This is a genomic window from Companilactobacillus suantsaicola, from assembly GCF_004745525.1.
In the GTDB taxonomy this organism is placed as follows: Bacteria; Bacillota; Bacilli; order Lactobacillales; family Lactobacillaceae; genus Companilactobacillus; species Companilactobacillus suantsaicola.
This window is the reverse complement of sequence record NZ_RKLY01000002.1, coordinates 57,672-160,880: the sequence shown is the minus strand read 5'-3', so window position 1 is coordinate 160,880 and position 103,209 is coordinate 57,672. Positions and strand designations below refer to the sequence as shown.

91 protein-coding genes and 2 pseudogenes (1 of these 93 cut by a window edge) are annotated in these 103,209 nt (G+C 36.5%); 70 read left to right on the top strand and 23 right to left on the bottom strand.

From position 1 onward, the window contains the following. Nucleotides 1-301: transposase (locus tag EGT49_RS12765; protein WP_167849714.1), on the top strand; the 301-nt coding region annotated here is incomplete at its 5' end. Nucleotides 302-474: 173 nt separating this feature from the next. Here the strand turns inward: EGT49_RS12765 and rlmD are convergent. Then, nucleotides 475-1,854, bottom strand: coding sequence for a 23S rRNA (uracil(1939)-C(5))-methyltransferase RlmD (gene rlmD / locus EGT49_RS01495; protein ID WP_167849713.1), 1,380 nt, complete (start codon nt 1,852-1,854; stop codon nt 475-477). A 66-nt stretch (nt 1,855-1,920) separates the two neighbouring features. Between rlmD and recX the strand changes: the two genes are divergently transcribed. The 3 genes from recX to EGT49_RS01480 all read left to right on the top strand — a co-directional run bounded on the left by recX (nt 1,921) and on the right by EGT49_RS01480 (nt 4,127). Further along, entirely contained in the window at nt 1,921-2,691 is a 771-nt protein-coding gene (gene recX / locus EGT49_RS01490; RefSeq protein WP_135371190.1) for a recombination regulator RecX, read from the top strand. A 79-nt stretch (nt 2,692-2,770) separates the two neighbouring features. Then, on the top strand, nt 2,771-3,304 hold the full coding sequence (gene ntdP / locus EGT49_RS01485; RefSeq protein ID WP_135371189.1) for a nucleoside tri-diphosphate phosphatase: 534 nt from the start codon (nt 2,771-2,773) through the stop codon (nt 3,302-3,304). Between the two features lie 247 nt (nt 3,305-3,551). Further along, a complete protein-coding gene (locus EGT49_RS01480; RefSeq protein WP_135371188.1) occupies nt 3,552-4,127 on the top strand; it encodes a histidine phosphatase family protein in 576 nt (191 codons plus the stop codon). 734 nt (nt 4,128-4,861) lie between these two features. Here EGT49_RS01480 and EGT49_RS01475 read toward each other — a convergent pair. The 6 genes from EGT49_RS01475 to EGT49_RS01450 all read right to left on the bottom strand — a co-directional run bounded on the left by EGT49_RS01475 (nt 4,862) and on the right by EGT49_RS01450 (nt 9,643). Continuing rightward, complete coding sequence (locus EGT49_RS01475) at nt 4,862-5,611, bottom strand: amino acid ABC transporter ATP-binding protein (RefSeq protein WP_135371187.1); 750 nt, start codon at nt 5,609-5,611, stop codon at nt 4,862-4,864. Next, nucleotides 5,611-6,306 (bottom strand): amino acid ABC transporter permease, encoded by a 696-nt coding sequence (locus EGT49_RS01470; RefSeq protein WP_135371186.1) that lies wholly within the window; start codon nt 6,304-6,306, stop codon nt 5,611-5,613. The genes EGT49_RS01475 and EGT49_RS01470 overlap by 1 nt, the downstream gene beginning before the upstream one ends. A gap of 29 nt (nt 6,307-6,335) precedes the next feature. Then, nucleotides 6,336-7,118, bottom strand: a complete 783-nt coding sequence (locus tag EGT49_RS01465) for a transporter substrate-binding domain-containing protein (protein WP_135371185.1) — start codon at nt 7,116-7,118, stop codon at nt 6,336-6,338. A gap of 80 nt (nt 7,119-7,198) precedes the next feature. Beyond that, nucleotides 7,199-8,122: a cysteine synthase A gene (cysK, locus tag EGT49_RS01460; RefSeq protein ID WP_135371184.1), complete on the bottom strand. Its 924-nt coding sequence runs from the start codon at nt 8,120-8,122 to the stop codon at nt 7,199-7,201. 12 nt (nt 8,123-8,134) lie between these two features. Next, the gene (locus EGT49_RS01455; RefSeq protein ID WP_135371183.1) at nt 8,135-8,932 is read right to left on the bottom strand and encodes a homoserine O-acetyltransferase/O-succinyltransferase family protein; all 798 of its coding nucleotides are present in this window, start codon (nt 8,930-8,932) and stop codon (nt 8,135-8,137) included. 249 nt (nt 8,933-9,181) lie between these two features. Continuing rightward, nucleotides 9,182-9,643, bottom strand: a complete 462-nt coding sequence (locus tag EGT49_RS01450) for a hypothetical protein (RefSeq protein ID WP_135371182.1) — start codon at nt 9,641-9,643, stop codon at nt 9,182-9,184. A 133-nt stretch (nt 9,644-9,776) separates the two neighbouring features. On the opposite strand from EGT49_RS01450, the gene EGT49_RS01445 reads away from it, so the two are divergent. The 6 genes from EGT49_RS01445 to EGT49_RS01420 all read left to right on the top strand — a co-directional run bounded on the left by EGT49_RS01445 (nt 9,777) and on the right by EGT49_RS01420 (nt 16,563). After that, a complete protein-coding gene (locus EGT49_RS01445; protein WP_135371181.1) occupies nt 9,777-11,132 on the top strand; it encodes a hemolysin family protein in 1,356 nt (451 codons plus the stop codon). A 179-nt stretch (nt 11,133-11,311) separates the two neighbouring features. Continuing rightward, nucleotides 11,312-12,889 (top strand): peptide chain release factor 3, encoded by a 1,578-nt coding sequence (locus tag EGT49_RS01440; RefSeq protein ID WP_135371180.1) that lies wholly within the window; start codon nt 11,312-11,314, stop codon nt 12,887-12,889. A 395-nt stretch (nt 12,890-13,284) separates the two neighbouring features. Further along, on the top strand, nt 13,285-14,292 hold the full coding sequence (locus EGT49_RS01435) for a glycoside hydrolase family 73 protein (protein WP_135371179.1): 1,008 nt from the start codon (nt 13,285-13,287) through the stop codon (nt 14,290-14,292). Between the two features lie 181 nt (nt 14,293-14,473). After that, nucleotides 14,474-15,808 (top strand): branched-chain amino acid transport system II carrier protein, encoded by a 1,335-nt coding sequence (gene brnQ / locus EGT49_RS01430; RefSeq protein WP_135371178.1) that lies wholly within the window; start codon nt 14,474-14,476, stop codon nt 15,806-15,808. 81 nt (nt 15,809-15,889) lie between these two features. Beyond that, on the top strand, nt 15,890-16,363 hold the full coding sequence (locus EGT49_RS01425) for a DUF2975 domain-containing protein (protein WP_135371177.1): 474 nt from the start codon (nt 15,890-15,892) through the stop codon (nt 16,361-16,363). Next, a complete protein-coding gene (locus EGT49_RS01420) occupies nt 16,360-16,563 on the top strand; it encodes a helix-turn-helix domain-containing protein (RefSeq protein WP_135371176.1) in 204 nt (67 codons plus the stop codon). The genes EGT49_RS01425 and EGT49_RS01420 overlap by 4 nt, the downstream gene beginning before the upstream one ends. A 679-nt stretch (nt 16,564-17,242) precedes the next feature. On the opposite strand, the gene EGT49_RS01415 is transcribed toward EGT49_RS01420, so the two are convergent. The 3 genes from EGT49_RS01415 to EGT49_RS01405 all read right to left on the bottom strand — a co-directional run bounded on the left by EGT49_RS01415 (nt 17,243) and on the right by EGT49_RS01405 (nt 20,740). Further along, complete coding sequence (locus EGT49_RS01415; protein WP_135371175.1) at nt 17,243-17,560, bottom strand: SLAP domain-containing protein; 318 nt, start codon at nt 17,558-17,560, stop codon at nt 17,243-17,245. Between the two features lie 124 nt (nt 17,561-17,684). Then, nucleotides 17,685-18,422 carry an SLAP domain-containing protein gene (locus tag EGT49_RS01410; RefSeq protein ID WP_135371174.1) on the bottom strand — a complete coding sequence of 246 codons (738 nt, stop codon included), beginning with the start codon at nt 18,420-18,422 and terminating at the stop codon, nt 17,685-17,687. Nucleotides 18,423-18,565: 143 nt separating this feature from the next. Next, entirely contained in the window at nt 18,566-20,740 is a 2,175-nt protein-coding gene (locus tag EGT49_RS01405) for a SpaA isopeptide-forming pilin-related protein (protein WP_167849712.1), read from the bottom strand. A gap of 358 nt (nt 20,741-21,098) precedes the next feature. Between EGT49_RS01405 and EGT49_RS01400 the strand changes: the two genes are divergently transcribed. From EGT49_RS01400 to EGT49_RS01390, 3 genes are all read left to right on the top strand, one after another. Beyond that, entirely contained in the window at nt 21,099-21,689 is a 591-nt protein-coding gene (locus EGT49_RS01400) for a TetR/AcrR family transcriptional regulator (protein ID WP_135371172.1), read from the top strand. Nucleotides 21,690-21,796: 107 nt separating this feature from the next. Further along, complete coding sequence (gene rpoN / locus EGT49_RS01395; protein WP_135371171.1) at nt 21,797-23,080, top strand: RNA polymerase factor sigma-54; 1,284 nt, start codon at nt 21,797-21,799, stop codon at nt 23,078-23,080. Nucleotides 23,081-23,580: 500 nt separating this feature from the next. Next, nucleotides 23,581-24,495 carry an AEC family transporter gene (locus tag EGT49_RS01390; RefSeq protein WP_135371170.1) on the top strand — a complete coding sequence of 305 codons (915 nt, stop codon included), beginning with the start codon at nt 23,581-23,583 and terminating at the stop codon, nt 24,493-24,495. On the opposite strand, the pseudogene EGT49_RS01385 reads toward EGT49_RS01390, so the two are convergent. Continuing rightward, nucleotides 24,490-25,437, bottom strand: a pseudogene (locus tag EGT49_RS01385) (LysR family transcriptional regulator). The gene EGT49_RS01390 and the pseudogene EGT49_RS01385 overlap by 6 nt on opposite strands. A 211-nt stretch (nt 25,438-25,648) precedes the next feature. On the opposite strand from EGT49_RS01385, the gene EGT49_RS01380 reads away from it, so the two are divergent. Both EGT49_RS01380 and EGT49_RS01375 read left to right on the top strand, forming a co-directional pair. Then, entirely contained in the window at nt 25,649-26,269 is a 621-nt protein-coding gene (locus tag EGT49_RS01380; RefSeq protein WP_135371169.1) for an NADPH-dependent FMN reductase, read from the top strand. Next, nucleotides 26,269-28,689, top strand: coding sequence for a flavocytochrome c (locus EGT49_RS01375; protein WP_135371168.1), 2,421 nt, complete (start codon nt 26,269-26,271; stop codon nt 28,687-28,689). Before EGT49_RS01380 ends, EGT49_RS01375 begins: the two co-directional genes overlap by 1 nt. Nucleotides 28,690-28,811: 122 nt before the next feature. Here EGT49_RS01375 and EGT49_RS01370 read toward each other — a convergent pair whose 3' ends face one another. Together EGT49_RS01370 and EGT49_RS01365 are read right to left on the bottom strand one after the other, a co-directional pair. Continuing rightward, nucleotides 28,812-29,837: a MucBP domain-containing protein gene (locus EGT49_RS01370; RefSeq protein WP_135371167.1), complete on the bottom strand. Its 1,026-nt coding sequence runs from the start codon at nt 29,835-29,837 to the stop codon at nt 28,812-28,814. A 107-nt stretch (nt 29,838-29,944) separates the two neighbouring features. Beyond that, nucleotides 29,945-30,976: a GntR family transcriptional regulator gene (locus EGT49_RS01365; RefSeq protein ID WP_135371166.1), complete on the bottom strand. Its 1,032-nt coding sequence runs from the start codon at nt 30,974-30,976 to the stop codon at nt 29,945-29,947. A 121-nt stretch (nt 30,977-31,097) separates the two neighbouring features. Between EGT49_RS01365 and EGT49_RS01360 the strand changes: the two genes are divergently transcribed. The 6 genes from EGT49_RS01360 to EGT49_RS12375 all read left to right on the top strand — a co-directional run bounded on the left by EGT49_RS01360 (nt 31,098) and on the right by EGT49_RS12375 (nt 37,947). Continuing rightward, entirely contained in the window at nt 31,098-32,390 is a 1,293-nt protein-coding gene (locus EGT49_RS01360) for a glycoside hydrolase family 125 protein (RefSeq protein WP_425456241.1), read from the top strand. A 150-nt stretch (nt 32,391-32,540) separates the two neighbouring features. Next, nucleotides 32,541-33,650 carry an ABC transporter ATP-binding protein gene (locus EGT49_RS01355; protein ID WP_135371164.1) on the top strand — a complete coding sequence of 370 codons (1,110 nt, stop codon included), beginning with the start codon at nt 32,541-32,543 and terminating at the stop codon, nt 33,648-33,650. 15 nt (nt 33,651-33,665) lie between these two features. Then, nucleotides 33,666-34,523: a helix-turn-helix domain-containing protein gene (locus EGT49_RS01350; protein ID WP_135371163.1), complete on the top strand. Its 858-nt coding sequence runs from the start codon at nt 33,666-33,668 to the stop codon at nt 34,521-34,523. Nucleotides 34,524-35,654: 1,131 nt separating this feature from the next. Next, complete coding sequence (locus EGT49_RS01345; protein WP_135371162.1) at nt 35,655-37,028, top strand: glycoside hydrolase family 1 protein; 1,374 nt, start codon at nt 35,655-35,657, stop codon at nt 37,026-37,028. A 102-nt stretch (nt 37,029-37,130) separates the two neighbouring features. Next, entirely contained in the window at nt 37,131-37,700 is a 570-nt protein-coding gene (locus EGT49_RS01340; protein WP_135371161.1) for a PepSY domain-containing protein, read from the top strand. Between the two features lie 79 nt (nt 37,701-37,779). Further along, the gene (locus tag EGT49_RS12375) at nt 37,780-37,947 is read left to right on the top strand and encodes a hypothetical protein (protein WP_167849711.1); all 168 of its coding nucleotides are present in this window, start codon (nt 37,780-37,782) and stop codon (nt 37,945-37,947) included. Nucleotides 37,948-38,077: 130 nt separating this feature from the next. Here the strand turns inward: EGT49_RS12375 and EGT49_RS01335 are convergent, their stop codons facing one another. Then, a complete protein-coding gene (locus EGT49_RS01335; protein ID WP_135371160.1) occupies nt 38,078-40,279 on the bottom strand; it encodes an ATP-dependent Clp protease ATP-binding subunit in 2,202 nt (733 codons plus the stop codon). Between the two features lie 325 nt (nt 40,280-40,604). On the opposite strand from EGT49_RS01335, the gene EGT49_RS01330 reads away from it, so the two are divergent. From EGT49_RS01330 to EGT49_RS01285, 11 genes and pseudogenes are all read left to right on the top strand, one after another. Continuing rightward, nucleotides 40,605-40,871: a phosphocarrier protein HPr gene (locus tag EGT49_RS01330; protein WP_135371159.1), complete on the top strand. Its 267-nt coding sequence runs from the start codon at nt 40,605-40,607 to the stop codon at nt 40,869-40,871. Continuing rightward, nucleotides 40,871-42,595: a phosphoenolpyruvate--protein phosphotransferase gene (gene ptsP / locus EGT49_RS01325; RefSeq protein ID WP_135371158.1), complete on the top strand. Its 1,725-nt coding sequence runs from the start codon at nt 40,871-40,873 to the stop codon at nt 42,593-42,595. The genes EGT49_RS01330 and ptsP overlap by 1 nt, the downstream gene beginning before the upstream one ends. Nucleotides 42,596-42,689: 94 nt before the next feature. After that, the gene (locus tag EGT49_RS01320) at nt 42,690-43,430 is read left to right on the top strand and encodes a putative periplasmic lipoprotein (RefSeq protein WP_135371157.1); all 741 of its coding nucleotides are present in this window, start codon (nt 42,690-42,692) and stop codon (nt 43,428-43,430) included. A 35-nt stretch (nt 43,431-43,465) separates the two neighbouring features. Next, entirely contained in the window at nt 43,466-43,798 is a 333-nt protein-coding gene (locus EGT49_RS01315; RefSeq protein WP_135371156.1) for a hypothetical protein, read from the top strand. 155 nt (nt 43,799-43,953) lie between these two features. Then, nucleotides 43,954-44,079 carry a hypothetical protein gene (locus EGT49_RS12690; protein ID WP_281275437.1) on the top strand — a complete coding sequence of 42 codons (126 nt, stop codon included), beginning with the start codon at nt 43,954-43,956 and terminating at the stop codon, nt 44,077-44,079. A gap of 274 nt (nt 44,080-44,353) precedes the next feature. Next, nucleotides 44,354-45,706: a hypothetical protein gene (locus EGT49_RS01310; RefSeq protein ID WP_246013768.1), complete on the top strand. Its 1,353-nt coding sequence runs from the start codon at nt 44,354-44,356 to the stop codon at nt 45,704-45,706. Between the two features lie 465 nt (nt 45,707-46,171). After that, nucleotides 46,172-48,412 (top strand): ribonucleoside-triphosphate reductase, adenosylcobalamin-dependent, encoded by a 2,241-nt coding sequence (nrdJ, locus tag EGT49_RS01305; protein ID WP_135371154.1) that lies wholly within the window; start codon nt 46,172-46,174, stop codon nt 48,410-48,412. A gap of 592 nt (nt 48,413-49,004) precedes the next feature. After that, nucleotides 49,005-49,319: a hypothetical protein gene (locus tag EGT49_RS01300; protein WP_135371153.1), complete on the top strand. Its 315-nt coding sequence runs from the start codon at nt 49,005-49,007 to the stop codon at nt 49,317-49,319. 224 nt (nt 49,320-49,543) lie between these two features. After that, nucleotides 49,544-49,753, top strand: a pseudogene (locus EGT49_RS12575) (helix-turn-helix domain-containing protein); the annotation flags it as partial. Between the two features lie 493 nt (nt 49,754-50,246). Then, nucleotides 50,247-50,669 (top strand): CopY/TcrY family copper transport repressor, encoded by a 423-nt coding sequence (locus EGT49_RS01290; RefSeq protein ID WP_135371151.1) that lies wholly within the window; start codon nt 50,247-50,249, stop codon nt 50,667-50,669. Next, nucleotides 50,666-52,702, top strand: coding sequence for a heavy metal translocating P-type ATPase (locus EGT49_RS01285; RefSeq protein ID WP_135371150.1), 2,037 nt, complete (start codon nt 50,666-50,668; stop codon nt 52,700-52,702). The genes EGT49_RS01290 and EGT49_RS01285 overlap by 4 nt, the downstream gene beginning before the upstream one ends. Before the next feature lie 263 nt (nt 52,703-52,965). Here EGT49_RS01285 and relB read toward each other — a convergent pair whose 3' ends face one another. From relB to EGT49_RS01270, 3 genes are all read right to left on the bottom strand, one after another. Then, complete coding sequence (relB, locus tag EGT49_RS01280) at nt 52,966-53,196, bottom strand: type II toxin-antitoxin system RelB family antitoxin (RefSeq protein ID WP_135371149.1); 231 nt, start codon at nt 53,194-53,196, stop codon at nt 52,966-52,968. 390 nt (nt 53,197-53,586) lie between these two features. After that, complete coding sequence (locus EGT49_RS01275) at nt 53,587-54,579, bottom strand: sensor histidine kinase (protein ID WP_135371148.1); 993 nt, start codon at nt 54,577-54,579, stop codon at nt 53,587-53,589. 9 nt (nt 54,580-54,588) lie between these two features. Further along, nucleotides 54,589-55,263, bottom strand: a complete 675-nt coding sequence (locus tag EGT49_RS01270) for a response regulator transcription factor (RefSeq protein ID WP_135371147.1) — start codon at nt 55,261-55,263, stop codon at nt 54,589-54,591. A gap of 81 nt (nt 55,264-55,344) precedes the next feature. Here EGT49_RS01270 and EGT49_RS01265 point away from each other — a divergent pair, with 81 nt between their 5' ends. Next, the gene (locus EGT49_RS01265; protein ID WP_425456240.1) at nt 55,345-56,115 is read left to right on the top strand and encodes an ABC transporter ATP-binding protein; all 771 of its coding nucleotides are present in this window, start codon (nt 55,345-55,347) and stop codon (nt 56,113-56,115) included. Beyond that, entirely contained in the window at nt 56,096-58,090 is a 1,995-nt protein-coding gene (locus tag EGT49_RS01260) for a hypothetical protein (RefSeq protein ID WP_135371145.1), read from the top strand. Before EGT49_RS01265 ends, EGT49_RS01260 begins: the two co-directional genes overlap by 20 nt. Here the strand turns inward: EGT49_RS01260 and EGT49_RS01255 are convergent. Further along, nucleotides 58,080-58,535, bottom strand: coding sequence for a hypothetical protein (locus tag EGT49_RS01255; RefSeq protein WP_135371144.1), 456 nt, complete (start codon nt 58,533-58,535; stop codon nt 58,080-58,082). The genes EGT49_RS01260 and EGT49_RS01255 overlap by 11 nt on opposite strands. Nucleotides 58,536-58,578: 43 nt before the next feature. Between EGT49_RS01255 and EGT49_RS01250 the strand changes: the two genes are divergently transcribed. The 5 genes from EGT49_RS01250 to EGT49_RS01230 all read left to right on the top strand — a co-directional run bounded on the left by EGT49_RS01250 (nt 58,579) and on the right by EGT49_RS01230 (nt 64,777). Continuing rightward, nucleotides 58,579-59,304 (top strand): MBL fold metallo-hydrolase, encoded by a 726-nt coding sequence (locus EGT49_RS01250; protein ID WP_135371143.1) that lies wholly within the window; start codon nt 58,579-58,581, stop codon nt 59,302-59,304. Nucleotides 59,305-59,561: 257 nt separating this feature from the next. Continuing rightward, nucleotides 59,562-59,960: a transcriptional regulator SpxA gene (gene spxA / locus EGT49_RS01245; RefSeq protein ID WP_010020587.1), complete on the top strand. Its 399-nt coding sequence runs from the start codon at nt 59,562-59,564 to the stop codon at nt 59,958-59,960. Between the two features lie 715 nt (nt 59,961-60,675). After that, entirely contained in the window at nt 60,676-63,054 is a 2,379-nt protein-coding gene (locus EGT49_RS01240; RefSeq protein WP_135371142.1) for a BspA family leucine-rich repeat surface protein, read from the top strand. Between the two features lie 132 nt (nt 63,055-63,186). Then, a complete protein-coding gene (locus EGT49_RS01235; protein ID WP_135371196.1) occupies nt 63,187-63,852 on the top strand; it encodes an adaptor protein MecA in 666 nt (221 codons plus the stop codon). Between the two features lie 55 nt (nt 63,853-63,907). Then, nucleotides 63,908-64,777 carry a competence protein CoiA gene (locus tag EGT49_RS01230; protein ID WP_135371141.1) on the top strand — a complete coding sequence of 290 codons (870 nt, stop codon included), beginning with the start codon at nt 63,908-63,910 and terminating at the stop codon, nt 64,775-64,777. A 128-nt stretch (nt 64,778-64,905) separates the two neighbouring features. Here the strand turns inward: EGT49_RS01230 and EGT49_RS01225 are convergent, their stop codons facing one another. Beyond that, nucleotides 64,906-65,559, bottom strand: a complete 654-nt coding sequence (locus tag EGT49_RS01225; RefSeq protein WP_135371140.1) for a DsbA family protein — start codon at nt 65,557-65,559, stop codon at nt 64,906-64,908. A 143-nt stretch (nt 65,560-65,702) separates the two neighbouring features. Here EGT49_RS01225 and yjbM point away from each other — a divergent pair, with 143 nt between their 5' ends. Genes yjbM through mgtE form a run of 4 tightly spaced genes read left to right on the top strand, consistent with a single transcriptional unit; the run spans nt 65,703 to nt 69,441 of the window. Continuing rightward, nucleotides 65,703-66,359, top strand: coding sequence for a GTP diphosphokinase (gene yjbM, locus EGT49_RS01220; RefSeq protein ID WP_135371139.1), 657 nt, complete (start codon nt 65,703-65,705; stop codon nt 66,357-66,359). After that, entirely contained in the window at nt 66,356-67,168 is an 813-nt protein-coding gene (locus tag EGT49_RS01215; RefSeq protein WP_135371138.1) for an NAD kinase, read from the top strand. Before yjbM ends, EGT49_RS01215 begins: the two co-directional genes overlap by 4 nt. Beyond that, nucleotides 67,155-68,075, top strand: a complete 921-nt coding sequence (locus EGT49_RS01210) for an RluA family pseudouridine synthase (protein ID WP_135371137.1) — start codon at nt 67,155-67,157, stop codon at nt 68,073-68,075. The genes EGT49_RS01215 and EGT49_RS01210 overlap by 14 nt, the downstream gene beginning before the upstream one ends. Further along, on the top strand, nt 68,068-69,441 hold the full coding sequence (mgtE, locus tag EGT49_RS01205) for a magnesium transporter (RefSeq protein WP_135371136.1): 1,374 nt from the start codon (nt 68,068-68,070) through the stop codon (nt 69,439-69,441). Before EGT49_RS01210 ends, mgtE begins: the two co-directional genes overlap by 8 nt. 125 nt (nt 69,442-69,566) lie before the next feature. On the opposite strand, the gene EGT49_RS01200 is transcribed toward mgtE, so the two are convergent. The 3 genes from EGT49_RS01200 to EGT49_RS01190 form a co-directional block, all read right to left on the bottom strand. Further along, nucleotides 69,567-70,211, bottom strand: coding sequence for a copper homeostasis protein CutC (locus EGT49_RS01200; RefSeq protein WP_135371195.1), 645 nt, complete (start codon nt 70,209-70,211; stop codon nt 69,567-69,569). A 307-nt stretch (nt 70,212-70,518) separates the two neighbouring features. Next, nucleotides 70,519-71,358, bottom strand: coding sequence for an undecaprenyl-diphosphate phosphatase (locus tag EGT49_RS01195; RefSeq protein WP_135371135.1), 840 nt, complete (start codon nt 71,356-71,358; stop codon nt 70,519-70,521). Between the two features lie 33 nt (nt 71,359-71,391). Further along, complete coding sequence (locus EGT49_RS01190) at nt 71,392-72,411, bottom strand: lactonase family protein (protein WP_135371134.1); 1,020 nt, start codon at nt 72,409-72,411, stop codon at nt 71,392-71,394. Between the two features lie 69 nt (nt 72,412-72,480). On the opposite strand from EGT49_RS01190, the gene EGT49_RS01185 reads away from it, so the two are divergent. The 14 genes from EGT49_RS01185 to EGT49_RS01120 all read left to right on the top strand — a co-directional run bounded on the left by EGT49_RS01185 (nt 72,481) and on the right by EGT49_RS01120 (nt 87,741). Beyond that, on the top strand, nt 72,481-73,680 hold the full coding sequence (locus tag EGT49_RS01185; RefSeq protein WP_135371133.1) for an AI-2E family transporter: 1,200 nt from the start codon (nt 72,481-72,483) through the stop codon (nt 73,678-73,680). A 181-nt stretch (nt 73,681-73,861) separates the two neighbouring features. Continuing rightward, complete coding sequence (gene trmL / locus EGT49_RS01180) at nt 73,862-74,371, top strand: tRNA (uridine(34)/cytosine(34)/5-carboxymethylaminomethyluridine(34)-2'-O)-methyltransferase TrmL (RefSeq protein WP_135371132.1); 510 nt, start codon at nt 73,862-73,864, stop codon at nt 74,369-74,371. Between the two features lie 10 nt (nt 74,372-74,381). Further along, nucleotides 74,382-74,834, top strand: coding sequence for a DUF1149 family protein (locus EGT49_RS01175; protein ID WP_135371131.1), 453 nt, complete (start codon nt 74,382-74,384; stop codon nt 74,832-74,834). A 150-nt stretch (nt 74,835-74,984) separates the two neighbouring features. Continuing rightward, the gene (locus EGT49_RS01170; protein ID WP_135371130.1) at nt 74,985-77,342 is read left to right on the top strand and encodes a DNA translocase FtsK; all 2,358 of its coding nucleotides are present in this window, start codon (nt 74,985-74,987) and stop codon (nt 77,340-77,342) included. Nucleotides 77,343-77,350: 8 nt separating this feature from the next. Continuing rightward, nucleotides 77,351-78,622, top strand: coding sequence for an EF-P 5-aminopentanol modification-associated protein YfmF (yfmF, locus tag EGT49_RS01165; protein ID WP_135371129.1), 1,272 nt, complete (start codon nt 77,351-77,353; stop codon nt 78,620-78,622). A gap of 1 nt (nt 78,623) precedes the next feature. Continuing rightward, a complete protein-coding gene (gene yfmH / locus EGT49_RS01160; RefSeq protein ID WP_135371128.1) occupies nt 78,624-79,862 on the top strand; it encodes an EF-P 5-aminopentanol modification-associated protein YfmH in 1,239 nt (412 codons plus the stop codon). 3 nt (nt 79,863-79,865) lie between these two features. Next, the gene (ymfI, locus tag EGT49_RS01155; RefSeq protein ID WP_135371127.1) at nt 79,866-80,588 is read left to right on the top strand and encodes an elongation factor P 5-aminopentanone reductase; all 723 of its coding nucleotides are present in this window, start codon (nt 79,866-79,868) and stop codon (nt 80,586-80,588) included. Between the two features lie 63 nt (nt 80,589-80,651). After that, on the top strand, nt 80,652-81,491 hold the full coding sequence (locus tag EGT49_RS01150; protein ID WP_135371126.1) for a helix-turn-helix domain-containing protein: 840 nt from the start codon (nt 80,652-80,654) through the stop codon (nt 81,489-81,491). 73 nt (nt 81,492-81,564) lie between these two features. Next, a complete protein-coding gene (gene pgsA, locus EGT49_RS01145) occupies nt 81,565-82,149 on the top strand; it encodes a CDP-diacylglycerol--glycerol-3-phosphate 3-phosphatidyltransferase (protein ID WP_135371125.1) in 585 nt (194 codons plus the stop codon). 23 nt (nt 82,150-82,172) lie between these two features. Further along, nucleotides 82,173-82,712 carry a CinA family protein gene (locus EGT49_RS01140; protein ID WP_135371124.1) on the top strand — a complete coding sequence of 180 codons (540 nt, stop codon included), beginning with the start codon at nt 82,173-82,175 and terminating at the stop codon, nt 82,710-82,712. 87 nt (nt 82,713-82,799) lie between these two features. After that, nucleotides 82,800-83,945 (top strand): recombinase RecA, encoded by a 1,146-nt coding sequence (gene recA, locus EGT49_RS01135; RefSeq protein WP_425456239.1) that lies wholly within the window; start codon nt 82,800-82,802, stop codon nt 83,943-83,945. 129 nt (nt 83,946-84,074) lie between these two features. Next, nucleotides 84,075-85,640 carry a ribonuclease Y gene (gene rny, locus EGT49_RS01130; protein WP_135371122.1) on the top strand — a complete coding sequence of 522 codons (1,566 nt, stop codon included), beginning with the start codon at nt 84,075-84,077 and terminating at the stop codon, nt 85,638-85,640. Between the two features lie 109 nt (nt 85,641-85,749). Beyond that, nucleotides 85,750-86,835, top strand: coding sequence for a glycosyltransferase family 4 protein (locus EGT49_RS01125; RefSeq protein ID WP_135371194.1), 1,086 nt, complete (start codon nt 85,750-85,752; stop codon nt 86,833-86,835). 141 nt (nt 86,836-86,976) lie between these two features. Then, complete coding sequence (locus tag EGT49_RS01120) at nt 86,977-87,741, top strand: helix-turn-helix transcriptional regulator (RefSeq protein WP_135371121.1); 765 nt, start codon at nt 86,977-86,979, stop codon at nt 87,739-87,741. 111 nt (nt 87,742-87,852) lie between these two features. Here EGT49_RS01120 and EGT49_RS01115 read toward each other — a convergent pair whose 3' ends face one another. After that, complete coding sequence (locus EGT49_RS01115) at nt 87,853-88,491, bottom strand: YigZ family protein (RefSeq protein ID WP_135371120.1); 639 nt, start codon at nt 88,489-88,491, stop codon at nt 87,853-87,855. A 32-nt stretch (nt 88,492-88,523) separates the two neighbouring features. Between EGT49_RS01115 and EGT49_RS01110 the strand changes: the two genes are divergently transcribed. From EGT49_RS01110 to phoU, 13 genes are all read left to right on the top strand, one after another. Next, nucleotides 88,524-89,819 carry a DEAD/DEAH box helicase family protein gene (locus tag EGT49_RS01110; RefSeq protein WP_135371119.1) on the top strand — a complete coding sequence of 432 codons (1,296 nt, stop codon included), beginning with the start codon at nt 88,524-88,526 and terminating at the stop codon, nt 89,817-89,819. Between the two features lie 332 nt (nt 89,820-90,151). Beyond that, the gene (locus EGT49_RS12570) at nt 90,152-90,496 is read left to right on the top strand and encodes a ComF family protein (protein ID WP_246013767.1); all 345 of its coding nucleotides are present in this window, start codon (nt 90,152-90,154) and stop codon (nt 90,494-90,496) included. A 98-nt stretch (nt 90,497-90,594) separates the two neighbouring features. Next, nucleotides 90,595-91,143, top strand: a complete 549-nt coding sequence (gene hpf, locus EGT49_RS01100) for a ribosome hibernation-promoting factor, HPF/YfiA family (protein ID WP_135371117.1) — start codon at nt 90,595-90,597, stop codon at nt 91,141-91,143. A gap of 1,254 nt (nt 91,144-92,397) precedes the next feature. Next, nucleotides 92,398-94,758, top strand: a complete 2,361-nt coding sequence (gene secA / locus EGT49_RS01095) for a preprotein translocase subunit SecA (RefSeq protein WP_135371116.1) — start codon at nt 92,398-92,400, stop codon at nt 94,756-94,758. A gap of 41 nt (nt 94,759-94,799) precedes the next feature. Then, nucleotides 94,800-95,910, top strand: a protein-coding gene (gene prfB, locus EGT49_RS01090) for a peptide chain release factor 2 (protein WP_135371115.1) whose coding sequence is annotated in 2 segments (ribosomal slippage) — nt 94,800-94,871 and nt 94,873-95,910 — 1,110 coding nt in all. Because the reading frame shifts where the segments join, the coding sequence is not laid out codon by codon here. 5 nt (nt 95,911-95,915) lie between these two features. Further along, nucleotides 95,916-96,581: a response regulator transcription factor gene (locus tag EGT49_RS01085; protein ID WP_135371114.1), complete on the top strand. Its 666-nt coding sequence runs from the start codon at nt 95,916-95,918 to the stop codon at nt 96,579-96,581. A gap of 2 nt (nt 96,582-96,583) precedes the next feature. Then, complete coding sequence (locus EGT49_RS01080) at nt 96,584-98,230, top strand: sensor histidine kinase (protein ID WP_135371113.1); 1,647 nt, start codon at nt 96,584-96,586, stop codon at nt 98,228-98,230. A 132-nt stretch (nt 98,231-98,362) separates the two neighbouring features. Next, nucleotides 98,363-99,205: a phosphate ABC transporter substrate-binding protein gene (locus tag EGT49_RS01075; protein WP_167849715.1), complete on the top strand. Its 843-nt coding sequence runs from the start codon at nt 98,363-98,365 to the stop codon at nt 99,203-99,205. Nucleotide 99,206: 1 nt separating this feature from the next. Beyond that, complete coding sequence (gene pstC, locus EGT49_RS01070) at nt 99,207-100,127, top strand: phosphate ABC transporter permease subunit PstC (RefSeq protein WP_135371111.1); 921 nt, start codon at nt 99,207-99,209, stop codon at nt 100,125-100,127. After that, nucleotides 100,127-101,014, top strand: coding sequence for a phosphate ABC transporter permease PstA (pstA, locus tag EGT49_RS01065; RefSeq protein ID WP_135371110.1), 888 nt, complete (start codon nt 100,127-100,129; stop codon nt 101,012-101,014). Before pstC ends, pstA begins: the two co-directional genes overlap by 1 nt. Before the next feature lie 3 nt (nt 101,015-101,017). After that, nucleotides 101,018-101,818, top strand: coding sequence for a phosphate ABC transporter ATP-binding protein PstB (gene pstB, locus EGT49_RS01060; RefSeq protein WP_135371109.1), 801 nt, complete (start codon nt 101,018-101,020; stop codon nt 101,816-101,818). 15 nt (nt 101,819-101,833) lie between these two features. Then, entirely contained in the window at nt 101,834-102,592 is a 759-nt protein-coding gene (pstB, locus tag EGT49_RS01055; RefSeq protein ID WP_135371108.1) for a phosphate ABC transporter ATP-binding protein PstB, read from the top strand. 10 nt (nt 102,593-102,602) lie between these two features. Then, a protein-coding gene (phoU, locus tag EGT49_RS01050) for a phosphate signaling complex protein PhoU (RefSeq protein ID WP_135371107.1) crosses the window boundary here: on the top strand, nt 102,603-103,209 show its 5' portion. Its footprint extends 74 nt past the window's final position; only the first 607 of its 681 coding nucleotides appear in the window; the start codon lies at nt 102,603-102,605; the stop codon falls past the right edge of the window.

Sequence of the window (103,209 nt, the reverse complement as noted above, 5' to 3'; positions counted from 1 at the left end):
AAATGCCAATTGGGAATATTTCAAGAATAAGGCAAAAGAACAGCTTTCAAGTGAAGTTGGTCAATCAATCTACGCGCAGCGTAAGATTGACGTTGAACCAATTTTTGCAGACTTGAAGGTTCATTTGTCGTTCAATCGTCTGTCCGTTCGAGGGCTCGAGAACGCAAAAATAGAAATTGGATTAGCTCTTATGAGTAATAATCTAGCAGAGTTGGCAAGATTATTATCATATCCAGCTGAATACCAAAAAAACACGATAGGAATTCCATATTTTATGGAAATTTCTATCGTGTTTTTTTAGAATCGGGAGTTATGTCCCGAACTCTTTTGCTAAACAGTATTCTAAATTAACGTCCCGTTATTCTCGGAGACTAGAAACAATTTCTAATTAGACTATAAATTATTTCTAGTTTTTATTCAATCAAACTAACTTATTTAACGTAATTTAGTTTGTAGTGATTTAGATAACTACTTTTATCTTTTAACTAACTTAACGATTGTTTCAACATGTGGTGTTTGTGGGAACATGTCGACTGGTTGTAAATAGATCACACGATATCTATCAGTCAATCTAACTAGATCTTTAGCTAGTGTTGAGGGATTACATGAAACGTAAACTAGCTTTTCCACTGGGTTACGCACCAAAGTTGTGATCAAACTATTTTCCAAACCAGTTCTTGGTGGGTCAACGACGATTGAGTTGACGTTGATGCCATCTTTTAGTAATTGTGGATAAATTTTGTCAACTGAACCGACGTAATAATCGGCGTTGTCAATTTCGTTTAATTTAGCATTTTGCTTGGCGTCTTCGATTGCTTCAGGGATGATTTCAATTCCGTAGACGTGTTTGACGGTGTTAGCCATTGTGATACCGATTGTCCCAACACCGCAGTAAGCATCTAGTAAAATATCTCGTTGATTAGGCTCTAAAGCTTGGTTTACTAGGTCATACAGTTTATCTGTCTGGAGTGAATTCAATTGGAGAAAGGCCCGTGGAGACAAGTTGAACAAGTAGCCGTTGATGTCTTCTTGTAGATATTTGTCACCCCAGAGCAATTTTGTTTCATCGCCCCAAACAGCACCTTGGTCTGCTTTATTGATGTTTTGGGAAATTGAGCTGACTTCGGGAATTTCTTTTTGAATTCGTTCGATCAATTGATGTTCTTTGATGAATTTTGGTGAACGGGTGATGAAAGTTACTTGTAGTTGATTGAATTCGACTGATTCACGAATAACGATCATGCTGAGAATTCCGGATTTTTCCTTTGGATTGAAGACAGGAATTTCTAAGTCTTTGACCATTTGAACGATTTTTCGGATGGCTGACATAGTTAGATCCATTTGGGTGGGCATTTCAGGTAAGTCGACTAGTTCTTGAGTGCCAGTTTTATACAAACCGCAACGAATTTCACCGTCGATTTCTTGAATTGGAAATTGAGCTTTGTTGCGATATTTTTCTTGTTGAACTGAAGCAACAGTCGATCTGATCATGTATTTGTCATAAGCAAATGGCTTATATTTTTCAAGGGATTCGCGCAGAATGTCTGCCTTGAATTTTAACTGATCTTCATAGTTAATGTGAGCAAAATCTAAACCGCCAACTTCGTTTGCCAAAGCAGGTACGTCAGGATTTCTGAAGCGACTAGCTTGTCTGATTTTGTGAATGCGACCATTCAAAAAGCGAGGATGAACGTCGGTAACTTCACAGACGATGACATCTTCAGGAACGGCTTTAGGAACGAAAACGATGACGTGTTTGAAGAAACCAATACCTTCACCGCTGATTCCAATACGTTTGATAGTCAGCGGAAATTTGTCGCCGACTTTTAATTCTTGAGTTATATTTGTATCCATAATTTTTCCTTTGATTGTTTTTGCGATAAACTTACACTTGAGTATAACATGTGAGGTAATAATATTTTGTCAAAAATTACGAAAATCCAAGCCCAAAAACGTAAGGGACGTTACAATGTTTATCTTGACGGTAAATATGCTTTCCCGGTAGCTGAGACGACTTTGATCGAATTTCGTTTGATGAAAGATGTTGAATTGACCGACAAACAAGTCAAAGAGATTCAAGATCGAGAAAACGTCAATAAAGCTTATGGCGATGCGGTTAATTTTTTGAGTTATCAATTGCGGACTGAAAAAGAAATTAAAGAGTATTTATATAAGAAGGAATACCACAAAGATGCGGTTGAAACGACTCTAGAACGTTTGCGTGAGTTGCATTATTTAGACGACAACAACTACGCCAAGAGTTTTATCAACACCCAGCTGCGAACTACCGCTAATGGTCCTAAAATTATTCGGCAAAAGTTAGTTAAAAAAGGCGTCCCCAATAATATCATTCAAGATAAAATTAGTGAGATCGACCAAGACATATTGTTAGAAAATGCCGTTGAATTTGCCAAGAAACAAGTTCGCAAGCAAAAACGGGCTTCGTTTCAACAAATGTTGACCAAAGTTAAGCAAAGTCTTTATCAGAAAGGATTTGATGGAGAAATCACCAACCAAGCAATCAAAGACTTGCACTTAGAAGTTGATGAAGATGAGGAATTGATCAAATTACAAAAAATGATTGTTAAGGTTAAACACCGTTATGATACCCCAGCCAAATTAATAAATTATTTAATGACCAAAGGCTATCATTACGACGAGATCAAGCGGGTTCTCGATGCTAATCTGTAATTGTTTATCTTTTAATCGTTTCACAGCTCTGTTATACTTTTTTTGGATGAATTTTTAAGTTCAGAAAGCTGGGTAAGTTATGCAGATTCCTAGAGAAGGGGATTACGTAGCAATCCAGAGTTATAAGCATGATGGTCACCTACATCGTACTTGGCGTGAAACAATGGTGTTAAAGACGAGTGAAAATGAGATTATCGGTTGTAATGAGAATACTCTTGTCACAGAAGCAGATGGACGTCGCTGGGTAACTAGAGAACCCGCCTTAGTCTATTTTCATAAAAAGTATTGGTTCAATATCGTTACTATGATTAGAAATAGTGGAGTGTCTTATTACTGCAATTTGGCCACACCGTTTGCTTTAGATAAAGAAGCCATCAAATATATTGATTATGATTTAGATGTTAAAGTTTTTCCAGATGGTGAAAAGCGCTTGCTCGATGTTGATGAATATGCGGCACATAGCAAGATGTGGAATTATCCACCTGAAATAGATACGATTTTACATGATAATGTCGACGTTTTAATTGATTGGATCGATAAAGGAAAAGGTCCGTTTTCACAGGCCTACGTTGATCTTTGGATGCAAAGATATGAGGAACTGTCACACCATTAGGGTTGCTATATCCTAATTAGACTGCCAAATGGTGGTCTTTTTTTGTATGCAGGATAATTATCAGCATAGGCACAGATGATTTTAAAATAGGAATATTCAAATTTAATTTCATTAATGGTAAAAAATTTAAATGTTTATTAACGATTATTGTTATTGAATAAATGACAAAAAACGTTCTCTATTTGTGGTTTTCAAAATTAATTTCGCGTATGCTACAAAGTGTAAATTGTTGAGGGAGAAATTTTTTATGAAAACTTTATACTTGATGCGCCACGGACAAACTTTGTTTAACAAACTAGGAAAGGTCCAGGGAGCATGTGATTCACCGTTAACAGCCAAAGGGATTGCTGACGCCAAAGCAGCCGGTGAATTCTTACGCGAACACGACTACCACTTCGATCAATGTTTTTCATCGACCCAAGAACGTGCCAGCGACACCTTAGAATTGGTAACAGATCAACCATATCAACGTTTAAAAGGAATCAAGGAATGGGATTTTGGACTATTTGAAGGTGAAAATGAAACATTATTACCAAAAACTTATTACACTGAAAAATCTTACGACGACTTCTTCGTCCAATTCGGTGGTGAATCAGCCACTGATTTTCAAGACCGAGTTGTTAAAGCTTTTACTGAAGTGATGACAGAAATTCCTGATGGACAAAAAGTCTTGATGGTCAGTCACGGGGCAGTAATGTTCCGTTTCTTAAAAGCTTTAATTCCAATGGCAGAAATTATCGAAAATGTCAGCTTCCATAATTGTGCAATATTGAAGTTAACATTTGATGGCAAGAAGTTTACATTTATTGAGCAAGTTAGATAGAGAGTTTACTTGAATAGTGTCGCTCTTTAGTTTGGATGGTGGTTGATGCCGTCTTCCGCAACCGCTCTGGGAAATGCTGGAACGCTCTGGGCGCAACTTGGAGCCAATTCCAAAAGCGGGAATTGTCTTCAAGATTAGCCTTTTTGTAAATGCTAAAGCATTAACAAAAATTTCAGGGCTGAGCATTTCCCAGAGCTGTTACTCCAGACTAGAGGTCAACTCTATGCAATATTTTAGTGAATTCTGGATAGGATACTATATCTATTGGTGGTAAGTGTTGGACTGATTTATTGTCTGAATAGCGTACGATTCTTTGGTTAGTAAAATTGATAAAAATAATAGAAGACATCACTAGAAATGCGGTATCGCAATGAACTAGGATGTCTTTTTTTGTACTGTTTATATTTCTATTCTGAATAGGAAAGAAAATAAACTGTAAAAATATTAAGCACTATATCGAATAAAATTAGTATTCCTAAAAGAATGGAAAGTAAATAATCAATAGATCCGTTATTTAGCCTGGAATAAAAAACTCAATTGGGCTCAGATGTGAAATTATTCTTAGCAATTTATTGCTTAGAATAAGGCCGAGCTTGGAAATGCCGCGAATTGTGCGGTAGTTTCAAGTCGTGCCCACATCGTTCCAGTCCCAATTGAGTTTTTTATGGAAGGCGGCATACTTCACCCAACAAAAAAAACACCAACCTCAATTTAAAAGGTTGGTGTTTTTAGTTTTACTTTGCATCATCATTAAATGTAATTCCGGATAGGAAATCTTTTATTCTTGTTGTTGAATGGTTAAAGAATTGATCGGGGGTACCGTCAAATAGAATGTCGCCATCTTCAACAAAAACAATCTTATCAGCAACTGAACGAGCAAACTCCATGTTGTGGGTCACAATTATCATTGCTTGTCCCATCTTGCTCAAGTCTTCCAAAATCAATAACACTTGGTTTTCTAGCTCAGGATCAAGCGCACTAGTTGGTTCATCCAACAAAATGTATTCAGGATCCATAGCTAGCGCACGACAGATAGAAATTCGCTGTTGTTGGCCACCGGATAATTGACTAGGATAACGATCAGCGTATTCAGCCAATCCGACTTGTGACAAGAGCTTTTTGGCCTTGGCCTCAGTTTCTTCCTTGGACTTGCCTAAAACCGTCTCTGGAGCAGTTGTGATGTTTTGTAAGACGGTTAGGTTAGGGAAGAGATTCCAGTTTTGGAAAACCATACTGGTTTTTTTACGAACGTCAAAACTCAATTTCTTGGAAACAGGTTGGGCATAGTCGAGTTTCAAATCGCCGAAGCTTAAAGTTCCGCTTTCAGGACGAACTAGTAAATCAAGTGAACGTAACAGCGTTGACTTACCAGAACCAGAAGGTCCTAAAATTACTGTTGTCTTACCATCTGGAAAATCGACACTGAGGTTTTTTAAAACTTCTTTGCTGCCATATTTTTTTATGATGTTTTTAACTGAGATCATTAAGCTTCACTTCCTTTAACGTATTTTGAAGTTCTACGTTCGAGATAATGTTGCAAGAGCGTAAGTAATGAACAAATTACGGCGTACAAGAAAGCGGCTAATGAATACATCAAAAGTGGTTCGAAGTTTTTAGCAGTGATTTGTTGACTGACTTGAAACATTTCCAAAATAGTAATTGAACTGGCTAAAGATGTATCTTTAACTAGACCAATAAATGAGTTAGATAGTGGTGGTAAAGCAATTCTAACTGCTTGAGGCAAGACGATTTTAGTTAAAGTTTGTCTGGTTGTGAAGTTCAAGGTAAAAGCTGCATCCCATTGATCTTGAGGAACGGATAAAAGCGCCGAACGGATGGTTTCTGAAGCATATGCTCCAGTATTAAGTGAGAAACCAATTACCGCTGCAATAAATGGTGACAATTGGATTCCGGCACTAGGTAGACCAAAGAAGATGATGAACAATTGAACTAGTAGTGGTGTGGAACGGAATAGCCAAACATAGAAGTTGGCAATAGCGCGTAACACTAACCAAGGATACTTGATCAATTTGTTTTCACTAGGTTCGATGAACTTAATCAAAGCTGTTAAAACGGCTAGAATCAAACCGAAGATAAATGAGACGACTGCTAATGGAATGGTGTATTGGATCATTGCCGTTAGCATTGCCGGTAAAGACGTTATGATGATGTGCCACATGAAGTAAAAACCCCCTCAAAGTTTCTTAATTATTTTTTAGTAATATCTTCACCGAAGTACTTAACTGAAAGTTTCTTCATAGTGCCGTCTTTGTAAAGTTCTTTGATAGCTTTATTGACACGACCTTGTAGGTGAGTAGATTTCTTGTTGAAAATTGGAGCAATTTTTGATGGTTCGAGTTTGTCATTTGGAATTTCGATATATTTCAAATCGGTATTCTTATGACTTTGTTTCCAATATAGGAAGGCTTCCTTAGAATTGATTGCACCGGCAACTCTTCCTTGATCAATCATTGACATATCTGTTTGGAAATCAGGAGCAGGGACTACTTTGGCACCGAACTTTTCAGCGTGATTGTAGTTATCTGTACCAGTTCCGGCAGCGATTTTCTTACCTTTAATATCGTCAACGGAATTGATTCCTGTACCATCTTTAGTGATAATAACTGATTTTGAGTAAATGTAAGGTGTGGCAAAGATGTAATGCTTTTTACGTGATGGATTTTCTGCTACGTTGTTGAAGACAACATCGAAGGTGTTTGAGTTCAAACCTGCAATTAGTGAATCCCATTTTGTAGGAACAAATTTAGCTTTCAAATCAAGCTTTTTAGCAACTTGTTTAGCTAAATCAACTTCAAATCCTTTTAATTTGCCATCGTCACGATATGAGTAAGGTGCATAAGTACCTTCCAGACCGATTGTTAGTGTGCCGTCAGTTTTTGTATCACTGTTAGCAGACTTGTTTGAGCAGCCGGTTAGTACCAAGACTAAGGCTACAATTGTAGTTAAAATTAAAGCAATTCGCTTTTTCATTTTGAAATAGATCCCCCTATATAAAATTGACCATTTTCTATTCTCTCATAAAATAAACATTCTTAGAAAAGATATGACTTCTAAAACTTAAATAAATCAGTTGAAAGGTATCTTTCACCATTATCAGGTGCAACGGTAACGACTGTTTTACCTTTACCGAGTTTCTTGGCAATTTCGATGGCACCGAAGATGTTAGCACCAGCTGAGATACCAGGTAAAAATCCTTCTTTGTGACTAACAACTTGTGCCATCTTGATAGCTTGGTCGCTAGTTACTTCAATAATATCTGAATATGAGTTTTTATCCAAAGTGTCAGGAATGAATCCAGCACTGATACCTTGAATCTTGTGAGCACCAGTTTTGCCTTCCTTTAATAGAGGAGATTCAGCTGCTTCAAGGGCCCAGACTTTGACGTTTGGATAAGCTTTAGTTAAAGCATGGCTAACACCTGAGAGGGTACCACCAGTACCAACTCCAGCAACGAAGCCATCGACTGGGGTGTCACCGAAAGCATCAACGATTTCTTTACCAGTTGTCTTTTCGTGGATTAAAGGATTAGCTGGATTTTGGAATTGCATAGGCATGAAGTAACCATTTTCGTTGGCCAAATCAGTAGCTTTCTTGATAGCACCACCCATACCTTCTGAACCAGGTGTCAAAATTAATTCTGTACCATAACCTTGCATCAACTTACGACGTTCGATACTCATTGTTTCAGGCATAGTGATGATCAAATGATAACCTTTGGCAGCTGCGACTAATGAAAGTCCGATACCAGTATTTCCTGAAGTAGGTTCAACTAAAGTATCGCCGGGTTTGATCTTGCCATCTTTTTCGGCGGCTTCGATCATAGCTAGAGCAATTCTATCTTTGATGGAACTACCGGGATTGAAAAATTCCAACTTGACGTATACGTCGGCAGCGTCTTCGGGAACGACCTTATCTAGTTTTACAATGGGTGTATTACCAATTAATTCTGTAATATTTTGGGCAATTTTTGTCATAATAATTTCTCCTTAGCAAGTTGTTAATTTGTGTTCTGTAACGGTTTGTAACCAGTTTTGATAAAAAATTTGTTGCGTCTGCTTCCATGAGAAAGTTGGTTTCCTATCTAATGGTGAATAATAATTGGCAGCTGGGAACGGATGCTTAACTTTAATACTGGCTAATTCACGTCGATATTCTTTGTCCAAACCATCTTTTTGGTATTCAAGATGTGAAAAGATAAAAGTTTGATGCTTGTCTTTAGCACTGACTAAAGTTAAGAGTCCGTTTTCGCTAGTTGCCTCAACCATTAAATTAGGATTGGCTTGAATCTGTTCGTGATCCATTTCCGCGTATCGAGCATGAGGAGCAGGGAAGTTATCGCTAATATTATTTAAAAGCGGGGTTGGTTTTAAGATTTGATTTTGGAAAATACCAAATACTTTGTGTGGTAATAATTTTTTTTGAATGTTATAAATTCGATTCAGGGCAGCCATGGCGCCCCAACAGACATAAAGCTGCGGGATGTTAGAAGTATTTAGTTGATCAATTAGATCATTAACTTCTTCGAAGTAAGAAACTTGAGGAAAATCTAATTTTTCAACGGGACTGCCAGTAATAATGAAACCGTCTAAATCATTAACTTCTTGTAAGTCTAGTGGTTTCATATTATCTGTAATCGCTGAGTCAAGTACACGATTTACGTAACGAGTAGCTGAATAGTAGAAGGTTAGTTGCACATTTTCATTTTTCAATGCGTGTTGAAAATTATGCATTGTTTCTACTTTGTTTTGCATTAAATTTAAAATACCAATTCTAATAGGTTCCACAAGTAACTCCTTTCTAAGTTTTACAAGTACAAAAAAGAGGAGCTGACTAATGTCAACTCCTCTTGATTTTATAGTTTGCACTACTTGATTATCAATTGAGTGGTATTAGACATGTTGAAGAAGTATAGTAATTTTCAATTACTACACAACAACATGATTTGGCTTCAAAGTTTGTATTATTCAACATGTCAATTCCTCCTTCAATTAAGATGACTCAAACTTACAATTAATCTTTGGATAAGTCAAGAATTATTTCTTTTTCTCCGTGTAAATGGAAAGCGATTCAAACTCCAAATATGAGGCCAAAGTCAAAGAAATCATTAGTAGGAAAACTAACCAACCAAGAGTTCGACCAAGAATTAAATTGAGTGGTAAAAATTTAGCAACTAAATAAATGCTGGCCATTGATAACCAAAAGTCGACGAATAAATTGGCTCCAATAACAATTTTACTACGTTCTAAAACAAAGAAATGTAACAATTCTTTGAGGACTTTTCGAGTGGAACTACGATACATGATCAAAACTGGTCGCTGGGCGATAACTTTGACCGCAAACATACCAAAAGCTCCAACGATTCCACCAACAACAATTCTCCAAGTCAAAGCGTGTAAAACTAATGAGTTATAGGAAACACCAATGATCGACAAACAGAGAATGTAAGGGATGATGAAGAAAAAGACATAGATGATGGAAATTTTTTTATTAGACATTTTTGTTAACTCCCTATATACTAGTATTCTTATTTTAACATGAAAAAGGTTTATTGTTGAATGCAATGACACCTGTTATAATTGTTTTGTTTATGTTATTTACATATGAAATATGAAAGTGAGTGCAAGTTAAATGAGTGGTGACTCTTCTGGAGCGTCGCTTTCCGGGCAGCTGATTTTAATAATTGTATTAACGTTATTAAATGCTTTTTTTGCAGCAGGCGAAATGGCGATTGTTTCTGTTAATAAAGTGTCCGTTGAGGAAAAAGCAAAGAGCGGTAATAAACGAGCTCAAAGAATTTTGAATGCAATCAACGATCCTAATAAGTTTTTATCAACGATTCAAGTAGCAATCACATTGGCCGGGTTCTTATCATCTGCTAGTGCGGCAACGACTTTGAGTTCTCGACTAGAAAAGTTGATTGGAAGTTTCCCTGGTAGTCATGAAACTTCAATTGTAATCATTACGATCATTTTGTCGTTTATTACATTAGTTTTTGGAGAATTATATCCAAAAAGGATTGCACTGCAACAGCCTTATCAAGTAGCTAGTTTTACTGAACCGTTTGTTAGATTAGTCGGTAAAGTCTTGCGTCCGTTTGTTTGGTTATTGGATAAGACGATTACCTTATTAACTAAGATAACTCCAATTGATTTTAGTCAAAAAGATGATTCAATTACCAGAACAGAAATGATTGCAACATTACGAAAATCACGTAACAGTGGCACAATTAATTCTGATGAATATCAAATGCTTCAAGGGATTATCCGTTTTGGAGATAAGACGGCGCGTGAGATCATGACGCCAAGAATGGATACCTTTATGATTGATATTAATGATCCAGTTGATGAGAACATCGATAAAATTTTGAATCAACCTTATTCGAGAATTCCAATGTACGGTGGAGACAAGGATAATGTGATCGGTATTGTCCATATTAAAGACTTATTGAAAAAGTCTCGTGAAGTTGGTTTTGAGAAAATCAATTTGAAATCAATCATGAAAGAACCACTGTTTGTTCCTGAGGCTACTAACATTGATGCTTTACTACTGCAAATGCGTAGTACGCAAACTCAAATTGCCATGGTAGTTGATGAATATGGTGGTATTGTTGGATTAGCAACGATTGAAGATATTTTGGAAGAGATTGTTGGGGAAATTGATGACGAATATGATCCTGTCACTAAGAATTTCCAACGTCTTGGTGCAAATAAATTCTCGGTAGTTGGTTTAATGACAATTGAAGATTTTGATGAATTGTTTGAAGAAGAAATCAAGGTTGAAGATGTCGATACGATTGCTGGGTATTTGATTATGAACATTGGGGAGATTCCTGATGCTAAACATCCTAAATCATTTGAGTTAAAAGATGGAATCGTGATCACATCTGGTGAATTGAATGGTTCTAGAATTGAAAATGTTATCGTAACGGTTCCTGATGAAAAACTGAAGGTTGTTACTGAAAACATGTATAAGAAGAAATACTGACGTATTTCTTTTTTTTCGAGAAAAATGATTTTTAAATTTTTTTATGGAGGACGAAAACGCGCAAAGCAAAGCAACTCATTCCGGTTAAGTCAACTTCGATCGTCGTCTGCTAAAGCAGCCAACGATCAAAGTGGTCTTAATCCTCGTGAGTTAACCGCTTTGCTTTGCGCTCTAATATTATGGACCAAAAACAATTAGAACAAGAAGTTAATAAACGTAGAACTTTTGCTATCATCTCTCACCCGGATGCTGGTAAAACTACTATTACTGAACAAATGCTTTACTTTGGTGGAGTTATTCGTTCGGCAGGTACTGTTAAAGCTAAAAAATCTGGTCAATTTGCTACTTCTGACTGGATGGAAATTGAAAAGAAGCGTGGAATCTCTGTTACTAGTTCGGTAATGCAATTCCACTATCATGACAAGGATATCAATATTTTGGATACCCCAGGACATGAGGATTTCTCTGAAGATACTTATCGTACTTTGATGGCGGTTGATGCTGCGGTCATGGTTATTGATTCTGCTAAAGGTATCGAACCACAGACTAAGAAATTATTTAAAGTTGTTAAAAAACGTGGTATTCCTATTTTCACATTCATGAATAAGTTGGATCGTGATGGTCGTGATCCACTTGACTTGATTGCTGAACTAGAAGAGTTGTTGAATATCGAAGGTTGTGCAATGAATTGGCCAATCGGTATGGGTAAGGAATTAAAAGGTCTTTATGATATTCGCAATAATCGTTTAGAGCTTTATCGAAAAGATGGCGATGACAGATTCTTGCCATTAAATGATGAAGGAAAATTAGCTGAACACAATCCAATCGAAGAAGATGGTGTTTATGATCAAGCCTTGGGTGAAGTTGATTTAATCAAGGAAGCCGGAAATGAATTTGATTTGAAGAAGGTTCAAGAGGGTAACCAAACACCAGTCTTCTTTGGTTCAGCTTTGACTAATTTTGGTGTTGAGACATTTTTGAATACTTTTTTGGATATGGCTCCAGCTCCTACAGTTCACAAGCAAAAAGATAGCGACGAACTTGTAAAACCAGATGATCCAGAGTTTTCTGGCTTTGTTTTCAAGATCCAAGCTAATATGAATCCTAATCACCGTGACCGAATCGCCTTTGTCAGAATTTGTTCAGGTGAATTCGTTCGTGGTATGGATGTTACTTTGAACCGAACTGGAAAAGTTATGCGTCTGAATAATGCAACAGAGTTCATGTCTGATCAAAGAGAAACAGTTAAGACAGCTGTTGCTGGGGATATTGTTGGTTTGTACGATACTGGTAATTTCCAAATTGGTGACACTATTTATTCAGGTAAGAAGTCAGTTCAATTTGAAGACTTGCCACAATTTACACCAGAAATGTTTATGGAGGTTCAAGCTAAGAACGTCATGAAGCAAAAATCATTCCACAAAGGGATGCAACAGTTGGTTCAAGAGGGTGCCGTTCAACTTTATAAGAAATATACAACTAATGACTATATTTTAGGTGCCGTTGGTCAACTTCAATTCGAAGTTTTCCAATTTAGAATGAAGAACGAATATAATTGTGATGTTGTAATGAAACCAATTGGTTCAAGAATTGCTCGTTGGGTCGATCCTGAACAATTAGATGAATCGATGTCATCAACTAGAAATATGTTAGTTAAAGATTTGGACGACAAACCATTGTTCTTATTTGAGAATAAATTTGCTGAGAACTGGTTTGCTAACAAATATCCAAATGTTAAGTTAACTTCAAAATTATAGGAAATCGCTGAATGGCGGTTTTTTTTATTGTAAAATTTTGTTGGTAGTGTAAAAAAAACAAAAAAAGGAGGTGGACTCAATAAACTCGGATAGCGTGATATTAGGGGGATTTGCTCTTCTTATTTTTGAAAGAATAATTTGGCTACCAATTGGTTTATTTGTTTAAACGATTCATTTTTATGAAATTTGTTATCCAATTTTTTTGAAAAAATGTTTTTGAATGTTTTTGATGTAAAAGAATCTTAATGTTCTTAAGAAATTCTTAAAGTCAAGTAACAAAAAATTACAATTTATTTTCGAATGTTTAATTCTTGTTACAAAATCCGAGTTTTATTGAAACTAATTTTTGTAAATAGTAGTCTATAACTAGATTATTTATTAAGGGGAAACATTCTATGTCTAAAAAAAATCTAATTACAAGTGCTTTAGTACTTGGTACATTGGCTGCAACCGCTACACCCTCAGTAGTTTCAGCTGCTACAACAGGTGCCGACAGTGCATCTGACACAAATACAGAACAAGTAAATAATAAATCAGAAAATAACGATACAAACGTCATTGCCGGTTCAGACAATACTAAAGCCGATACAACAGTTGCTAATTCATCAATTGTTCAAGCTGCTAGTGAATCTACATACGCAGCTGCAAATGTAACAGCTATTGTACAAGCTGCTTCAGGTGTTTCATATTCACAACAACAAGCATTCTTACAAGAAGCTGTTCCAATGGCTCAAAAGGCTGCCGCAAAGTATAATCTTTATACATCAGTCATGTTAGCTCAAGCTATTCTTGAAAGTGGTTGGGGTGCTTCAACTTTAGCTACACAAGGTCATAACTTATTTGGTATTAAGGGTGACTACAATGGAGCTTACGTATCAATGCCAACATCTGAATGGAGCTCAACACAAGGTTGGTATACGATCTATGCTAACTTTAGAAAATATCCTAGTTACTATGAATCATTCTTAGACAATGGTGACAAGTTACGTAACGGTGTTTCTTGGAATTCAAGTTATTACAAGGGGACTTGGAAAGAAAACACTAGTTCATACAAGGATGCTACAGCATGGCTACAAGGTAGATATGCAACTGCACCTAACTATGCTTCATCATTGAATAACATCATTGCTAGCTACAATTTGACACAATATGATGGAACACCAGAAACAAATGGTGGTTCTCAATCAACTACTGGTGTTGTTACGGTTAACAATCGTGGTGGTTCATATGTTAGATTATTAGCTTTACAAGCAGATGGAACATATCAATTGATCACAAACCGTGGATTAGCTAACAACACTGACTGGAAGACTGACCAAAAGAAAGTTGTTAATGGTCATACTTACTACCGTGTTGCTACTAACGAATGGGTACAAGACAGTTATGTAACTAGTGCTAGATAAATACTAGTTACAAATAGAAATTCGAGAAAATTTAATTTTTCTGGAACTATTTGAGAAACAGCTAAAGAGGCTGTACTAATGACAATACATTAGTGCAGTCTTTTCTTTTTGATGAAAAAATTGTCATGTTAATCTTAATTGTTTATGATAGTGGAATGAAGATTTTGAAAGAGTGAAGTAAATGGAAACAAAATTAACCTGGAAAAATTTATTTTTTATCGGTTCGATGTTATTTGGATTATTTTTTGGAGCTGGAAATCTAATTTTTCCGGTCTATTTAGGTCAGCAAGCTGGTAGCAATGTTTGGCTAGCGATTATAGGACTCTTGATAACTGGGGTTGGTTTGCCACTTTTGGGTGTTGCCAGTATGGGAATCACGGCCAGTAACAGTGTCTTTGATTTGGCGGGAAAAGTTAATCGTCCTTACGCATACATGTTTACGATCTTATTGTATGTCACTATGGGACCGTTATTTGCGATTCCTAGGTTAGCTACGATTTCATTTCAATTAGGAATCGCACCATTTGTTAATTACGGTTTGCAAGGTTTTGGATTATTGATTTTTTCAGCCTTGTTTTTTATTGCAACCTGGTTTTTGTCTCGGAAACCGAGTAAATTGATGACGTATGTTGGCAAGTGGTTGACACCGATTTTCTTAATTTTATTAGGAATTTTAGTCGTAGTAGCTTTTGTCAAACCAATGGGTAGTTTACAAGCTTTACCACAGCACCAATATGCCAAATCGCCCGTTTTGACAGGATTCACTGAAGGATACAATACGATGGATGCCTTAGCTTCATTAGCTTTTGGAGTAGTTGTCATTGAGACGATTAAATCATTGGGCATCACTAAGCCAGCACAAATTGCTAAAGATACCGTTAAGTCGGGAATTATCAGTGTGGTTATCATGGGTGTGATCTATGCCTTCTTGGCATTGATTGGAACGATGAGTGTAGCTCAATTTCCACTTGCCTCTAATGGTGGCGTGACACTAGCTCAAGTATTCAACTATTATTTTGGCCCCTTTGGCAGTTTGTTGTTGGCATTAATTGCTATAATTGCTTGTTTAAAAACTTCAATTGGTTTAGTGTCGGCTTTTGGTGAAACGGCTGAAGAAATGTTTCCAAAATTTAATTATCAGGTGACTCTAGTGGTGGTTTCAGTCGTCTCGTTTTTGATTGCTAATATTGGTTTAACGAGATTGATCAACTATTCAACACCAATTTTGATGTTTCTTTATCCATTAGCAATGGTTTTGATCATCGTCGCTGTGCTAAGTCCTTTGTTGGGAAATTCAAAGTGGATCTATCGGGTAACGACTATTTTTACAATTATTCCCGCATTTTTTGCTGGATTAGAATCTCTGCCAAAAAATTTGCAAAGTGAAGCAATGATTTCACAAATACTAAGTTGGAATAAGTATTTGCCATTGTCAGAACTAGGTTTAGGATGGGTCATGCCAGCGATAGTTGGTTTAGCAGCAGGTTGGTTGATCAGTAAGTTAGTTAAGAATTAATACATTGATAATCGATAAAAGCATATTGATAAACAATATATCGAGTGCTATGATAGCTGTAATAATTTAGAGGAGTTTAAGATGAAAATTAAAACTACTTTTTTAAAAATTGTGACAGCTATTCTTGATATATTCTTATTATTTTTTGTTTACGCCTTGGCGTGGGGAACTTATTCTTCAATCGTGGATCATTCGGTGGTTCATTTACAATTATTGTCGGTTGGTTTCTTGTTCGCTGCAGCGTTAGTTGCATTTGGCATTAGTTATTATCTATTTAGGATTTTCTTTTTGATGGATAAACAACAGTTCTTTACTAAATCGTCGCTGCATTCAGTAAAAATGATTCGAAATTTATTCGTGATTCTGTTTTTTGCCTTGTCAGGAATAATGCCATATATTTATTATTCTGCCGATCGCGGCGATGCTCCGGGAATGATAATTATTGTTGGAGCAGTCGTCTTCGTACCTTTAGCAATCGCTGCCTTTGTTTCGGCGATGGAACAAATTTTGATTAAAGCAATTAATATGAAAGATGAAAATGATTTAACAATATGATAAAAATTAATCTTGATTTTATGCTCCTAAAACGAAAAATGACTGTGACTGAATTGGCAGAAAAGGTCGGTATTACACAAGCGAATATTTCGATTTTAAAAAATAATAAGGCAAAAGCGATTCGTTTCTCAACTTTAGAAAAGATTTGTCAGGTCTTAGAATGTCAACCTGGCGATATTTTAGAGTATGTGGATGAGTAGTTTAAAAAATGGTTCTTTCTTAAGTTTGGTTAGTATAAGATGCCGTCTTCCGCACAAGCCCTGTGATGAGCTGGAACGCTGCCGACGCTATTTTGAGCTTTTGCACAGTTCGCAAAATCTCAAAACTAGGTCTTCTTGTAAGTGCTAAAGCACTAACAAGAATTTGGCGGCTGAGTCATCACAGGGCTTGTGCTCCAGACTAAACAGAAGGTTTTATTATTTATTCTATTTAATTCTAAAACCAATAAAGAAGCTGAATCGGTGCTACATTCATTGATTCAGCTTCCTTTTATTTTAACGATGATTGTTGTTTACTCTGATTAATTCTAAAGTTGAACAAAAGGGGGATACAAAGAAAAAATTATTAGTATAATTGTTTGATTTTACAACCAAACTTGATAAAGAACCAAAAATAGAGAAGCCGTACTAATGCTATTTTCATTAGTACAGCTTCTCTATTTTTTTAGTCAAATGTAATAAATGATAAATGCGCTTATTTAGTCTGGAGCGACAAACTCGATTTGGCTCAAATGTGAAATTTTGGTTAGTGCTTTAGCACTTACCAAAAGGCCGAGCTTGGAAATGCCGCGTACTTTGCGGTAGTTTCAAGTCGTGCCCACATTGTTCCAGCCAAAATCGAGTTTGTTGTGGAAGACGGCAATTAACCACTTGCTATAATTTAGATCGAACGTACACTTGATGCTCTGACAAACTCGTCTTTACCGACTTTATAATAAGTGCAGCCCTTGACGGTATTCTTTTCAGATGTCTTACATGTTGTACCTTTAGTTAAACAACGTGAAATTTTTTTGCCTTTTTGATTGTACAATTGTGCTTTGGAGACCTTAACTCTGATCTTCTTAGTAGTAATTTTCTTCAATCCCTTAGTTGTTGCTGCTTGAACGATGTTAGGATTGCTAATAATTGTTGGAACACTGACGCCAGCGCCGATTGTAAAGATAGATGCGAAGAGAAGACCCTTTTGGATTAATTTCATGATAATATCTCCAATACACTAAAAATTTGATAACATCTCAATAACTTATATCCTGTTATCAAAATCATAATACCGCGCTAGCTTTTAAAATAGTTGTTCGACGTGTAGCCAATCAGTATAGCAATTACTGAACGTCGGCGACACTAACGAATTCGTCATTTCCAACATGATAATATCCGACTTTACCAATGATGTAATAGCCGTTACTTTGCCATTTAGTTCCATTCATTAAAGTGCGTCCGGCAATTATTTGACCATTGTGGTTGTAAATTAATGCAGGGCGTTTACTGATTACGGTAATGATATCTTTACTTGGAAAAACTTTAGTATTTTGATAACCGCGAACGTCACTTGCTTTGACATATTCATTGGTTGCGACACTGTAATAAGTTCCACTAGGTAAATTGTTTTGATGTTCAACTTTCCAAGCAGTTCCTTGAAGTAGTGATTTGGAGAGGCGTTTACCGTTAATATCGTAAAGTGGTGCTTGCGTGGAAGTAACGACGACACCATCTAGAACGCCATTTAGTGGAACTCGACCTTTGAGATAATTTTGAAGAATTAAATTAACATCAGAGGCTTTGATAAATTCATTTGTCGCTACTCGATAGTAAGAGCCACTGTTGAGTGTATTTTGAAGATCAACTTTCCATTTACTACCTTGAGTTAAGGCTTTAGTGGTAGGATTGCCATTTTGGTCGTAGACAATAGCTTTAGGGACGTTAATAGTTATAACGCCAGAGCCAATATTTGTTAGCCCGTAATTAATGTTACTGGCATTAACGTTTGTAATTGGACTCACCAATCCGGCACCGATTGTTAGAAGTGAAGCGGCCAATAGACTCTTTTGAATTAATTTCATAATAAATTCCTCCTTGGATAATTTTAATCATACGCTTTTTAATAGTTTTGATTGTTTAGTATATGTAAAAATACTGTAAAGCTTGTTATTAAATTTTTTTAAAAAAGAAAAATCCCCTTGTTTTGCAAGGAGATTTCACTTAATTAATTTGTTCTTTTAATGATTCTCTTGATAATTAAGAACATGAAAATCAACAATCCCATAAGAATCAACATCAAACCACTAGCATTACCAGTTTGAGGGAAGGTCTTCTTCGAACTAGTATTTTGGCTAGTTGCTGAACTTGTGTTAGTTCCAACGTTACTGCTTGATGTAGTAGTCGAAGGAGTTGTACTTGAAGTTGATGTTGAAGGTACTGTCACACCAGGAAATTCTGGAATAACTGGTTTTGTACCAGGAATTTCAGGTTTAACAGGTGCAACTGGATTTGTCACACTAGGAACTTCTGGTTCAGATGGTATTACAGGATTAGTAGTACCAGGTTTCTCAGGTTCGGAAGGTGTAACAGGATTTGTTGTACCTGGAATTTCAGGTTCTGGTTCTTGAGGAGCCTCTTGATTGCCAGGATTTTCTGGATTAGTTACAGGAGGCTCGATAGTACCGGGTTCTTCAGGACTAGTACCAGGATTTTCTGGGTTAGTTACAGGAGGTTCGGTAGTACCGGGTTCTTCAGGACTAGTACCAGGATTTTCTGGATTAGTTACAGGAGGTTCGGTAGTACCAGGTTCTTCAGGATTAGTACCAGGATTTTCAGGTTCACTAGGTACAATATCTGGTGGTGTTACTGTACCGGGTTCTTCAGAAATAGGAGTATCTTCTGCAGAAACATCGGTAGTGTTGTTCAAAGTGATTTCAAATTTAATAGGTTCACTATTAAGTTCGTAGCCTTCAGGGGCTTTAGTTTCAACAAATGAATATGATCCAACAGGTAAATCAGTTAGAGCAATTTGACCATTTTCATCGGTTGTTAGGTCGCTTTGAACGATATTGCCTTCACCATCTAATAGATTAAAGACGGCTCCAGGTAAAAGTTTATTAACGGTGCTGTCACTCTTAGTTAAAACCACATTACCTTTGCCGATTGGTTCGTCGGTTTGGCTTAAACTCAAGTTCAAATTACCGTTATCTGGGACTGTGAAGGTAATTGGATCTGGATTTAGCATATAGCCTTCAGGAGCTTTGACTTCGGTTAATGTGTAAGTGCCAAGTGGTAGATTCTTGATGTTGATAGTACCAGTAGAGTCAGTTGTAACGTTAGTCATCAAAACATTGCCAGTACTGTCGACTAATTTATATTCGGCACCAGGTAAAGCAGCTCCGGTTACAGAATCAGTCTTCTTAAAGACGATACTGCCGACTTCACTACCATCACCGGTACCACTACCACCCCAAGAAGTTTGTGCTCCGACATTGTAACTTCCTTCACTTGAGGCCATTGTAGCGTTGTTGCTCCAAGTGGTTGTACCGTCGGCGTTAGGTGATACTTTGACTCTGTAATAAATATCTACAGCGGTAGAAACTGTTCCTGGGAAAGTGATGATTACTTGATTTCCAGAAGTAGTGACTGTGGGATGTAGTTGTGTGCCGTTACTTACGAAACCACCACTTTGATATGAACCACCAATAGCATTTAAACTATCAGGGACATAAGTCTGATTAGGACCGAGAGTATCGGTAATAACTACGCCAGTTAAGTCGTGTTCGTTAGGGTTAAAAGCAATATTCCAAGTTAATTCATTTGGGATACCGTTTTGATCGTAACCTGCGACCCAACCGACTTTGTTGAACATCCAATTTTGTCCTTCATTAGCAGTATTGGATTCGGTACCTTTAGCAATTAAATGCAATGTACCTTTACGATTGTAAGTCGTATTGGACAAGGCACTATTGAAAGTAATCGTACCAGTGGATGAACCATTCTTGATCGTACCAGTACCAATTACTGTGCCGGAAGAATTGTAAATTGGAAATGATAGATCACCATTTGCGACTAAACCGTTTGGTAATTCAAAGTCGTTGGTGTCACCATCATTGATTTGGATATTGTCTGGAATGCTCCAATTGTAATTGACATTGAAGTTTAACCATGAGTATAAATTATCAGTTGGACTAATGGGGTTGCCATTCATATCAGTTACGGTAGCGTCCTCACTACTCAAACCAGTAATTCCATCAATTGCTCTTGGAGTTGTTGTTGTGGTAATTATTGAGGTTGAACCAGTAGTTGATGCAGCCTGAATTGAACCAGACGGCATGAAGAACAAGAACAATGCTAAAACTAATCCAACCAGAGACAGGTAAAGACAGGATTTCTTCATTTTTAGCATCTCCAATTTTTAAACAATATACATTATGAAACGATTGTAAAAAATACAATGGGTTCTGCCTTTCAGTTTTTTAACTCATTGTTTGAATAACTGAACACATTCTTTTTTACACCTAGAGTATAAAATGGAATACATCCAGAGTAAATATTTTAGACCATTTATTATTAAATATTGATGTAACAATATTTTTAATATAGACCATTTGCTAAAATGCAAGGATTTGCTGCTAAGACAGCTAGACGGTTCGGCAAGCAGAAATTATCAGAATAGTGTGATTTTTAATTAAATAAAATATGTTATAGTTGATGTGATTTAATATAATTCACAGTCAGATTAATGAGGGGATAATATGGAGAAGATAGATCGGCGGGTCCAAAGGACTAATCAGGCGTTACAAAATGCCTTTCGAACTTTAATGCAGGAGACTTCTTACCGCAATATTACTGTCAAGAAATTAACCGAAACTGCGAAAGTGAATCGCAAAACTTTTTATCTGCATTATGATTCAATCGATGATTTTTCTAACACAATAGTTGATAAAGCATCGGAAAAGTTTTTGAGTGTGATCGTTGATCAGTCACTGCGTAAGAATTTGATTAAACCAGGTTATATATTTGATCAAGTTTTTGATTTGTTCCGAGAATCAGGAGATTTTTATAAAATTATGACAACGTCTAGCGATTACGAATTCCTATCACGCAAAATTGAATTGAAGGTAGCGATTGGATTTGCGGATGCGATAGAAAAGGAATTCGGTGTTGATCACATTGACGCTTATATTTGTGCTAATTTTTTAATTCGCAATACGATGTTGATGTTTCGCTTATATGATAAAAATAAATTTGATTTCGATTTATGTGACTTTCGAGAACGCCTGATTCGATTGAATGAGAGCGGTTTAGCCACATTTTTGGATTTGGGACCGCGAACAGAAAAATAAATTTGTGAGAATAAATACAAATCTTCAAAAAAGCGCTATCATTATATTAGTAATTAAGATAGAAGGAACTTTTTAAAAGAAAATTGTATAGAGAGGGAGTGAGTCTGATGGAATTGAAACAGAGTCAGAGTCAGAAACAAACTCAAGGTTTAACTTTAACTCAAGGGATGCGCCAATCGATTTTAGTCTTGCAGTCGGATGCAATCGATCTAGCAGATTATTTGAATGAACAGAGTTTAGAGAATCCTTTATTCGATGTTCATGTCGATTTAGATATGCCATTCATTGAGAATAGTAACCACGATTCTTATCAAATTAGAGAGGGACAACAGTCGTTATTTGAGTATTTGCTCGACCAAGTTCAGTTGACGATGCGTAAAACGCCTCTGCGTGATTTAGTAGTCTACTTAATTGAACAATTGGACCCCAATGGTTATTTGACTTTATCGGATAAAGAAATTTTACGTGAACTAAAAGACGTGACACCAATTATGTTGCTAGATGCTAAAACACTTTTGCATCAGCTGGATCCTCCTGGGATTGGAGCACGCGATTTGCAAGAATGTCTCTATTTGCAGGCAGAGTCAGATAATGCTAATGAAAGTATCATGTCGATGTTGGGCGACAATTTTGAGTTTTTTGTCAAACATGAGTGGAAGCAATTACGTCGTAAATTGAAGTTATCAAATGAAGAATTACAAAAAGATGTGGATTACATTCAATCACTTACGGCTAATCCAGGTCAGAGATATACTTCTAAAAATGAACAATATGTTGTTCCTGAATTGCGGGTCAAAAAAAATAAGGACAGGTTAACTTTATCAGTTACGAAATATGGACAGCCTCAGGTTGTCTTTGCAGAAGAAACGTATGACCGTCTTTCTAAGTCAACTGATACTGATGTTCAACGGTATATTCATGAAAAGTATAATCAATACAAATCTCTAGAATATAATTTGGAACGACGAATTGAAACAATTTCGATTATTGGTAAATGCATCGTTAAAGCTCAGTATCAATTCTTTATGCAAAATACTAATGCTTTAGCTCCGTTACTGATTCGGGATGTTGCTCAAAAATTACAATTGAGTGAGTCAACGGTCAGTCGGACTATCAATGGAAAATATATCCAAACTGATTTTGGAATCTTTGAATTGAAGCAGTTCTTCTCTCGTCGTAGTAAAGTCACGGTGGGAAATGAAGAGAAATCGGTTGATCAAGTTAAAGAAAAAATCAGACATATTTTGGAAAATGAAGATCGAAAGAAACCACTTAGTGATCAGAAGATTTCTGATATGTTGGTTGATGATGGCTTGAAGATTGCTAGAAGAACAGTGGCTAAATATCGTGAAGAATTAGGCTTTCCAGCAACTAGTCGTCGAAGAATATAAGAGAGTGGAACAAGAGCGCTCAGCTCCTGGAGGATAGCGGAACTTCACAAATTGCTCGCAAACTTTGCGGGCGGTTTGGGAAGTTTTGCTATCTCGTAGGGAGTTGCTCTTGTGCAACTCGTTTCAGTTAGAAAGCAATAATCATCGTTAAACTAAAAAGAAGCTGAATTAATGCATGTAGCATTAATTCAGCTTCTTTATTTGGTTTTAGAATTAAATAGAATAAATAATAAAACCTTCTATTTAGTCTGGAGTACAATCCTTGTGATGGCTCAGCCGCTAAATTTTCCTTATCGCTTTAGCGATTAGGAAAAGGCCTATGAGATTTTGCGAACTGTGCAAAAGTTCAAAATAGTGCCGGCAGCGTTCTAGTCCATCACAGGGATTGTGCGGAAGACGAGAGTTTACACTAACCAAACTTAAGAAAGAATCAAAAAATTACCTTGGTCTATTTGTTTTGGCATAAAACTTTTATTAAACTGTTAGTTAGAGGAAAAATTATGAATGTCGGACAATTGATCAATCAAATTATTTTAATGTTTGGTTTGATGCTGATTGGAGTTTTAATCAATAAGTTAAAATTCATGCATGCACAAACTTCAAACGATTTAACGAATGTATTATTGTACATTGTTTCACCATGCCTAATTATCAACGCCTTTGAGCAGCCTTATTCAAATGACCGGATCAAGCAATTTCTACTAGCCATAGTGGGTGTTTTCTTACTTTATATTATTGAGATAATAGTTGCTAAATTAGTTTTTGGACACTTAAAAGATGAAAATTTAAGACGAATCGCACAATATGGCAGTATTTATTCGAACGCTGGATTCATGGGAATTCCTTTGATCAGTTCACTTTTTGGTGCCAAGGGCGTCTTCTTTGCGGTTGTTTCGTTAGCGGCTTTCAACGTTTTTAGTTGGACCCAAGGTGTCTCGCTGTTTAAAGGCGAAAAGACGGATTGGAAATCAATTTTGCTCAATCCTAATATTATCGCGATCGTACTGGGAGCCTTGTTGTTTATCTTTTCAATCCAAATTCCTAATATCCCTAACCAAATTATCAAATATGTCGGTTCAGTCAACACGCCGCTGTCGATGATCGTGATTGGTAACAGTTTGGCTAATATCAAGTTCACCAAGGATATGTTGAATAAAGAAATTGGTTTGACGATTCTGTTGCGGAATTTAATTTTTCCAATTATTGGAATCTTTTTGTTGAAGCTGATTGGTGTGACCGGAATTGCTTTTTATACCACAATTATTATGGCTGCCTGTCCGGTGGCTGGATTGGTAGTTTTGTTTACATTACAAGCACACGGGGATGCTGCTCCAGCAATCTCAGCCATGAGTTTGTCGACAATTCTCTGTTTAGTGACGATACCGTTAGTTTTTGCTTTGGGTAGTGTTTTATAACAAGGTAGGATTGGAATCGATACTGCTCTGCAAATTATTTAAAAATGAATCGACTAAATCAGACTCCGCTTGATTCAAGGTCCGATCAGCTTGATAAGCAATGAAATAATCAAGCGAGATAACACTCTGTGGTAGCGGATAAATGTTGAACTCATCAGCGTTAGGGTAGACGTAAATGCTTTCCGGTAGCAAAGTGACGCCTAAGCCACTTGTAGCCAGTTTAGCTGTTGTGAAAATATTATTGCTCTCCAGGATTACATTTGGTGTCACGCGATATTTTTGCAGCAAGTAGTCGACTTGGCGTCTGATGGCGGAACCGTGAGTTCTTAAGACTAATTGTTCTGCTAACAATTTTTTTAAAGAAATTGAATTAGGTTCCAGAGACTTCTGACCTTTTTGAAAATAGGTAGAAGTTTTAGGAATAATTGCAAAATAACCATGAGTACCACGATCTTTGACCGTCAACTTAGGAGAAATAGTTTCGGGATTTTGTCCGAGGAGAAAATCTATTTCACCGTTGAGGGTCTTTTTTTCGTTGGTTTCGGGAATATCCTCATGTAATTCGATTTTAACCTTGGGATGTTCACTCAAATAAGAATTGATAAATAGTGGCAAAAGATAAGTTCCTAAACTAGATAAAACACCTAAACGAATGACGGTATTGTTTGGTGAAGAATATCGCAAAATTTGTTTTTCAAAATTATTTTTTTCAGTCTAAAGTGAATTGAGATATTGATAATAAATTCTACCGGCATCTGTCAATTGTAAAGGTGAGACTTTGCGGTTGATGATTTCTATTCCTAATTGTTTTTCAGCATTTTGAATTGTTTGCGTTAAATAAGGCTGAGAAATATACAAATCTTTGGCAGCTTTCGTGTAATTTCCATGTTTCAATAACATGTCTAAAAAGCGCAACATATTAGCAGAATCAATTTTTGACATAGCGTAACTCCTTACGTATAGCGAATCACTTATAATGCAATAATTAAATAAATATTTCACAAATTAATGATTAGCAACTAAACTATAAAATATAGAAAAATAAGGTTAATGTATCATTTCGTATTAATACTACCATTCTCAGGCTATTTTACGAAACTTTATTATATTTTAAAAATTGTGTAACGGTACACAATTTGGAGGAGAAATGTTTATGAAATTAGTTGGAATCGTTGGAACTAATTCTACTGAATCAACCAATCGTCGTTTATTACAATATATGCAACAACGTTACGGTAAAAAAGTTGAGCTAAAAATTTGTGAAATAGTAGATATTCCTGTTTTTGATGAACCAGAGGATAAAACTGCTCCAAAGGCAGTTCAGGTTCTGTCAGAGGCAATAAAAAATAGTGATGGGGTTATTTTTGCAACACCCGAATATGATCATTCAGTCACCGCTGCTTTGAAAAATACCATCGAATGGCTTTCATATACGACTAGACCACTCATCAATAAACCAGTTATGATTATTGGTGCATCTCACGGTTCACTAGGAACTTCAAGAGCTCAAGCACACTTGCGTCAAATTCTTGAAGCACCAGAATTGAAAGCTTTGGTAATGCCAAATGTTGAATTTCTACTTGGTCGTTCATTACAAGCTTTTGATGACGACGGTAAGTTAGTTTATGAAGACAAAGTTAAAGAGTTGGATAAAGATTTTAACGAATTCATTTCTTTCGTTGAACTAACTGAGAAGTTAACCGTTAACAGTAAATTCTTTGAAGAAAATCAAAAATTCTCATGGGATCAAGTCGCAAATGGGGAGGACATGTAATGAAGTTTATCGGAATTGTTGGTACAAATGCCAAGAAATCATACAATCGAATGTTGTTACAATTCATGCAAAAACATTTTAGTGATCAAGCTGAAATTGAAATTTTGGAATTGAAGAACGTGCCAATGTTCAATGAATCTAAAGATCAATCAAATAGTCCAATCATTCAAGAATTCAACCAAAAAATTGAAGACGCCGACGGGGTAATTATCGCCACACCGGAACACAATCATTCAATTCCGGCTGCTTTGAAGAGTATTATCGAATGGTTATCGTTCAATCTACATCCCTTTGATGGCAAAGCAGTGATGATTGTTGGAGCTTCATACAGTGTTCAAGGTTCATCTAGAGCCCAATTACACTTGCGCCAAATTCTTGATGCTCCCGGAGTAAATGCCAGTGTTATGCCTGGTTCAGAATTCTTGTTAGGCAAAGCTCAAGAGGCTTTTGATGAAAATGGCGACTTAAAAGACAATCGAACAATTGATTTTCTAGATAGCTGTTTTGCTAAATTTGAAAAGTTCTCTGACATCATTGCGCAAATGAATATCCCTGAAGACATCACCTATGAGCCTGGTACTTTTAAAGTTACCGCTGTTGGACACAACGGGGACTTACCAATGGAAGTTACTTTATCAGATGATCGAATTGAAAAGATTGATATCGACACATCTAGTGAAACCCAAGGGATTGCTGATGTGGCCTTCAAACGAATTCCTCAAGAAATTATTGACGGTCAAACTTTGAACGTCGATGTTGTTTCCGGTGCATCCATCACTAGTAATGGTGTGATCGACGGAGTTGCCAAAGCTGTTAAGATGGCCGGAGCTAACCCTGACATTTTGAAGAAACGTAAGAAATCAGCCGGTCCAAATAAGCAAAATGTCGTTGAATACAATACCGATGTTGTGGTGGTCGGTGCTGGTGGGGCTGGATTAACCGCTGCTGCAAGAGTCATTCAAGATGGTTCAAAAGCAATCGTGGTCGAAAAATTCCCAGCCGTAGGTGGAAATACTGTTCGTGCTGGGGGACCAATGAACGCCGCTGATCCCGAGTGGCAAAATAAATTCCAAGAGATTCCTGGTGAGCGTCACACTTTGAAGGAAATCATGGAAATTGATGAATCCACAATTGATAGCGACTACTTAGCTGATTTTCAAGCTTTGAAGAAACAAATCGCTGAATATTTGCAAGAAAACGAAGATAAAAAAGCTTATCTCTTCGATTCAAAACTTTTGCACCGAATTCAAACATATCTCGGTGGAAAAAGAACTGATCTCAATGGCAACAAGATCTACGGTCAATATGACTTGGTTAAAGTCTTGACAGATCACGCTTTAGAGTCAGTTAAATGGCTTGAAGATATCGGTGTCAAATTCGATAAGACTCAAGTAACAATGCCTGTTGGAGCTCTTTGGCGTCGTGGACATAAGCCACTTGGCAGTCAAGGATTCGCCTTTATCGAAGCTTTGAAGAAATTTGTTGAAAGCCATGGCAGTGAAATTATCACTGATACGGCAGTTAAACAACTAATTATTGAAGATGGTAAAGTTTGTGGCGTTATTGCCAGAAGTTCTGACGGGAAGAAAGTTATCGTTCACGCTAAAGCAGTTATTTTAGCTTCCGGTGGTTTTGGTGCTAATACGAAGATGTTGAAACAATACAACACTTATTGGTCTAATATTGATGACAATATTAAGACAACTAATTCACCAGCCATTACTGGGGATGGAATTCGCTTAGGAGTTAGTGCCGGTGCTAAATTAGTTGGTATGGGCTTCTCACAAATGATGCCGGTATCAGATCCAGAGACAGGTGAACTCTTCAGTGGTCTCCAAGTTCCACCACAGAACTTTGTGATGGTCAACCAAAAGGGTAAACGTTTCGTTAATGAATACGGTAGTCGTGATGAATTAACTAAAGCGGCCATTGATAATGGAAGTTTGTTCTACTTGATTGCGGATGACAAAATTAAAAAAACAGCTTATAACACTAGCCAAGCTCAAATCGACAAACAAGTTGAGCAAGGAACTTTGTATCGTGATGATACTTTGGAAGGCTTAGCTAAACAATTGGGAATGGATCCAGAAGTATTCGTCGACACAATCAACAAGTACAATTCCTATGTTGATAATGGTGAAGATCCAGAGTTCCACAAGAGTGCCTTTGATTTGAAAGTTAAAGTGGCACCATTCTATGCCACACCAAGAAAAGCAGCCGTTCATCATACAATGGGTGGTTTGAAGATTGATACCAAAGCACATGTTATTAACGAAAAAGGTGAAATTATTCAAGGATTGTACGCTGCCGGAGAAGTTGCAGGTGGTATTCACGCTGGAAACCGTCTAGGCGGAAATTCTTTGAGTGATATTTTCACTTTTGGACGAATTGCCGCAAATAATGCTTTAGAGGATATGTAAAAAATCTATTAAAAAGAGGTTGTATTAATAGGAAATAATAACTGATTTTTATAGAATGGTGGAAAAATAAAAAGCATCTTTTAGTAGTCAACAATTGATTACCAAAAGATGCTTTTGCTGTCTTATAGATTTAAATATTTACTTTCAACGTAATAGCCGTCATCTAGTTGTGCCCAGACGCTGTAGTTGTCCAATTGGACGATTTTGTTTACAAAGACTTGTTGGTCGCCTTTGAAGCGTTGATTATCCATGTCACCGTAAGGAGTCTTCCAAGCAGTGATGTATTGGTCTGAATAGTAGAGAACTTTGACGTTGCGATTAATGTTCATACTGTCAATAACTGAATAAGTGTAGCTAATATCATTGACACTTTGGTTGAGCGGACTGTTCAACATTTCTTGTTTCGTCGTCGGACGATTGACAATTTCAGTAGTAATTTTTTCTGAGCTAGGAACCCAAGTGTTACCACCTAAGTTGTACCAAATAATATTGTTGTAAGTTTCAGATACGGCACCAAAGACTTTCCAAGATGTTCCATAAGGAAGTTTTTTGTCTAGTGGGTCCTTACTTAATGGCTCGCTGAAGACGTTGGTATTATTTTGAGTTTTAACGTATAAATTCTTTTGGATTTTTAATTCACGGATTGGTCTGACGTTGTAAATGTACTCTTGTTCCTGAACCTTGTCGGTGAATTGTCCTGAAGCATTATTTGGCGTATGAATTAGAAAATGATTAGCCTCTTGTAATGGATGCGAGTCAAAACTTTGATTCAACTTGCCTTCCAAATATTGTGGATCAGAAATCAATTGACCGTGGGAGTTTCGATGATAGACGATCACTGGAGCTGAGAGTTGATTGACATAGACTAAATAAATTCCGTCAGAATTAGGGATGAAAGTTTGTTGGAAGTTAGTCACAGAGGATAGAACGTAACCTGGAATCTCTTGCCAAGGGATGTCCAACTTGTCCAAATAATGACCCTTAATAGTCTTCGACTTAGCAATTTCGTGTCCCAAAGAATCAACGTAATGAATCTTGATTTTCACATCATCACGAGTAATTTTTTTAACTTTAGGTGATAGTACGTCATTTTCCATAGTTTTTTCCCCGTTATGGGAAAAGTGATGGCGAGTATGTTGTTTTCCCATAAAATTCCCTTCTAACATTAAATTAGTGTCATTCTAACATAGAAGAATTGTGGGAATAGTCTTTCTGTTGGTATCTTAAAAATGTTTAAAAGAAAGTAAAGAAATTTTTAAGATTTATCCGAATCACGCTTGATCAATTTCACCGGGATGATGGTTTGCGACGGAATATCTTGCTTAGGAGCTTCAATTAATTGGAGTAATAATTTGGCAGCACTGGCTCCTAAGGTAACAAAATTCTGTTCAATAGTAGTCAAAGCAGGGTAACTTAAAGTACTAGCTTGAATGTTGTCAAAACCAATAATAGAGACGTCCTCAGGAATCTTGATGCCAGATTGATGTAATTGATTCATGATCCTGATAGCAACGACATCGTTTTGAGCGACGATACCATCGACTTTTTTAACCTTGATATCGGCAATTAAAGTTGAAATATCATGATCTTTAATGTTGAACAACACAGGAGTGATCTTGTTTTGATCTTGCACAGCACTTAAAAAGCCGAAGTAGCGTGAGCGGACGGATGAATCGCTAATACTATTTTCGTTGGTTACGAAAGCGAGTTTTTGTAAACCTGATTGTAACAAAGTGGTTGCCGCCAGTTTCCCACCATTGAAGTTATCACAAGTTACGCTGGGAATAGGTAAGTCATCGAATGATTTATCCAAGATAACAATGGGGATTTTATCTAAAAATAATTTGGTAATAACTTTTAAGTCATTAGTTAAGGATTCGACATAATAGATAATTCCTTTTGCTTGATTGACTCGTGATAATGGGAAGTTACGGAATTTTTGATTTGTAACGGTCGTGATTTGAAAATTTTGTTGCTCATTGAAAACTTCTAATAGACCACTGGTGTAATCACCAAATTCAGCATTGTTGGCAAAAGGTATGACAAATAAAATCTCATTTTTAATTTCCGTGAGATGATCTTTTTGAACAATCGTACCGATACCAGCCTGGCGACTGACCAGTCCGTCATTTTCCAATTCAGTTAGTGCTCTTTTAGAAGTAATACGACTGACGGAATATTCTTTGGCTAATTGATTTTCGCTGGGAAGTTTATCGCCGACGTTGATTTGGTGGCTTAAAATTTTGTTTTTTAAAGTTTGATATATCAACTTATATTTTGGTTCCATAACAATTTATCCTTTCTAACACTACTAATATAGCATATAAAAAAATAAAAGTTACTAGTTTTTTGAAAACGATTGCATTATACTATTGGTGCAAATGATATATCAATTGGAGGAACAAATTTTGAATAAACAAACTATTTCACCAGCGATAAAACAATTTATGGACAGCGTTACTCAAAAAGCCGGAGTTAAGCACGCAGACTGGAGTAAAGTTTTCAATGTCACTTATGCCAACACTTTGGAGACCACAGTTAAGAAAATTGCCGATGATGATATTTTTATTTTGACCGGCGACATTCCAGCAATGTGGCAACGGGATTCAACTTGCCAAGTCCGGCCATACTTGGTGATGGCACAAAAAATACCTGAGATATCTGATTTTATCCGTGGAGTCGTTAAGCGTCAGTTCTTCAATATGAATCACGACCCTTATGCCAACGCCTTTAACAGCGAGCCTAACAATGCTGGGCATCACAAGGATCATACAGAAATGACGCCTTGGATCTGGGAACGCAAATTTGAAATTGATTCGCTCTGTTTTCCGGTCCAACTAGCTTACTTGCTCTATAAGAATACTGGTCGAGTTGACCAATTTGATGAAAGTTTTGTCAGTGGGATTGAGAAATTATTGCATGTGTTTGAAACTGAACAGTGTCACGCAACTAAGTCGCCATATCGTTTCCAAAGAGATGAAGATCGCCCAGAGGATACTTTAACTAATGATGGTATGGGTTCACCGGTTAAAGAAACGGGGATGATTTGGTCAGGCTTTAGACCGAGTGACGATGCTTGTGTTTATGGTTATTTAGTTCCGGCCAACATGTTTGCTGTTTTAGTTTTGGATTATATTCAAGAGATTTTTAGTACAGTTTTGGACGACCCCGAGATCGTTAATCAAGCTAAACGAATTCAAACAGCTGTCAGGACTGGAATTGAGAAGTATGGCACGACGACCAATCAAGCCGGAGAAAGAATCTATGCATACGAAACTGATGGCTTAGGTCACTTCTTGATTATGGATGATGGTAATGTTCCTAATCTTTTGAGCACACCATATTTGCACTACACAGCAATGGATGATCCAACTTATTTGAATACCCGCAAGACGATTTTGAGTTCTGAGAATCCTTACTATTATGCCGGTAAATTTGGCCAAGGTTTAGGAAGTCCACATACGCCAGAACATTATATTTGGCATATTGCTTTGGCAATTCAAGGTTTGACACAACCGGACAAAGCAGTTAAAGCCAAACTATTGGATAACATGGTCAACACGACTGCAGGAACTAACATGATGCATGAAGGTTTTGACGTCGATGATCCAAATAAATTTACTCGTGAGTGGTTCTCATGGGCCAATATGATGTATTGCGAACTGTTTTTGAACTATTTCGGCTATAAAATTAAAGAATAAATGTGAGATTCATTTAGTTTTTAGTAAAAGTGTACAAAAATGTAGGTGGTTTTTAGTTATTTTGTAATAACAATGAAAGCGCTTTTACAATACAATAGATTTATCAATTAGAGATAATCTAATAACTAAATGTTGAGAGGGTTTATTAATATGGTAGAAATTGATTTAAATCACATTTATAAAAGATATGCTAATGCTGAAGAAGATAATTATGCCGTTTCTGATTTCGACTTACACATCAAAGATAAGGAATTCATCGTCTTCGTTGGACCTTCAGGTTGTGGTAAATCAACAACCTTACGTATGATTGCTGGACTTGAAGATATTACTAAAGGTGAATTGTTGATCAATGGTAAGTATGAAAATGATACAGCACCTAAAGATCGTGATATCGCCATGGTTTTCCAAAACTACGCTTTGTACCCACATATGACTGTTTTTGATAACATGGCCTTTGGTTTGAAACTTCGTAAATATGATAAGGACACAATTAAGACCAAGGTTGATCATGCTGCTAAGATTTTGGGCTTGTCAGAATACCTAGATAGAAAACCTGCCGCTCTATCTGGTGGTCAAAGACAACGTGTTGCTTTAGGAAGAGCTATCGTTCGTGATGCTCCAATCTTCTTGATGGATGAACCTCTATCAAACTTGGATGCTAAACTTCGTGTTACAATGCGTGCTGAAATTGCCAAATTGCACCAAGAATTGAACACAACTACAATTTACGTTACCCATGATCAAACTGAAGCTATGACAATGGCTGACAGAATCGTTGTTATGTCAATGGGTGAAGTTCAACAAATTGGTACTCCTAAAGAAGTTTATGAGACACCTAAGAACAAATTCGTTGCCGGATTTATCGGTTCACCTTCAATGAACTTCTTCGATGTTCACTACAAAGATGGTATGGTTACTGATAATGGTGGCTTGAACCTTAAAGTTCCAGAAGGACGTTCGAAGATTCTTGACGATGCGGGTTATAATGATAAGGACGTTACTTTGGGTGTACGTCCAGAAGATATCCACGCTGAAGGCGCAATGGAAGAGACATTCCCAGAAGCAACAGTTGAAAGTAAGGTTGTGGTTTCTGAATTGCTAGGTGCAACATCAATGCTTTATTCAAAGGTTGATGACACAGAATTTGTTGCTATTGTTGATGCTCGTGACTATCACGAACCAGGCGCTACAGTACGTCTAACATTTGACTTGAACAAGGCACATTTCTTTGATGAAAAGACCACAGACGCAATCGAATAAATAGGTGGTTAAGATATGCTGGGAAGTATTGCAAAGTTATTGGAACTATATCCTGACGCAAAAGTTGTAGTTGAACCAAGTGCTGATCCTGATGATTATAATTTTTTGATTCAAGATCAGTGGGTCACAATTAAGAAGGACCATTTAAGTACTAAAGAAAAATTTCTCTTGTCATTAGTCAGTCAAGATAATAATAATAAATCCATTAATAACAACTGGTGGAACTTCTTAGTTCATGAAAGTGACAAAATTCCTTCAGAGAAATCGAATGTGCGGATACTCCAATTTGAAGTTCAGAAGTTAGAATCAGATGATCGAGCAAAAGAATGGTTAAATGTATTTGTTGATACGTTTGACGATGTAGTCGACAGTTTTTGGATCAACAAGTACACAGGAATACTGATTGAAAAAGAAACTAAGACTAATATGGACAAGCTCGAGGTCCAAAGAATGATTCAACTAATTGATTCTGACTTTTACACTAAGAGTCGGGTGTACGTAGGGCAATTTTGGCCCATCAATGAGAAACTCCCCAATATTTTTGATATGGAACGCCAACTGTTTCATAAGTCACTGGAAATGAAAGACAATGTTAACAACTTGTCGACGGTTATCTTAGATTTCTTGATTGAGCAAAATCTGAAGAATACAGATATGTTTAAATCACTCAAGAAAAAAATCGATATTGATTCTAAGACGACTCAAATGATCAACGCTTTGTACAAGTGTGATTCCAATTTAACTAAAACTGCAAAAGAGCTTTTCTTGCATCGAAACACTTTATTGTATCGGATGGAAAAATTCCATGAGCAAACAGGTTTTGATTTAAAAGATCGTGATGATTTAGTTTTGTGTTTTTTGTTGTTGAAATAAAGATAGAAGTTAAGTAATTATTTAATTGCTTAGCTTCTTTTTTTGTTTTGGTGAAGTATGCCGCCCTCCACAAAAAACTCAATTGGGACTGGAACGCCCTGGGCACAACTTGAAGCTTTTTTCAAAACCGGAAAAAATCTTCAAGCTTGGCCTTATAGTAAGCGCTAAAGCGCTAACTATAATTTCAGGGCTGAGCCCAATTGAGTTTTTTGTTCCGGGCTGAATTTCCGTTCTATCTGTTATTTCTTTTCTGTTTGGGTAGGAATCGTGATTCTATTTTGATGTGGATTTGGTACATTAATACGTTATTGTGTTTTCCCTTTTTTCAAAATAGAAACAATAGTAGAAAAGTTATTCTAAGTAATCTCTTTATTTTTTCTATAACTAAACTCACTAATCAAGATAACAAAGAGAATAATGTATCCAGACAATAAGACAATTAAAATCTTAACTTGAATGGAAACTTATCTAAACTCAGAATTAATTGAGATCCTAAATAAGAGCAAATTCAGTCTGGAGCAACATCTGGGAAATGCTCAGCCGTGAAATTCTTGTTAATGCTTTAGCGGATCTCGTTCTAGTTTGGTTAGTGAGTTAGTGTAAATTGCCGTCCTCCGCACAATCCCTGTGATGAGCTGGAACGCTGCCGACGCTATTTTGAGCTTTTGCAAGGTACGCAAAATCTCAAAACTAGGTCTTTTCCTAATCGCTAAAGCGATAAGGAAAATATGGCGGCTGAGTCATCACAGGGATTGTACTCCGGACTAGATTCCGGTTTTATTTTTTTATCTGTTTACCATAAAAATGGGAAAAACAAGAAGTCACTACTAATTGAAATACCATTAATAAAGCATTTCTGTATCTTTTATAACCAAACTAAGATGAGAACCGCTTTAGCATTTACATGAAGACCAATCTTGAAGACAATTTTCGGGCTTAAAAATTGGCTCCAAGTTGCGTCCACCGCGTTCCAGCGTTTCCCAGATGTTGTGGAAGACGGCATCACCCACCACCCAAACAAAAGAACTACACTAAAAACCAACCCCATCAAGACTAGAATTGAAAACGTTTCCCAAAACTACTACAATCTTTGATACAATTCTACAAGAAGACTTTTATAAGGAGATAAAAATGATTAATTTTCCGAAAGATTTTTTGTGGGGAGCTGCTGCTTCCGCACCTCAAACAGAGGGTCACAGTTTATTGAATGGTAAATCAGCAACTACTTGGGATAAATGGTTTGAAATGAATCCTGAAAAGTTCAACCAGGATCAAGGGCCAAAGGATACTTCTAATACTTATGAAATGTATCATGAAGACGTTGAAAACATGACGAAAATTGGGATGAATTCTTATCGTACTTCGATTTCTTGGGCTCGTCTGTTACCGGATGGCAAGACTTTGAATCCTGAGGCAGTGGCTTTTTATCGAGACTACTTTCAAGATATGCTCGATCACAATATTGAGCCGATTATTAATTTGTTCCACTTCGACATGCCTTGGTGGTTGATGGAAAAAGGTGGCTGGGAAGCTCGTGAGTCGGTGGAAGATTTTGCCTTCTACGCTAAAACTGCCTTTGAACAATTTGGCGATCTGGTGCATAAGTGGACAACTTTCAATGAGCCAATGGTTCACGTTGAATGTGGCTATTTATTAGGTTTCCACTATCCAGCTATTGTTGATATGAAAAAAGCAGTTCAGGTTGGGTATCACACTTTGATGTCACACGTCTGCGCTGTGCGTGAATTTAGAAAGAGTCAAATTGATGGCGAAATTGGCATTATTTTAAATGTTTTACCAGCATACAGTCGTAGTCAAAGTGCAGCCGACCTAAAGGCTAAGAAGGATTCGGATTTGTTGAACACTCAAAGCTTTTTAGATCCAGCCGTGCTTGGTAAGGTTCCAGTTGAATTAGTTGAATTGTTGAGAGAAAATGACCTGTTACCAACCGTTGAAAAGGGTGATCAACAATTGATGGCCGACAACACCGTTGATTTTATCGGAATCAATTATTATCAACCTAGACGTGTTCAAGCTCCAACAAATCCTCATTTCCCAGCTAAGATGCCAGAAGATCTGTATGAGCCTTACGATTGGCCTGACAAGAAAATTAATCCTTATCGTGGTTGGGAAATCTATCCTAAAGCCTTGTACGATATTGCTATCATGATGCGTGATCAATATAAGAATATTCCTTGGTATGTCAGTGAAAATGGAATGGGTGTTGCTGATGAAGCTCGTTTTAAGAATGCTGACGGAATGATTGAAGATGATTATCGAATTGATTTTATGAAAGAGCATTTGGCTATGCTTCATAAGGGGATGGAAGCTGGTAGTAATTGTTTCGGATATCACATGTGGACTTTCGTTGACTGTTGGTCTTGGTTAAACGGTTATCGCAACCGTTACGGTTTTTATAGCGTTGACCTGGATAATAATTTCAAACGAACGGTTAAAAAGAGTGGCCTGTGGTTCAAAGAAATGACTGCTAACAATGGTTTCTAAGCTCAATATAGAATTATTTATGAGGTTTTTCGTTGCTTGTCAGAGCTCATTTTCAGTATACTGAGAGTATGATATCTAATAGATTAAGTGGGGGATTCGATCATGAAAAAAATAGTGGGATTCATTACCATTATGTTGTCCATTTTGCTAGTTGGATGTTCGACTAATTCCGCTAGTAATTCGACACAAAGCAAGTCTAATTCGTCTAAAGTTTTAAAAAATGAGATTAAGGTAAGTGCAGATGAAGCGATTAAGCTGTATCAAAAGACTTACCCTAAAACGTCCATTACTTCTTTGGAGTTAGAAAAATCATATCGAGGACCAGTTTATAAGATAGAAGGAATTGATGAGCAAAAAGAGTATCAATTGAATATTAATGCTCGCAATAAGAAAATTTCGCAAAATTCTCAAGAGGAATTAGATGAAGAAGATCAAGATGACGCTTCTAGAAAAGCAGAGACCTTGGACGTAGACAATCTGATTTCAATTAAAAAAGCGGCTCAGATTGCTGAAAAGAAAGTCGGTGGCGGAACTAGTACTGAGTTTAGTCTTGATAAAGATTTAGGCAAAACTTATTGGGAAGTTACGGTCAAAAAAGATGGTAACGAGCACAATGTGAAGATTAATTCTCAAACTGGCAAAGTTCTAGAGGTCGAAAGTGAAGACGACTAGCCAAAGGTCTTTGATACTTTTTTCGTCGAATGGCCTAAAGATATTACTAATAAATCTTATAAAAGCGGAGGGTAATTTAATGGAAAACTTATTAGCAGGCGGATTTTTATTTGTTGGCGGTGCGATACTTATGTTAGCAAACGAGTATTCCAATTGGGTTCCAGTTGTCGGGAGCATTATTGCGCTAATCGGGCTCGGAATGTTAATTTATTTTTTGTTCAGTAAAAATGGGAAATATGATGACTAGAGTCTGTCTTAAAACTACTTAAGTAGGATACAAATTAGACTGTAGTCACAAATTTACTTTTACATTAACAAACGAAAAAAGCCTTGCGGTAATCAATTACGATTACTACAAGGCTTTTTATTTAGCACCACTATTCTTCAGTATCAGGTGCACTATACTTTGAAATTTTAATTTCACCTTTGACAATGCTTGCTTGTAGGTCCTTATCCTTTGGATGATCTAGGAAGTAGTCAGCAACTTTGTCTTCAATTTGTTCTTCGATCACACGACGTAATGGACGAGCACCCATTTTAGGGTTGTAACCTAAATCAACTAATTTATCCTTAGCATCCTTAGTTACGTGAATACTCAAACCTTGGTCGGCAATCATCTTATTAGTATCGTCTAGCATCAAGTCAACAATCTTGAGAAGGTTGTCTTTTGTCAATGAGTTGAATTCAACGATACCATCAAATCTGTTCAAAAATTCTGGTTTAAAGAATTCTGACAAACGAGTCATGATTGAGTTAGTAGTTCCACTAGCTTCTGCACCAAAACCGACGTTAGCTTCTTGTAAGCCTTGTCCAGCGTTTGAAGTCATGATGATGATAGTATCCTTGAAGCTGACCGTTCTACCTTGAGAATCGGTTAGACGACCGTCATCGAGAATTTGCAAGAACATGTGCATTACATCAGGATGAGCTTTTTCGATTTCATCTAATAAAACCAAACTGTATGGATTGCGACGAACTTGTTCGGTCAATTGACCAGCTTCTTCGTAACCAACATACCCTGGAGGTGAACCGATCAACTTAGAAACTGAATGTTTCTCCATATATTCAGACATATCGAATCTGATCATCGAGTCTTCTGAACCAAATAGTTCACGAGCAAGTTGTTTAGCAAGTTCAGTCTTACCAACACCAGTAGGTCCAACGAATAGGAAGGAACCGATTGGACGACCAGATTTGTTAAAGCCGACTCTGTTACGACGAATAGCTCTTGCGACGTCACCGACAGCCTTATCTTGACCAATCAAGTGAGCCTTCAAGTCAGGTTCGAGATTCTTTAGTTGAGCTTGTTCATTAGATTGTAATTCACCAACCGGAATATTCGTCTTTTCTTCGACAATCTTTTGAATGTCTTTTTCACTGACGATACTCTTATCAATTGGTTCGTTTTTAGCGCCATCTTTCATCTTTTGGAACTTAGTTACTTGGTCACGATAGTAAGCGGCTTTTTCGTAATCTTCATTACGTAAGGCAGCTTGCTTTTGAACTTCAGCATCGGAAATCTTATTATCGAGATCTTCCATATCGACGTGATTGATTTGTAAGTTCTTCTTAGAACCGGCTTCATCAATCAAATCGATCGCCTTATCAGGCAAGAAACGATCTTGAATATAACGAGCTGATAATTCAGCTGCAGCCTTGATGGCTTCATTTGAGAATTTTACGTGATGGTAATCTTCATACTTAGGTTGAATACCTTTTAAGATTTGAACTGTTTCGTCAACACTAGGTTCGTTAACTTGAACTGGTTGGAGACGACGTTCCAAAGCAGAATCTTTTTCAATTGTCCGATATTCGTTTAAAGTAGTAGCACCAACTAATTGCATGTCACCACGGGCTAGGGCAGGCTTCAAAACGTTACCTGCATCCATACCACCTTCAGCATTACCAGCACCGACAATTTCATGGATCTCATCGATGAAAAGAATAACTTCCTTATTCTTTTGTAATTCGTTGATCAATTGTTGCATTCTTTGTTCAAATTGACCACGAACTCCAGTACCTTGGACTAGTGAAACTACATCCAAGCGGATAACACGTTTATTTTGTAATTTTTCCGGTACGTCGCCGTCAACGATTTTTTGTGCTAAACCTTCAACCACGGCAGTTTTACCGACACCTGCTTCACCAATTAGAACAGGGTTGTTCTTAGTTCTTCTATTTAATATTTCGATTACACGATTGATTTCCTTATCACGACCAATGACTGGATCGATCTGACCTTTTTTAGCAAGGGCAGTCAAGTCGACACCGTATTGATCTAAGACGCCATTTCCTCTAGGACGACGGCCATTACCGTTACCATTGCCCATTTGAGTTTGTGGACCTTGTTGCTCGAAGGCGTTATTAGGTTGTTGTGCACCATTTAAGGCGTTAAACAAGTCTTCAAAACTAGAAAATCCACCGTTAGGATTTTGTGCCATATTATTCATACCTTCGTTAGCTTGATTTCTTAATTTCTGATAACAGTCCTGACAGAGATTGATTTCTGTCCGTTGGCCGTTAACACTCGTGTACAAATGAATCGTCGCTTCATTCTTATGACAATTCTGACAAAGCATACGCACCCCACCTTTCCTTTTGCACAGGATACAACGGTAGTATATAATTAGCACTCGACTAATGCAAGTGCTAAGTCTTGAAATCTTAAAAAAATATTTATTTAATAGTAGAAATGATATTTTTTTCAATTATCTTTGAAAAAGTTTTATAATATAAACGCTTTCAGCGTCAAGCGTTGTAAGCGTTAAACGGCTTATCACACTTGAGTTATCTCTCGATTTTTTGTGCAAAGCCCTTGTGAAAAATTTGAGATAATGGTAAATTAATTAGTGAATATTTGTAGTATATCTACAGAATTTTATATTATATGGTGAGGTATTAATTATGGAAAAGAAAGATTTTCACATTATCGCAGAAACAGGTATCCACGCACGTCCAGCTACTATGTTGGTACAAACAGCAAGTAAATTCAGTTCAGATGTAAACATCGAATTCTCAGGCAAGTCAGTTAACTTGAAGTCAATCATGGGTGTTATGTCACTAGGTGTTGGCCAAGGTGCTGATGTTACAATTACTGCTGATGGTGACGATGCTAAAGAAGCAATCACAGCTATTGATGACACAATGACAAAGGAAGGATTGGCAGAATAATGGTTAAAACTATTAAGGGAATTGCAGCAAGTGATGGTATCGCTACTGCAGAAGCATACCTTTTAGTTCAACCAGATTTGTCTTTCACTAAGAAAAGTATTTCAGATGCTGATGCCGAAATCAGTCGTCTTAAAGATGCTATTTCTACATCAGATGATGAGCTTACAAAAATCAGAGATACTGCTAAAGAATCTCTCGGTGAAGAGGAAGCTCAAGTTTTTGATGCTCACAAGATGATTTTGGCTGATCCCGAATTTACAGGTGCAGTTGAAAATGAAGTTTCAAACAGCAATGTTAATGCTGAACAAGCATTGCATGACGTTTCAGAAAACTTCATTTCAATCTTTGAAGGTATGACAGATAATCCATACATGCAAGAAAGAGCAGCCGATGTCCGTGACGTTACAAAACGTGTTATGGCTCATTTATTAGGCGTCGAATTACCAAATCCAGCATTGATCGACCACAAGGTTGTTATCGTTGCTCATGATTTGACACCTAGTGATACAGCTCAATTAAACAAGAAGTATGTAAAAGGCTTTGTTACTGATATTGGTGGTCGTACAGCTCACTCAGCTATCATGGCACGTTCTTTGGAATTGCCAGCTGTAGTTGGTACTGACACAATTACTAAAGATGTTAAAGCCGGTGATACTGTTATCGTTGATGGTTTAAACGGTGCCGCAATCGTTGACCCAAGCGATGACGATATCAAGGAATATGAACAAAAAGCAAAGGAATTTGCTGAAGAAAAAGCTGAATGGGAGAAATTAAAGGACGAACCTTCAGTTACAGCTGATGGCAAGCACTTTGATATCGCTGCTAATATCGATACACCTGATGATTTACAAGGTGTTATTGATAATGGTGCCGAAGGTGTTGGTTTGTATCGTACAGAATTCTTGTACATGCAATCAGACTCTCTTCCAACAGAAGAAAATCAATTCAAGGCTTATAAGAAGGTTCTTGAAGGAATGAAAGGTAAGCCAGTCGTTGTCCGTACAATGGATATCGGTGGTGACAAACACTTGCCATACTTACCACTTCCAGAAGAAATGAACCCATTCTTAGGTTACCGTGCTATCCGTATCAGTTTGGATAGACAAGAAATCTTTAGAACACAACTAAGAGCATTGCTTCGTGCATCTGCTTTTGGTAACTTGCGTATCATGTTCCCAATGATTGGTACATTGCAAGAGTTCAGAGATGCCAAGAAGGTCTTTGAAGAAGAAAAGGCTAAGTTAGTTAAAGATGGAGTTGAAGTTTCTGACAGCATTCAATTAGGAATGATGATGGAAGTTCCAGCTGCTGCAGTTCTTGCAGACCAATTTGCTAAGGAAGTTGACTTCTTCAGTATTGGTACAAACGACTTGATCCAATACACAATGGCAGCTGATCGTGGTAATGAACACGTTTCATACCTATACCAACCATACAACCCTTCAATTTTGAGATTGATCAAACACGTTATTGAATCAGCTCATAAAGAAGGCAAGTGGGCCGGCATGTGTGGTGAAGCCGCTGGTGACAACACAATGCTTCCATTGCTATTGAGCATGGGTCTTGATGAATACTCAATGAGTGCTACATCAGTACTTCGTGTCAGAAGTTTGATGAAGAAGTTGAGTACAAAGGATCTAGCTACATTAGCTGATCGTGCCGTTAACGAATCAATCACTAATGAAGATAACAAGAAGCTTGTTGAAGAATACTTGAACAAGTAAAATTTTTTTGAGAGTTCACATCGTGGACTCTCTTTTTTTGTCCCCAAATAAAATGTGTTAAACTGCCAGTAGTCTAAGAAAACGGATATTGCGAATGAAAAAATTAATTGTCTTCACGCTTTGTTTACTAGTTTTGGTAGGTTGCAGCAGTAAAAAACCTCAGTCGGCGGCTTTAACTGATAAGCAAAAAGTAGAAATGAAAAGTAATCAAAAACGCTATCAAAAGCGTTTGAAGAATGTGCCTGTAATTGAGTCAGGGGAGATGCAAAAAGCTCTGACAACGGTTCCAACTGGCTACAACGACGAAAATATGAATCTCAAAGCTTTGAAAAAAGCTAATCGCTATGTTGTCGTGGCTCAAGTTTTAAATTTGACGCCAATGATTGGAATGTCAATTGCACCAGAAACCAAAGCAACGCTATATATCAAAAAGGTAATTGGTGGTGATCAAAAACTACTTGGTAAAACAGTTAAAACAACTTTTAGTGGTGGCCTAGCTCAAGTCAAAGACCTTTATACCAGTTATGGATTCAAAGACCCCAAAAAAATTGTCTACTATCCAAGTGAAACTTTTCCAATTCCGGCAATCAAGACAACTGTGATTATGGGTCTAGGGAACTTTCTTCCTGAAAATCAAGGGCAAAGAAAAACTTATCAAAAATTTGGTTTGACGACGAAAAACTATTATCCAATCACCAATTCGGAGACTACCTTTTGGATTAAGAAGAACGGAAAATTTCAATTAAATAATCCGGCTTTTTATGAAAATAAAGCTGCTAAAAAATACCCGAATATCTTAAAGGTGACAGCCCAATTGAATCAACTTGAAAAATAAGATATGCTATTACTTATTAACCAAGGAGGGATTGGATGAAAAATAAAGTTATTAGAAATTTTTCAATCTTCGTTGTTTTTTGGCTGGTAATTGTTTTTGCCAGAAATCTGGTCACAGGTCAGAGTCTATTTAATAACTTCCCTTGGGAAGTCCTATTGATATTTCTATTAGCACTGATCAGAATAATGACTAATTTAAATAAGAAAATAATCTGGATTATTTATTTTGTAGTGTTCTTTATTTTTATGTTATTGACTGGTGGATATTATAATTGGACATCTCTGTTAATTTTTGCAGGTATGTCAGTATTCATGTCTTGGATAACATATTTCATCGGTGGACAATTTCTTAAGGGAAAACAAGTATAATAATTCTGAAAATAGAATGAGACAAAATTAAAAATTAGGTGCAAATTATTGTTTGGACCTTTTTTATTTTGTGTTTTTTTATTGATTGGAAATTGCAATCGGCCTATAATGGAATCGGTTACAAGTGTAAATGAGGTTTTATTGGGGGCATGAATATGAGTAAAGAAGTTCCTAAAGTCGTCTCAGTTGAAATGATGCCAGATTTTACTATGAAGATAGTCTATGATGATGGTACGACTGAATGTACTAAGAGTCTTTTTGATCATGTTGATATAAAATAAGCAAAGTAATCATTTTTTTAAAAATACTTATTCTAAAATGAAATAGTATAGATTTTTAAAGTCTAGCGAATTTTTTTGAAATTCGTTAGACTTTTTTTAGATATGAAAGCCTTTCATCTAAGACAAACTGCCTAATTACGTGCTAAAATTAAACTTGTTTAAACAATGATTAATAATAGTTAGGACGGGGATCATTATCTTAAAGATACAAAAGGGCATTAGCCGATTTTTACTACTGGTTTTAGCTATTTTTACTAGTTTAGTCATGATTTTAATGGCCAAGTATTATTTTCAAAATTTTGCATTAGTTAATCGTGCTTTCAATTGGAGTACGTTGATTTTAGCCTTTCTATTGGTAATTGGGGCTGGATTCATATTGGTGAAAATTGACGATACCAATCGAAAAGTAAATTGGTCAATTGTTTTAGGAATGATAATAATTTTCATGATCGTGGCAACCACTTGGATCTTGATTGTTCCGAAAACACAAGTGAGTGACTTTGGAAATTTTTGGAGTCGAGTTCCCGGTGTTTTCAATGGTGATAAACTATATCAAACCGATAATGACTATTTTTCTAGGTTTGCTTATCAATCAGGCTATATGGTTTACGTTTTAGCAGTCGTGAAAATTTTTGGCTATCATATTTTTGCCATTCAATTTTTGAATGTGGTTTATCAAGCACTTATTTTGTTGGTGACATATTTATTAGCTATGAAGATTTTCAGAAATATCAAAATTGCTCGTTTATCAGTGTTAGTTTTGATGATCGATTTAGACTGGTTTGCCTTGAACAGTCAGGCTAGTAACCAATATTTAGGATCGTTGTTTTATTTATTAACATTTTATTTATTGATGCAAAATAAATTGTGGGCCGATCTTCTTTCAGGCGTTGCTTTAACGATTGGTTGTTTGATTAGACCCATTGGTCCAGTAATTATCGCGGGAATTGTAGTATTTGCGGTCATTTATTTATCGCTTGAAAATGGTAAATTTAACTATCAAAGACTTTTGAAAGTTTTCAGTGGTTTATTGATTTACTTCGCGCTCTTTTCTTTAGCCGGATTTGGAATAAAGGCTTCCGGATTGAATGCCTATGGATTATCAAATTATGACACCGAGTGGAAATTTGTGACCGGTCTTAACTATCAATCGAGTGGAACTTACTCGCCAGACATGGACCGTTTGATTGATCCTAGTAAACCAAGAAAAGTTATGGCTAAAAAAGAGAAAGCAGCCTTGCATCAAGAAATCAATTATTTGAATCAAAACAACAAATGGTTGAGTTTATTCATCAATAAACTTGAAGGGCTCTGGTCTTCAAGAACGATGGCAACTAATTTTACTAGTTATAGTCAAAATCATTCGGCCCGGACAGTCCAACGAATCGACTATTTGGCTTATCTAGGGTCAATAATTTTAATCGTTTTCTCTTGGATTGGTTCACTAGCTTTATTCAAAACCAAATTTAGTAATAATCTGTATTTGCTGATTTTACCGTTGTTTGCTTTTGCGGCTGCACAATTGTTGATCGAAGTTCAGGGAAGATACCGAATTGAATTTTTACCGATCATTGCTATTTTAGCTGGAGTCGGTTTGTACAAAACTTTAAGAAAAAAAGAAATTTAAAAATAAAAAACTAGATCATTTTTTAAAATTGGTCTAGCTTTTATTTTGTGATGAGAACCTGTGTTCTGATGAGGTTATTTCGACTTGTTTAGACACAAATGGTTTAAAATTAAAATTTTTTTGAATAAATTTTTTTATGTAGCAATCACGCTTCTGACAACGTTTAAGACGAGTCAAGTAAAATATTTCTCGTTTCCCACTTGCTTTTTTTGAAGGACTTTAAATTTAAAAAATCGTTGCGAAGGTCCTCGATTAGATATTAGAATAGTAATTGCGACTTTGAATTTTTCCGATTTTGGATAAGACGGATTGGAGAAATTTTTTTAAAAATTGGAATGCCGAAATAACGGCACGCAAAAACGGTTTGGAAATGTCAATAGAAATAGTTGAACACTATATATTGTTATCAAAAGTAAAAGAGGGTACTATATATAGTATCGAAATTTAATCCTGGAGTGAGTGTTAATGAGAACTATTAATAAAATTATTTTGTCAGATGACTTTATCGACGAAGTTAAAAAAACAATTAAACCCCACTGGGGCGAATTAGGCTGGGTTACTTACAAGAGAACTTATGCTCGTTGGATTCCTGAATTAAACCGAACAGAAAACTGGTCTGAAACGGTTAAACGTGTGATCGAAGGTAACATCAACCTTGATCCTCGACTAAAAGATGCTGAAATAACTGATGAACAATATGCTGGATTAGTTAATGAAGCACAAGAATTATATAAATTGGTCTATGGACTTGCTGCAACTCCATCTGGCCGTAATCTTTGGATTTCTGGTACTGATTATCAAGATCGTAACGGGGATGCTTTGAACAATTGTTGGTTCGTTGCTGTTAGACCACAAAAATATGGTGACAGTCATATCGTTCCTTCATACTTAAAACAAGATCAATTGGCAGTTTCAATGCCATTTTCATTTATGTTTGATCAATTGATGAAGGGTGGCGGCGTTGGTTTTTCTGTCGTCCCAAGTAATATGAAATTGATGCCAGTTGTCGACAACAAGGTTGATTTAACGGTCCTTATTGGCAAAGAGAGTGCTTCTTACAAAGAATCTCTTGAAGCTGGTGCAATTGACCGTGACGAATGGAAAAAGACTCACAGCCTAGAAAATACCCGTAATTATATCTTGCCAGATACTCGTGAAGGCTGGGTGATTGGGAATGCCAATATGATCGATGCCCACTTTAACAGTACTAATGATGGTTTGGATCACGTTGTTCTTGATATTACTAAGATTCGTGCTAAGGGTGAAAAAATCAAAGGTTTCGGTGGAACTGCATCAGGTCCAGTGCCATTGATCGAAATGTTCTTTGATATCAACGAAGTTTTGAACAATACGGTTGGTCGTAAATTGACTTCAGTTGATTGTACTGATATGGGTAACTTGATTGGTAAAACTGTTGTTGCTGGTAACGTTCGTCGTTCGGCTGAACTTGCTTTAGGTGGCGCTACTGATGATGATTTCATCACCATGAAACAAGACCAAGACAAGCTTTACCATCACCGTTGGGCTTCAAATAACAGTGTGGCTGTTGATTCAAAATTCAACCAATATGCTCCAATTGCTGACTCAATCACTCATAATGGTGAACCTGGTATCGTTAACTTGGAATTGTCACGTAACTACGGACGTGCGATTGATGGTTATCAACCAGGAATTGATGATGGCGTTGAAGGTACTAACCCATGTGGTGAAATTTCATTGAGTAATGGTGAACCATGTAACTTATTTGAGGTTTTCCCATTGATTGCTCAAGAACAAGGTTGGTCACTAGAAGAAGCCTTCAGATTAGCTGCTAGATATACTAAACGTGTTACCTTCAGTAATTATGACTGGGAAGTATCACGTAATGTTATTCAAAAGAATCGTCGTATCGGTGTTTCAATGTCTGGTATTCAAGACTGGATTTTGACAACATTTGGTAATCGTGTTGTGACTGGTTTTGAAACTGCCACTGATCCTGAAACAGGAAAAGAAATTCAAAAACCTATTTACGATCAACGTGTTGCAAACAAGTTTGATGACTTATATCAATCTGTCGTAACAGCTGACAAGGAGTACTCAAAGGAATTAGGATGCAAGGCTTCAGTTAAGCACACAACTGTTAAACCATCAGGTACAGTTGCTAAACTTGCTGGTGTATCCGAAGGTATGCATTTCCATTATGCAGGTTACTTAATTCAAAGAATCAGATTCCAAGACTCAGATCCACTACTACCAGCTTTGAAAGCTTGTGGATACAAGATCGAACCTGATGTCTATACAAAACATACAATGTGCGTTGAGTTCCCAGTTAGAGCTGCTAACGCTGATGATCCTAACTTTGCTTCAGCTGGATCAGTTTCAATTGCTGAACAATTTGCTACACAGGCCTTCTTACAAACTTATTGGTCAGATAACGCCGTAAGTTGTACGATCACTTTCCAACCAGAGGAAGGCGACCAAATCGCTGACTTGATGTACCAATACAGAAACGTAACAAAATCAACTTCACTATTGCCATACACTGGTTCAGGCTTCAAGCAAGCTCCTAAGGAACCAATCAATAAGGAAGTCTATCAAGAACGTGAATCCGAAGTTAACGAAAACGTGGCTGAAGTATTCGCAGAACAAACAGATAATCATGATAAAAAAGATATTGAGTTAGTTGACCAATCAGACTGTGCTGGTGGCGCTTGCCCAATTAGATAAAAAACAGAGAGTGAAACAAGCCCGATTAGACTCAGACAGATAGCCTAATTCTCCAAATTGCACACCGGTTTTGTGTGTGATTTGGGGAATGTAGCTATATGGCTGAGTCTGGCTTGTGTAACTCGTTTCAAGTAGAGAGTGGAACAAGAGCGTTCAGCTCCCGGAGGATAACGTAATTTCAGGAATCGCTCGTCGAACTTTGCGAGTGATTCCTGAAATTTTGTTATCTCGGAGGGAGTTGCTCTTGTGTAACTCGTTTCAGATAGAGAGCGGGACATAAAAGGGTCATTCGATCATTAAGTCAAATAGACCAAGGTAATCAAGAAGCGATTACCTTGGTCTATTTGTTTTAAGAAGAAATTACTAAGTTACGTTCCGCGTTTATGCCGCAAGTCTAGGAGTTAAAAATAATTATGTCCTAAGCTCATTTATTTATCAAAGTAAAAATAGGAGATTTTGATTTTTTTTTAGTAAATACCTTTTCCAAAAATGATTTTCTAACGCATTAATTAAATATCGTAAAACAATATGGAAATATTGATTAACAAATATACTTAATTGTACTAGAATACGAAATAGGGGGATATTAATTATGAAAAAATTGTCGGACCTTATTTTAAAAGTGTTATCTATTTTGACAGTGGTTGCACAAGTCTTTTGTTGGATTGCCATGGCAGGATTAATTTTTGCTAATATCATGGTTTTCTTTGTCTCAGGCGAAGCTAAAATGGAACTTAACAAGTATGTTTTAGAACCATCACACTTGAGCCAGGGAATGTTGCAACTTAGTGGGATTAACGCATTAATTATTTTAGTAAGTATTGTTTTTGCTTTACGTGCTTTAAAGAAAATTATTGATAATATTGCTTTACGTGATTTTTTGTTAAGGAAAATGTTGATAAAATGAAGTGGATATTGGGATCTGTTTCGGTGTTTATTTTAGGTAATATCGTTAGCATGTTATTCTTTTCTTACAGTAACGGTAGAAATTTGAGTGCGATATTTAGTAATTCATGGGGACAAATTGTTAGTTACTTAATACTTTTAGCAATTATTTATATGTTATATCTAGTATTTAAGTATGGTTATGAATTGCAACATGATTCAGATACCGTGATATAGGTGATGTGAATGATTAAGATAAACCTTGATTTGGTAATGTTAAAGAAAAAGATGTCTTCAAAAGAACTCGCTAAAAAAATTGGTATTACACCAACTAACTTGTCGATTCTTAAAACAGGTAAAGCAAAAGGAGTTCGCTTTGAGACGCTAGATAAAATTTGTCAGGAGTTAGATTGTCAACCAGGAGATATTTTGTCATATCAAAATGAAGATAAGAATCAAGAGGAATCAATTTATGAACAAGTTTTTGAACTTGTTAATGAAATGTATAATTCTTTATCCGAAAAGCCTAACTTTGATACAGAGGTACTTAAAGCATTAATGGTCGCTGGCAAAAATTTGAATGAAGGAAAATTGTCCCCACAAGTGATTGCTGGACGTACGGTTAATGACATAATTTTTGCCAACATGAATAATGGTTCGAAATTAGATAAAAATAATGCAGAACATTTAAATCAGCTGTTAAGACTTTCCCATGTTGACCGGAAGGATTAGAAAGCAAGTCGTAATAAAATAACTAAACTATAATGCAAAAAAATATTAAAAATGTTAAATACTGTATATAATATGAGATATAAAAATATTATATACGGTATTTTTATTTGCTTTAAAAATGAAAACAAGCATATGACTTTACATACTTCGTTTACGGATGTAAACTGTATTTTGTTGAGAAAGATTACAATTGTAAACCTAAAAGGAGCGTGAAGTTATGAAGGAAATTGAAACGATGAGTAAAGCTGAATGGCAAGTAATGAGGATTATTTGGACCTTAGGGCAATCAACTAGTAAACAAGTTATTGATGTTTTGGAACGAAAGATGGATTGGAAAGCTGCCACGATTAAGACCCTGATCATTCGTTTACAGAAAAAAAACTTCTTGAAGGCTGATGAAACTAGTCGCCCATTTATATATAAGCCACTGATCAGTGAGGACTCGGCTATTAATCAAAGTGTAAATAACTTATTCGATAATCTTTGTTGTATGAAAAAGGGTTCAGCAATTAAAGAATTAGTTGAAACCTCGGAGATTTCTCAAAGCGATATTTCTGGAATAATGCAAGTTTTACAAGAAAAACAAAAAACTGCTCCAGAAGAAGTTGAATGTAACTGTTTGGAGGCTGATTTAGCATGAAAGATATGGATGGAATGAAGATGGATCACGATATGTCTAATATGGATATGTCAAATGACCATATGATGATGCACGGCGGTCATATGATGGACATGGGGGACTTAAAGAAAAAGTTTTGGATTTCGCTTGTTTTAGCAATACCAGTATTTATCCTGTCACCATTCATGGGCTTAAATCTGCCATTTCAAGTTCATTTTCCAGGTTCTGATTGGATAGTTTTAGTTTTGGCAACGATCCTTTTCTTCTATGGTGGTAAACCATTTATCACTGGGGCTAAAGGAGAACTTGCTTCAAAGCAACCAGCTATGATGACACTGATCACAATGGGAATCAGTGTGGCATATATTTATAGTTTGTATGCTTTTGTGATGAATAATTTAGTTCATTCACCAAATCACATTATGGATTTCTTTTGGGAATTAGCTTCATTGATCGTGATTATGTTATTAGGTCACTGGATTGAAATGAAGTCTACCATGAGTGCCGGTAATGCTTTACAAAAAATTGCGACACTAGTTCCTGACCAGGTTCATATGGTTCACGGAAATGAAACGATGGATCATGATATTTCAATGGTCAAAAAAGATGATGTGGTCGAGATTAGAGCTGGTGAATCAGTTCCACTCGATGGACATATCATTAGTGGCAATAGTTACGTCAATGAGTCATTGATCACTGGTGAATCAAAAGCCATTAAAAAGGACGTCGGTAGTAAAGTCGTTGGTGGATCAATCAATGGCGAGGGTACTATCCGGGTAAAAGTCGATAAAACTGCCCATGAAGGATATTTATCACAGATCAGCAAATTGGTTGCGGATGCACAAAACAATCGTTCGAAGACACAAAAATTGGCTGATAAAGTATCTAGTTGGCTTTTCTATGCAGCTTTGTCCGTGGGAATTATTGCTTTTGTTTATTGGCTGATTTTTGGTGACATGAACACGGCTTTGAATCGTCTAGTGGCCGTTTTAGTCATTGCTTGTCCGCACGCTTTAGGATTGGCAATTCCACTAGTTATGTCGCGTAGTACGTCGATTGCCGCCACAAATGGTTTGATTATTCGTGACAATCAAGCTATGGAAAATAGTCGTAAAATTGACTATATTGCTATGGATAAAACCGGAACTTTAACTGAGGGTAAATTTACAGTTAACGGTGTGATCAGCTTGAGTGATCTAACTGAGGATAAATTGTTGTCACTCGTTAGTGGTTTAGAGAATGGATCTAGTCATCCAATCGCAAATAGTATTGTCAAATATGCACAAGACAAAAAGGTTTCTGCCACAGATTTTGAAGACGTTCAAGCTATCAAGGGTTACGGGATGAGTGGTAGAGTTGCTGAAAAGACTTATTATTTAGTTAACTTGAAGTATTTGAAGAAGGAAAATATTCCGGTTGATAATAAGCTAGTAAAGACTTACTTAGATAAAGGTAATACCATCAGTTATTTGGTCACAGACAAACAAGTTCTTGGTTTCGTCGCTTTAGGTGATAAGATCAAGCCTAATACCGTCGAATTTATCAAGGAACTCAAAGCTAGAAATATCACACCGATTATGTTGACTGGTGATAACCAAGCTGCCGCAGCCACTATGGCCAAGCAAATGGGAATTGAGGAATTTCGGGCTGAACTGTTACCGGAAGATAAAAATAGAGTTATTAAAGATTTGGAATTATCTGGTCATCACGTCATCATGGTCGGAGATGGAATCAATGATGCTCCAAGTTTAGCAGCCGCCACAATCGGAGTTGCCATCGGAGCCGGAACCGACGTAGCAATCGATTCAGCCGATGTAATTTTGTATAACAGTGATCCCAGTGATATTATCAAATTCTTGAAACTATCACATAATACATATCGCAAAACAGTTGAGAATCTCTGGTGGGGAGCAGGATATAATATCGTAGCAATACCATTAGCAGCCGGAATCTTAGCAGGAGTAGGATTCGTGTTAAGCCCAGCCGTTGGTGCAGTTGTGATGTCGTTGTCGACGGTGGTTGTGGCTGTGAATGCTTTGATGCTCAAAATGTAGAGCGTGTAGCAGGGGCGGTCAGCTCCCGGAGGATAACGTAATTTCAGGAATTGCTCGCCGCACTTTGCGGGTGATTTCTGAAATTTTGTTATCTCGGAGGGAGTTGCCCCTGCGGAACGCGTTTTGGCTATTCAGCATAGAACAATGGTTATAAACCAAAAGAACTAATACAATTACCAAAAAGAATAATGGTTATAAACGAAAAAAACAAAAAAGGTAGTAAATCCATAAAAAGATTTACTACCTTTTTCTATATATAAAATTTATTCAGAATATTGATCCATAACTTTTTTAATATCATCTAAAGTGATATCACGTGGATCATTTTTTGATTCAATCAAGGCTTGTTGATAGAGCTCATCGTCGATATCGTCTTCAATTTTTTCAACAACAACTGAACGAAGAAACGACGAAATGCTCATGTTCTTAGATTTAGCGTAGTTTCGGATGATCTTTTCATCACAGTCATCCAAATGGAAAGAAATAATTGCCATTTTCTCGTCACCACCTGTTATCCATCACTGATAGTGTATCCTCGTGAATGTTTTTTTGCAATAGTTATGCCATTCACAATTCAATATTATATAAAAGATATTCTATAATTTGAATAACAATAGTTAAAAAAGCGATTACATGATGTCTATATGGATTATTTCTAATAAAATATTGATTTTTGTTTAAACAAGTATTGGTGGAGGTGTTTGTTGGGGTATGGAGTGGGCTCTTTTTGGGGATAACCATGGTTCTAGGCGATATAGTCAAAACGCGTTCCAGCCAACAGGAGTCAACATATAGCTACGCTTCCCAAATCGCCCGCAAAGTGCGGCGGGCAATTCGGAAAGCTAGGCTATCTGCTGACTCCTAACCGTTGGCTTCCACGCTCTCTAATTATAATAAGGCAAGTCCAAAAATGTAATCACAAACTCTGTCCCTTGTCCTATCTTAGATTTCACTTCAATCTGATGTCCTAACTTATCGATCATCTTCTTAACTAAATACAAGCCCATCCCAGTTGATTTACTACCGGATTGGCGGCCGTTGGTTCCGGTGAAGCCTTTGTTATAAATTCGGCTGATATCTTGTTGGGAAATTCCAATTCCGCTGTCTTTAATGTGCAGCTCGACATTGCCGTTTTTTTCGGTTGTAAAAATACTGATTTTTCCGCCTCGATCGGTGTATTTCAAACTGTTTGAAACGATTTGATTGATGATGAAGCTGAGCCACTTTTCATCGGTTAGTATTTTTGTGTCGGTAATGTCTAAATTGATGCTAATTCGTTTGTTGATGAACATCCGCTTATTGGTTCTAATCGAAGATTTGACGATATTGTTTAAGTCTTGTTCTTGAATTAAATAGTCATTAGAAAAATTATTTAATCTTGCAAAATACAAAGCTTGGTCGACTAAGTAATCGATTTGATCAATTTCTTCAGCGACTAATTCTTTGTCGAGCTCATCATCTTGAGAGAGTTTCAAAGCTGCTAAGGGAACTTTGATGTCGTGAACCCAGGATTCAGTGTATTCACGTTGATCTTTTTGGTTTTGATACAAGTCAGTCAATTCGTTACGATATTCCAAAGAAATGTTATTGATCTTAGATTGGATGAATCTTTGTTCGTGATTATTGGCACCGACTAATTCTTTCGAGAGATCGTTTTGATAGTCTTCAAGTTGCTTATACCAATCCTTCTTGTGGTGATAGGAAAGAAACAAGTTAGCGACTAAAAAGATTACTGCTAAGACCCAAGTGTACATTAAAGTACCGGGATGAAAGTTGACGTTGGGATCAAGAAACAAGACTAGTTCAACAAAGGTCATCCCAAATAAGACGATTAAAATGGAGTAGACGTGGTCTTTCAAGTATTTAAAAAATGTCATGATTAACTCCTATGGGATGATATATCCTTGACCAACTTTAGTAACGATGTAGTTTTGTAGGCCGTATTTTTCGATTTTTCCTCGTAAACGATTGATATTGACTGTCAAAGTGTTGTCATCAACGAAACGCTCGTCGTCCCACATGAAGTTTAGTAACTGTTCACGCGTGACAATTTTGCCCTGATCCTTTAATAGCCGTTGTAAAAGCTTGTACTCATTTTTTGAGAGGTCAATTTTATTATCGCCAATCTCAACTGAACCACTCGACAAATTCAGTTTTAAACCGTTGTGTTCAATCACATCGCTGGTACTTTTGGTGAAGTCGTAAGTCCGACGTAACAGGGCGTTGATTTTGGCAACAAGGATATCGATAGAGAATGGTTTTTCCACAAAATCGTCGGCACCCATATTCATGGCCATAATTTGGTCCATATTAGAGTTACGAGATGAGATAATGATAATAGGAGTTTTAGAAATTTTTCTGATCTCTTGATTCCAATAATAACCATCGTAAACTGGTAAATTAATATCCAATAAGACTAAGTCAGGAGCGTAGTCATTGAATTGGTCGATGATGTTATTAAAATCTTTGGTAACGTATGAATCGATTTGCCACTTGGCAAGATTTTCACTGATTAACTTGGAGATAGAAGGATCATCTTCAATAATCATAATTTTGGACATATTAAAATTCCCTCCGTGCTAGAATAAAGACACTATGTATATAATATGATAACAATATTTTTAAAATTTGGAGAAGTTAGATTGCAAATAGTTGTAAAGAATATCTCAAAAGATTATGGAAAAAAGAAAAATGCTGTTCACGCCATCAAGGACATCAGTTTGGAAGTCGAACATGGCGAATTTCTCGGTATTATGGGACCATCTGGAGCTGGTAAAACGACGCTGTTGAATATGTTGTCAACCAACGAACGCCCAGACCACGGACAAATTATTATCGACGACATTGATATCACGCAACTACACGACCGCGAGCAGACGAAATTCCGTCGTAATAAAATGGGTTTCATTTACCAAAGTTTTGAGTTGCTCGATTCCTTGAACGTTAAAGAAAATGTGATTTTACCACTCGCTTTGAGCCGTTCACACAAGAAATTGATTGAAGAACGTTTCAATTATATGATGAATCTCTTGAATATCGAAAAATTATCCCAGCGAAATGTTGATGAACTGTCACTCGGACAAAGACAGATCGTTGCAGCAGCGCGAGCTTTGATCAACAGTCCAGAAATTTTATTTGCGGATGAACCGACCGGAAGTCTCGATTCTAAATCAGCGACAATCTTGTTAAATTACATGCAGCTGGTCAATCAAAGAGAAAAGACCACAATTGTCATGGCAACTCACGATGCTTTTACAGCTAGTTACTGTCAACGAGTGGTCTTTATTAAGGACGGTTTGATTTTCTCTGAAGTTGTTAATCCAGGTAATCGAGACAAGTTTTTCGAACAAATTATTAATATGCAACGAACAATTGGTGGAGGTAACTACTTTAATGTATCGCAAGATTATTAAACGCTCACTTTACAATATGCGTGATAGCTACTTAATCTACATCCTGGCGTGTGCTTTTGCCATTGGTATTTATGGGACTTTGGTTTCTATGAGTACTAATCCTTCAATTAAGCGGGCGATTCCCACTTGGAGAAGTTATTTGGGTGATATTTCGATAATGATGAGCTGGGTCTTTGCTTTTTGCGCGGTTATCTACATGGTTTATGTGGGTGGATTCTTTGTGAAGCAGCAACATCATGAATTTATCACCTTTGAAAAATTAGGGATGCAGCGCTGGGTAGTGGTCATGCTAAGTTTCTTCCAAACTAGTGTCATTCAATTTTTTGCTTGGATAATTGGTTTATTAGGAACGGTCGTCTTTCAAAAATTCTTAGGCATGGTTTTGTTTTATCTAATGCATTTGAGGTTTAACTTCCTAATGTATATTAGTTTGGCTGATGCCAGACACTTGCTGACTGTTTTTCTTTATTCAACAATCTTTTTCAGTGGTATCAATGCTTTTAAAACGATGCGGATTCTCCAAAAAGGTGGGAAGAGAAGAGCTAAAAAGGCTCGTTGGTGGCTGAGAATTCCAGCTGGCTTGTTTGGAATTGTCTTACTGATTTTAGCCCAGGTAGGATCAGTTCAGTTAATTTATGATATTGATTCGATTGGCTATTCACCTAAGCCAATGGCAGAAATTCTCTTCATTTTAATCGCCGATGTTTTTGGAACTTATTTAGTTTATTTTGGTTTTTTACCAACGATTTTGAATTTTTTACAAAAGATTCGTTCAGTAGCATATTCAGGAATCAATATTTTTTCGTTTAAATATTTAAAAGAACGACTTTTTCAAAATATTTCGACATTGTGGTTTGTGACGGAATTGTCTGCAATGGCTTTAGTACTACTAACTTTTTGTTATTATGGTTATCAACAGGTTTATCACAATTACAACACAATTTATCCATTTGAATTGTCGGCTGATCAAAATACTGTCAAAACGGTTCGTCAAGAGTTGAAGAAAAGTAAAGCCAATATTGTTGGTGAGTATCAAACGGATGTAAAAATTAGTTTGGCCTCTTATTATAAGGAAAGTGATAAAACCGTGGTTCATCAACCAATGACTTTCATGTCGCATTCAGATTACTTGGCCTTGCCAAAACGAATTCAAAAGTGGAATCCTAAAGTCAAGAGTAATGAATATTTGATGATACGGTACAATTCAGGTTCTATAAATGATGAACCCCAAAAAGCATATAATATCGAAGTTAAAAACGCTCCACTAATTGCTAAAGCCAAAATTGGAAATTCCTTTCCTTATGGATCAACAATGCATTATGGCTCGATTATGATCGTACCTGATAAGTATTATCAAAGTTTACCGGCAGAAATTAACGACACACTTTATGGCTGGAAATTTAAAAAGGGAGATCGACTCAATGCCAAACAAATAAAGCACCTGGAAAAACGTCGGGGTGATTACTTTTTAAAAGTTAACTACAATTCAAATTTAAAAAATTCTTCGATTGAGATTATCAAAAAAGAACCCGAAACTTATGATCACAATGTTTATACTCAAATTGGTTTCATGCGTCAAGGCGGCTTTAAGAAGCAATTCAATCAGGTTGGAGGATTCTTCTTATTCATAGTGTCACTCTTCAGTGTGGCGCTTTTAATTGCCTTAGGGAGCGTTTTGACGTTACGGATTTTGTTACGGGATGATTATCAATCAAGACAACTGCGGACACTGCAAAAAATTGGGGTTGAGGAAACTGAAATCAAAGGAATCGTCCGCAAGGAAAATACTTTAACTTTCTTAATTCCGTTAATTTTCGCTTTAGTACAGACAATCAGTGCCAGTCTGTCATTTTCTCTGAAGTTGCCGAAAAAATTGTTGCTGATCTATGGTGGCTATGTGGCAATGTATTGTTTGTTTGGAGTAGTTAGTTATCAAATCTCTTGGCACGGCATCAAAAAAAAGTTTAGTCAGTGAGTACCGAATAACTTTTAGTAAAGAAGCCGAAGTCTTCTTCGTCAGTTCCCTGAATTTGGGTCTGAACTTCTAATTGCAGTTGTTTGTTCCATTCTTTGATCTGTTTGTCAGTTCCAAAAGTTTTAGTAATTAAATATTCTCTAGGACTATCACTTTTTTGATAGATAGCTGTTGCGGTAGAATTAAAGGAGTATTGATGGGGACTGAACAATTTATTCTCAAAAAGTTTTGCCTGATCAGGATTGAATTTCATGTAAGTCAAGGAATATAACTTATTGAGTGGATCGTAGAAACCGTTGATATTACGGTATTGCGCAAAAGCGGATATTTTTTTTATTAAAAGATGGTCTGCATTAGTACTAAATAAGGGTTTTAATAAAGTATCAGCAGAAGTTTGCTGACTCTTTAAAAATAGATATGTACCTAGCTTTAATGTTATGTTCATAATTATTGAAATCCTTTCAATTAAATTTTTTTGGAGGTTTTCTATGTTAGTTACAGTTTTAGGTTTTTACGGTGGGTATCCGTACAATGGTATCGGTACGTCCGGGTACTTACTGCGAAATGACGATAAGAGTTTGTTGATTGATTGTGGTAGTGGTGTCTTGAACTCACTAGCAAGTTACATGAAACCAACAGATTTAGATGCCGTTGTTCTTTCACACTATCACCATGATCATACAGCAGATGTCGGAGTTCTTCAGTATAATTGGCTCGCAGCCAAGAAAGAAAACCCACTTCCTATTTATGGTCATACGCAAGATTTTGTCAACTTTGCACAATTGACAGAATCAAATGCTACAAAAGGGATTGCCTATAATGATTATGAACCATCTCAAATCGAAGGTTTGAAATTCGAATTTATGAGAACTGTTCATCCCGTCCCAGCGTACGCAATGCGAATTACTAATAGTGATGGCAAAGTTATCGTCTACACCGCGGACACTACGTACTTTGATGGCTTGGTTGATTTTAGCCGTGATGCTGATTTATTAATTGCAGATACTAATTTTCCAGAAGATGTTACTGGTAGAAAGTGGCACTTGAATACTAAAGAAGCTGGAACTTTAGCTAAAGATGCACAAGTTAAACGCCTAATGATCAGTCACTTACCACAAACGGTTGATGTCGAAGTTATGTTAAAACAGTCACAAAAATATGCTGGTGATATTCCAGTAGTTCATGCCTTCCAAGGACTAGAAATTGAAGTGTAATGGCTTGAACTAAGGATTTTACTTTCATTGAAAGTGATATAAATTATAACTAATGAAGTGAATAAGTAGTAAATTATTTTATTTGTGAATATTTTACATAAATAGCCATTTCTCGGGTACGTGTTTTCACAACACAATCAGTTTCGAACAAATATTCGTAACTTTTTCGTGAAAAGTGTAGATTTTACGCTTACATTAAGTTACAATAGTTATGTATTTAAAGAGTTTGATACTACACAGGAAAGGAGAGATTATATATGGTTACCATTTATACATCTCCAAGTTGCACATCATGTCGTAAAGCTAAGGCTTGGCTTGAACAACATGACATTCCTTACAAAGAAAGAAACATTTACTCAGAACCTTTAAATAAGCAAGAAATTAAACAAGTTTTACAAATGACTGAGAATGGTACTGAAGAAATTATTTCAACACGTTCAAAGGCATTCCAAAACCTAAAGGTTAATTTGGATGATTTAACAATTGATCAATTGTTAGATTTAGTTCAAACAAATCCTGGTTTACTAAAACGTCCAATTATCATGGATGACAAACGTCTTCAAGTTGGCTTTAACGAAGATGAAATTAGAAGATTCTTGCCTAGAAGTGTCAGAACTATGGAACTTCAAAAGGCTCAATTAATGGCTGGATTATAAAATATAAGCAGATCACTTTCTTTTTCGGAGGGTGGTCTTTTTTTTTGCTCTTTTGGGATGTTGGATTAAGTATGCCGCTCCTCCGCAACAAAGCTGATTGGGCTGGAACGATGTGGGCCGACTTTGAGCTTTTTCAAGCCCGGAAAAATCTCAAAGCTCGACCTTATTCTAAGCAATAAATTGCTAAGAATAATTTCACATCTGAGCCCATCAGCTTTGTTGCTCCGGTGCTGAATAACGGATCTATGGTTTAGTTATTTTCCATTCTTTTAAAAATAGGTGCTCTGTTGGAATTAACCTATGTTTTTATTTTTATTGAATTGGATTTTTGAGTTAGTGTCACGCTATTTTGGTAAACAGCTCTTGCAAAGGGAGTACTGTTCTATTTGGTAATGGAGTGTAGCGTACCGATTCTTCACAAAAGAGGTATCTATTAGTATAAAAATAACAGCGTCTATTCCTAGAACGTAATTGATTGTAAATCAGTTTTTTTACGTGTCAGGAATGGATGCTGTTTTTTTGGATTTAAAGAGGCTATCCAGAGCTATTGTGGAAGACGGCATCTTACACTAACCAAGTTATAGAACACATTCCTAAAATAAAATATTTTTTAGAAATATAATCAAAAAGAAATAAAATATTTTATTAAAACTAAGTATGTTTAGACAAATAAATGTTGTATTATTTGGTAAAAATACAATAGGGGTTGAGTGTAATGTTCTTCTTGAGAGAATTTAGGAAAAAACGTATCGGTCCATTTTTTAGGGTTTTCTTTGGAGTGCAGTTCAGCTTTGGACTCTTATTTTTGGGGCACGGAGTCGTTAAAGCTGATTCTCTCACGAACCTAGATTCGTTAGTTCAAAGTAACCTTGTAGAACAGAAATCATTTTCAACTCTTTCAATTGCCAATGGCACATTTGGGACGTGTAATTGGGATATTAATGCTGACGGTCAACTCACTATTTATGCTGGTGAATTGGGGAAAGAAATTGGAAACTGGAATAGTTTTTCTAAGTCGATTACTAGTGTAGTTGTTGAACCAGGAGTTAAGGCTAACCAAAACTCTAATAGTTTGTTTTATGATTTGACGCAGGCGACAACGATTGATGTGACTAATCTTGATACTTCTGAAGTTACTGATTTTTCGAAAATGTTTGCTTTTAATGATAGCAATCTTAGTAAGTTGCAGGAAATAGTTGGTATTGAAAATTTAGATACTTCAGCGGCAATTGATCTTTCAAATATGTTTTCTAAAGCGAAGAATTTGGCGGGAAATTTAGATGTTTCCAACTTTAAAACGGAAAATGTTACTGATATGTCGGGAATGTTTTATAACGTTTCGGCTAATATAGTTGGTTTAAAAAATTTTAATACTAGCAAAGTTAATAATTTAGATAGTATATTTAGTAATTCTTCTCTGACAACAACAGCCGATATTGCGGACTGGTATGTTTCGAAAGTGACTAATTTTAGCAATCTTTTCTTTTCTTCTAAAGAGTTAAGTGATATTGATTTATCCAAATGGAATATGGAAAATGCGACGGATATTAGTTATTTATTTCGTTATTGTACTAAAATAAATTCCCTTAAAGGATTAGAAAACTGGAATATTAGTAACGTGAAAAACATGTCTTTCACGTTTGGGAATCTGAATTTATCTGAATTACCTGACATTGTTAATTGGAACACTTCTAACGTTACTGATATGTCAGGTACTTTGTCTGGTTTGTCCAATGTTACCAGTTTGGATTTGTCTAAATGGAATACTTCCAATGTCACGGATATGTCTAATATGTTCCAGAATGATAGTAAATTAATTGAAGTAGCAGGTTTGAGCGATTTAAATACTGGGAAAGTCCAAAACGCCAGTCAAATTTTTCTGGGATGCGCATTTGATAAGCTTGATTTAAGCAATTGGGATACATCTAGTTTAGAAAATGCAGCAGGCATGTTTTCGGGATGTGCAAAATTGAAAACTTTATTAGAAATCTTTGATACTTCCAAAGTGAAAAATATGGATAGAATGTTTTCAGGTACTAAACTCTTAGATTTTAAGATGGCAAATCTATCTAATTGGGACACTTCTAGTGTTACATCAATGTCGTCAATGTTTTCTCAAAATACCTTCACGGATATTGATTTTGTTAAGAATTGGAACGTTTCAGCAGTAGAAAATTTTAGTTCAATGTTTGCCAGTTGTTCTAAATTAGTGAGTTGTGATCTATCAGGTTGGAAAACTAGTAGTGCTAAAAATCTTTCGAAAATGTTTAGCACTAACTCTAATTTGGCTGATGCTGATATTTGGGGCTTTGATACTTCTAATGTAACCAATATTTCAGATATGTTAACTGGCACGTCTAAAATTACATCTTATGATCTATCTAATTGGGATATGAGAAAAGTAACTAATACAGACTCGTTTAGTTCTGGAAGTCCTAACATATGGAAAATAGCTCTTGGTAGTAATTCCTTTATCACTGAAGACATGAATTTTCCTGAGGCCAAAGCCGGTCTAGCTATCCCTGGCAGTGGTGGCAATATTTCTATCAGTGATCGGTGGCAAAATGTTGACTATTCAAGAGGTGGGACTGATTTTAACCCTCTGGGGAGTCTATTGTTGACCACTAGCGATTTGACTGCTGAATATGCGACGCCGGGACACGCTGCACAGACCTTTGTTAGACAACAACAACCATATGAGAGCTTGAGTCTAGAAGTGCCAGATGTTGATTTCGGAGTTGTCACACCATTTTCAGGCGTGATTTCACGACAAGATACTATGCAAGTAAAAATTGAGAATAATTCTTATCCATTAAAGTCCTATCACGCATATTTGACTCTGCAGATGGAAACTCCTTTCACTAATGATGAAGGTTCGGTTTTGAATGATGCACTGATCTTTCGGAATAAATATAATCAAGATACAAAAATTTCTGAGACTCCAAACGTTGTTTCCATTGGTGATTTTCCAACGGGTGAGAGTGTCTTAGAATGGGATAAAGATAAAGGTTTGTTGTTGAATATGCGTGGACAGGCGGTTCAGCGGGGGACGTATTCGACCTCATTGAAATGGTCTTTAGTTGATAGCCTCTAAAAATAAGTCATTATTTTTGACTAACATTTCTGTATTTAGTATATTAATTCAATGGCTAAAATTATCGATATATGATAGTTGAAATAGTTTTTGAGACTGTTAGAATGTAGATACAGAATTGAGGTGACTATGATGGAAATGGATCGACTTAATGAGAATACAATCAGAGTCATTCTTAGTACAGAAGATTTACAAGAACGAGGGGTAACAGTCCTAGATTTGTTGGGTAATAAAAAGCAAATTGAAACGTTCTTCTACAGTATTTTGGATGAAGTTGATAAGGATCATGTCTTTACGAATAATGAACCTGTTACTTTCCAAATAATGCCAAACAAAGAAGGTTTGGAATTGTTGATCAGTAAGAGTGATGATTCTGAGGATTCAGGTTCATTGCCATTAAATGGGCTACAAGGTTCAGTCGTTAATAATCATAATAATGAGGCAAAAATGGGCACGGAAGAATATGATAGTGACACCGCACCATATCTGAACGACCCGGATACACCTACGAAAACAATTATTGTTGAATTTAAGGACTTTGAGGACTATGTCCAATTGGCTGATTTACTACACTTGGAAAGTGGTATCTCCAATCTTTGGGAATATCAAGACAAGTATTATTTACAATTGATTTTGTTTACAGATGAAATGCATGAAATGAGTTATAGCGATGTTTTGGCATTGCTAAGTGAATATAGTTTTAAGACAAAAGTTACTGCAGCTGTTCTTTCAGAATATGGTAAAGAGATCATGAAGAAGACAGCTTTGGAACTAACAAGATATTATTTTGGAAAATAGAAATCAGCCTGCGGGTTGATTTTTTTTTGCGTAATTTTTACTTGGGGTGGTAAAAATGTATGCAGCTTTGAATGAATCGGGAAAGTTAATCGTTGCAAGAGAAGCCAATTCTCAGATAGATTATTTCTGTTGTGATTGTCATCAAAAAGTTAAATTAATTACAACTGCTTCACGTAAATATTTCCGACACAAAAATAAAAATGATAATGATATCAATGAACGTGATATCCATTTTCAAGGTAAGCAAATATTATTTTCTTTGTTAAAGCTTTTGAAACCAAAAAAATTACTTAAAGAGTTTTATTTACCGACTATTCAACAACGACCGGACCTCTTAATGAATCAAACGGCATTTGAGTATCAATGTGCCCGAATCAATGTTAAGACCTTAAACAGTCGAATTAGGGGCTATCAACAAATTGGTTTGAACAGTATTTGGGTTCTCGGCGGACATTATTTGAATCGAAAATTGACTAAGGAACATCTGAAATTTATCAGTTATAGTCAAATTTTTGGCTACTTCATTTTGATGCTAGATTCGAGTCAGAATCGACTGGTTTTATATCATCATATTTATTTTTTAGGTCCATTCAATAAAATTTATTATCAAAAGAAGTATTTTCAACATGATAATTTATTTCAACTATTTGTCTTTCATCCCCAAAAACCAGAAATTGCAAAAATTAAGATGAATGACTATTTAATTGAGAAATTACGACATAAGTTAGATGCTAAGTCGCAAAAAATTAAAATGGATTTTTACACAGTTAATCAACAGACGGTTGAAGAATTTTTATTGGGCCAAAGTTTTACTGCCGAAGCTCCAATCTATAAAACACCAGCTTGGCAACGTCGTTGTGGAGAAAAACCTCAATTATTGTTACAACCTTCTTTACGAATAAAGAGAGCGGATTTGTATAATTAAGCAATACAACACTCTTTGAATTTGATTATGGGGAATAAAAAAAGAAGCCATACTAACGAATTTCGTTTTCATTAGTAAGCTTCTTTATTTTGAGTTAAATCGAGTTTGTTGCAGAAATCTAAACACTATTAATGTCTAAATTTATCTAAACTGATAACAGTTCCCGAAGTAACGTACTTATTTGAAACACTCTTTGGAAGTTCTCTTTCTAACATTGCATTGATATTGCGAGTGATTTCGTCCGTATTAGTGCAACTGCCAAAGTCATTGATCATTACACCAGGCTTGTCTTCATTTTCACAGTCGAAGATTACAGCTGTTGGTGCTTTTTGAACATTCATTTCCATAGATAATTGTTGATCACGTTTTAATCCTTGTTCGACACATTGACTCTCTTTGTCTGTCATAATTGCTTTGTAGTCAAGACCGCTGTTGTTAATTGCGCGTCTGATAGTGGTATCATCAAAGGGATTATTCAAAATGTTTACTTGTTCTTGTAGGTTCATTAAAAAGTTACGAGCTTTCTTGTTACCTTGACAAGAAGCAGCCTTGTAAAGTTTTGCAGCTTCCACTACTTCTTGGGATGATTTGTTTCGTTCCTCAATGTCCGAAAGTTTAAATCCCTTCATTTGAATATAATCGTTGATTGTTGCCATATTATAATTTGTGACAAAGTGATATTGTGTGTCAATGTCATGTTTACGTGTAAAATCAATGATTGCTTGTTCTACACGTAAGCAGTACGAACATAAGGGATTAATATATAAGAATACTTCCCACATTATGTTTCCCTCCATCTCTATTGCATTGTCATTCTACCAACAATTTACAAAAAGGTAAAATATTAAACTCATGACAGCTATTATTTGGATTTAGATGATTCTTTTAGATATTTACGATATATTAATATTAAAGCGAGGTTATTATGTCAGAAATTAAATGGAATGAATTTTTGATACCTTATTCACAGGCGGTCGATGAATTGAAAATTAAGTTTAGAAACTTACGTAAAGAGTTTCTAGAAAAAAATGAACATTCACCAATCGAATTTGTGACAGGGCGTGTGAAAACAGTCGATAGTATTAAAGAAAAAATGCGCCGTCGATTTATTTCTGAAGACTTGTTGAAACAAGATATGCAAGATATTGCCGGAATTAGAATTCAATGTCAATTCGTTGAAGATATTTATGAAGTTGCTAAGTTGTTGCATATTCGTGAAGACATGCAAGTGATTGAGGAACGTGATTATATTGCTAATAGTAAACCGAGTGGTTACCGTTCTTATCACGTCGTAATTGAATATCCAATTCAAACTTCTAAAGGTCAAATCAATATTTTGGCAGAAATTCAAATCCGGACCTTAGCAATGAACTTTTGGTCAACGATTGAACACTCTTTGAACTACAAATATAAGGGCGATTTTCCTGAAGAAATTAATGAGCGTTTGAAAAGAGCTGCCGAAGCTTCATTTATGCTTGATGAGGAAATGTCGAAAATACGTGAAGAGATTCAAGACGCACAACAATACTTTACAGATCGAAAACGAGATCTGAATAGTCCAACGGAGCAAAATAAAAAATGAAATTATGGATCAATAATAATAACAAAGAACAGTCAGTAGCTGCGGCTAATAAGTTACGCAGTCGTTTACTGGATGCTGGTTTAGTTTTAGACAGAAGAAATCCGCAATTAGTAATCAGTGTCGGTGGTGATGGTACGCTTTTGAGTACTTTTCACGCCTATGCGGCCAGACTAGATAAAGTTAAATTCTTAGCTTTACATACGGGTCATTTGGGTTTTTATTCTGATTGGATGGATACCGAAATTGATGAATTAGCCAATCGAATTATCGAGTGTCAAGACAATATCCCATCGACGAGTTATCCAGTTTTGGATGTAGCGGTTGAGAATAAAGAAGGTTCACTTTTCCATGGTGTGGCAATCAATGAAACAGTTGTGCGTCGTTTATCTTCTTTGACAATGAAAACTAGAGTCGACTTGGATAAAGAATTTTTTGAAAGTTTTCGTGGGGATGGACTCTGCTTCTCGACACCAACTGGTTCAACAGCTTATTCTAAATCAATTGGTGGAGCCTTGATTCATCCCAAAATCAGTGTCTTTCAAATGATTGAAATTGCGTCGATCAACAATCGAGTTTATCGGACAATTTCTTCGCCAATTATTGTGCCCCATAACCAACAAATTGACCTTTATCCACAAGTTGCTGATGATTATGTGATCAGTTGTGATGGAATCAACACCAAATTGCGAAATGTTAAAAAAATTACTATTAAATTGCATTATCAACGTGCCCAGTTTGCACAATACCGTCATCGTCACTTCTGGACTAGAGTAGAGACCGCCTTCTTAGCACAAAATGAAAACGACTAATCGCTTTTTAAAATTCATTCTCCAAGATACTGATAAAAAAACTGTCCGCAAATTTTTAGTGCAACATAAATTCTCTTCTAGTCAGTTGCACAATTTAAAAAATAAGGGTGGTCTGATTTTTGTCAATCACAAACAGCGTCATTTCAACTTTCGATTGAAGACGGGGGATGAATTGTTAGTAGTCTTGAGTAGTGAAGCGCCATCAGATTTGATTGAACCGATGGCTGGAAAAATTGATGTGATTTTTGAAGACGAATACTTATTGGTAGTCAATAAACCACCAGGGATAGCGAGTTTACCGGCAAAAGCTAAATCAAGTAAAACGATGGCAAATTTAGTCAAAGCTTATTTGATTGAGCATCATGAAAATAGTTCAATCCACTTGGTTACTCGTTTGGATCGAGATACTTCAGGATTGATGGTCTTTGCGAAAACTTCTTATGCTCATTCATTATTGGATCAAATTTTACACACCGATGATTTTCAAAAATTTTATTTAGCAATGATTTATGGACAACTGACACCACCAACTGGATTGATCGACTTGCCAATTGGTATTGATCCCGCGGCCTTTTATTTGCGAGCTATCGACCATCAAAAAGGAAAGGCCTCACAAACAATCTATCAAACCAAGGCAGTTTATCCAGGCGGTAGTTTGGTTGAATTGAAATTGTTGACCGGACGAACTCATCAAATTAGAGTTCATTTATCAGCCGTCGGACATCCAATTATTGGGGATGAAATGTATAGTAAAAAAAAAGATCCACGAATCAAGCGACAGGCGTTACATTGTTTTAATTTAAGAATTATTCATCCGGTGACAAAAGAGTTGTTAAATTTAAAGGCGCCGTTACCAGAAGATATGGTAGTCTTAAAGGGTGCGTTGAGGGGTGAGAGAAATGGATGAAAATGAAAAAAGACTGCAAGAAAAGTTTGAACAGTTAAAGAAATATCTTGATAGTGATGACAAAAAAAGGTTTCGAAAAACCTATCTCGATATGCATTTCTATGATCAAAGTACGTTCTATCTCACTTTGAATAAAGAGGAACGCATTACCCTTTATTCAATTTTAGAGCCCGATGAAATGGGTGACATGTTTGATACGATTGAAGATGACAATCCAGTTATCCCCGAATTATTGAAGGAAATGGATTTGAACTACGCTTCAAAGATGTTGAATGACATGTATGATGATAATGCGGCCGATGTTTTGGAACATTTGGATAAGGTTGATGTGGATAAGTTCTTAGAACAGATGCCACGTAACGATGCCAACAATTTGCGCGGTTTGTTGCATTACGATACTGAAACTGCCGGTGGTATTATGACAACCGACTATGTTCAGTTTAATGAGCAAGAGACTGCTGCAACGGCTATTAAGGCTTTGAAAAAATTTGCCGAAACAGCTGAAACGATTTATTACTTATACGTTTTGGATAACCATGAAGATTTAGTCGGCGTTATGTCTTTACGTGATTTGATCATGCTAGATGACAATGATACCTTGGGCGAAAAGATGAATAGTGACGTTATAACGGTGAACGTTGATGCTGAACAAGCTGAAGTTGCCCAAGTTTTCAGAGATTATGAATTCTTAGCCGTTCCCGTTGTTGACCACTCAAATAAGTTAGTCGGAATCGTTACGGTTGATGATGTTATCGAAGTTATCGATGACGAAGCTCAACAAGATTACTCAGGTTTGGCCGGTGTTAGTATGGATGAAGCTAATAATGACGGACCATTTAAAGCAGCTTCAAAAAGGTTACCTTGGTTGATAACATTGTTGCTTTTGAGTATGATCACGGCAACTTTGATCAACCATTATGAGAGTCTGTTAGCGGAGGCTAGTATTTTAGCTGTCTTTATTTCCACGATTACTGGTACAGCTGGTAATGCAGGTACACAAAGTTTGGCTGTGGCAGTTAGGCGACTAGCAGTCGAAGAAATTGATCGCCATGAATTTTTGAAATTAATTGGCAAAGAATTGATCACCGGCTTTGTGACTGGTTTAGTTACTGGAATTTCGGTAACACTATTAGTTGGTATTTGGAAACATAACTTTGTTTTAGGGATGGTAATTGGTTTAGCCATGTGTGCTGCCATTACTGTTGCCAACTTAGCCGGAAGTTTGATTCCAATGTTGATGTCCAGTTTTGGTTTTGATCCAGCGGTAGCTAGTGGACCATTTATTTCAACGCTAAGTGATTTAACCAGTGTTTTGATCTACTTTAGTATTGCTGGCATGTTTATGCAGTATTTTGTTAGAGTTTGAATGTTGTCCTTCGTAAAAAGATTTGGGCTGGAATATAAAAAAACAGCATCTATTCCTAGAGCACAATGGACTATTATTGATTAGTCTTGTGTGCGTTGAGAATAGGTGCTGTTTTATTTTGTAAATTAATTGTTGATTCCGTCGATTACTTTTGTACCGTGAACTTCTTTGACACCGAGTTTTTCAGCGATGGCATCGCAGTTCTTGAAGTTAACTCCGCCACCCGGTAGAATCGTGATTCTTCCGTCAGCATAGTCAATATATTTTTTGATATTTCCTAAGGTGTCGTTGATATCAGTTGTCAGTGGTCCACCATGAGTTAGGATGCGGTCGACGTCGTGATCAACTAACCAATCAATAGCGTCTTTTTTGTTTTCTTCTGCTAAAGCATCAAAAGCCATGTGGAAAACTACTTGCATACCACTGGATGCAGCAATCAGTTGTTCCATAGCGTCTTCATCGATTGCTCCATCACTTGTCAAAGCACCGAAAGTAACGGCATCGACACCTAATTTTTGAGCCTCGAATAAATCTGATTCCATCATTTTGATCTCTAAATCGTTGTAAACAAAATTGCCACCACGAGGACGAATCATTTCGACTACTGGAATTGATTTTTCTTGAAGGTATTTAGTGGCTTCCTGCAATACACCGTGGCTGACAGTCGTACCACCGACAGCTAAATTGTCGTTTAATTCGATTCGGTTAGCACCTTTAGCGACGGCTAGGGGAATTTTAGTGAAATTTTCAACTGCGACTTCTTTAAAAATAATAATCAACCTCTTTTTTTGATATTTGATAAGTCCATTCTAACAAAATGGATAACGGTTACAACTTAATAATGTTGAGAAAATAAAAATCCGTGATAATCGAATTGATTATCACAGATTTTACTAACTATGACCTATTGTATTAATGCTAGAGAGGTGACTATGCAGTTCCACTTCTAGCTGAAACGAGTTACACAAGAGCAACTCCCTCCGAGATAACAAAATTTCAGGAATCACTCGCAAAGTGCGACGAGCAATTCCTGAAATTACGTTATCCTCCGGGAGCTGACCGCTCTTGTTCCACTCTCTAATTGACCATTGCTTTAATACCGAAGTAAGCAATCACAATGATAGCTAAGATGATTCTATACCAACCGAAGGCCTTGAAGTCATTACGTTTGATATAGTCAAGCAAGAATTTGATTGAGGCATAAGCCACAATAAATGAAACGAATGTACCAATCAGAAGAATAACAATTTGATCTCCTGAAAAAGTATTTCCTTTGGCAAAGAATTTACCAATCTTGATCAAACTAGCACCAAACATAGTTGGAATTGCTAGAAAGAATGAAAATTCAGTTGCGACGAATCTTGAAGTACCGATGGTCATACCACCTAGAATGGTTGCACCAGAACGTGATGTACCAGGAACCAGTGATAGAATTTGGAAAAGTCCAATTTGAAAAGCTGTCTTGTAAGATAAGCTATCTAAATCAGCTACTTGAGGAGTTTTATCCTTTAACCAATTTTCGACAACGATGAAAAGTACACCATAGATCAAAAGGGTAGCTGAAATAACTTGCCAACTAGTTAAATGAGCATCCATCCAATCATTCAAAGGTATACCGACTACAGCTGAAGGGATGATGGCTACAATTACTTTAAACCAAATATCCCACGTTTGTTTCTTGGCGTGACGGTCCTTTTTAGGTGAAAATGGATTCAATTTGTGGAAGTAAATGAGGATAACTGCCAAAATCGCTCCAAATTGAATAACTACCATAAACATGTTGATAAAAGCTGTGGATTCCTTTAATTTGATGAATTCATCAGCCAAATACAAGTGACCAGTAGAACTGATCGGTAGAAATTCAGTAAAACCTTCGATGATTCCAAGGATAATAGTTTTAATGATTTCAATGAACATAATAATTAATTATTCTCCTGACTAATTTTGGAACTAAATAAAGTGTACACATACACACTCAGGAATGGAAATATTATTTTCCAAACTAGTCAAAATTCCTTTTTTCTCGTTGCGCTTGAAAATAGTGATATTGTCGGAATCTTGGTTAGCAGCGACCAAGTAGTTTTCTGAAGGATCGAGATCGAAATCACGCGGACCTTTACCGTCAGTAGATGTTGTTGTGATCTTCTTCAAACGTGATCCATCTTCACTGACGCCAAACAAAGCGATTGTGTTAGCTCCACGAGTTGAAACATACAAGAACTTACCGTCCTTAGTAATTCTAATGGCAGCAGTAGTATTCTTTTGCTCATCTTTGGCAGCTTCGACTTCATCAACAAGTGTCAAGCCGGCAGTTTTAGCGTCATATTCCATAACTAAAACTTTGGATGACAACTCACAAGCAACGTAAACGTAAGGCTTAGTTGGATTGAAGACTAAGTGTCTTGGAGCATAGCCACTTGGTGCGATGTAGTTATTCATTAATTCTGGATTCTTTGGATCAGAAATATCATAAATGTAAATTCGATCAGCACCGTAATCACAAATAATCAATTTACCATCAGGAGTCAAAGCACTAAAGTGAGGCTTTGATTGGTCTTGTTCAACACGGGGACCATGACCCTCAAACTTAACTTCTGAGTAGTGTTCAATCTTACCATCATCAGTTAAATGATCGATTTTTACCTTGCTTAAATGGAAATAAGCACTGAAAATTAAATTGCGTGAAGCATCGAATTTTACGTATGAAGGAGAAGTTTCTTCTGAGAAATCTTCATCCAATAATTTAGGCTTGTCGCCGTTAATATCATAAACAACGATTCCACCACGATCATCTTTCTTAGCCAAAGCAATTAATTTCATATCATTTGTCACATCGATATAAGTTGGGCCGTTAAGCTCAAGTAAAACTTTTGGCGTTGACAATTCGCCATTTTCTGAATTCAGTTCGGCAGAGTAAACACCCTTACCATCTTTTTTTGTGTATCCACTAAAGAGAACCTTTTCAAACATTACAAAAACCTCCAAACATTGTATAGTATATAGTATATTCTTTATAGAAAATTTTTGGGGAGTACTTTTATGAAAGAAACACCGGAAAAAAGAAAAAGTTGGTTTTACCAATGGTTTCTAAACAACCAATTGACGGTGATTTTGATTAATGTTTTCTTAGTATTTTTGATTATTTATCTTTTTTCAAAAATAAGCTTTGTGTTTGATCCACTTAATCAAATTTTGGGAATTACGATGCCACCAGTAATTTTGGCTTTAGTGTTGTTTTATTTGATTAATCCGTTGATCAACGTTTTGGAAAGTAAATTTCACGTTAATCGAATTATCTCAATCTCGTTTGTATTTATTATTATTTTGGCACTCTTAATTTGGGGTGTAATGTCCTTAATTCCGTTTGTTCAAGAACAGATTCAGTCATTGATTAAAAATTGGCCTCAGTATTGGCGCTCACTAAGTGACAGTTTGCAAAATATGTTTTCTGATCCTAAGTTGCATGTCATTCGCGATCGGCTGGCTAATACCAATGAAAGTATTACCAAAAGTTTTGAAAAGTCGATGAACCAAATCCTACCACGAACCGTCAACAATATTGGATCAGCAGTAGGGGTCCTTACTAATGTTGTAGTAATTATCATGACGGCTCCGTTCATCCTTTTCTTTATGCTAAAAGATGATAAGAAGTTTAAACAATCTGTTGTAAAAATAATGCCTAATCGAATCAAACAATCAGTTGGTGACACACTTTCTGAAATCAGCCAGGCTTTGAGTTCTTATATTACTGGCCAGTTGACAGTTGCCTTTTGGGTAGCAGTGATGTTCTTTGTTGGTTATTTGATTATTGGTCAGCGTTACGCATTAGTACTGGGAATCGTCGCTGGTATTTTGAATTTGATTCCTTATATTGGTTCGACCTTAGCTTTGATCCCGTCATTAGTAATTGCAGCCTTCATTGCGCCATCGATGGTGGTCAAAGTTATTATCGTCTTTGTCGTAGAACAAACTGTGGAAACACGTGTGATTTCACCAATCATTGTTGGTAATAAGATGCAAATGCATCCAGTTACGACAATTTTAGTTTTATTAGTTTCAGCAGGGATGTATGGTTTGATTGGGATGGTCGCCGGAATTCCAATCTTTGCCATTATAAAGATTATTGTTGTTCGTATTTTTAACTGGTTTAAACGAAATTCTAATTGGTATGACGAAGATGATCAGAGTAAAAAAACTGAAGCAAAAGCAACAGAAACTACCAAAAAAGTTCACGAATAATTCAAATTTCTATTGTTCAGACTGGATATGTCGTATATAATATCTATTGAGTTTGCAGTTATTTGTTTTTCTCAGAAGAAGTTTTGACAAAAGCAAATAAATATCAGGCTTTACTAGCGCATGTCCTTGCTGTGGTTTTCACCGAGGGTATGCGCTTTTTTGTTAAAAAGGGAGAAGAGAAATGACTAATCACGTTGCACTATACGAGCCACTAATGCCAGCTAATACTGGAAACATTGCCAGAACTTGTGCTGGTACTAATACTAAATTGCACTTAATTCGTCCATTAGGTTTTAATACTGACGATGCTCATATGAAACGAGCTGGACTTGATTATTGGGATAAAGTAGATATCACTTATCACGATGACTTGAATGATTTCTTAGATTCAATTCCTGATGATAAGTATTTATACCTAATTACCAAATTCTCCGATAAAGTTTATAGTGATCAAGATTTTACAGATACATCAAAAGATCATTATTTCCTATTTGGTAAAGAAACAACTGGTTTACCAGAAGATTTTATGCGTCGTAATCCAGAAAAATGTTTAAGAATTCCAATGAGTGATAACATTCGTGCCTTGAATTTATCAAATAGTGTGGCTTTAGTTCTTTATGAAGCCGTTCGTCAACAAAAATTTGCTGGTTTGGAATTAAGTCATCATTACGAAAATGATAAATTAGATTAGGAGAAAAATTATGAAAATAATTAAGGGTGCTGTAAATGTTCAAGGATTCCACTATGATGTTGAATCAACGAGTGCTGATCCTAAGACGGAATTAAATATTAATATCGAACATCCTGATTTCAAGGATGAAAATGGACAACCATTGAACGAAGATAAAGGTAAAATTCTCCAGATCGTCGTTCCTTTCGAAATCCATCCAGAAAATGCACCATTTAAAGTTTCGGGCTTGATTGGACAAGTCGTTCAACCAGTTGGTTTCCATGGTGAAATTCAAGATCTTGAAGCAAAAGATGTTCAACAATTGTCACGTCCAGTAGTTGAGTATATTGAAACTTTAACTTATCAAGTAACCAGCGTCGCTTTAAATCAAGGTTTCTCATTGAATTTCAATAAAGATATTCAAATCGAACCAAATGATGCTTTGAAAGAATTAAAATCAAAAGAGAAGAAATCAGATAAATAGTATCGCCATTCTCCAGTCAATCACAGTTGTGTGGAAGGCGGTAAGCACCAAAACAAGAAGAAAATTAAACAGTCCAGCCGGGCTGTTTTTTTTGAGCTTCAAAAAAGGTATAATTTTAGATGATTACTTTAAGGATCGTGTGAGGTATTTATGGCAAGAAAAAAGGCAACTACAAAGCCTAGAAAGAGAAAAACAACAACGAATAATTCACGACTGATTAGATCACTGGTCAGTCTCGTGTGGATATTACTGTCTATTTTAGGATTATTCAAATTCGGTATTGTCGGAAAGACTTTTGACAATATTTATCGAATTTTTGTTGGTGACAGTTATCCTGTTTTATTGATCATTAGTATTTTTGTTGCAGCATTTATTATTGCAACCGGTAGAATACCTTTGATGACACCCAAACGTAACTTTGGTTTACTATTTGTATATTTGGGTACGTTAGTTATTCTGCATGGCATATTTTTCTCTAATATGTCGTTGTACCACAATTATAATTTGGTAACTTGGAATACACTGGCTACGGAAATGACTCAAGTATCAGTTGATAATTCAGTTGGTGGGGGAATGATTGGCTCGTACATTTATAGCTTCTACATGCCAATGTTTTCAACTGTTGGGACATATTTTGTAACGGCGTTATTAATTTTTATTGGTATTTTAATGTTGTTCAATGTAACGATGAAACAAGTTTCAATTGTGACAACTAATGTCTTAGTTTCATTCAAACATCTGTTGATCAAAATTAAAGATTCGTTCAGAGGCGGATACAGTAATTACGTTGAAACTCGTGCTACAGCAAAGACAGAGAAACAAAATTCGACACCACCCAAAGTCGAACGTGATGATGATAAGTTCAAAGATGTTAACAGCTTTGCTAAGAAAAAAGAACCGGCTAAGGAAGAGGATTCGGACTTTCATATCGACATGCCTAAAACTCCAGAGTTAAAGGCTGATGAAAATAAAGCCGAGGTTGTTTCTAAGCCTTATGGAATTGATGGGACTAAGGATAAAGATTTGCCTGATCCAGTTAGCACTAAGGAAACCGATGATAGTGATTATCAATTGCCAAGTGTTGATCTGTTGAAACAAGTTCCACAGACTGACCAGAGTGCAGAGGTCAAATTGATTGACGACAACAAAGATAAGTTGAAGCAAACTTTCAAGAGTTTTGGGGTTGATGTTGAAGTCAAGAAAGCAAGTCTAGGGCCAACAATCACTAAGTATGAAGTACAGCCGGCTGTTGGGGTCAAGGTAAGTAAAATTGTTAATTTAGCTGATGATTTGGCATTAGCTCTTGCAGCTAAAGATATTCGTATTGAAGCTCCAATTCCTGGTAAGTCATTTGTCGGGATTGAAGTTCCTAATCAGACTATTTCAACTGTTTCCTTTAGAGATATTACTGAGAATCAAAAAGATAAGACGCATCCGTTGGTAGTGCCTTTAGGAAAAGAAGTTTCCGGAAACATTATTGAAGCTGATATCACGAAAATGCCCCATTTATTGATTGCTGGATCTACTGGTAGTGGTAAATCAGTTGCCATCAATACGATTATTACTGGTATTTTGATGAAAGCCAAACCAAGTGAAGTTAAATTGATTTTGATTGATCCTAAGATGGTTGAATTGAATGTTTATAACGGTATACCGCATCTCTTGATTCCAGTTGTAACTGATGCTAGAAGAGCTGCTGGAGCGTTGCAAAAAGCAGTTAAGGAAATGGAACGGCGTTATAAACTCTTCGCAGATACTAGTCACCGTAACATTGGTGAGTATAACGCTGACGTTGATAAGTTTAATGAGACAGCGGCTGATGAGGATAAAATGGAACGCCTTCCTTATATCGTCGTTATTGTCGATGAGTTATCTGACTTGATGATGGTAGCGGGGCATGAAGTTGAAGCTGCTATTGTTCGTTTGGCACAAATGGCTCGTGCGGCAGGTTTACACATTATTATTGCAACGCAACGTCCATCAGTTGATGTTATTACTGGTTTGATCAAAGCTAATATCCCTTCACGAATTGCCTTTGCGGTTTCTAGTGGGGTTGACTCACGAACAATTCTTGATTCGGTTGGAGCTGAAAAATTACTAGGTCGAGGAGATATGCTCTTTCAACCGATTGGTAAAAGTAAGCCAGTTCGTCTTCAAGGGGCTTACATTTCTGAGTCTGAAGTTGAAAATGTAGTTAACTTTGTAAGTAATCAACAAGAAGCTGAGTATGATGAAGATATGATTCCGACTGATGTTGATGAAGGTTCATCCAGTGGCGGCGGTGATAAGCCAAATGATGAATATTGGGATGATGCAGTTGATCTAATTGTTAAACAACAATCAGCCAGTGTCTCAATGTTACAAAGAAGATTCCAAATTGGTTATAATCGGGCTGCTCGTATGGTCGATCAGATGGAAGAAAAAGGAATTGTTGGACCGAGTGAAGGTAGTAAACCACGCAAGGTCTTGATAACGGAAGAACAACTCGAAACAATGAGAAAAAATTAGGTGAAAAATTGAAACAAACACTAGCAAAGAATGTCTTTTTAAATATCAATCCAATAAAAAAATTTCGAACGATTAAAATTCAAGTCGATTTTTTACGGCCCTTAAAAAAAGATGAAACGACTGGACGACGTTTATTGGCGAACGTCTTGTCTAACTCGACGCAAAATTATCCTAGTTTTCAAGCGATAAATGACCGTGAAATGGATCTATATGGCTCAGAGATCAACGTGTATACCCGTAATTTATTGAATTTCAATGATTTGGCTTTTAGCGTTGAATTCGCTGATCCTAGTTTTTTGATCGGTTCGCAAACACAAATTAAAGATAATTTGGACTTATTAGGAGAAATTATTTTTAAACCCAATTTGAAGGGCAGTAATTTTGATGAGACAGCCTTTTCGACTGAAAAACGGAATTTAATGTCTAATTTGATGTCGATTCAAGACAATCAAGATTTGGTCAGCGCTCTAGGGCTGATTAAACTGATTTATAAAAATGATCCCGACCGACAAGTTCCGATTTTTGGTGATATTGATCAATTGGAACATATCACTGGTGAACAATTATTAGATATTTATCAAGATGTGATTGCTAACGATGCAGTCATAATCAATGTGGTTGGTAATGTCGATCAAGATAAATTCTTAGAAGATATCAAGCAAAGCATTTTTGGACAAGCCTTGAAGGGTGATCGGAATGATTTGCAAATTACTTTTAGCAACTTTGATGATTTAGTTAAGCAACCGGCCAGTGAAACTGAACACAAGCACCTTAATCAAAGTCGGATCGGTTTAGCGTATGAAACTAGTCTTTCAAAAGGCGTTAATCGTCTAGCTCCACAAATTATGAATTTGATTTTGGGTGGAGATGATCAGTCACAGTTGTTCTTGCAAGTTCGCGAAAAGAATAGTCTGGCTTATTCCGTTTCTAGTAGTTACCAACCGCTCAGTCACTTAGTCACCATTCAAGCTGGATTGGACGCCAATTCGATCGACAAAGCTCTACATTTGATCAATGAACAGATTGCTTACATCAAAGAAGGCAAGGTCACTGATGAGCAAATTAGACATGCGCAGAAAGTAATGTTGACGCAACGCAAGATTTCTAGTGATACGATTCAGCATTACATCATGCGGGGAATTTGGGAGACTGTCTATCCGAAGACACTTTTGAATGATGAACAATTTGAACAGGAACTAAACGACCTAGACCGAGCACATATTGCTGGTGTTGCTGAAAATATGCATGCAATTGCCCAGTATCAATTGATTGGAGACTAATATGACACAAAGATTGAAAAATCACGTTACAAAATTACCGAATGGCTTTCAAATATCAGTAGTACCTTTGACTGGATTCAATCAAGTTTATGGCGTTGCGATGGCTAATTTTGGGTCTGTTGATACTTTGCAAAATAATAAGCAGTTGCCAGCAGGGATTGCTCACTTTATTGAACACAAGTTATTTGCTAAACCGGGATATGATATTTCAGAAAAATTTGCTAAATTTGGTGCCAATTCAAATGCCTATACGAGTTACACCAAGACGGCTTATCTGTTTCAAACTCTAGAAAAGCCTTATGAAAATTTGAAGGTTTTACTTGATTTAATCCAAAACCCACATTTTACGGCTAATAACGTGGCTTCGGAACGAGGAATTATTGATCAGGAGATTCAGATGTATTTGGATATGCCAGAGTTCGTATTGGAACAGAAGATTCTAGCTCAACTTTATCCGAATGATCCAATTGCCGAAGACATTGCTGGTAGTAGTGAGTCTTTGCAACAAATCAATCACAAAAATCTTTTAGAGACTTATCAAAATAATTATCGACCAGATAATATGGATCTTGTAATTGTCGGTGATGTAGATTTTGAAAAAATTGAAAATATTGTTCAAAATTCTAATTTTCAAAAGAATGGGGCTCCAGTTCAAAAAGCACTTAATCAATTTGAGAAAATTGGTGCTGGTGGTCAAGAATTTATGGATATCACGCAAGCTCGATCAGCGTATGGAATTAGAATTGACAGCGATTTGAGCGGTTATGAATTAGTCAGACATCAATTTATGATGAACATGGTTATGGAAACCTTGATTGGTGAATCGTCACCCAATTATCAAGAAATGAGCGATTTGAAGATAATTGATGATAGTTTTTCATATAATGTGGTTGCAGAAAACAACTATTGTTTTATCATTATTAGTGGGTCAACTAATAATTCTGAACAATTTCAAGAATATCTTCATGATCACTTGTCTTATGAATCATTAGTCAAAGTTTTATCAGATGAAAAATTTGAACGTATCAAACGTGATGCAATCGGTGCATATTTATTTGCTCAAAATTCACCTGAAGCGATTGCCAATCAGATGGCAGAATTGAACTTTTATGATGTTGACTATTTACAATTAGTTGAAATGATCAACTCGATTCAAAAGGATGATTTGTTAGAAGTTTCCAAGAAGTTTTTAAAAGATGACAATAGTACCTACTACAATTTATTACCAAATAGGAAGTAAGCTATGTACGCATTGATTATGGGCAGTTCCGGCGATATCGGTACCAGTACGGCCAAAAATTTGGCCAAAAAAGGATGGTCACTTTATTTGCATTACAACCGTAATGCAGCACGAATTGAAAAGTTGACGCAAGAATTAACGCAAAATTATCCTCATCAAGATTTCATACCAATTCAATTTGATATGGAAAATGACTCTGTGGATAAATTGACGCAACAAATTTTTGGGTTAGATGCAGTTGTTTTTGCACAGGGAAATACTTACTATAAGTTGTTAGTGGACATTTCTGAAAAAGAAATCGATTCACTGTGGAAGATCCATGTTAAGTTGCCAATTTTAATCTTACAGCAATTACAAGATAAGCTAGCAAAAACTCATCATGGACGCATTGTTTTTATCGGTTCAATCTATGGTAAAGTTGGCTCGGCGATGGAAGTTGTCTATAGTACCGTCAAAGGAGCTATGTCTTCATTTGCAGATGCATATGCTAAAGAGGTTGCTTCCTTGGGGCTATCGGTTAATGTTGTAGCCCCTGGAGCCGTCAACACGAAGATGAACACGCAAGAGTTCAGTAGTGAAGACCTCGAAAATGTAAAAGATGAAATACCAGCAGATCGGCTGGCAAATCCTGATGAAATAGCTGATTTGGTCAGTTATCTAGTCAATATCAAATCAAATTATTTAACTGGACAGACGATTTATTTCGCCGGAGGTTGGTTGTTGTAGTCGTTGGTAGTTAGATAATAATTTATGTTATACTTAGAAAAATTAGTTAATCGGTGGTAAATAATGGACGAAATTGGCCAAAAGTTAAGAAATGCCCGTATCAAAAAGGGCTACACAATTGATGATTTACAACAAATCACAAAAATACAAAAGAGATATTTAATCGCAATCGAAGAAGGTCAATTTGATCATCTTCCAGGTGACTTTTATGTCAGAGCATTTATCAAACAGTATTCAGATGCTGTCGGTATTTCAAGCGATGACTTGTTAGAGGAATATAAAGCAGATATTCCTAATTCACAACCTAAGCAAGAAGCCGCACCACAAGAAACAAAGACTCGTACGATCAAAGAAGAATCCAATTCATTCTTCTCTAATTTAGGTAATTATATTCCCCAAATCGTTGTTGGAATCGTTGTTTTAGTAATTATCGGTGTAATTGCTTTTGGAATGATCCATCGCTCTCAAAGTACTTCTAGTGTGACAATTCCTAAGGATAATACGGAACAAACCACAAAGAAGAAGACAAAAAAAGCTAAGAAGACCACTGCTAAAAAGGAAACTAAGAAAGCAGCAACGAAGACGGTTAGTGTCACGAAAACAGATACAGCTGATACTTATACAGTTAAGAATATGCCTACAGATGGCTTGAAGGTTGAAGTTGCTGCCAAGAATGGTCAAGCTTGGATCCAATTTACAGAAGGTTCAAACACCACTTGGCAACAAGCTCTTAGTGCTGATGAAAAGAAAGAAACTACTGTGCCTGCTGATACTACTAGTTTCAAGATTCAAACTGGTAATGTTAATAACACAACAATTACGATTGATGGCAAGTCTATAGACTTGAGTAGCAGTGATAACAGTTCAATTGTCAGAACACTTACATTTAATGTTGAAAAATAAACTAATGGTGTCTAATCTATTTATGGTGGGCACCATTATTTTTTAAAAACACATTTTTTTGGAGGATATTTTAATGGTTTGGAATTTACCTAACAAATTAACCATGATTCGAATTTTCTTAATACCGGTATTTATTATTTTACTTGCGTTTGATTGGTCTGATTGGGGAGACCTATTCGTTTTAGGAGACTTGATTCCAATGAGTCACGTCTTTGCAACGGTAGTCTTTATTGCTGCATCATTGACAGATTTAGCAGACGGAAAGATTGCTAGAAAACATCATTTGGTAACTAACTTCGGTAAGTTTGCTGATACGTTGGCAGATAAAATGCTCGTTATGACAGCCTTTATTTTTCTAGTAAGTTTTAAAATGGCTCCAGCTTGGGTCGTAGCAATTATCGTTTGTCGTGAATTAGCTGTTACTGGTTTGCGAACGATTGTTTTAGAAGAGGGTGGCAAGGTCATGGCCGCACAAATGCCTGGTAAGATCAAAACTACTACTCAAATGTTGGCAATTATTTTCTTGTTGATGCATAATATTTTCTTCTCAGCAATTAATATTCCAATCGGACAAATTTTCTTATACATCTGTTTGATTTTTACAATTTACTCAGGTGCTGATTATTTCTATCAAGCTAGAGATATTTTCAAAAGATAATACGTAATTTGGAAGTGAGAGCAATGGATGAAGCAAACAATATTTTAAAAAATGTTGAAACGACTGATTTTGAAAAGGGCATGCCAACAAAATGGCAAGATTTCTCAACTAAAACAATCGATTTGTTGAAAGAAAAGCACTTAAAAGTGACGGCTGCCGAAAGTTTGACGGCGGGATTATTTCAAGCTACTGTAGCATCCGTTCCTGGAGCCTCTAACGTCTTTGATGGTGGCTTTGTCACTTATGCTGATTCAGTAAAAATCGATCTTCTAGGGATGAATCCAAAGCTTATTGAGCAATATACGGTTGTGAGTGCACCAGTTGCTGAAGCTATGTCCAAATTGTCTGCTGAAAAGTTATCGGCTGACTTAGGACTCGGTTTCACTGGGGTGGCCGGCCCGGATCCATTGGAAGGAAATCCAGTTGGTACCGTCTTTATCGGTGCTACGAATCGGAAAAATCAAGAAAAAGAAATTCAAAAATTCCACTTTACAGGCTCTAGACAAGCGATTCGTTTGAAGTCAGTTCTTTGCGGATTTGCTCTCATTTGGAAAATTTTATAAAGAACAAACATTTGTTCGCTTTTTTCTTGCTTTTTTGGTGAATTACTAATAATATACTTAGTGATGAATGCATTAGGAGGAAAGAATTTGGCTAAAGATGAACGTCAAAAGGCTTTGGATGTAGCCTTAAAGAAGATTGAAAAGGATTTTGGTAAAGGTGCCATTATGAGAATGGGTGATGATTTGAACACCCAAATTTCAACAGTTTCAACAGGTTCACTAGCCTTAGACAATGCGCTAGGTGTTGGTGGATTTCCTCGTGGAAGAATCGTTGAAATCTATGGTCCAGAAAGTTCTGGTAAAACTACCGTCGCCTTGCACGCTGTTGCTGAAGTGCAAAAACAAGGTGGAACAGCAGCTTATATTGATGCTGAAAACGCCATGGATCCTGAATATGCTAAAGCATTAGGTGTTAATATTGATGATTTATTACTTTCTCAACCAGATACTGGTGAACAAGGTTTGGAAATTGCTGATGCCTTGGTATCCAGTGGTGCGGTCGACATCGTCGTTGTCGATTCAGTTGCAGCCTTAGTTCCACGTGCTGAAATTGAAGGTGAAATGGGTGATGCTCACGTTGGTCTACAAGCTAGATTGATGTCTCAAGCCCTTAGAAAATTGTCTGGTTCAATTAATAAAACTAAGACGATTGCGCTCTTTATCAACCAAATCCGTGAAAAAGTCGGTATCATGTTTGGTAACCCTGAAACTACTCCTGGTGGACGCGCTTTGAAATTCTATTCAACAATCAGACTAGAAGTCCGTCGTGCTGAACAAATTAAAGATGGTTCTGACGTTATTGGTAACAGAACTAAAATTAAAGTTGTTAAGAACAAGGTGGCTCCACCATTTAAAGTTGCTTTAGTTGATATTATGTATGGTAAAGGTATTTCCCAAACTGGTGAGTTAGTTGATATGGCTGTCGATAAAGATATTATCGATAAGAGTGGCTCTTGGTACTCATACGGTGATGAAAGAATCGGTCAAGGTCGTGAGAACGCTAAGACTTACTTGGCTGAAAATCCTGACAAGATGGAAGAAATCAAGAAAAAGGTCCGTGACGCTTATGGCATGGATGGTAAAAAAGAAGATGCTGACGCTGACAAGTCTGATCCAGATGACAAGGCGGAAGATAAAAAAGATTCAAAAGCTAAAAAAGATTCAAAATCTGACGATAAAAAGAGCGAAAATATTGATTTAATTCCTGATTCCAATAAAAAAGAGACTGAATAAGTCTCTTTTTTTCTTTTTACTTGGTTGACAGGCTATATTTATTCTATAATATTAAGTTGTATGTAAATAATTTGTAACAATAAATTTTACAAACAAATCTTTTAAAAAAGCAAATATGGAGGTGATAGCGTGTATCCAGCTATCATAACCTTCTCTTTCGCTCTAGTAACATTGATCGTAGGTATACTATTCGGATATGCTCTCTGTAAAGATGCTTACGAAAAGAAACTTTCACAAGCTAAACAAACTGCTGAAGACATTGTTTCGGACGCAAAGAAAGCTGCTAAATCCTTGAAAAAGGAGACGCTTCTTGAAGCCAAAGATGAGATTCATCAATATCGTGAGAAACAGGAAGATGAATTGAAGGAACGTCGTAAAGACATTCAGAAACAAGAAAATCGCATTCTCGAAAGACAAGACATTTTGGACAAGAAAGACCAATCGCTTGAAAAGCGTGAGGAAAATATCGAGAAGAACGAAAATGACATTTCAGCACGACAACATAAACTTAGTGAAAAAGATAAACAATTGACTGAAACTCTTAACGAACAGCAAGCGGAGCTGGTAAGAGTAAGTAACTTAACACGTGAACAAGCAAGAAAGATTATTCTTGGTAAGTTAAACAAAGAATTGGTACATGAGCGTGCCAAGATGATTAAAGAAAGTGAAGAACAAGCTAAGCAACACGTTGAAAAAGACGCAAAAGAATTAATTGTTGCAGCTATTCAAAGAAGTGCCGCCGATACGGTTTCCGAAAACACAGTTACGACTGTTACCTTGCCTAATGAGGACATGAAGGGGAGAATCATTGGTCGTGAAGGTAGAAATATTCGGACAATTGAGGCTTTGACAGGGGTAGATTTGATTATTGATGATACTCCTGAAGCAGTCGCTTTGAGTGCTTTTGACCCTGTCAGAAGAGAAATCGCTCGAATGGCACTTGAAAAATTAATTGAAGATGGGCGAATTCATCCAGCTAGAATCGAAGAGATGGTTGATAAAGCTCGTAAAGAAATGGATGATCACATTCGTGAAATCGGTGAACAGACCATTTATAGTTTAGGTATCAGTTCGATTAATCCTGATTTGATCAAGATTATTGGACGTATGCAATATCGTACAAGTTACGGTCAAAATGTTTTAAGTCACTCAATCGAAGTAGCTAAATTATCCGCTGTAATGGCTGCTGAAATGGGTGAAGATGTTATGTTAGCAAAACGAGCAGGTTTATTACACGATATCGGCAAGGCTATCGATCGTGAGGTCGATGGGTCACACGTTGAAATAGGTGTTGATATCGCTACTAAGTATAAAGAACCAGAGGTAGTCGTTAATACGATTGCTTCACATCATGGGGATGTAGAACCAACATCATTTATTGCAACAATTGTTGCAACTGCTGATGCAATTTCGGCTGCACGTCCAGGTGCAAGATCAGAATCGATGGAAAATTATATTCATCGACTTGAAAAACTTGAAGAAATTGCCAATAAGCATGATGGCGTTGATCACTGTTATGCTATTCAGGCTGGTCATGAAATTCGTGTCATGGTCAAACCGGAAGAGATTTCTGATGATCAAGCTGCAATCTTAGCTCGTGATATTAAAGGGGAAATTGAACAGAATCTTGAGTATCCTGGTCACATTAAAGTTACTGTTGTACGTGAAATTAGAAAAGTAGAATTGGCTAAATAAGAGGGGTGTATCGTTGGATACGCTCTTTTTTAATTTCCTTTTTGTTTAGGGATTTGGTATTGTATAATTGTTCTATTAATGGAAAGTGAGTTTTTCAAAAATGTCGGGTATGTTTAGTGTAATAGTAAAATTATTTTTAACGATGATTATATCGGCCATCATAACTCCTTTCGTAGTAAAGTTAGCCTATATTTTAGGTGCAGTTGACAAACCAAATGCAAGGCGTGTCAATATCAAGCCAATGCCTACCATGGGCGGTTTGGCTATTTTTATTGCATTTAACTTTGCTACGTTTGCTTTGTTGCGTGAACAATTCCCAACACACGAATTGTTCAGTGTCTTTTTAGCCGAGTGTATTATCGTCTTGACAGGAATCATTGATGATATTCGTGAATTATCACCAAAAGCTAAATTAGCTGGAATTTTTGCAGCCTCATTAGTTATTTATTTTCTCGCAGGAATCAGAATGAATGAGGTTACTTTACCAATCATTGGTTCGTTTGAATTGGGTTGGTGGAGTTTACCGATTACGATTATTTGGATTATTGCAATTACCAACGCGGTTAACTTGATCGATGGGTTGGATGGTTTGGCAACTGGAGTTTCGATTATTGCGCTGTTTACCATGGGCGTGATGGCATACTTCTTCCTAAACCTAACCAACGTTTATGTTGCAATTTGGATTTTTGCTTTAGTCTTTGCATTAGTTGGTTTCTTGCCGCACAATTTCCATCCGGCTAGCATCTTTTTAGGTGACACGGGTTCATTGTTCATCGGTTTCATGATGGCAGTCTTCTCATTAAAAGGTTTGAAGAACGTTACTTTCGTTACTTTGTTAATGCCAGTCGTTATCATGGGAGTGCCGATTACTGATACTGTCTATGCGATTTTAAGACGTTTATTAAACAAAAAACCGATCATGCAAGCTGATAAACATCATTTGCATCACCGGTTAATGCAGTTAGGTTTGTCACATCGCCAAACTGTTTTGGTTATTTATGGATTATCTTTAGTCTTTGCCTTCATCTCACTGTTATACCCACTTTCAACTCTGTGGGGTAGCATTTTACTGACAGTCGGAGTTTTGATAGGATTGGAATTATTTATCGAATCGATTGGACTGTTAGGTGACAATCGCCAACCATTATTGCGGGCAATACAAAAATTTATCAAACGATTAGAAAAGAAAAATTAACAGACGTCGTTATAACGCCTGTTTTTTTTGTCTAAAGATAGATTCTACAATTGCTAGACTCAAGAACTGTTGCCTATCTACAGGACATAGGTAGTATGTAGGTAGAAAATCCTTTTAAATGTGAATTGAGGAGAGATGAAAATGGAATTAAGTGAACAATTGAAGAAGTATCGTAAACAAAACGATTTAACGCAACGAGAACTAGCATTGAAATTAAATGTTTCGGATAAAACAATTTCGAGTTGGGAAACTGGTCGAACTTATCCAGATATTTCGTTATTGATCAATTTAAGTTCTATTTTGGATGTCTCTTTGGATGAATTTTTAAAGGGAGATGTGACAACAGTGGCAAAGATTGATAAAGATTTGAAATTAAAAAAGGTTTACAAGAAATGGCTGATCATTGTGATTGCTATCTTGATTTTCGTTGGTGGTGGCTTTATTTTTCTTTCGACGTATCAGTATAAGAATGTGACCGTCGACCGGTTTAATCCTTTGCTTCAAACTAAAATTGGCTATGCAGCTTTACCAACCGAAGAGACTGCAAATGATTCGGATTATGTGCAAGTAAAAGTGGGAAATAAAACTAAAAAGACTTTGGGAAGTCCTTTTAAGCACATGGTTGTAACGGACAATGCTTTTGGGGATTCAATGTTTCTGACGTTTTATGGTGGATTGCCACCAAAGGATAAACCATATGCTATGGTTAGACATCGAGGAATTTACGTTTCACGGATTAATTTTGTAAACTGGGATGCAATTCCTAGGGGAATCCGTAACAATATGTATCCTGATTACGCTAAGTATCGTGAGATGTATCAGATGTGGCGTGAAGGTCAAAAGAGTTACAAAGGTAAAGGCAATGATAATGTTGCTTTTACGGTTCAAACTGGTAAATATGATTGATTAGTGTAAAAAACAGCATCTATTCCTAGGACGTAGTTGACTATAAGTCGTTCTTACGTATCAGGACATGGATGCTGTTTTTTGGAAATATTAACGGCAATTAATGTGAATTTAATTAGCCTCAATGGGAACTTGTTTGTAAGTTTTTTTGGTTTCTTTTAGCGTAATTTGATTTTGAAAGAGGTCTTTTATATCCTGGATGGCTTGATCTGTAGTATCTAGATCCAAGAAAATCTCACATTTAATGTCGGCTGCGAATTGTTTGTTTTCTAAAATGATTTTTTCGTTTTTAGCATAATTTTCAAACTTGTCGAAAAGGTGGTAGGGAATTGTTAATTCAAAACCTTGTTGAATCCGATTTTCTACCAAACCAATATCTCTGATGGCTTCAGCCGTGGTTGATGAATAAGCTCTGATTAAACCACCGGCACCTAATTTGATACCACCAAAATATCTTGTTACTACGACACAGACATTTAGTAGGTCTTGTTGTTGTAGGACGTTCAAAATCGGAGAACCAGCTGTACCACTAGGTTCACCATCGTCGGACATTCTTTCAGTTTTAATCTTTTCCATGACGATATAGGCTGTACAGTTGTGGGTCGCACCGGATTCTTGTTCACGGATTTTTTGAATGAACGCCTTAGCTTCAGCTTCAGAATTAGTCTGAGCGATGTGGGCGATAAAGCGTGATTTCTTAATATCTTTTTCGAAACTACCAGTTTTGGCAATTGTTTTATAATTTTCCAAAAATAATTTCTCCTTTTAACGTAATTTAGAGTATGACAAATTTAGAAGAGTACTTAGGTGGACGCATATTTAATTTGCGTGATTTGGATTCAGATACTATCTCGACACTGCTTGTGTATGGGGCAAAAATTTATTCAGCGACTTATCAGGAGGACAAGCAAGTTTATTGCCGTCGCTGTTTGATGCCAATTAGTGAAACCAAGTATTGTCGTAATTGTATCAATCTTGGGAAAATTAATACAGACGATCGACTGTTGATTACGCCGTCAGGACTTAAATTTCCAGTTCAGAGTCAATATTTGAAGTGGGATGGTAAGTTGACAACCAATCAAGAAACGGGTGTCAGAGAGCTTACAGAGGCCTTTAAAAAACATCGTGATCATTTAGTCTGGGCAGTGACAGGAGCTGGTAAAACGGAGATGACTTTTCCCTTAATTGAACAAGCTTTGAAAAATCAACAGAGGATTGCTATTTGTTCACCGAGGGTGGATGTCTGTATTGAATTATTTCCGCGGTTACAAAAGGTTTTCCCTAATACTTCGATTGGGTTATTTCACGGTCAAAGTTTGGAGAAGTATCATCTGACGCAGATTTCTGTCATGACGGTGCATCAATTGATTCGATTTGAAAAAGCTTTTGATGTTTTAATTGTCGATGAAGTAGATTCCTATCCTTTAGCCCGTAGTTTGATGTTGCATAAAGCTATTAAAAAAGCGAAAAAGAAAACAGGAATGATTACTTACTTATCTGCAACTCCTCCAAAAGAGTTGATTAGTGAAGTGCAAAATAAAAAAATTTCACTGACTAAATTGTATCAAAGATTTCACGGTCATCCTTTACCGGAGCCAAGGTGTCATTTGTTATTCAAAAAAATTGATTTTCTAGGTATTAATCCGCGTTTAAAATTTCATTTGCAGCAAGCTTTTAAAAATCACCGTGTAATGCTATTTTTTCCTTCAATTCCTGAAATGTTGGCTTTTTCAAAAAAATTGCATCGAGAATTTCCAAATTTAACGTTTGTGACGGTCAGTTCTAAAGATCCACAGCGTTTAGAAAAAGTTCAGAAGTTTCGTGAGCGGCAAGTTCAAGTCATTTTGACCACGACGATTTTAGAACGAGGTGTAACTTTCAAAAAAATCATGGTGATAGTACTGAATGCCGATGCTAAAGAATTTTCGAAAACTTCGTTAATTCAAATTGCTGGACGTGCTGGGCGTGGTAAGGATTCATTTGATGATGAAGTGCACTTTTATTATTATTATTACAATTTGCAGATCAAGCAAGCGTGTGCCGAAATAAATTCACTTAACCAACAGACAAAAAAATGAAATGCTTAAATTGTGGTTCAGAAATAACTAATAATTTAAAAATTATAGAAATATTTTCTTTGACACCAATCACACCAAATTATATCTGCAATTTTTGTCGACAACAGTTGAAACCCTTGATAAATCGGGATAACTGTCCGAGATGTTTTAAACCTGAAAGTGGAGGAATTTGTTCTGATTGTCAGATTTGGGAGAAAAATTATCATAAAATCAATTGCCATCAAGCTTTGTTTGAGTATAATCAATTCATACACAGCTACTTTAAGCTGTATAAAAGGTATGGAGATATCTTGTTAGCCAAATTGTTCTATCAAGATATAAAGAGTTGGTCTTTGAAAAATCACTTTGATGTAGTTACATATATTCCTGCAAGCCCTGGTCATTTAAAAGAACGTGGCTTTGATCCGGTTTATGAATTGTACGCAGACATTTTTGATTTACAAAACCTCTTGAGCAAAAAAGATGCCGATAAACCTCAAGCACAAAAAAATCGTTTGGAGCGAATGAAAACGCCACAAACGTTTTTTGCCCAACCGGCAATCAATCAATTATCAAAAGATCAGAGCATTTTAATTTTAGATGATATTTATACGACAGGGCGGACTTTGATGCACGCTCATGATATATTTTTTGAACGTGGATTTACAAATATTTCCACGTTTTCATTATCAAGATAGTGAAAACGTTGTCATATCGGCATAAGAATATTATAATTGCATTAAAGAGAAGTAAGAATACTCTTTAATTTCCTACTCGTCGCAAAGGAGAGATTATTATGTTAACGATTAATGTACGTGGTGAAAATATTGAGGTAACTTCATCAATTCGTGAATATGTTGAGAAGAGAATTTCTAAAATGGAAAAGTATTTCAGTGACGATAGCAATCCTATTGCTCACGTAAACTTGAAGACATATCCATCAAAGGGTACAAAAGTTGAAGTTACAATTCCATTGCCATATATCACATTGAGGGCTGAAGAAGTAAACGATGATCTATATGCTGGAATTGATTTAGTAATCGATAAACTAGAAAGACAAATCAAGAAGTTCAAGACTCGTGTAAATCGTAAGAGTCGTGAAAGTGGCAGCATTAGAGATATTCCTATTGATGATGTGACACCAAAGGATACTGAAGAAGATAAATCAGAAATCGTTAGAACAAAACGTCTTTCATTGAAACCAATGGATGCTCAAGAAGCCGTTCTACAAATGGAAATGTTAGGCCATGAATTCTTCATCTTTGAAGATTCAGAGACTAATGGCGCAAGTATTGTATACAAACGTAATGATGGCAAGTACGGTTTGATTGAAACAAACGAATAGAAAAATAGAGTATTAATTTTATGAGAATAAATAGCTTAGGATAATCAGGGATGGTTATCTTGGGCTTTTTTTGTTTGGGGTGGTGGTTGGATGCCGTCTTCCGCAACATCTCTGGGAAACGCTGGAACGCGGTGGACGCAACTTGAAGCCAATTCCAAAAGCGGGAATGGTCTTCTTGTAAATGCTAAAGCGGTTCTCACTCTAGTTTGGTTAGTGAGTTAGTGTAAATTGCCGTCCTCCGCACAATCCCTGTGATGAGCTGGAACGCTGCCGACGCTATTTTGAGCTTTTGCAAAGTACGCAAAATCTCAAAACTAGGTCTTTTCCTAATCGCTAAAGCGATAAGGAAAATTTGGCGGCTGAGTCATCACAGGGATTGTACTCCGGACTAGATTCCGGTTTTATTTTTTTATCTGTTTACCATAAAAATGGGAAAAACAAGAAGTCACTACTAATGGAAATACCATTAATAAAGCATTTCTGTAACTTTTATAACCAAACTAAGATGAGAACCGCTAAAGCATTAACAAGAATTTCACGGCTGAGCATTTCCCAGAGATGTTGCTCCAGACTAGAAATTGAATCTATGCAATAATTTGGTGAATTCAAAAGAGGATACCATGTCTATTGGTGGGAGGTATTGGACTATTTTATTGTATGGGTATGTTACGATCCGTTAAATTTTAGTTATTTAGTTATTAGAATTGATAAAAATAAGAAAAGACATTATTAGAAATGCAGTGTATTGCAGCAAACTAGTGATGTCTTATTTTTTATTGTTTATACCTCTATTTTGAATGGGAAAAACAATTCAACTATAAAAATATCAGGCGCAATCTATGAATAGAATTGATATTCCTAAAAGAATGGAAAGTAAATAAAGCATAGAAGTGAAATTCAGTCCGGAATAGCAAAGTCGATTTGGCTCAGATGTGAAATTATTCTTAGCAACTTGTTGCTTAGAATAAGGCCGAGCTTGAAGACAATTTCCGATTTTGAAATTGGCTCCAAGTCGGCCCACATCGTTCCAGCCAAAATCGGCTTTGCTATGGAGGACGGCATACTTAACCAAACAAGAACCAAAATAATCCTTACTTTTTTTACTTTGTAAAGTATTCTTAACACTACAATTAGTAAAAGTGGTGTATCATTGTATTCCTGAAAAGTCTATTTTAAAGATAATAAGTTTAAAAGTTTAAAAATTAATGCTACTATTAAGAGTATGTTTATTACACTTAGGAGAGATATATAAATATGGCAAATCCGCTAAGAAGATGGGTCGAAAGCGATAAAAGAGAAGTCAAACGTATGGGCAAGATTGCCGATAAAGTCGAAAGCTATGCTGATGAATATAGCAAGCTCTCTGACGAGGAACTTCAAGCTAAGACTCCTAAATTTAAAGAAAGACTAGCCAATGGTGAAACACTTGATGATATTTTGCCAGAAGCTTTTGCAACCGCTCGTGAAGGTGCCAAAAGAGTTTTGGGACTCTATCCATTTAGAGTTCAATTGATTGGTGGTATTACACTTCATGAAGGTAATATTGCTGAAATGAAAACTGGTGAAGGTAAAACTTTGACAGCTACACTTCCAGTTTATCTAAATGCTCTTGCTGGAAAAGGTGTTCATGTTGTTACAGTTAATGAATACTTGTCTGGTCGTGATGCTAAAGAGATGGGTGAATTGTACAAGTGGCTCGGTTTAACTGTTGGATTGAACCTCAATAGTATGGACCCAGAAGAAAAGCGTGCTGCCTATAACTGTGATGTAACTTATTCAACTAATAGTGAATTAGGTTTTGATTACCTACGTGATAACATGGTTGTTTATAAAGAACAAATGGTTCAACGTCCATTGCACTATGCAATCGTCGATGAAGTTGACTCCATTTTGATCGATGAGGCTAGAACTCCATTGATCATTTCTGGAGCTGCTGAAAAGTCTACTGCCATGTATGTTCGTGCTGACCGATTTGCCAAAACACTTGAAAAAGATGATTACAAGATTGATTGGCCAACTAAGTCAATCAGTTTAACTGAAACAGGAATTAGAAAAGCTGAAGATTACTTCGGTCTCGATAATTTATATGATATTGATAACACTGTTTTGAATCACCATTTGGATCAAGCTTTGCGTGCTAATTTCATTATGAGTCTTGATATTGATTACGTGGTTCAAGACGGCGAGGTTAAGATCGTTGACCAATTTACTGGTCGTGTTATGGATGGTCGTCGTTATTCTGACGGTTTGCACCAAGCTATTGAAGCTAAAGAAGGTGTTGAGATTCAAGATGAAACCAAGACAATGGCTAACATCACTTATCAAAACTTCTTCCGTATGTACGACAAATTAGCTGGTATGACTGGTACTGCTAAAACTGAAGCTGAAGAATTTAGAGAAATCTATAACATGGAAGTTATCTCAATTCCTACTAACAAACCAGTTATTCGTGATGATAAAGAAGATTTACTTTACCCAACATTAAAGAGTAAGTTTGCAGCGGTTGTTGAAGATATTAAACGCCGTCACGCTAAAGGCCAACCAATTCTAGTTGGTACAGTTGCGGTTGAATCTTCTGAATATCTATCCAAGTTATTGGACAAAGAAGGTATTCCTCATGCTGTCTTGAATGCTAAGAACCATGCTAAGGAAGCTGAAATCGTTATGAACGCTGGTCAACGTGGCGCTGTAACTATTGCTACTAATATGGCTGGTCGTGGTACTGATATCAAGCTTGGACCTGGAGTTCGTGAAGTCGGTGGACTTTGTGTTCTAGGTACTGAGCGTCACGAATCACGTCGTATTGATAATCAGCTTCGTGGACGTTCTGGTCGTCAAGGTGATCCAGGTGTAACACAGTTTTACATGTCACTTGAGGATGACTTGATGAAGCGTTTTGGTTCAGAACGTATCAAACGTGTTCTAAAGGCTTTGAAGATTGAAGATGACGATGCTGTTATCCAAAGTAAAATGATGACACGTCAAGTTGAATCAGCTCAAAAACGTGTTGAAGGTAATAACTACGATACACGTAAGAATACTTTGCAATATGATGATGTTATGCGTGAACAACGTGAAGTTATTTATAAAGAACGTATGCAAGTAATCAATGAAGACAAAGATCTTGATAAAGTCTTAATGCCAATGATCGAACGTACTATCAAGGCACAAGTTGATGTTCACACTCAAGGTAAACAAGAAGATTGGGAATTGGAAGCAATTGCTGACTTTGCAAAATCTGCTTTAGTAAATGAAAATCAAATGTCAGTCGTTGATCTACAACTTAAATCACAAGACGAAATCGTTAACTACTTAATGGACTTCGTTAAGAAAAATTATGAAGAAAAGAAGCAACAACTTGGTGATCCTGCCCAAATGCTAGAATTTGAAAAAGTTGTTATTCTAAGAGTTGTTGATGAACATTGGACTGATCATATCGATGCCATGGATCAACTACGTCAATCAATTGGACTACGTGGTTACGGTCAATTGAATCCTTTGGTTGAATACCAAGAAGAAGGATACAGAATGTTTGAAGAAATGGTTTCAGATATTGAATATGATGTTACAAGACTATTCATGAAGGCCGAAATCAGACAAAATATGGAAAGATAAAAGCGGGCCTTGGGGCCTGCTTTTTTTATAAAGGTGATTAAATGGAATTTGGAGAGATTAAAAATAAGATTTCCGAGATGGAAAACAAAATAAGTCAGTTCAGGGGGTCTCTTTGACTTAGAGTCACTCGAAGAAAGTATTGCTGAAAATGAGAATAAAATGGCTGAACCAGGTTTTTGGGATGACCATGACAAGGCTCAAAAAGTTATCGATGATACTAAGGCGATGAAAGATAAGTATGATAATTTTAACGAACTCAGCCAAGGATTGGATGATATTAAAGTTGCCGCGGAACTTTATCAAGAAGACCCTGAAGATGATTTGATGCAACAAATGGTAGACGAATCGTCTGATCTGGAAAAAAAGCTTCGTGCTTATGAATTAATGATGTTATTGTCAGAACCGTATGATACACACAATGCAATCATGGAAATTCATCCTGGTGCTGGTGGAACAGAATCACAAGACTGGGGTTCGATGTTGTTGAGAATGTACCAACGATGGGCTGACCAACACAACTTTTCAGTTGAAATCGAAGACTACCAACCTGGTGATGAAGCTGGTATCAAGAGTGTTACGATGATGATTCGAGGCAAAAATGCTTATGGATTATTACGTTCCGAACGTGGAGTTCACCGTCTAGTAAGAATTTCACCATTTGATTCAGCTGGTCGTCGTCACACTTCCTTTGCATCAGTTGATGTCATGCCAGAATTGGATGATAGTATACACGTTGATATTAATGATGATGATTTACGAGTTGATGTCTTCAGATCATCAGGTGCTGGTGGTCAACATATTAACAAGACCTCATCCGCGGTTAGAATTACTCATTTACCAACTGGAATCGTCGTCAGTTCGCAAGCTCAACGTTCACAATTGCAAAATAGAGAGACTGCCATGAACATGTTGAAGGCTAAACTTTTCCAACGAGAAGAAGAAGAACGTGCCAAGAAGCATGCAGAAATTCAAGGGGAACAAAAGGATATTGGTTGGGGATCACAAATCAGATCCTACGTTTTTCATCCTTACACAATGATTAAAGATCATCGTTCAAATTATGAGACCGGAAATGGTCAAGCAGTCATGGATGGTGATTTAGATCCCTTTATTTACGCTTATCTCCAATGGAAATTACAAGGAGTCAAATAAAAGTTATGAAAAGCAAGATCTTAGTGGTCGATGATGAACCTGCAATTTTGGAATTGATCGAATATAATTTGGAAAATAATGACTATCAAGTGAGTACTGCAACCGATGGAGCAATGGCTTTTGAAAAAGTCAGTACCGATGATTTTGATTTAATGTTATTGGATCAAATGTTGCCAAAAATGAACGGGATGGAAGTTTTGAAAAAGATGCGCCAATCCGATATTTTAACGCCCGTGATTTTTTTGACTGCCGTCGACGCTGAAGATAGTAAGATCCAAGGATTGATCAGTGGGGCCGATGATTACATTACTAAACCTTTTAGTATTAAAGAACTTTTGGCAAGAATTGAAGTTGTTTTACGACGCACCACCTCTGTTCAACACAAGAAAGAATTTCAATTGAACACTGATGTTAAAAGTTTAGTTATGGATGGTAAAGAAATCTCTTTAACGAAAAAAGAGTATGAATTACTAGAATTTTTAATTAGAAATAAAGGTATTGTTGTATCTCGCGAACAAATTTTTGATAATGTTTGGGGAATCAATTCAAATTCACAAATGAGGATGGTTGATATTCAAATTAGCCACCTTCGTGATAAAATTGAAAAGGACACCAAAGATCCACAAATAATTAAAACCGTGCATGGCTTCGGTTATATATTAGAGGTATAACGATGAGAAGGAAAATAGGACCCATTATTGCTATTTTGATTTCGGTAGTTATCTTTATTGTGTTAGTAATTTTTTCAGATACCATTTTGCGTGATTCACAAAAGGATATGTTTACTGAAGAAACAATTTCTTACCAAGAATTGAGAAAGAATCATCAGCCAGAGACTGCCGCCAAGATTGCTGGCTTAGAGTATGTTGACTCTAATCAAGAAAGTACTTATCTTGAGAAGAAAGCTTATGACATGTTCCATCGTGGACGTGTTGCACCTGGTAAAAATTATGTTTCAGATACAGGTATTAACGAAAGAATTATGTACTATATGTCAGGATCCCGTTATGTAGTGGCAAAACGCTATAAACGCTTGTGGAGTCAGGCACCATTAACATTTGTTTTAATTGCCTTGATGTACTTTGTCATTACTGATTCAGTTATTCTTTTCTATTATCGTAAGCGTCAAATGCTCAGCAAAGACATTCAAAGTGTGACTGAGAATTTAAGACGTGTTCGTAAAAATAAAGAGATGTCTTCACTGATTCTATCTCCAGATGACGAGTTATATGGCCTAGTTGAACAAACTAATAAAATCAGTATGGACATTAATGAATTACGAGACGATGTCCGTTTGCGTGAACGGAGATTTCGTGGATTGGTTGGTCACTTGCCCATTGGGGTCATGTTGTTGAATTCACAAGGTGATGTATTGATGCACAATCAAGCGATGGCCTCACTACTAGATGTCAATATTTCCAGTGATATTCATCCCTTCATCGAAGATATCAAGACTTACAGTCTAAGTCGGATGATCGAGCACACTTTGAAGAAAAACAAGAATCATCATCGAGAAATTCAGTTAGTCGGCAATTCGCAAAAGTACGTCGATGCCAATGTAATTCGCTTAGTACATACGCGTGAAGATTTCGACCAACAAGTTTTAGTTATTTTGTATGATTTGACACAGAGTCGCCAAATTGAACGGATGCAAGTCGATTTCGTCAACAATGTCAGCCACGAATTGAAGACACCAGTAACCTCAATCGAAGGCTTTTCAGAAACATTGTTGGCTGGTGCAAAAGATGACCCTGAGAAATTGGATCACTTCTTAAAGATCATTCACAGTGAAAGCATTAGGTTAACTGAATTGATTCAGGATATTTTATCCCTATCACGCGTCAAGAAGGTTAATCCGAAAGTTGAATTGATCAACTTGCACACCGATATCGATAAGATACTTGAGCAACAGTCCTTAGCGATTAAGAACCATCATTTAACGATCAATAAGAAGTTCTTCGGCAATGAAGAAGTAACGATTAATAAAGAGAAAATCAATCTTATTTTCCGTAATTTAATCAAAAATGCTATTTCTTATAACAAGGAAAATGGTTCAATTGATATTGAATTGCATCATGATGAGATTGAAAATCGTTTGAAATTTGTCATTACTGATACAGGAATTGGTATTTCTGAAGCTGATCAAGGTAGGATTTTTGAAAGATTTTATCGAGTTGATCGTTCTAGAAGTTTGGAAACGGGTGGTACCGGTCTAGGATTAGCCATCGTTAAAGAAACTTTGGATACTTTGGACGGTGACATTCGTTTGGAATCACATATCGGATTAGGAACTACCTTTACTGTCAATATCCCATTATAAAAATTTTGCCACGATAAAATAATTTATTTTATCATGGCATTTTTTTATACAAAAAATATACATTGTTGTACTATCCTAGATAGGATAGAGGTGAGAACATTGAAAAAAAGACTTGTCGCATTATTTGCAATTATGTTTAGTAGCGTTTTTATACTAGCTGGTTGCAAAGGCACCACAAGCCAACAAACTATTACAGCAGTTGGGTCTTCAGCTGCTCAACCGTTAGTCGAACTTGCCGGGGAAGAATTCACTAAGAGTAATCCTAACGAGTATGTAAACGTCCAAGGAGGCGGAACCGGAACAGGACTGAGCCAGATTCAACAAGGGGCTGTAAATATCGGTAATTCTGATCTGTATGCAGAGCAGAAAAAAGATATTGATGCCACAAAACTTGTTGATCATCGAATCGCTGCAGTAGGTATGGTTCCCGTAGTTAACAAAGACGTAAAGGTTAAATCCTTGACCTTAAAGCAATTGAAACAAATTTTTTCTGGTCAAGTTAAGAATTGGAAACAAGTTGGCGGACAAGATCTTCCAATTACTATTATTAATCGTGCCGATGGTAGTGGTACTCGTTCATCATTCGAGAGTGATGTCATGGCGGGTACACCATTTGTTCGGGCACAAGAACAAGATTCTAGCGGGATGGTTAGACAAATTGTCTACAATACGGCTGGGGCGATTAGTTATTTAGCTATGCCATATTTAAACGATACCGTGAAAACTATTAATGTCGATGGCGTAAAACCAACGATTGAAAATATTGAAACTAATAAGTGGAAGATTTGGTCATACGAGCATTTATATACCAATGGTAAACCAACGGGAATGACGAAGAGATTCCTTGATTTTATTATGACTGATGAAGTTCAAAAGAATGTTGTTAAAAAGATGAATTATGTTCCAATGAAGGATATGCAGTATCAAAAAGACTATAAGGGCAATGTTACGCCCGTTTCGAAGGGGGTAAAATAATTTGAAAGATCCGATTAAGGAGAGTTTAACTAAGAAATCTGTTTCAGCTAAAAGGGAAACTCGGGGTAAAATTATTTCTTTCAGTTTTACTGCCATCATTGTTATTTTAGTCGTTACTATTATTGGTTTTGTCGCTTCCAGGGGTGTACTGATTTTTATTAAAGATGGTGTCAATCCAATTGATTTCTTAACACACTCAGTTTGGGCTCCAAATAAATTAGATAGTGCCGGTCATCCAATCGTCGGAGCTGCTCCAATGATCGTCGGTTCGTTTTCAGTGACGCTGATTGCAGCCTTGATAGGGACTCCTTTTGCGATTGCGGCCGCTTTGTTTATGACCGAGATTTCTCCAAAATGGGGCCGAAAAATTTTACAACCAGTAATTGAACTATTAGTCGGGATTCCTTCAGTAGTTTATGGATTTATTGGTTTAACGATTGTTGTGCCATTTGTGAGAAAAATTGCTGGCGGTAGTGGTTTTGGTATTCTAGCGGGATCATTTGTATTATTTGTAATGATCTTGCCAACCATCACTTCAATGTCAGTCGATGCTTTAAAAGCAGTTCCTAGATATTATCGTGAAGCTTCTTTAGCCTTGGGTGCTACTAGATGGCAAACGATTCATAAAGTTGTTTTGAGAGCTGCCACACCAGGAATTTTGACAGCAGTTGTTTTTGGAATGGCAAGAGCATTTGGTGAAGCTTTAGCGGTGCAAATGGTAATTGGTAATGCAATGTTATTACCACAAAATCTTGTTTCACCGTCATCGACTTTAACTAGTGTCTTGACGATGAATATGGGAAATACGATTATGGGTTCAACGGCCAATAATGCACTTTGGTCATTGGCACTCTTACTATTATTAATGTCACTTCTCTTTAACTTTGTTATTAGAAGGATTGCCAAGCGGGGTGAATTTTAATGTTTAATGAAAAGACGAAAGATAAAATTGCAACTGGCGTAATTTACTTTATGTCAGGTGTGATCGTTCTGATTTTGATTGGTTTATTAGTTTACATCCTTGGCAGTGGTTTACGTTATGTTAATTGGCATTTTCTAACTTCTGGCTCAAAAGCTTTTCAAGCTGGTAGTGGTGTGGGGATTCAACTGTTTAATTCATTTTTCCTATTGATTTTATCAATGCTGATTTCCATTCCAATTTCAATAGCAGCCGGAATTTATTTGTCAGAATATGCCGGTAAAAATAAATTGGTTGAATTGATTAGAGTTTCAATTGAAGTTCTAAGTTCTTTACCATCAATCGTAGTTGGATTGTTTGGTTTCTTGATTTTCGTAATTAGTTTCAAATTTGGCTTTTCAATTCTCTCAGGTGCGTTGACACTGACAGTGTTTAACTTGCCAATTTTAACGAGAAACGTTGAAGATTCTTTGCAGTCAGTCTCGCAATCACAAAGAGAAGCTGGCTTAGCTTTAGGACTTTCTAAGTGGGAAACTGTGATTCACGTAATTATTCCTGACAGTTTACCAGGAATTATCACAGGGATGATTATCGGTGCCGGAAGAGTTTTCGGTGAAGCCGCAGCTTTGATTTACACGGCTGGTCAGAGTGCTCCGCCACTAGATTTTACTAATTTCAATGTTTTCAGTATTACGAGTCCTTTGAACCTGATGCGTCCGGCGGAGACTTTGGCAGTGCATATTTGGAAGGTTAACTCTGAAGGTTTGATTCCTGATGCGGTCCAAGTTTCTGCAGGGGCTTCAGCAGTTTTGATCATTGCCGTATTAGTTTTCAATTTACTTGCAAGATATATTGGCAATTTAGTTTACAAAAAGATGACGGGTGAATAATATATGACTGAACAAACGGAACACATCCTTCATTTGGATGAAGATAAACATGAAATCGCCATGAAAACAGAAGATCTGCAAGTGTTTTATGGCGAGAAGGAAGCGATTCATAAGGCATCTATTCAATTTGAAAGATACAAAATAACTTCACTGATTGGAGCTTCTGGATCAGGTAAGTCAACTTTTCTCAGATCATTGAACCGGATGAACGATAACGTTGAAGGTGCAACGGTCAAAGGAAAAATTATGTATCGTGGTTTAGATATCAATAAGGATAACGTTGATATTTATGAAGTTAGAAAACATATCGGCATGGTTTTTCAACGCCCGAATCCTTTTTCAAAATCAATTTATGACAATATTACTTTTGCTTTGAAACGTCACGGATTGCACGATAAGGATAAGCTTGATGAAATTGTTGAAACGACTTTGAAACAGGCTTCGCTTTGGGACCAAGTTAAAGATGATCTCAATAAGAGCGCTTTAGCGTTATCTGGTGGACAACAACAACGTTTGTGTATTGCCAGAGCGATTGCTATGAAACCCGATATTTTATTGATGGATGAACCAGCCAGTGCTTTGGATCCAATTTCAACTTCCAATGTTGAGGAGACGATGCTGAATCTAAAAGATCAATTTACGATTATCATCGTGACTCACAACATGCAACAGGCGGCTAGAATTAGCGATTATACAGCCTTTTTCCACTTGGGGCACGCAGTAGAATTTGATGAGACAAGAAAAATCTTTACACGTCCGAAAGTTAAATTGACTGAGGACTATGTTTCAGGACATTTTGGATAGGAGCGAGATTCAATCGTGGCAAAAAAAATTTTAACATCTTCCGATGTACATTTATTTTATGGAAAAAAAGAAGCTTTAAAGGGTATTAATTTAGATTTTAATAAAAATGAGATCACAGCTTTGATCGGTCCTTCCGGATGTGGTAAGTCGACTTATTTAAGATGTTTGAACCGGATGAATGATTTAATCCCTGATGTAACGATCACTGGAACTATTTCATTGAATGGTAAAAATATATACTCTCCAAATGTCGATACAGTAGCACTTAGAAAACAAGTGGGGATGGTTTTTCAACAACCTAATCCGTTTCCGTTCTCAATTTATGATAATGTTATCTATGGATTAAGATTGGCCGGAGTTAAGGATAAGGCAGTTTTGGATGAAGCTGTTGAAACTAGTTTGAAAAATGCTGCTGTTTGGGATGATGTCAAAGATAAACTTCATCAGAGTGCTTTGTCGTTATCTGGTGGACAACAACAAAGAGTATGTATTGCTAGAGTTTTAGCGGTGAAACCTGATATTATTTTATTAGACGAACCAACTAGTGCTTTGGATCCTATTTCGTCATCTAAAGTGGAAGATACAATGTTAAATTTACGTGAGGATTATACGATTATTACTGTTACGCATAATATGCAACAAGCTTCGAGAATATCCGATCAAACCGCTTTCTTCCTAAATGGAGAATTAATTGAGGCGGATAAAACAAAAAATATTTTCTTAAATCCAAAGGAAAAGGAAACTGAAGATTACATTTCAGGAAAATTCGGTTAGGAGAAAAAAGATGCGCACTACTTTCGAAGAACAATTAAATAACTTACATTTACGCTTCTCAGAAATGGGCATGATGGCCAGTGAAGCTATTATGAAATCAGTTAAGGCATACATTGATCACGATAAATCTTTGGCTAAAGAAGTTATCAAAAATGATCACGTGATCAACAAACGCGAGATGGACCTGGAAAAAGAATCTTTCGAAATGATTGCTTTACAACAACCAGTTACATCTGATTTAAGAATGATCGTAACTGTTTTGAAGGCAAGTTCTGATTTGGAAAGAATGGGCGATCATGCGGTAAGTATTGCTTCAGAAACAATTCGAGTTAAAGGCGAGACTAGAATTCCTGAAATTGAGAAATTGATTGCGGAAATGGGTGAAATGAGTACTAGTATCGTTGAAGACTCACTTGAAGCTTACTTGAAAAAAGACAGTAAAATGGCTGAAGAAGTGGCCCACCGTGACGTTGAGATCGATGCAAAGAGTACCTTGATCAATGAATTATGTATTAAAGATATGCAAAAGACAGTTGAAAATGTTTTAAGTGGCTCATCTTACATGCTAGTTGCCAGTTACTTGGAACGTGTTGGTGATTACGCAACTAATATTTGTG

What these genes read in the sequence shown, in the direction of transcription:
- nrdJ (WP_135371154.1), top strand. Translation starts at nt 46,172, where the DNA reads ATGAGAACTATTAATAAAATTATTTTGTCAGATGACTTTATCGACGAA.
- EGT49_RS01225 (WP_135371140.1), bottom strand. Translation starts at nt 65,559, where the DNA reads ATGTGGGAAGTATTCTTATATATTAATCCCTTATGTTCGTACTGCTTA.
- EGT49_RS01275 (WP_135371148.1), bottom strand. Translation starts at nt 54,579, where the DNA reads ATGACATTTTTTAAATACTTGAAAGACCACGTCTACTCCATTTTAATC.
- EGT49_RS01150 (WP_135371126.1), top strand. Translation starts at nt 80,652, where the DNA reads ATGGACGAAATTGGCCAAAAGTTAAGAAATGCCCGTATCAAAAAGGGC.
- mgtE (WP_135371136.1), top strand. Translation starts at nt 68,068, where the DNA reads ATGGATGAAAATGAAAAAAGACTGCAAGAAAAGTTTGAACAGTTAAAG.
- EGT49_RS01260 (WP_135371145.1), top strand. Translation starts at nt 56,096, where the DNA reads ATGTATCGCAAGATTATTAAACGCTCACTTTACAATATGCGTGATAGC.
- spxA (WP_010020587.1), top strand. Translation starts at nt 59,562, where the DNA reads ATGGTTACCATTTATACATCTCCAAGTTGCACATCATGTCGTAAAGCT.
- EGT49_RS01290 (WP_135371151.1), top strand. Translation starts at nt 50,247, where the DNA reads ATGAAGGAAATTGAAACGATGAGTAAAGCTGAATGGCAAGTAATGAGG.
- EGT49_RS01465 (WP_135371185.1), bottom strand. Translation starts at nt 7,118, where the DNA reads ATGAAAAAGCGAATTGCTTTAATTTTAACTACAATTGTAGCCTTAGTC.
- EGT49_RS01175 (WP_135371131.1), top strand. Translation starts at nt 74,382, where the DNA reads ATGAAAATAATTAAGGGTGCTGTAAATGTTCAAGGATTCCACTATGAT.
- EGT49_RS12690 (WP_281275437.1), top strand. Translation starts at nt 43,954, where the DNA reads ATGAGTAAAGAAGTTCCTAAAGTCGTCTCAGTTGAAATGATGCCAGAT.
- EGT49_RS01435 (WP_135371179.1), top strand. Translation starts at nt 13,285, where the DNA reads ATGTCTAAAAAAAATCTAATTACAAGTGCTTTAGTACTTGGTACATTG.
- EGT49_RS01140 (WP_135371124.1), top strand. Translation starts at nt 82,173, where the DNA reads ATGGATGAAGCAAACAATATTTTAAAAAATGTTGAAACGACTGATTTT.
- EGT49_RS01185 (WP_135371133.1), top strand. Translation starts at nt 72,481, where the DNA reads ATGAAAGAAACACCGGAAAAAAGAAAAAGTTGGTTTTACCAATGGTTT.
- rlmD (WP_167849713.1), bottom strand. Translation starts at nt 1,854, where the DNA reads ATGGATACAAATATAACTCAAGAATTAAAAGTCGGCGACAAATTTCCG.
- EGT49_RS01420 (WP_135371176.1), top strand. Translation starts at nt 16,360, where the DNA reads ATGATAAAAATTAATCTTGATTTTATGCTCCTAAAACGAAAAATGACT.
- EGT49_RS01110 (WP_135371119.1), top strand. Translation starts at nt 88,524, where the DNA reads ATGACAAATTTAGAAGAGTACTTAGGTGGACGCATATTTAATTTGCGT.
- EGT49_RS01320 (WP_135371157.1), top strand. Translation starts at nt 42,690, where the DNA reads ATGAAAAAATTAATTGTCTTCACGCTTTGTTTACTAGTTTTGGTAGGT.
- ptsP (WP_135371158.1), top strand. Translation starts at nt 40,871, where the DNA reads ATGGTTAAAACTATTAAGGGAATTGCAGCAAGTGATGGTATCGCTACT.
- cysK (WP_135371184.1), bottom strand. Translation starts at nt 8,122, where the DNA reads ATGACAAAAATTGCCCAAAATATTACAGAATTAATTGGTAATACACCC.
- relB (WP_135371149.1), bottom strand. Translation starts at nt 53,196, where the DNA reads ATGGCAATTATTTCTTTCCATTTGGATGACTGTGATGAAAAGATCATC.
- pstB (WP_135371109.1), top strand. Translation starts at nt 101,018, where the DNA reads ATGACTGAACAAACGGAACACATCCTTCATTTGGATGAAGATAAACAT.
- EGT49_RS01450 (WP_135371182.1), bottom strand. Translation starts at nt 9,643, where the DNA reads ATGTCTAATAAAAAAATTTCCATCATCTATGTCTTTTTCTTCATCATC.
- EGT49_RS01410 (WP_135371174.1), bottom strand. Translation starts at nt 18,422, where the DNA reads ATGAAATTAATTCAAAAGAGTCTATTGGCCGCTTCACTTCTAACAATC.
- EGT49_RS01345 (WP_135371162.1), top strand. Translation starts at nt 35,655, where the DNA reads ATGATTAATTTTCCGAAAGATTTTTTGTGGGGAGCTGCTGCTTCCGCA.
- EGT49_RS01170 (WP_135371130.1), top strand. Translation starts at nt 74,985, where the DNA reads ATGGCAAGAAAAAAGGCAACTACAAAGCCTAGAAAGAGAAAAACAACA.
- EGT49_RS01190 (WP_135371134.1), bottom strand. Translation starts at nt 72,411, where the DNA reads ATGTTTGAAAAGGTTCTCTTTAGTGGATACACAAAAAAAGATGGTAAG.
- EGT49_RS01335 (WP_135371160.1), bottom strand. Translation starts at nt 40,279, where the DNA reads ATGCTTTGTCAGAATTGTCATAAGAATGAAGCGACGATTCATTTGTAC.
- EGT49_RS01240 (WP_135371142.1), top strand. Translation starts at nt 60,676, where the DNA reads ATGTTCTTCTTGAGAGAATTTAGGAAAAAACGTATCGGTCCATTTTTT.
- trmL (WP_135371132.1), top strand. Translation starts at nt 73,862, where the DNA reads ATGACTAATCACGTTGCACTATACGAGCCACTAATGCCAGCTAATACT.
- secA (WP_135371116.1), top strand. Translation starts at nt 92,398, where the DNA reads ATGGCAAATCCGCTAAGAAGATGGGTCGAAAGCGATAAAAGAGAAGTC.
- EGT49_RS01365 (WP_135371166.1), bottom strand. Translation starts at nt 30,976, where the DNA reads ATGGAACCAAAATATAAGTTGATATATCAAACTTTAAAAAACAAAATT.
- EGT49_RS01085 (WP_135371114.1), top strand. Translation starts at nt 95,916, where the DNA reads ATGAAAAGCAAGATCTTAGTGGTCGATGATGAACCTGCAATTTTGGAA.
- EGT49_RS01375 (WP_135371168.1), top strand. Translation starts at nt 26,269, where the DNA reads ATGAAGTTTATCGGAATTGTTGGTACAAATGCCAAGAAATCATACAAT.
- EGT49_RS01445 (WP_135371181.1), top strand. Translation starts at nt 9,777, where the DNA reads ATGAGTGGTGACTCTTCTGGAGCGTCGCTTTCCGGGCAGCTGATTTTA.
- EGT49_RS01195 (WP_135371135.1), bottom strand. Translation starts at nt 71,358, where the DNA reads ATGTTCATTGAAATCATTAAAACTATTATCCTTGGAATCATCGAAGGT.
- EGT49_RS01230 (WP_135371141.1), top strand. Translation starts at nt 63,908, where the DNA reads ATGTATGCAGCTTTGAATGAATCGGGAAAGTTAATCGTTGCAAGAGAA.
- ntdP (WP_135371189.1), top strand. Translation starts at nt 2,771, where the DNA reads ATGCAGATTCCTAGAGAAGGGGATTACGTAGCAATCCAGAGTTATAAG.
- EGT49_RS01380 (WP_135371169.1), top strand. Translation starts at nt 25,649, where the DNA reads ATGAAATTAGTTGGAATCGTTGGAACTAATTCTACTGAATCAACCAAT.
- brnQ (WP_135371178.1), top strand. Translation starts at nt 14,474, where the DNA reads ATGGAAACAAAATTAACCTGGAAAAATTTATTTTTTATCGGTTCGATG.
- EGT49_RS01215 (WP_135371138.1), top strand. Translation starts at nt 66,356, where the DNA reads ATGAAATTATGGATCAATAATAATAACAAAGAACAGTCAGTAGCTGCG.
- EGT49_RS01405 (WP_167849712.1), bottom strand. Translation starts at nt 20,740, where the DNA reads ATGAAGAAATCCTGTCTTTACCTGTCTCTGGTTGGATTAGTTTTAGCA.
- EGT49_RS01355 (WP_135371164.1), top strand. Translation starts at nt 32,541, where the DNA reads ATGGTAGAAATTGATTTAAATCACATTTATAAAAGATATGCTAATGCT.
- EGT49_RS01075 (WP_167849715.1), top strand. Translation starts at nt 98,363, where the DNA reads ATGTTTAGTAGCGTTTTTATACTAGCTGGTTGCAAAGGCACCACAAGC.
- EGT49_RS12375 (WP_167849711.1), top strand. Translation starts at nt 37,780, where the DNA reads ATGGAAAACTTATTAGCAGGCGGATTTTTATTTGTTGGCGGTGCGATA.
- EGT49_RS01310 (WP_246013768.1), top strand. Translation starts at nt 44,354, where the DNA reads ATGGCCAAGTATTATTTTCAAAATTTTGCATTAGTTAATCGTGCTTTC.
- EGT49_RS01415 (WP_135371175.1), bottom strand. Translation starts at nt 17,560, where the DNA reads ATGAAATTAATCCAAAAGGGTCTTCTCTTCGCATCTATCTTTACAATC.
- EGT49_RS01330 (WP_135371159.1), top strand. Translation starts at nt 40,605, where the DNA reads ATGGAAAAGAAAGATTTTCACATTATCGCAGAAACAGGTATCCACGCA.
- EGT49_RS01125 (WP_135371194.1), top strand. Translation starts at nt 85,750, where the DNA reads ATGTTTAGTGTAATAGTAAAATTATTTTTAACGATGATTATATCGGCC.
- EGT49_RS01235 (WP_135371196.1), top strand. Translation starts at nt 63,187, where the DNA reads ATGGAAATGGATCGACTTAATGAGAATACAATCAGAGTCATTCTTAGT.
- EGT49_RS01300 (WP_135371153.1), top strand. Translation starts at nt 49,005, where the DNA reads ATGAAAAAATTGTCGGACCTTATTTTAAAAGTGTTATCTATTTTGACA.
- EGT49_RS01390 (WP_135371170.1), top strand. Translation starts at nt 23,581, where the DNA reads ATGAATGTCGGACAATTGATCAATCAAATTATTTTAATGTTTGGTTTG.
- pstA (WP_135371110.1), top strand. Translation starts at nt 100,127, where the DNA reads ATGTTTAATGAAAAGACGAAAGATAAAATTGCAACTGGCGTAATTTAC.
- EGT49_RS01480 (WP_135371188.1), top strand. Translation starts at nt 3,552, where the DNA reads ATGAAAACTTTATACTTGATGCGCCACGGACAAACTTTGTTTAACAAA.
- EGT49_RS01425 (WP_135371177.1), top strand. Translation starts at nt 15,890, where the DNA reads ATGAAAATTAAAACTACTTTTTTAAAAATTGTGACAGCTATTCTTGAT.
- EGT49_RS01270 (WP_135371147.1), bottom strand. Translation starts at nt 55,263, where the DNA reads ATGTCCAAAATTATGATTATTGAAGATGATCCTTCTATCTCCAAGTTA.
- rpoN (WP_135371171.1), top strand. Translation starts at nt 21,797, where the DNA reads ATGGAATTGAAACAGAGTCAGAGTCAGAAACAAACTCAAGGTTTAACT.
- EGT49_RS01210 (WP_135371137.1), top strand. Translation starts at nt 67,155, where the DNA reads ATGAAAACGACTAATCGCTTTTTAAAATTCATTCTCCAAGATACTGAT.
- EGT49_RS01370 (WP_135371167.1), bottom strand. Translation starts at nt 29,837, where the DNA reads ATGGGAAAACAACATACTCGCCATCACTTTTCCCATAACGGGGAAAAA.
- EGT49_RS01350 (WP_135371163.1), top strand. Translation starts at nt 33,666, where the DNA reads ATGCTGGGAAGTATTGCAAAGTTATTGGAACTATATCCTGACGCAAAA.
- EGT49_RS01475 (WP_135371187.1), bottom strand. Translation starts at nt 5,611, where the DNA reads ATGATCTCAGTTAAAAACATCATAAAAAAATATGGCAGCAAAGAAGTT.
- EGT49_RS01285 (WP_135371150.1), top strand. Translation starts at nt 50,666, where the DNA reads ATGAAAGATATGGATGGAATGAAGATGGATCACGATATGTCTAATATG.
- EGT49_RS01400 (WP_135371172.1), top strand. Translation starts at nt 21,099, where the DNA reads ATGGAGAAGATAGATCGGCGGGTCCAAAGGACTAATCAGGCGTTACAA.
- EGT49_RS01255 (WP_135371144.1), bottom strand. Translation starts at nt 58,535, where the DNA reads ATGAACATAACATTAAAGCTAGGTACATATCTATTTTTAAAGAGTCAG.
- EGT49_RS01315 (WP_135371156.1), top strand. Translation starts at nt 43,466, where the DNA reads ATGAAAAATAAAGTTATTAGAAATTTTTCAATCTTCGTTGTTTTTTGG.
- pgsA (WP_135371125.1), top strand. Translation starts at nt 81,565, where the DNA reads ATGGTTTGGAATTTACCTAACAAATTAACCATGATTCGAATTTTCTTA.
- yjbM (WP_135371139.1), top strand. Translation starts at nt 65,703, where the DNA reads ATGTCAGAAATTAAATGGAATGAATTTTTGATACCTTATTCACAGGCG.
- EGT49_RS01470 (WP_135371186.1), bottom strand. Translation starts at nt 6,306, where the DNA reads ATGTGGCACATCATCATAACGTCTTTACCGGCAATGCTAACGGCAATG.
- yfmH (WP_135371128.1), top strand. Translation starts at nt 78,624, where the DNA reads ATGACACAAAGATTGAAAAATCACGTTACAAAATTACCGAATGGCTTT.
- hpf (WP_135371117.1), top strand. Translation starts at nt 90,595, where the DNA reads ATGTTAACGATTAATGTACGTGGTGAAAATATTGAGGTAACTTCATCA.
- EGT49_RS01250 (WP_135371143.1), top strand. Translation starts at nt 58,579, where the DNA reads ATGTTAGTTACAGTTTTAGGTTTTTACGGTGGGTATCCGTACAATGGT.
- EGT49_RS01120 (WP_135371121.1), top strand. Translation starts at nt 86,977, where the DNA reads ATGGAATTAAGTGAACAATTGAAGAAGTATCGTAAACAAAACGATTTA.
- EGT49_RS01080 (WP_135371113.1), top strand. Translation starts at nt 96,584, where the DNA reads ATGAGAAGGAAAATAGGACCCATTATTGCTATTTTGATTTCGGTAGTT.
- EGT49_RS01340 (WP_135371161.1), top strand. Translation starts at nt 37,131, where the DNA reads ATGAAAAAAATAGTGGGATTCATTACCATTATGTTGTCCATTTTGCTA.
- ymfI (WP_135371127.1), top strand. Translation starts at nt 79,866, where the DNA reads ATGTACGCATTGATTATGGGCAGTTCCGGCGATATCGGTACCAGTACG.
- EGT49_RS01440 (WP_135371180.1), top strand. Translation starts at nt 11,312, where the DNA reads ATGGACCAAAAACAATTAGAACAAGAAGTTAATAAACGTAGAACTTTT.